Source organism: Paenibacillus sp. PL2-23 (genome assembly GCF_040834005.1).
In the GTDB taxonomy this organism is placed as follows: Bacteria; Bacillota; Bacilli; order Paenibacillales; family Paenibacillaceae; genus Pristimantibacillus.
In genome coordinates, this window is sequence record NZ_CP162129.1 from 137,501 (window position 1) to 252,843 (window position 115,343).

Here is a 115,343-nt window from a genome sequence, read left to right on the forward strand (position 1 = left end):
TTAGACGCACAACGGTGCCATTGTGGAACTGAGTGACCTTCTCTACGAAGGTCTGCACATAAGCCGGGTCCAGCTTGCCGAACGAATCGCTCTGAAGCTGCTCCAGGACGAGGTAAGGAGAAGCCGCTTTGCGATAGGACTTGTTCAGCGTCATGGAGTGGAAGATATCCGCTATGCTGACGATCTTGGCATAGGGATGGATTTTGGTCGCGTCGATACCAAGCGGGTATCCCGTCCCGTCCACTCGCTCATGATGCTGTAATGTCGCAAGCTTGACGCCCTCGTTCAACGCAGCTACATTCTTCAGCAGCTGATAGCCGTGTACGGTGTGGCGCTTCATCTCATCGTTCTCTTCGGCCGTAAGAGGAGTCGGCTTCGTTAGAATGCCTCTATCGATCCGAATATTCCCGATATCCTTCAGAAGGCCGGCGAGTGCCACCTGCATCCAATCCTTCTGAGGCTGGGCCACCCACTGTGCGATCAGATAGGAGGTCATTGCCGACATCACGCTTTTGTGGAGCAGATAGTCGCTTTCCTGGAATACCCTCGGTGAAAAGGTGAGAATCTTGTATTCCGAAATATGCTGAAGCAAACGCTCCAGCTGTGTTCGGACATCCATAATCGGTAGTCCAGTGCCTGTAACGAAGGAGTTAAAAATGGTCCGCAGGAGCACGATCATTCTATCGTATTCCGTCTGCAACGGGTTTGCAGGAGGAATGGGTCTTCCCCCTGCCGCCGGTTCTTCCTTCTTCTCTTCGCCTTCTCTGGCATCGGCAGCCGGAGCTTCGATTGTCACCTTAGCAATCAGAAACGCCTGCAAGATGTCCAATTCCTTCGGCGTAATGATCTTGCCCTTCTGCAGCAGGACACTCCCAAGCGAAGTGAGGACATCTTCTCCGATTTTGTCGCCTGGCTTTACTTGTGATACTCCAACTGTAACCACGGGAGTCCTCTCCTTGCGCTAGTTAGTCAGTGCTGGATTCTGTTGACGGAGGCGCCTCGCCAGGACCCTCTTCCTCCGCATCCACTTCTGCCTCGGCTTCTTCACTGCGCGCGACGCGGGTCACCGTGGCGACGGTATCGTCCTCACGCGTATTAATCAGCTTCACGCCCTGTGTATTGCGTCCCATCGTGGAGATGCCTTCCATGCTGGTTCGGATCAGCGTACCCGATGCCGTCATGATCATCAGATCCTCATCGTTCTCGACGACCTTAAGCGATACAATCGGACCGTTCTTATCGGTCACGTTAAGCGTCTTAATTCCTTTTCCGCCGCGGCTTTGAATACGATATTCGCTGATCGGCGTTCGTTTGCCGTAGCCCTTGGAGGTGACGATCAGCACGTCCTTGTCCATCACGACTACGTCCATATCGATGACAACATCGTCGTCATCCAGACCTATGCCCTTAACTCCTGTAGCGGAACGACCCATGGAACGGACATCCTGCTCTGGGAATCGAATAGACATGCCTTGCGCCGTACCCATAATAATCTCCTGATTCCCGTCCGTCAGCTTCACGCCAATCAGATCATCGTCCTCGCGCAGCGAGATGGCGATTAGCCCTACCTTGCGGATGTTGGCGTAATCGTCCAGCGGCGTCTTCTTCACAACGCCTTGCCGTGTGGCGAAGAATAGATACTGCTCGGCATCGAACGCTTGAACCGGTATAACAGCGTTAACGGTCTCTCCCTGCTCAATCTGGATCAGGTTAATAATTGGAGTGCCTCTCGCCGTGCGGCTGAGATCCGGAATCTCATAAGCCTTCAGCCTGTAGACCTTGCCCTTGTTCGTGAAGAAGAGCAGGAAGTGGTGCGTATTGGATACAAAAAGATGCTCTACGAAATCGTCGTTTTTGGTATCCATACCCACAACGCCCTTGCCGCCGCGCTTCTGGCTGCGGTAAGTGGATACAGGCAATCGCTTGATGTAGCCGGAATGCGTGATGGAGATAATGACATCCTCGCGAGGAATCAGATCCTCGTCCAGAATCTCTTCGTCGCTGGCCGTAATTTCCGTACGGCGCTCGTCTCCGAAGCGCTCCTTGATCTCCTCCAGCTCCGTGCTGATAATATCGAGAACAAGCTGCTCGTCCGCAAGAATAGCCTTGTACTCCGCAATCTTGCGCAGCAGCTCCGCGTATTCCGCTTCGATCTTGTCCCGCTCCAGGCCTGTCAGGCGCTGCAGGCGCATATCCAGGATGGCCTGTGCCTGCTCATAGCTGAGCGAGAAGCGACTGATCAGCCCTTCACGCGCTTCATCCGTCGTCTGGGAAGCGCGAATCAGCGCAATAACCTCATCCAGATGATCCAGCGCGATGCGCAGACCTTCGAGAATATGGGCGCGAGCCTCCGCTTTCCTCAGCTCGAATTCCGTACGGCGACGGATAACCTCGATCTGATGCTGCAAGTAGTGATGCAGCATATCGCGAAGGTTCAGCGTCTTGGGCTCGCCGTTGACGAGCGCCAGCATATTAATGCCGAAGTTGGATTGCAGCTGTGTCTGCTTGTACAGATTGTTGAGCACCACATTGGGATTCACGTCGCGGCGAAGCTCAATCACCACGCGCATGCCGTTGCGGTCGGATTCGTCGCGAAGATCCGTAATGCCCTCGACCTTCTTCTCGCGAACAAGCTCGGCAATCTTCTCCACCAGCCTTGCCTTGATGACCTGATAAGGCAGCTCGTGCACAATGATGCGCGCCTTGCCGTTGTTCTCCTCAATCGTCGCCCGAGCCCGCATCGTAACAGAGCCGCGCCCCGTTAGATAAGCCTGGCGAATGCCGCTGCGTCCCATTACGAACGCGGCTGTCGGGAAGTCCGGGCCTTTGATATATTCCATGAGCTCCAGCGGCGTCAAATCCGGATTGCGGATCAGCGCTTGAGCGCCGTCAATCACTTCGACCAGGTTATGAGGCGGAATATTCGTCGCCATCCCGACGGCAATGCCTGTAACCCCATTCACCAGCAAATTCGGGAAGCGCGAAGGAAGCACAACCGGCTCCTGCTCCTCGCCGTCATAGTTCGGCGCGAAATCGATCGTTTCTTTGTTGATGTCGCGCAGAAGCTCCATCGCCATCTTGGACAAGCGGGCTTCCGTATAACGCATGGCTGCCGCCATATCACCGTCAATGGATCCGAAGTTGCCATGGCCGTCGACAAGCATATAGCGCATGGAGAAGTCCTGCGCCATCCTAACCATCGATTCATATACCGCCGAATCGCCGTGAGGGTGGTACTTGCCGATTACTTCGCCTACGATCCTGGCCGATTTCTTATATGGCTTGTCCGGTGACATGCCCAGATCGGACATCGCATACAGGATGCGTCGATGCACCGGCTTAAGCCCGTCTCTTACATCAGGCAATGCGCGGCTGACGATGATACTCATCGCATAATCCATAAAGGAATCTCGCATCTCCGTGCCGATGTCGCGATCTGTCACTGACATTCGTTGTTCTTCCGCCATGCTTTACCTCCCTGACGTCATCTATCTGTGACCCAATGACTCATTCCTTATATTTGTTTCACAATTGAAGCGTATGTAAACCTTGCCATCTGCGCTTCCTCTGCTGCTCGGGACCTATCTAGGCCATCACAGCAAAAATAGGCCATCCACCATTCTCCATACCAAAAAAACAGTCATAAAGTAAAGAGACCCAACTTTTATTATAGCATTCAATCCACAGTCTGTCTTGTATCCTGTCTCTCGCTATGGAGAAAAAATACACCGGATGAGGAAGCGAGGTGAATGGACATTGGCCATCAGGCGAGTAAAAAGCAAATGGGCCAAAACGAAGGTGCTTCTTCGTTCTCGGGATGTGCGCCCCTATATTCCGTTAACGAAGCGATACAGCCGCGAAGCGCTGCGCGCCCTGCTGGAGCAATTCGGCATGGTGTATGTGAAGCCCGTGAACGGCATGTATGGAGACGGTGTGATTCGTGTCGAGAAGCGGAGGGAAACCTCGAGCTATCACTATCAAATACAGAAGACGGGACATGATGTCCCTTCCTTCGACGAGCTCTGCCAAGAGCTGCAGCGACATATTCAGGGTAAGAGCTACCTGGTACAACGAGGCATACACCTGCTGAAGCATCAAAAAAGAAGATTCGATCTGCGCGTCATGATTCAGCTGAATCCCCGCAATCGCTGGGAGACGACCGGCATCATCGGCCGGCTTGCCCATCCCCGCAATGTCGTCACGAACTATCACAGCGGAGGAAAGATGGTGGCTTTCGAGAAGCTGATGTCCGGGCATCTGTCAGCAGCGGAATTATCCGCATATCGCCAGAAGCTGGAGAAGCTCGGCGAGGCCATTGGCAATCAATTGAGTGCGGCTTATCCCGGGATCAAGGAGCTCGGCGCGGACATTGCGATCGATACCCAATTGCATCCATGGGTGCTTGAGGTGAATACGAAGCCGCATCCTTATATTTTCAACAAACTGTCCGACAAAACGATGCACCGCAAAATTATGCGATACTTCAAGGCCTACGGAGGCGGCAGGAAGAAGCGTGCCTAACTCCCGCAGAACAACAAAGAGCAGCCGACTGCACCGGCTGCTCTCCAAGGGTTAAATATCAAGATTCGTTACATATTTGGCGTATTTCTGGATGAATTCACGGCGCGGCTCAACATTGTCGCCCATCAGCGTATCGAAGATCGTATCCGCTTCAATCGCGTCCTGAATGGAAACCTGCAGCATGGAGCGGCTCTCCGGATCCATGGTCGTCTCCCACAGCTGGGTGGCGTCCATCTCTCCGAGGCCTTTGTAACGCTGAATGTTGATTTTGGCGCCTTCGCCGAATTCGGCGATAACCGCGTCTCGCTCCTTCTCCGTGAGCGCATAGCGCACAACCTTGTTCCGTTCAATCTTGAAGAGCGGCGGCTGAGCGATATATACGAAGCCCGCTTCGATAATCTCTCGCATATAGCGATAGAAGAACGTCAGCAGCAGCGTGCGAATATGCGCGCCGTCAACGTCGGCATCCGTCATAATAATAATCTTGTGGTAGCGCGCCTTCGCAATGTCGAAGTCGTCGCTGATGCCCGTACCGAGCGCCGTAATAATAGCGCGAATCTCGGCGTTGCCCAGAATGCGATCCAGACGGGCTTTCTCCACGTTCAATATTTTGCCGCGGAGCGGCAGGATCGCTTGGAAATGGCGATCACGGCCCTGCTTGGCTGAGCCGCCGGCGGAGTCGCCTTCGACGATGTACAGCTCGCTGATGGAGGCGTCCTTGGAGGAGCAGTCCGCCAGCTTGCCCGGCAAGGAGCCGACCTCAAGCGCACTCTTGCGGCGTGTCAGCTCGCGTGCCTTGCGCGCGGCCTCGCGCGCCCGCGCGGCTTGCAAGCCTTTGTCCACGATTTTGCGCGATACGCTTGGATTCTCCTCCAGAAACTCCTGGAACTTCTCCGCGAAAAACGATTCCACGATGCCGCGTACCTCGCTGTTGCCGAGCTTGGTCTTCGTCTGGCCTTCGAACTGCGGCTCCGGAATTTTGACCGAGATGATGGCTGTCAAGCCTTCGCGAACATCATCGCCGGAGAAGTTGGAATCGTTGTCCTTGATCAGATTCATCTTGCGCGCGTAGTCGTTAATAATACGTGTCAGCGCACTCTTGAAGCCCGATTCATGCGTGCCGCCCTCGTGCGTGTTAATGTTGTTGGCGAAGGAATAGATATTCTCCGTGTAGCTGTCATTGTACTGCAGCGACACCTCCACCTGAATGTGGTCCTTCGAGCCCTCGACGTAAATCGGCGTTTCATGGAGCACCTCGCGGTTCCGGTTCAGGAACGTCACGAACTCGTTGATGCCGCCCTCGTACTTGAACGAATTGGACACGCCTGTCCGTTCGTCCGAAAGGGTGATCTCGATGCCTTTATTCAAAAACGCCAGCTCGCGAATACGCGATTGCAGCGTCTCGTAATCATAGACGGTCGTGTCGGTGAAAATCTCCGGGTCCGGCAGGAAGGTGACCTTCGTTCCCGTCTGCGCCGATTCTCCCACGATTCGAATATCGTATTGCGGAGCGCCTCTGCGATACTCCTGCTGATAGATATGTCCCTCGCGCTGCACCTGAACGATTACATATTCAGACAGGGCGTTCACGACGGATACGCCAACGCCGTGGAGGCCGCCGGACACCTTGTAGCCCTCGCCGCCGAACTTGCCGCCCGCATGCAGGACGGTCATGACGACCTCGAGCGTCGACTTCTGCAGCTTCGCGTTCATGCCGACCGGAATGCCGCGCCCGTTGTCGATGACGGTAATGCTATTGTTCTCGTGAACGATGACGTCAATCTTGTTGCAATAACCGGCGAGAGCTTCGTCAATACTATTATCGACAACTTCCCATACCAGATGGTGCAGACCTTTGCCGCTGGTAGAGCCAATATACATACCAGGGCGTTTGCGTACGGCCTCCAGCCCCTCCAGGACCTGTATCTGACTCTCGTCATACGTATGCTGTTCCAAAGACATGCAAGTTCACTGCTCCTCTCGACTGCTCTTCCTGGTTCATTATCCATTCGCCACGAAATGATGGGCTCGTTTCTTAAGCGTAGAGGAAGATATAGGCGAATAATAAATTTTCTTCTGCGTGACGACTATGGATTTTGGTTCTTCCTCGCCGATTGTCTCAACGTCCTTGCGTCCCCGCGCGCCCGCGACGAACTGCTTGGACAGCTTGGAGGATTGCTCGATGGAAATATCGAAGATGGCCACCAGCTCTGCTGCCCGGATAATCTTCTCTCCGCCCAAGTGAATATACATCCCTCTCACTGCTCCTTAATCGCCCGATTAGACCGTCACTTTGCCTTCCCGCACATAATAGATACCGGCGTCTTGGAGCTTGCTCATGTTGACGCTCTCCAGGCCGGTGGTTGTAATAAACGTTTGCACTTTGCTCTGAAAGGTTTCTATCAGCTGCGTCTGCCGGTTCTGATCCAACTCGGACAGAACATCGTCAAGCAGCAGCAGCGGATATTCGCCGATCTCTTCTCGGATCAGCTCAATCTCCGCCAGCTTCAGCGACAGCGCCGTTGTGCGCTGCTGCCCTTGCGATCCGAACACTTGCGCTTCCTTGCCGTTAATGAAGAACGCCAGATCATCGCGATGAGGCCCCACAAGCGTGACTCCTCTCCGAATCTCCTGATCTTTCACCTTTGTTAACTTTATCATAAATTGATCAAATAAAACAGATTCATCTTGCAGCGCGTCCGTGTCGAAGGAGGGACGGTATTCGATCGTCAGCTGCTCCGAGCCGTTAGTGATGCCGGAATGGATGTTCTCCGCGAACACTTGCAATTTATGTATAAAGTGTTTCCTTTTTTTCATGATTTTAACACCAAACTCTGCCAGCTGCATATTCCATACGTCCAGCATCGCATGATTCATGCCCCCGGGCGAGGCGGACTTCAAGTAATTATTCCGCTGCTGCAGCACTTTGCCGTACTGCGTGAGCGTATGCAAATAGCCGGGCTGCACCTGTCCGATTTCCATATCGAGAAATCTTCTTCGTACGCCCGGCGAGCCTTTGACGATCTCCAAGTCTTCGGGCGCGAACATGACGACGTTCACCGAGCCTATGAAATCGCTCAGCTTGCGCTGCTCCAGCCCATTGATCTTCGCTTTTTTGCCTTGGGAGGAGAACAGCAGATCCAGCGTGGCGTTGCCGTAACGCTTGCTCACCTCACCCGAGATGCGGGCGGAATCGCCCTGCCAGCCGATCAGCTCCTTATCCTTGGAGGTGCGATGCGACTTGGATAGCGCAAGGACGAATATCGCTTCCAGCAAATTCGTCTTCCCCTGGGCGTTCGGCCCCAGGAAGACGTTCACCTTGTTCGGCGTTGCGAGCGAGAGCTCTCCGTAATTGCGGTAGTTATGCAATTCAATGCGATGTAAGAACAATCTGTAAGCCCTCCCGCTCTATAAGAGCTTCACTTCTCGGCTGTGACAACAAACGCCCCAAAGCCCTCTACTTCGACGCGATCTCCCACGTACAGCTTCCGGCCTCGGCGATTGTCCACATCGCCGTTGATGTGGATAATCGTTTCCTGGACAAAAAATTTGGCTTGTCCACCTGTGGATATGCAGTCCGCCAGCTTCAGAAACTTGCCGAGCTCAATATATTCCGTTCGAATGGCGATTTCCTTCATCCCTTATGACTTCCTCTCTTCGAGCGTAACTAGCCCGTTGTACGATATGGCAGAATGACATACAAGCTGTAATCGTGATCCTCAGGTGAAATAATAATGGGTCTCATGGCTCCTGTGAAACCGAAGAACAGCCGTTCGCTGTCGATAACCTTCAAGACGTCAAGCATGTATTTCGAGTTGAACGAGATGCGCAGCGGTTCGCCCTTCATGCTGATGGCCTCCAGCTGCTCTGTCACTCGGCCCAGCTCCGTGGAGCTGGAGGATATTTCGATTGTGCCATCCTCGAAGGCGACCAACCGGACGATATTGGTCTTCTCCTCACGCGACATAAGGTAAGCGCGGTCGATCGCGTCCATGACCAGCTTGGTATCGAGAACGAGCTCCGTCTCGAATTGCTGTGGAATGATTTTGGACGTATCCGGGTAAGTGCCATCCAGAATCCGCGTGTAGAACAAGATATGATCCACCTTGAAGAGGACCTGGTTCTCGGCCACGACGATATCCACCAGCGTATTCTGATCCGGAATGAGGCGGGACAGCTCGCTTAAGGTCTTGGCGGATATGACGACATTGCTGAAGTGATAAGAGCTGTCCGCATTGACATTGGTTCTGCGGCTGGCGAGGCGATGGCGGTCCGTCGCCACGAATTTCAGCTCTCCCTCATGAAGATTCCAGAGAACGCCGGTCAGTATAGGCGTCTGCTCGCTTGTGGATGCGGCCATAATCGTCTGTTTGATCATGGATTTGATCAGATCGCCGGGAACCTGCAGCACATCCTTCTGTTCAACGTCGGGCAGAATCGGGAATTCCTCGGGATCCAGTCCCACCATCTGAATTTCCGTGGAGCCTGAGCGGATCGTCGTCTGGAAGCTGGCGCTCACCTCGATAACAACCTGGTCGGAAGGCAGCTTCTTGACGATCTCTGCAAAAAATTTGGATGGCAGCACCACGCTTCCAGGCTTATCTACCGTGGCGATAATGAGATCTCCTTGTTCTACGGTGATAAAGCTTTGAATAGATATATCTGTATCACTTGCGGTCAAGGTTACATATTGGTGGTTAACATCAATCTTGATGCCTCCGAGAATCGGAATGGCGGGTCTGGAGGAGGCCGCTTTCGCGACGTGTTGAATCGCTTCGTTCAGCTCGTTTTTGGAAATCGTCAGTTTCATCTCGTCACCCGTTTCGGCGTATTTTTGAAGATATTTTTTAATAAATTATTAGTAGTCGTAGTAGTAGGGGCCCTGAATATGTGGATAACCCCGTCAAACAGGGATAAAGCAAGCCTATCCACATGTGCATAGCGTGTGCATAGGCTTGCTTGGTTGTTCACATTTGGTTTTTAATTTTTTCTGTCAGGTTTTGCACAATTTTGTAGAGCTCCTGATCGGACTTTAGCTGCTGCGATATCTTCTCATGGGCGTGGATGACCGTGGTATGGTCTCTTCCCCCGAACGCTTCGCCAATCTTCGGCAAGGAGAACTCTGTCAGCTCGCGGGACAGGTACATAGCGATTTGCCTAGGGAAGGCGACGGCCTTGGTCCGTTTGCGCGCTTTGAATTCCTCCATCCGCAGCCCATAGAACTCGCCGACCTTCGCTTGAATGTCACCCATCGTAATCATTCTAGGGCGTCCCGACGGAATGATGTCCTTCAGCGCTTCCGCGGCCAGATGCGAGGTGATATCGGCATTGATAAGGGAGGAATAGGCGACGACGCGGATCAGCGCGCCCTCAAGCTCCCGAATATTCGTGTTGATCTGATTGGCGATATAGTTCATCGCTTCGTTCGGAATATCGAGATTCTCCGCTTTGGCTTTCTTGCGAAGGATCGCGATTCGGGTCTCCAGGTCAGGCGGCTGAATATCCGTAATCAGACCCCACTCGAAGCGGGATCGCAGCCGATCCTCCAGTGTCGGAATTTCCTTAGGGGGACGGTCGCTGGAGATCACGATATGCTTGCGTTCCTCGTGCAGCGCGTTGAAGGTATGGAAGAACTCCTCCTGCGTCTGCTCCTTGCCCGCCAGGAATTGAATATCGTCAATGAGCAGAACGTCGATATTGCGGTACTTGGTGCGGAAGCTCTCGCCCTGGTTGTCCCGGATCGCGTTGATGAACTCGTTGGTGAATTTCTCCGATGAGATATAAAGAACCCGAGTATTCGGGTTATGATCCATAATATAATGCCCGATGGCATGCATGAGGTGCGTCTTGCCGAGACCCACTCCGCCATACAGGAAGAGCGGATTGTATACCTTGGCCGGCGCTTCCGCGACGGCAAGCGAGGCGGCGTGTGCAAACCGGTTATTCGCGCCTACGACGAACGTATCGAACGTATACTTCGGGTTCAGCATATTGATATGCGGCTCCTCGACATTAACGGGCGCTTTGGGCGGCCTCGGCGGCTGCGCGACGCTCTGCTCCGAGTTTTTGGGCTCCCCGATCGAAAATTTAACGTCGACCTGTCTTCCTAAAAAATCGAATAAGGTTGAGCGGATGAGCTTTGTATAGCGGCCCTCCAGCCATTCAGCCGCAAATGTAGTTGGCGCGGTAATCTCAAGCACGGAATCATCAACAAAAGAAGCCTTCGTTTCTTTGAACCAGGTATCGTAACTTGGTTTACTGAGCTTGGTTTGGATGATTGACAATACTTGTTGCCATAAATCGTAAGTATGGCTGTCCACAGACTGTCACTCCTTATCATCAATCGCGCGGAACGCGGATGTACGCAGAAATATGTCGAATTGAAAGGCGATGCGGATCCAATCATCCACATTATTAAGAATGGCTTCCCGATCAGTTATAAATAGTGGATAAACTTGTTCACAATGTTATCCACAGCCTGTTAATAATATTGCACCGAACGGACCGCAGTCCACAACGAAAACATATCCATCATAGCAAATGGAGCCTTATATTTCAACGAGTTTGCGTATATTATCCACATCCTCAATAACTTGTGTACAAAAGTTATCTACAACACTAGATATTGTTTATATCTTGTTGAGATTTCGACAAAGTTCGAAAAATGCCGATCTTTTTTATCCACATGTTATTAATTTGCCGCGGGAGGTATGCCCTTATACATTTATCCACAACCTATAGAGGGGCGATGCGGGGCAGCATTTGCCAGCAAGGTGGACCGGGGCTGTACGTTGACTTTTGCCCGCTGGCGTGGTTTAATAGTAAAAGTGATTTTTACGGTGGTGCGGCCTTCAGGCCGAGTACACTTCTACATGGAATATAGGAGGTGCAGCATACATGAGACCTACATTTAAACCGAATGTTAGCAAACGCGCCAAGGTTCACGGCTTCCGTAAACGGATGAGCTCGAAGAACGGCCGTAAAGTACTGGCGGCTCGTCGTCAGAAGGGCAGAAAAGTACTGAGCGCGTAAGCAGAAGACCACGTCTGGTGGTCTTTTTTTTTGCTTTCCTGGCGATACTGAATAGATTGAGGAAGGGAACGGTGGCGGACAACTATGCGCAGAGCACTGCGTCTTCGAAATCGCGATGATTTCAATCGGATCTATAGAGGCGGCAAGTCGTTCGCAAACGGTCAATTTGTAGTATATTGGTCGAAGCAGAAGGCTGCTGAGCCGTTCCGTCTGGGCGTATCCGCCAGCAAGAAGATCGGGAATGCCGTTATGCGCAACCGAATGAGGCGGATGGTGAAGGAGATTGTTCGACATATGGAGGATCGGGTGCTGCCTCGCACAGACTTCATTCTAATAGTAAGAAAGCCGGCAACGGCAATGTCCTACAAGGAGCTGGAGAAGAGCATTCATCACGTGCTCAAGAAAGCCGGTCTGCTGAAGGAAAGATAAGGCGGAGGGACGAGCCGGGGCTTGTTTATTTGTAGTCTAAATTATGGTATAGTCAAACTTGGAATAGAACTAGGCTAACGGCTCTTTAGAGAGGAGATTAGATGTTGCTTCGGAATACAAATCGCAAATGGCTGCTCGTAGTCGGCTTGGTGATGGCGTTAGGCTTGCTTGCCGGCTGTGTGCCTGCAGACCATACCATGGACACCCCTGACTTATTGGAGGGCAACTTCTGGGAGAAAAACGTTGTTTATTATTTTGCCATTACGCTTGATACGTTCGCCAGCTGGATGGGCGGCTCTTACGTGCTTGCGATCCTGCTGCTTACGATTGTGGTGAGGACCTTGATTCTTCCGCTCACAATCAAGCAATTCCGCAGCTCCAAAGCGATGCAAGCGCTGCAGCCGCAGATGGCGGAGATCAAGAAGAAATATAAGGATAACCCGCAGAAGCAGCAGGAAGAGACGATGAAGCTCTTCCAGACGCACCAGGTGAATCCGCTGGCCGGCTGTCTGCCGCTGATCGTTCAGATGCCGGTGTTCATCGCACTGTATAACGCGATTTATTGGAACAAGGATATTCGGACGGAAGAAATTTTCGGCGTTGTTCTAGGTGAGCCGAGCCCATGGTACTTCCTGCCGGTGCTTGCCGCTCTGACAACGTTTATTCAATCCAAGATGATGCAGAAGCAGCAGACGCAGCAGATACCGGGCATGGCGATGATTATGACGATCTTCCCGGTGCTGATCTTCGTGATGTCGCTGTCCTTCCCGGCAGCCCTGCCGCTGTACTGGGTATTCAGTAACACGTATACCATCGTCCAAAACTATTTCCTATACGTACGTTCCTCAGACAAGGGTAAGAAGGAGGTCCTTGCGAAATGAAGAAAATCGTTGCATCGGGCAAGACGATAGACGATGCGGTGCGGAATGGATTGGCCCAATGGCAAGTAACGGAAGATCGCGTGGAAGTTGTTGTATTGGAGCAGCCCTCCAAAGGACTGTTCGGATTGTTCGGCGCCAAGGAGGCGAAGGTAGAGCTGTCGCTTATACCGGATCCTATCGAGGAGGCCGAGCAATTCCTACATGAGGTAGCAGGAACAATGGGAATGTCCGTGCGTATCGATCGCAATCATACAAGAGAGGGAACGCTGCTGTCCGTATCGGGCGGCGGGGACCTCGGCATGCTGATCGGACGGCGGGGCGGAACGTTAGACGCTTTGCAGTACTTGACTAATATTGTGGCCAATCGTTATGCAACCAGCCATCTTCGTATCGTTCTCGATGCAGAGGATTTTCGCGAGCGTCGGCGCAAGACGTTGGAGGAGTTATCCGACCGTCTGGCGGGACGCGTCATTCGCACGAGAAAGGAAGTTGTTCTCGAGCCGATGTCATCGCATGAGCGCAAGGTTATCCATTCGCAGCTTCAGAATCACCCCAAGGTGAAAACCTTCAGTAAAGGCGACGAGCCGAATCGGCGTGTCGTCATTGCACTGAGGTAAGCGAATCGAAATCCATCTATACCTTATAATCGCAGCAATGGCTTCTAATCGGGTCATTGCTGTTTTTCCATTTTATGATTGGACCGGAAGAGGTGTGAGCAAGCATGGTGCATGATACGATAACGGCCATCTCCACAGCGGTGGGTGAAGGCGGCATTGCGATTATTCGCATTAGCGGACCGCAGGCGATCAGCGGGACGGATGCGATATTCAAGTCGAAAATAAGTCTAAAGGATGCGGATACGCATACCGTACATTACGGACATATTATAGATCCAGCCTCCGGCGAGAAGGTGGAGGAGGTGCTCGTTACGCTGATGCGAGGGCCGCGCTCCTTCACGGCGGAGGACGTTGTGGAGATTAACGCGCATGGCGGCGTTATTGCGGTGAAGAAGGTGCTTGACGCGGTGCTGCAGCAGGATGGCATACGTACGGCGGAGCCTGGCGAGTTCACCAAACGAGCGTTCTTGAACGGACGAATTGATCTGATGCAGGCGGAGGCAGTTATCGATCTGATCCGCTCCAAGTCGGATCGGGCGTTCTCGGTAGCGAGGAAGCAGGCAGAGGGGGCTTTGTCGAAGCGGATTAAGGCGCTGCGGCAGACCGTTATCGAGCTGCTGGCCCATATCGAGGTCAATATTGATTATCCGGAGCATGATGTTGAGGAGATGACGAGCGCGTATATTCGCGAGCAATGCCAATCGGCCATCGGCGAAATCGACAAGCTGCTCAAAACCGCAAGCGAGGGCAAAATATTGCGGGAAGGCATTATGACGGCCATCGTAGGCCGGCCGAATGTGGGCAAGTCATCGCTTATGAACATGCTGACGCAGGAGAACAAAGCTATCGTGACGGATATCCCCGGCACTACACGGGATGTCATTGAGCAATTTGTTACGTTGAACGCTATTCCGCTTCGCTTGCTGGATACGGCCGGCATTAGGGAGACCAGCGACGTGGTGGAGCGAATTGGCGTGGAGCGTTCGCGGGACGCGCTGCAGGAAGCGGATCTGATCCTGTTCGTGCTGAATTATAACGAGCCGCTGGGCGAGGATGACCGTCAGCTGCTGGAGCAGCTGAGGGAGCGATCGGTTATCGTTATTATTAATAAGATGGATCTGCCCGGGCAGCTGGAGCTGTCAGAGGTGGAGAGGTATGTGTCCGCCGACTCCATCGTCAGGATGTCGGTGCTGCAGGAGCGCGGCCTGGACGCGCTGGAAGCGACGATCAGCGAGATGTTCTTCGAGGGCCAACTTGAGGCGAATGACTTGACCTATGTGAGCAACGTCAGGCATATTGCGCTCCTTAAGCGGGCGAGACAATCGCTGTCTGATGCCATAGAAGCGACGCACGCGGGTATACCGATTGATGTGATTCAGATCGATGCGAGACAGGCTTGGGAGTCGCTAGGAGAAATTCTGGGCGATGAAGCGGGCGACTCGCTGATAGACCAAATATTTTCACAGTTCTGTCTTGGAAAGTAGGGATAAATGATGGGATATATAGCAGGACAATTTGATGTTATTGTCATCGGAGCGGGCCATGCCGGCTGCGAAGCGGCACTTGCTTCGGCGAGAATGGGCTGCGAGACGCTGCTTCTGACAATTAATTTGGATATGGTGGCGTTTATGCCGTGCAACCCGTCGATCGGCGGGCCGGCGAAGGGGCATGTCGTGCGCGAGGTCGATGCGCTTGGCGGCGAGATGGGCCGCAATATCGACAAGACGTTTATTCAGATGCGCATGTTGAATACGGGCAAGGGCCCCGCGGTTCATGCTCTGCGCGCGCAGGCCGACAAATTCTCCTACCAGCATCTCATGAAGAAGACGATTGAGGAGACGCCTCATCTGACGCTTCGTCAAGGTATGGCGGAGGAGCTCATTGTCGAGGACGGCAAGTGTGTCGGCATCCTCACGAAGACAGGCGCGGAATATCGCGCCAAGGCGGTAGTTGTGACGACAGGCACCTATCTGCGCGGCAAGATCATTATGGGCGAGCTGATGTATGAGAGCGGTCCGAACAACCAGCAGCCTTCCGTGCGCTTGTCCGCAAGCCTCAAGGAGCACGGTCTGGAGCTGATCCGCTTCAAGACGGGTACGCCTCCGCGTGTTCATAAGGACACCATCGATTTCTCCAAAACGGAAATTCAGCCAGGCGACGAAAAGCCGAAGTTTTTCTCCCATGAGACGGAGGCATCCAGTAATGAGCAGCTGCCTTGCTGGCTGACTTACACATCGGAGAAGACGCATCAGATCATTAACGACAATCTCCATCGCGCTCCCATGTTCTCCGGCGCTATTGAGGGTACTGGACCTCGTTATTGTCCGTCCATCGAGGATAAGATTGTGCGGTTCGCCGATAAGCCAAAGCATCAAATCTTCCTGGAGCCGGAGGGGCGTCATACATCCGAATATTACGTGCAAGGCTTGTCCACAAGCATGCCGGAGGATGTGCAGCTCGATATTTTACGTTCAATCCCAGGATTGGAAAAAGTTGAGATGATGCGCAACGGTTATGCGATTGAATACGATGCAGTTATCCCCACTCAGCTATGGCCTTCGCTCGAAACAAAGAAGATTGACAGCTTATTCACAGCTGGACAAATCAACGGCACCTCGGGTTATGAAGAGGCGGCTGGACAAGGCATTATGGCGGGGATCAACGCGGCGCGCAAGGTGCAGGGCAAGGAGCCCGTTATTATTGGCCGCTCCGAGGGCTATATTGGTGTTATGATCGATGACCTGGTCACAAAGGGCACGAATGATCCTTATCGCTTGTTAACCTCGCGCGCTGAATATCGTCTGCTGCTTCGCCATGACAATGCGGATCTTCGTCTGACGCCAATCGGCTACGATATTGGGCTCATTCCTGAGGAGCGCTATAACAGCTTCCTGCGGAAGAAGGAGCTGGTGGAGCGTGAGGTGGAGCGTCTTGCTTCGACGAAGATCAAGCCTGATGATGTAGCGGATATGCTCCAAGCAGCCGGCTCCGCACCGCTGACGCAAGGCGGCGATATTCTGTCTCTGCTCCGCAGACCTGAAGTAACGTATGCACACTTGGAGTCGGTATCGCCAAGCCCCTTCGAGCTGACGGACGAGATGAAGGAGCAGGTCGAAATTCAGATCAAATATGCGGGGTATATCGAAAAGCAGCTGCTGCAGGTGGAGCGCCTCAACAAGATGGAGAAGAAGCTGATCCCGGACGATATTCGATATGAGGAAATTAACGGCTTAGCCTCCGAAGCGAAGCAGAAGCTTAGCGTGATCCGCCCATTGTCGATTGGGCAGGCTTCCCGGGTTGCCGGTGTTACGCCAGCTGACATCTCCATACTGCTTGTCTACCTGGAGCATTACAATCGTGTGAAGGCGGCTAGAGGCTGAGGCATGGATACGACGACGACATGGTTTGTTGAAGCGCTGGCGGAGAAAGGCATCAACCTTTCTCCGCGTCAGCTGGAGCAATTCGAGCTGTATTTCCGGATGCTGGTGGATTGGAACGAGCGGATGAATCTAACGGGCATCACAGAGCGTGACGCCGTGTATGAGAAGCATTTCTATGATTCGGTGTCGCTAGCCTTCTTCGTTGACATAGGCCGTGTGAAATCGCTGGCCGATATTGGCTCGGGGGCAGGCTTTCCTAGTATCCCTCTCAAAATTTGTTTTCCTCATCTGCAAGTCATGATAGTAGATTCGCTTAACAAACGAATTGGCTTCCTGAATGCTCTGGTAGAGCAGCTTGGCCTTGACGATGTAGCCTGTATTCACGGTCGGGCTGAGGATGTCGCAAGGCTGACTGCATATAGAGACGGCTTTGATCTTGTGACGGCACGCGCGGTTGCTCGTTTGAATGTGCTGAATGAATTTTGTTTGCCGTTTGTGAAGAAGGGCGGGTTATTCGCCGCCATGAAGGGCTCACAATCGGAGGAAGAAGTGAAGGAGGCAGCTACCAGCTTCCGGGAGCTGAAGGGTGTCTTGAAGGCTCAGCACGCATTCCGTTTGCCTCATGAGCAGTCGGACAGGGGGATTGTTCTGGTATCCAAGCGAGAGGCTACGCCTCGGCAATATCCGCGCAAAGCCGGAACGCCATTAAAGCAGCCTATCCTGTAGGGGAAGAGGAGCAGCACGCTATCCGCAATTGTTCCACGTGAAACATATAGAATTCCGTACACATAATGATCACGATTTGTACATGGGATAATATAAGTGTCAAGCAGGATTTCGGAGAAATGAAGTCGAATGGTTAGACATAACGAAATGTCCTCTCAAGGATGAGCGGGTCTTTCCTTTCGAAAGAAACCTAAGCGGCAAGATTACGCTTAGGATTTATCACATGATCGGGTGGTAGTCATCGATATGAAAGAATCATTTTCTCGTTTGTTCGGTTTGACTGAGCAGCGATCGGGACAAGAAGAAGTGCGGCAGATTCCTATAGGCGATATCGACACGAGTCCGTTTCAGCCTCGTACGATATTCGACGACGACCGTATTGAGGAATTGTGTCAGACCATTAAGACTCATGGTGTGATTCAACCGATCGTTGTTCGCATGCGCAATAATCGATATGAGATCATTGCAGGAGAAAGACGTTGGCGGGCCGTGACCAAATTAGGATATGAGACGATACCGGCCATCGTTCGCGAGTTCAATGATTCACAGACCGCCTCCATTGCGCTTATCGAAAACTTGCAGCGTGAGAATCTAACCGCCGTCGAAGAGGCGATTGCATACCAGAAGCTGATTGAGCTCCATCAATTAACGCAAGAGAGCTTGGCTCAACGTCTGGGCAAAAGTCAGTCGACCATTGCCAATAAGCTTAGATTGTTGGCTCTTCCGGAATCTATTAAGCTCGCATTAATGGAACGGAAGATTACGGAGAGACACGCTCGCGCATTATTGTCGCTGGATACCGAGGAGCTGCAGCTGAGGGTGCTGGAGGAGATTATTACCAAAGACCTGAATGTGAAGCAGACTGAGGTGCGTATTGCGTTTCTTAAGGAAACAACAAAACCGAAAAAGGCGAAACGAATCTCATTCACCAAGGATGTGCGGTTGGCCTTGAACACCATTCGTCAATCCATTGATATGGTGTCTGGCTCTGGCCTTCAGATTAAGACGAATGAAAAGGATCACGAGGATCATTATGAGATTGTGATTCAAATTCCAAAGCGTTAGCACTTATGCGTTATTCATGTTATTTCAACTAAATGCTATGAACTAGTGTGCCGCCTTCACTGAAGGCGGCGATGCCATTTGTACAAAAGCTTCACTCATGAGGTGAGAAAGAATAGTGTCGAAAATTATTGCAATTGCCAACCAGAAGGGCGGTGTCGGAAAAACGACAACGTCTGTTAATCTCGCTGCTTGTCTTGCTTCTCTGGGGAAAAAGGTTTTGTTAGTCGATATTGACCCACAGGGCAATACAACGAGCGGTTTGGGCATCAACAAAGCGGATGTGCCGAACTGTATATACGATGTGTTAATCAATGATGTGCATCCCAATGATGCTATGGTAGAGAGCAGTGTGCCAGGTCTGAAGGTTATCCCGGCAACGATCCAATTGGCGGGAGCCGAGATTGAGCTGGTGCCGACAATCTCAAGAGAGCTGAGATTGAAGAAGTCGCTGCATATGGTTAAAAATCAATTTGATTATATTCTCATTGACTGTCCGCCATCGCTAGGCATCCTAACGATTAACTCATTAACAGCAGCCGATTCTGTTTTGATTCCGATTCAATGTGAATATTATGCCCTGGAGGGCTTAAGCCAGCTTCTGAATACGGTGCGTCTCGTGCAGAAGCATCTGAATACAACACTGCAGATTGAAGGCGTCCTCCTGACGATGCTGGATGCCAGAACCAATCTGGGCATTCAGGTTATTGAGGAAGTGAAGAAATATTTTCAGCAGAAGGTGTATCAGACCATTATCCCGCGCAATGTGCGATTGAGCGAAGCGCCTTCTCATGGTCAAGCCATTATCACATATGATCCGAAGTCGAAGGGTGCAGAAGTTTATCTTGAACTTGCGAAGGAAGTGATTATGTATGAGCAAGCGGCTAGGTAGAGGACTGGACGCGTTAATCCCATCCTTATCGGTGAATGATGATGACAAGGTTATCGAGGTGCCATTAAGTCAGCTTCGGCCCAATCCGTACCAGCCTCGGAAAACCTTCGATGAAGACTCCATTAAGGAGCTGGCGGAATCCATCAAGCAGCATGGCGTCATTCAGCCGATCATTGTCCGAACGGTACTGAAGGGCTATGAGATTATTGCAGGCGAACGCCGTTTCCGTGCTTCGCAATATTGCGGCAACACAACGATTCCGGCTGTCGTTCGTACATTCACGGATCAACAGGTGATGGAGATTGCGCTCATCGAAAACTTGCAGCGTGAGGATCTGAATGCGCTGGAGGTTGCGGTAGCTTATCAAGCGCTGATGGACAAGTTCAGCTTAACGCAAGAAGAGCTGAGCTTGAAGGTAGGCAAATCACGCTCTCATATCGCCAACTTTGTTCGACTGCTCACGCTGCCTGCTGAAATCAAGGATTATGTTTCACGTGGAACAATCTCGATGGGGCATGCCAGAGCGCTTGCAGGGGTGAAGGAGCAAAACATCCAGAAGCAGTTGGCTGAACAAACAGTGAACGCCGAATGGAGCGTTCGTGAGCTGGAGGATGCCATTCAGAAGCTGGATTCCCGCCAAACACCTGAACAGAAGTCGCAGAAGCAGAAGAAGCGTGATCCGTATATTGAATCGTTAGAGGAGACGCTTCGTGAACGCTTCAAAACGACGGTGAAAATTAAGCAGCAGAAGGATAAAGGGAAGATTGAACTGCAATATTATAATAAGCAGGATCTGGAGAGACTGCTTGATCTACTTCAATTATTGGCATAATGGAATGATATCATTAGATGCATGACAGCTTGTGGATGATGGCATATCAAAGTTGTAATCCCTCGGTTGAAGGATTAAACTAAGATATGCCATTGTTGATTTACAGGGTAGGAGAGGTGGACAATATGCACAAAGAGGAAGCACCATTCATCTATTTGGACCATGCGGCAACATCCTGGCCGAAGCCAATAGCGGTCACAGAGGCTGTCACGCATGCCATGCTGAATGACGCCGCGAACCCTGGCAGAGGAAGCCATGCTATGGCTGTCAGAGCTAGCAGGGTGTTGTTCGATGCGAGAAAGCACTTGGCCAAGCTGTTCAATATTCGCAACCCTAATGATATAGCCTTCACATCCAACACCACCATGTCGTTGAATTTGGCTATCAAGGGATGGGTGAAGCCAGGGAATCATGTTATCGCTACGTCGGTGGAGCACAATTCCGTTCGGCGACCATTGTATCATTTGGAGCGGCATAACCAGCTAGAAGTTACCTACATCGAGTCGGACGCCACGGGTAAAATAAAGGTGGAGGATGTTGAAAAAGCCATTCAACCCCATACAACGATGATTATCGTCAATCACAGCTCGAACCTGCTGGGCACGATTTTGCCTGTAGCGGAGATTGGTGAAGTGGCGAGAAAGCATGGTGTGAAATTACTGGTGGACGCGGCTCAAAGCGCCGGTATTATGCCTATTGATGTGCAAGCGATGGGCATAGACCTGCTGGCCTTCCCCGGGCATAAGGGGCTGCTTGGTCCACAAGGGACAGGAGGTCTGTATATCGCTCCTGACATGGAGCTGGAGCCGCTCCTGCATGGCGGGACCGGCAGCCAGTCAGAGACGCCAGAGCAGCCGCTTGTGCGCCCAGACCGGTATGAGGCAGGCACCCAGAACACACCGGGCTTAGCGGGTCTCCGAGAGGGCGTTAAGCACGTGCTGAAGCTGGGAGTAGAGGCCATCTACGAGCATGAATGGAAGCTGGCGCAGCATATGATGGAGGGGCTTAGCGGTGTTAAAGGGGTACGGCTGCTGGGTCCTCCGCTGGGAGAGGCGAGAACGGGTATTGTCGCGCTGCATATGGATGGTGTTGATCCATCAGAGCTTTCATTTATATTGGACCAGCATTATGGAATCGCCGTTAGAGCGGGATTTCATTGTACGCCGTTAGCGCACGCTGCAGCGGGAACCTCGTCAACAGGAGCGGTAAGGGCGAGTGTAGGGGCATCTACTTCTGTTGACGAAGCCGATGCATTTGTCCGGGCCATCAAGGAGATCAGAGAGCAATATCGTATATAGGGGATGGGAATAGAAATGGACGAATGGTACTTGGAACCAAGCTTTATCGCAATCGTCGCAGTCGCTTTTGTAACAGCTTTGCTCGTCATCTGGATAGCGGTGCTGGGCGTGCGACTGAAGAGACTGAGAAAGCAGTACGTTGCCGTGATGGGGAATACGGGCTTAACGAATATGGAAGATGTCATCGTAGAAATGAAGGGACAGCTGGAGGCGCAGCGTCAATACATAGATACCCTGCAGCATGAGCTGAAGGACGTACAGGCTGCTCTGCCTCAGATGAAAGCAAAGCTCGGCATCATACGATACAACGCATTCTCGGATGGCGGCAGCGATCTCAGCTTTTCATTAGCCATTCTGAACGCAGAGAAGGATGGCGCCGTGTTCTCAGGCCTGCACAGCAGGGATAATACGTATGTGTACGCGAAGCCCGTTGAGAAAGGGCAATCGTCGTATACACTGACCCCGGAAGAGCGCAAGGCCATCGATGCGGCCAAATAGCCGCACCGCATAAGGTTTAATCCGAAGCAGCCGCTTGATCACGGGCGGCAGAGGTGATGTGGACATGATTGGCGATTGCAGTGAAGAGACTGGTCGCGATGACATCCGACATGCGAATGACAAGGTGCAGCCTGGTGTTCTGCAGGACAAAATATTCCATGAACCCGCCTACATTCACAATGCCGGTTACATGAATATCGCCAACGGGAGGGAGCTCCTTATTCACGCCTGCTCCAGGACGAACCGGTCCTTCTCCAATCTGAATGCAGCCTACACTGGAAACCTGGCCAAGGCAGGCGTCGATTCCGATGATGTAAGGGTTGGCATGCGAAGCTTGAATTGCCGCCAATGTATCCTCCAAATTCATGGCGTGCACAGGCTCCTCCAGCGTGCCATAGAGATGGAAGTGAGGGCTGCGGTACTTGAGCAGGGCCGTGCCAATCAGAGGGCCTAATGCATCGCCTGTAGAACGATCTGTGCCGATGCACACAACGACAATGGGACGAGTACTTGGAACCTCCATTAGAAAGCCGGAGAGACGATTGACAAGCATACCTACGATGCCTGATGTGGTATAGGGGACTTTGAATGTAGCTTCTTTCATAAATGGCAGTTTCATAGAATCCCTCCCATTAACGCTTATATGATACTAGTATATGGATGGGACAACCAATTTATACTTGGCGGAGAAGGGAAAGTTGGCGGAAAGGACGAAAGGGACATGCTGCTTATTGCATTCGATTCGACGCAACAGGCGCTGAGAGCGGAGATGCTGCTCGAATACGCAGAAATTGAAATCGATATTTGTCCGACGCCGAAGGAAATTACGGCGGGCTGCGCGTTGTCGATCCATTTTCCAGAGGAAGACCTTGCGACAGTGAAAGACGTAATTGTACAAGAGTCGGTAGAAATCAGAGGCATATTCAAACCCGCAGCGGAAGGGTATGAAGAGATAGAACGATAAGGGACAGGCCAGGAATGGAGGGATGCGATCATGATGGAGTGGTACAACAGCATGGTGGACATGCTGCCGGATGAGGTTATGTGGGAGAAGCTAGCAGTCGGGGCGTTAAGAATCATCATTATTCTAGTATTGAGCCGAGTGGCTCTATGGATTCTACATAGGATGATTGACAGAGTCATGCTGGAGCGTACGAGCAAGTACGTTCAGAAAAACGTGCGAAGAATGACGACTGTCGGCAAGCTGCTGCGCAACGTGACGGCGTATATCGTATATTTTATTACGGCGATGCTGGTGTTGTCGGAGGTTGGTATTAATCTTGGGCCGCTGCTAGCGGGGGCTGGCGTAGTGGGGCTGGCCATTGGCTTCGGCGCGCAGAGCTTGGTCAAGGATATTATTACAGGCTTCTTCATTATCCTGGAGGATCAATTCGCGGTTGGCGATGTTATACAGACAGGTCAATTCAAGGGTACAGTGGAGGTCATCGGGCTGCGTACGACGAAGATATTAAGCTGGACCGGAGAAGTCCATATCGTGCCTAACGGCATGATTAATGAGGTGACGAATTTCTCTATCAACAACTCCTTGGCGGTTGTGGACGTATCTGTTGCGTTCGAGGCGGATGTGGATCAAGCTATGATGATCATCAAGGAGACTGCAAAGGAAATTCAGTATGATGACCTGGTGAAGGAGCCCGAGGTGCTGGGCGTTCAGATGATGTCGGCATCCGGCATAACGATCCGCGTCGTGGCGGAATGCAGACCGAACACGCAGCATGCGCTCGCCCGGAAGATGAACAAGGAGATGAAGGCGGCATTCGACCGTTATGGCATCGAAATTCCATATCCGCGCATGGTAACATACCAGAGGGGTATGAAGGAGGGGTAGAGGATGGAGCGTAAGCAGTTCGAGCTTGGGGATATCGTCATGATGAAGAAGCAGCATCCCTGCGGCACTAACGAGATGGAGATTATCCGGATGGGGATGGACATTCGAATCAAGTGTGTAGGCTGCAAGCATAGCGTCTTGATCCCTAGAGCCAAATTCGAGAAAAACATGAAAAAGGTGCTCCGTTCCAAAGCAAGCGAGGAAGGCTCTGATGGGTCAGAATAGACGGCATTTGGAGCGCTAAAAATTATGCGGGACACGCTTGCACAGAGGTTCGATATGTGATATATTATTACTTACTGGAGAGGTACCCAAGAGGCCCAAGGGGGCTGACTCGAAATCAGCTAGGCGTGTCAAAGCGTGCGTGGGTTCGAATCCCACCCTCTCCGCCACTCTATAAACAATGAACAGCGATCTCATCGGAGGTCGCTTTTTTTATGGGCATTTTAATGAAATTAGCGGGGGATGACATAGAAGAAGAGGACTCCTGAGAGTCCTCTTCCTGACGGTGTTTGATCTGGTATTCGGTATTCTCGCACAACAGCTTCTTGAAACATCTGAGTGTAACCGGAGTTAACCCTCTCGCGCTTCATGACGCGGAGTTACCTAAAGTGTTCTTTAGCACAACGCCTCGCTTTAACGTGAAGTGGATGAAATACGCTTAGATCCTTGCACCAATGGGTCCAATGGAACCACACCTCTCTTCCACCGTCATTTATAGAATGACCCCTTTGCGGTTTTCTTATTCGTACATCTTCATGAAATTTTAAAAAATAGCTCAGGGCAACAGGAAAAGAGGGCTCCTGAGAGTCCTCTTTCCTGACGGTGTTTGATCTGGCATTCGTGTATCCTCGCACAACAACGATCTGAAACATCTGAGCTTAAACGAAGTTAAGCTCTCGCGAATCAATGGAACGTGGAGTTACCTAAAGTGCTCTTTAGCACAACGCCTCGCTTTAACGTGAAGTGGATGAAATACTCAAGAGATCCTTGCACCCAGTAGGTCCAACGGAACCACACCTCTCTTCCACCGTCGAGATATAGAATAGCCCGAACGGAGATATGTTATTCACATTATCTCAATAAATAATTTAACGTTTCGGCATGCGGATCCACTTGCGCTCATGATTCGTATTCTCGGGGAAGCGTTCGCCCTTATGCAGCTTCACCTTCTTGGGATCCTCGATCCCCATGTGGAAATCATTGACGCCGGTCTCGATGTACGTGCCGTCGTTCGGAGCTTTGTCGCCTTGGTTAAACATTGTAAATTCACCCACTGCTAAGCACCTCCAGTCGAATTGGACAGCCGCGGTCAAGCGGTCACGTCCAATGGTTAGTATAGGCACGCCATGGGTGGCGCATGAGTGACAGATAACGGATGCTGGCCGATGTGGAACGGGCACTTGTCATGCTGTACATAATTTGATATAATATAGAGATGCGAGCCTAAGGCTCGTTCCTTGCTCCGCTTGCGGGGCCGTTAGTCCAAAAGGAGGTGAAACACAATGCGCAAATATGAAGTGATGTACATCATTCGTCCAGAAGTAGAGCAAGAGAACGTTCAAGCTCTGGTTGAAAAGTTCAATGGCATCATCTCCAACGGTGGCGAGGTTACGAAAACAGACGTAATCGGCAAACGCCGTCTTGCGTATGAGATCAACAAGCTTCGTGACGGATACTTCGTTCTGGTACACTTCAACGCTACAACTGAAGTTGTTAATGAACTTGACCGTATCATGAAGATTTCCGACGAAGTCATTCGTTCGTTGATCGTCAGAGACGTAGCTTAAGTCTAACGCAAGATTTGTTCAATGGGGAGGTCATGACATTGTTGAACCGTGTAATATTGATTGGCAGATTGACGAGAGATCCGGAGCTTCGTTATACGCCGGCAGGGGTTGCGGTTACGCAATTCACGTTAGCCGTGGACCGTCCGTTCAGCGGCGGCGAAGGGCGTGAGCGTGAAGCGGACTTCATTCCGGTCGTTACATGGCGTCAGCTGGCCGAGACGTGTGCCAATTACTTGCGCAAAGGCCGCTTAACGGCGGTTGAAGGTCGCATTCAAGTGCGGAACTACGAGAACAACGAGGGCAAGCGTGTGTATGTAACGGAAGTTATTGCAGACAATGTTCGGTTCCTGGAGTCGAGCCGCGAAGGCGGAGGACAGCAGCGTGAGGATAATGGCGGCGGATATGGCAGCGGCGGTAATAGCGGCAATGGCGGTGGCGGCTACAGCGGAGGAGGAGGCAACTCTTCTTACGGTGGGAGCAATAACGGCGGCGGCGGTTACAGCGGCAATCGTTCGAATCAATCACGGAACGACAACAATGATCCGTTCAAGGATGATGGACGCCCGATTGACATCTCAGAAGATGATTTACCATTCTAAATTTCAACGATAAGGAGGATGTACCATGAGCTTCAGACAAAGAGAAGGCGGCGATGAGCGTCCAGAACGCAAATTCGGCGGTCGCAAAGGCGGTCGTAACAAGCGCCGTAAAGTTTGTTTCTTCACTGTGAACAAAATTACTCACATTGACTATAAAGACACAGATCTGCTCAAGAAGTTTATCAGCGAGCGTGGCAAAATCTTGCCTCGTCGTGTAACAGGCACAAGCGCGAAATACCAACGCTTGCTGACTATCGCGATTAAACGTTCCCGTCAGATCGCACTGCTGCCTTACACGACTGAATAGTCGGATAAGCACAGCGAGAAGAAAGGCCTCCTTAGGAGGCTTTTTTTTATGTGAACAAACGACCATACTGTGGATAACTTTATGGACAAGAGTGGGGCAGGATGTGTGGAGCCAAGCGGGATAATGGGGTTTACACACAGTTAACAAGAGAATATCCACATGTTTTCCACAGGTCACCTTAGGACAAGGCACCGCCTTATCCACATGTAGATAAATGCACCCCTTTGCGGGGTTATCCACCTATTTATTAGATTTATTAAGAATAGGTGCGAGAAAAGAAGAAAACAGGCGAAAAGGCAATAAGTATGCGCTTACTTCAAATTTGGTTCATGAGAAACCGTTCGTCAGACTGTGTATAATGTTGACCATTGGATATCGGCCCCGACCTTTCTGAGAGTGGAAGGTCAACTACACATTATCATACGAAAGAGAGGCTATTTTATTTTGCTTACCCAACTAAAAAACACATGGTTTTTTAACGTGCGCGGCGATTTGCTGGCTGGCATCACGGTTGCGCTGGCCTTAATCCCGGAAGCGATCGCCTTCTCCATTATTGCGGGAGTGGACCCGATGGTCGGTCTGCATGCGTCGTTCTGTATTGCGGTCATTATCTCGCTGGTGGGGGGACGTCCCGGTATGATCTCCGCTGCAACGGGAGCGATGGCTGTATTGATGGTCACGCTTGTTGCGCAGCATGGACTGGAATACCTGTACGCTGCGACGATCCTGACAGGTATTATTCAGATCATTATCGGATTGCTGAAGCTAGGCCGGTTCATAACGTTTGTGCCGCATTCCGTCGTCATCGGCTTCGTGAATGCCCTTGCTATCCTGATCTTTATGACACAGCTGGTGCAGTTCAAGGGCGTAACCTGGGTCACCTATGCCCTGGTAGCAGCCACACTAGTCATCATCTACGGGCTGCCGCGCCTGACGAAGGCTGTTCCTTCCGCCCTGATCGCGATTGTCGTCATTACGACGATAACGGTGCTATTCGGCATTAACGTCAATACAGTAGGCGATATGGGCAACATCGAACGCGCATTGCCGCTGTTCCATGTGCCGGATGTCCTGTTTAACTGGGACACGCTGATGATTATCCTCCCTGTATCGCTGACGCTGGCGATTGTGGGTCTGCTGGAATCGTTGATGACGGCTACCATTCTCGATGAAGAGACGAATACAAAAAGCGATAAGAACAAGGAAGTGCGCGGTCAAGGCATCGCCAACACGGTAACGGGCTTCTTCGGCGGCATGGCGGGCTGCGCTATGATCGGCCAATCGGTCATTAATGTGAAGTCGGGCGGCAGAGGACGATTGTCTACGATGACCGCGGGCGTGGTGCTTCTGTTCCTCATTATGGTGCTCAGCGATGTCGTGAGGATCATTCCGATGCCGGCTCTTGTCGGGGTTATGATCATGGTGTCTATCGGTACGTTTAACTGGAGATCCATTCTGGACATTAAGAAAATACCGGTATCAGACACGATCGTTATGGCCACTACCGTAGCTGTTGTTGTATATACGCACGATCTCGCCAGAGGCGTCATTGTCGGCGTCATTATGAGCGCGCTCATCTTCGGCTGGAGAATGGCTAAGCTGAAGGTGGAGATGAAGGTGACGGAGAACGGCACGAAGCATTATCTCATTCGGGGTCAAATGTTTTTCGGCACAATGAGCCACTTCACGGAGCTATTCCAGCCGGAGCAGGACCCCGAGCATGTCGTGATCGACTTCTCCGCCTCTCACATCTGGGATCATTCAGCCGTTACCGCTATTGCGAAGGTGAACGCCAAATACGAGGCGCTGGGCAAGAAGGTAACGTTAGTGGGACTGAACGACGAAAGCCGCAAGCTGGTCGACCGAGTCGGGTTAGCCGCAGCGGGCGGGCATTAAGATCCGCAGCATTTGTATCATAGCAAAGGGCTCATACAGCAGACCAACGGGGTCGCTGCATGAGCCCTTTTTGTTTCTTCTCTTAACCGATGAGGATATGATCCTCGGGATAGCCAATCTTGGATTTGGCTTTCTTCTGTGCCAGCGCGTAGGCCAGGGTTAGCGGACCCAGTCTGCCCAGATACATCGTAATCGTCACGATGACCTTGCCGGCGTTCGACAGCTCTGACGTCAGACCCATCGACAGGCCCGTCGTGCTGAACGCGGACGTAGCCTCGAAGAGCACCTCCAGGAAATGATCCTCCAGCATGTTCTCCGTAATCGTCAGCAGAATAGTGATGAGAAGGACGAAGCACAGGGAGCTGATGACGACGGCCAGAGCGCGCATAACGGTATCCTCCGAGATGCGCCGGTTGAAGGCATGGATTTGGCCGCCGCCACGGAACGTGTTAATGGTGGCCAGAATGAGCACAACGACCGTATTCGTCTTGATGCCGCCACCTGTGCCGCCGGAGGCCGCGCCGATGAACATCAGAATGATGAGCAGGAACTGCGACACCGCCAGCATGCTTCCAATATCAATCGTATTGAAGCCGGAGCTTCGCGGCGTCATGCTCTGGAAGATAGCGGCCTGAATCCTCTCCCACAGCGTAAGCTGTCCGAAGGTTGCGCTGTTCCAGCTCTCCAGCAGGAACAGGAGCAGGAAGCCGATCACGAACAGGACGGAGGTAGCCAGCAGGACGATCTTGGAATGCAGTGACAGCTTGCGCCAGGACCGCTTGCGGAAGATGTCCACAACAACGATGTAGCCAAGGCCCCCCACAATGAACAGGATCAGAATGGTGAAGTTGACGATAGGATCGCCTACATAACGGCTCAGCCCGTCCGACCATAATGCAAAGCCCGCGTTATTGAAGGCAGAGATGGAATGGAACAGGGCGTAGTAGGCGGCTTTGCCAAGGCCCATCTCCGATTCCCAGCGAAGGGTCAGCACGAGAGTGGCGATCGATTCGAATAGGAATACGATAAGAACCATGTACAGCGACAGCCGGACCAAGCCTTGGGCGGAGGTGGACTGCGTCGTCTGCTGAATAATGAGACGCTGCTTCAGCCCGATTTTTTTGCCAAGCAGAATCGCAATCACGACACCCAGGGTCATGAATCCGATCCCGCCGATCTGGATAAGAATCATAATAATGACTTGTCCGTACACGGAGAAAGCGGAGCCTGTGTCCAGCACCACCAATCCATTCACGCAGACGGCGGATACGGAGGTGAACAGGGCGTCCAGCAGGCCAATGGATTGCCCCGTGCTGGAGGCGAACGGCATGCTGAGCAGAATGGCCCCGACCGTGATCAATACCAGGAAGACGGCTGTAATAAGCTGAGGTGGGCTAATATTGTTCTTCAGGCGATAGATAAGCCTCTCGATGTATGAGGAATCGCCCCGGCGAGAACGAAAAGCCTTATTCATAATCATTCTCGAGCTCTCGAATTTCTTCGTTGCTTCCGATAATAAGCAGAATATCGCCGGTGTGAATAGCGTCATCGGCTTTCGGCGATACGTTGATATGCTGGCCTTTCTTGATCGCCATAATGGTGCAGCCGTATTGGGCGCGGATGTCGAGCTCCTTCAACGACTTGCCGTTCATCGCTGCGGGAGCAAGAATTTCGGCGAGGTTGTAATCTGGCGACAGCTCGATATAGTCGATCAGCGTGTCGGAGCTTAGCTGGTTCCCCAGCCGCACGCCCATGTCACGCTCCGGATAGACCACATGATCCGCGCCGATCTTGCTCAGCACCTTGCCGTGCATCTCATTGCGCGCCTTGGCAGTCACCTTGGGCACCTTCAGCTCCTTCAGCAGCAGCGTCGTCAGAATGCTGGCCTGCAGATCGTCGCCTATAGCGACGATGCCATGCGTGAAGTTGCTGACGCCCAGCTCGCGGAGCACCTGCTCGTCCGTGCAGTCCGCCTGCAGCGCGTGTGTAGCAATGTTGGCCATCTCCTGAACGAGCTGCTCGCTCTTGTCGACGGCAAGCACCTCGTGGCCGTTCTGAATGAGTGTCCTTGTAATGCTGGAGCCGAATCGGCCCAGACCAATCACTAAAAATTGTTTTTTCATAGAATCACATCCTGTTAGTAATAGAAATGAATGGGACGTGCATAATGTTGGAAGAAATGTGCGTGCTGTGTAACATGATAGGAGACTGCCTGCTATTTGTCAAAGGTTATTGAGTCGCTTCGCCTTGGGCGGGACGGATGATTCGAACGTATTCTCGCGGACGGTACGGAATGAACGTAAATCCGTTCTGGCTGCTGTCGAAATCATTGTAAATCCGATAGGCTCCGTCGGGAAGCGGCGGACGCATATCATAAGGGAATCGCTCTTGCTTCATTTGATGGTGCAGAAGCGCGCCTGCCACAAGCAGAGAGAGGCAGAGCAGGGCGCAGATCGCAGCTTTAAGCTTCAACATGGGTATCACTCCTTTGTTAAGAGTAATCCCCTTGGCGTCTCTCTTTCATTCCCGCTCTGCCATAATTCTTTTGACACCGCATAAATCCCAGTCTATAATAATAATGATTTAGAGAGAAGTGAATAGGCATCAATCGGAGGAGCCTGCCAACAGCGGGCTTTTTTTGCGTTTTTTCGGAAAATAAGGAACCAGTAGCCGCTTGATTCCTGGGTAAAGTGGAAATACTGGTTAGAATTGCAAATGGATTGTGCTAAGGAGGCCTTTCAGTTGGTTTTTCTTCATTTCGCCATTATGATTCCTTTTTTGTTCGCGGTGCTCAGCCCCATCATGAAGAAGGCTGCGCCCAAAGTGCATACAGGCTGGTTCATGCTCCCGGCTCCCGCGGTGCTGTTCGCCTATATGCTGAGCTTGGTGCCCGGGCTGAACGGCGGCGGGGGCATTGTACAGGGCTCACTGGCCTGGATGCCGTCGCTTGGCGTGAGCTTCGACGTGTACGCCGATGGTCTGGGCATCCTGTTCTCGCTGCTCATTACGGGCATCGGCACGCTGGTTATTCTGTATTCCATCTATTATCTGGATCGCACGAAGGAGAAGCTTGAGCACTTCTACGTCTATCTCATGCTGTTCATGGGCGCTATGCTGGGGCTTGTGCTGTCCGACAATCTGATGGTGCTGTACGGCTTCTGGGAGCTGACGAGCATCTCGTCCTTCCTGCTCATTGCATTCTGGCAGGAACGGGAGCGGTCCCGTTACGGCGCCATGAAATCCATGGTTATCACGGTGGCTGGAGGCCTGGCGATGTTCGCTGGCTTCCTGATGCTCTATGTGATGGCCGGCACATTCAGCATCCGCGAGCTGATCGAGGTCGCTCCGACGCTGCTGAACGAAGGGCTGTTCCTGCCGGCGATGCTGCTGGTGCTGCTCGGTGCGTTCACCAAGTCGGCGCAATTCCCGTTCCATATCTGGCTGCCAGACGCGATGGAGGCGCCGACGCCGGTCAGCGCGTACCTGCACTCCGCCACGATGGTCAAAGCGGGCATCTACCTGGTAGCGCGCCTCAGCCCCGTCTTCGCGATGGAGGAGCTGTGGCTGTGGCTCGTAACGGGCTTCGGCCTGCTTACGCTTATCTACGCGTCCTACCGCGCGCTGAAGCAGACGGATCTGAAGGCGATGCTGGCCTTCTCGACAGTCAGCCAGTTGGGTCTCATTATGAGCTTATTCGGTCTCGGCTCGGCGTCCGTCTTCTATGCCGGAACGGATCAAGCGTCCTTCTACAGCAAAGCGACATTGGCGGCGATCTTCCATCTGATCAATCATGCGACGTTCAAAGGCGCGCTGTTCATGACGGCCGGTATCGTCGACCATGAGACAGGCACGCGGGATATCCGCAAGCTGGGCGGACTCATGTCGCTGATGCCCATTACGTTCACGATTGCCGTCATTGGCTCGTTCTCCATGGCCGGCATTCCGCCCTTCAACGGCTTCCTGAGCAAAGAGATGTTCTTCACGTCAGTGCTGAATATCAAGGACTCCGATCTTCTCGGCATGGACTTATGGGGTCTATTGATCCCTGCCATTGCGTGGACAGCCAGCGTATTCACGTTCGTCTACAGCATGCTGTTCGTATTCCGGACGTTCGGGGGCCAGCGCAAGACGGAGGAGCTTGCGAAGCAGCCGCATGAGGCGCCGCTTGGCATGCTGCTGCCGCCTGTTGTCCTGGCCTCGCTGGTTATCCTATTCGGCCTGTACCCGAATCTGCTGTCCTACACGATTATCGAGCCCGCTATGGCGGCGGTGCATCCCGGCCTGCTGGGCGCGGGCGAGAGGTTTATGGTGTCCATCCATCTCTGGCATGGCTTCAATGCGGAGCTGTTTATGACCATCGGCGTAGCGGCGCTGGGCATTGTGCTCTTCCGAATGCACGAGAAGTCGGCGGTGCTTAACGCGCCATTGTTCAGCCGCGTGTCGCTGAACCGCGCCTACGACGGAGGTCTCAAGGGGCTGGACCGCGTATCCCGGCGGATTACGAAATTATATATGACGGGCTCCATCCGGCAATATTTGATTTATATTTTCCTATTCCTCGTGGCATCCATCGGCTGGACGCTGTATGGGGAAGGGGCATTCCTGATCGACACGACGGGCTTCGCGGAGATGTCCTTCTATGAAGGCATCATTATTGTCGCGCTAATTCTGTCAGCCATTGCGGTGCCGTTCGCGACCTCACGCTTGATGGCCATTATCTTGACCGGCGTGGCGGGCTACATGGTCACCTTGTTCTTCGTTATATTCCGGGCGCCGGATCTGGCGCTGACGCAGATGATTGTGGAGACCGTATCGGTCGCCCTGTTCCTGCTCTGCTTCTACCACCTGCCCAAGCTGAAGAAGGAGGTTGTGAAGCTGCGGCTGAAGCTGTGGAACATGCTGATTGCGGTCAGCGTCGGCGCAGTGATGACTCTTGTGGCGCTCAGCGCCAGCGGCAGTCCGTCGTTCGAGTCGATCTCTCATTATTTCCTGGAAAATAGTTATAAGCTCGCAGGCGGCAAAAACGTCGTCAACGTCATTCTCGTCGACTTCCGCGGCTTCGACACCTTGCTGGAAATCGTCGTGCTCGGCATCGCCTCGCTTGGCATCTATGCGCTCATCCGCATTCGGCTGAAGGGGGACGAGGAGGAGCTGGCGGCGCCTCCGGGGGCGATGAAGCTGCTCCATACGGTGTATGGGCCGCGCAGCAACGACGTCATTCTGCGGACGGTATCCAAGCTGGCGATCGTCATTATTATGTGCTTCTCGCTCTACCTGTTCTATATGGGGCATCATCACCCGGGAGGCGGATTCATCGGGGCGCTCATGGCGTCGTCTGCTCTGCTGCTTATGGCGATGGCGTTCGGTATGGACAAAGTGCGCCGCGTCGTGCCTATCGACTTCCGCAGGCTGACGGCGGTTGGCATTCTCGTCGCGCTGCTGACGGGCATGGGCTCCTTCCTGTTCGACGCGCCGTTCCTCAGCCATACGTTCGACTACTTTGATATTCCGCTGCTCGGTGAGCTGGAGCTGGCGACGGCCACCTTGTTCGACCTTGGCGTCTATCTGACGGTCATCGGCGTGACGATGACGATTATATTCTCGATAGGGAGGGATCGATAGATGGAGCTCTATATGTCCTTGGCGATCGGCGTGCTGTTCACGGTGGGCGTCTACCTCATCCTGTCGAAGAGCTTGCTGCGCATCATTCTCGGCACCTCCTTCCTGACGCATGGGGTGCATCTGCTGCTGCTGACGATGTCCCGTCTGAAGACCGGCGCGGCTCCGCTGCTTGGGGAGAAGGCGGACGCTTATGTCGATCCGCTGCCGCAGGCGCTCATTCTGACGTCGATTGTCATCAGCTTCGGCGTCACGTCATTCTTCTTCGTGCTGGCCTACAAGGCTTACCGGAAGCTTGGCACGGACGATATGGAGCAGCTGAAGGGGGACAATCATCATGAATAACTGGCTGGTGCTTCCGCTGCTGGTTCCGTTATGCACGGCGGTATTGCTTGTCTTGGTCAAAAATCAAATCCAGCTGCAGCGCGTTATCAGCGTCATCAGCGCTCTGCTCAATATTGGCGTAGCAGCCTATATGCTGTACCAGGTGAAGACGGAGGGCATTCAGACGCTGTATATGAGCGGCTGGGTTCCGCCGTACGGGATTGTGTTCGTGGCCGATATGCTCGCCGCGCTGCTCGTCCTGACGACCACGATTATCGGCTTGTTCTGCCTGCTCTTCTCGTTCCGCAGCATTGGGGAGGAGCGCGAGCGCTATTATTATTATCCGCTGCTTCAATTCCTGATCGTGGGTGTATGCGGCTCGTTCCTGACCGGTGACATCTTCAATCTGTTCGTCTGCTTCGAGGTCATGCTGATCTCCTCATACGCGCTTATTGTGCTGGGCGGCACGAAGCTGCAGCTTCGGGAATCCATCAAATATATGCTCATCAACATTTTGTCCTCGGCGCTGTTCGTTGCGGCAGTGGCTTATCTGTATGGCGTTACAGGAGCCCTCAACATGGCGGACCTGTCGGTTCGCGTAGCGGAAGCGGGGCAGGGGGGCGTGCTGAACGCGATCGCCATTCTATTCCTGGTCGTGTTCGCGCTGAAGGCGGGCTTGTTCCTGTTCTTCTGGCTGCCGGGCTCCTACGGGGCGCCGCCGACGCCAATCGCGGCGATCTTCGCGGCGCTCCTGACCAAGGTAGGGCTGTATGCGCTGCTTCGCACGTTCACGCTTATCTTCTATCATGACCAGGCCGTGACGCATAGCTGGATTGGCTGGATGGCGGGGGCGACGATGGCGCTTGGCGCGTTCGGCGCGCTGGCATACCGGGACGTTCCTCGCATTCTGAATTACAATGTCATTATAAGCGTTGGGTTTATCGCGTTTGGCCTGGCTGCTGCGACGAACGATTCTCTGGATGGAGCGGTATTCTACCTTCTTCACGATATGCTCGCGAAGGCGCTGCTCTTCCTGCTGGGAGGCATGATGATAACCGCGGCCGGCACGAAGGAGCTGTCCGGCATGGGCGGCTTGATCCGCAAGCATCCTTATATGGGCTGGATGTTCTTCGTGACAGGCCTTGCCATTGCCGGTATACCGCCGCTCAGCGGCTTCGCAGGCAAGCTGATGATCGTGCGCGGCGGTCTTGAGGACGGCCAGTACGCGCTGGCGGCGCTGTCCCTCGCCTCCAGCTTCATCGTGCTGTATTCGCTCGTCCGTCTGTTCATGGCGGCGTTCTGGGGCGAGGCGCGGAGCTCCTCTCTAGAGGGAGCCGCTCGCTCAAGACTGCCGCTTGATGCGGCTGAACGCCGTCAGGCCGGCATGAGCCTCCGACTGCAGCTGCTGCCGGCAGCGGGCTTGCTCGTCCTGGTCATCGCGATGGGACTTGGGGCGGAGTGGATCTACGGATTCGTCAGGGAGGCGGGAGATACGCTGACCCAGCCGTCTCTGTACATCGACGCGGTGCTAAAGGAGTAGATGATGATGATCGGCTATATAAGACGAGGCTGGGCTGTTGTGAAGCTGTTCGTGCTGTTCAACCGGGAGCTGCTGCTCTCAAGCTATGATGTGCTGGTCCATATTCTCCGGCCGCGGCTTACCATCCGCCCCGGCATTGTGGAGCTGAAGACCAAGCTCCGGTCGAACACGGAGATTACGCTGCTCTCCTGTCTCATCTGCTTGACGCCCGGCACACTGACGCTGGATGTGGGCAATGACGGAGAGACTCTGTATATTCACGCGATGGATATAGAAGACGCGGAGGAGCTGGCGGAGCAAATCAGGAGCACGTTCGAGCGTGCCATTATGGAGGTGACGAGGGCATGATGAACGGACTGCTGCTGGCATCGCTTATTCTCTTGTCCCTCGCCATCCTAGGCAGCCTGTTCAGGCTGCTGGCGGGACCGTCCATTCCGGACCGTATCGCGGCGCTGGACACAATCGGCATTCTGCTGCTCGCGATGATCGCGGTGATCGGCATGCTGCTGAGGACGACGGCTTATTTCGACATCGTGTTGCTTATCGGCATTCTTGCCTTCATCGGAACGACAGCGTTTGCCCGATATATCGAAAGGGGGGTCGTGCTTGAATCCGGAGACGATCGAGAACATCATTGAGCTCATTATGGGCTTGCTGGTCCTGCTTGGGGCAATAGTGGCTGTTATCAGCGTCATCGGCCTCATAAGGCTGCCCGACGTCTATCTGCGCTCTCATGCCGCGACCAAAAGCGCCACGCTTGGCGTGCTGCTAATCCTGAATGGCGCATTCCTGTACTTCTGGATCATGGAGGGCCACTTCAGCATCAAGCTGCTGCTGGGCATTGTGTTTGTATTCCTGACGGGCCCCGTCGGCGGCCATCTGAACGGACGCGCCGCTTACCGCTCGGGCGTGTCGCTCTGGAAGGGCAGCGTTCGCGATGACCTGAAGGAGGATTTGAAGCGGGAGCGGCTGGAGAGCCGTGAGGGCTGAGCTTGCGAGTCTGGTTACAGAAAGAGGGCGTTGCAGAATGGCAACGCCCTCAGCCTGTTGATAAACCTCAACAGGCTTTTCTATTGCATTATTTCTTTATCGATTTACCGCGTTAATATAGTGTAATATTATTAACTTACTTAAGGAGTTGTTAGGATGTTACGTTCTAATTCAAACATTCAAAATAGCTACGAATTTGTGTGCCTCGAGGATCTCGTTCCGCAGAATCACCAACTCCGAAAAATACATAAGCACGTCGACTTCTCCTTCATTCTCGAAAAGGTCAAACCCTATTATTCAGTAGATAATGGACGCCCATCTGTCAATTCCATTATGCTCTTTAAAATGATGTTCATTGGTTATTTGTACGGGATCCGCTCTGAGCGCCAACTCGAACAAGAAGTGCAGCTCAACAATGCCTACCGGTGGTTTGTTGGTCTGGGACTTACGGATCGAGTACCCGACCATAGCACACTAAGCCTGAATCGGAAACGACTCGCGGACAGTAATCTTGTCCAAGAGATATTTGACCATATTGTCTTCAAAGCAATTGAACTTCGTATGGTGGCAGGCCGCGTCCTAGTTACGGATTCTACGCATCTTAAAGCGAATGCCAATAAGCGAAAATTCGTCAAACAAGAAGTTGAGAAGAGTGTAAAAAACTATCTCGACGAGCTGGACGCAGCCGTTGAAGCAGACAGAGCATCGAACGGAAAAAAGCTCTAAAACCTCGAAAGGTGGTGACGGAAAAGAAGGAAACAAAGATAAGCACAACGGACCCTGAGAGCGGCTATATGGTGCGCGACGGTAAGCCAGAGGGCTTCTTCTATCTTGATCACCGCACGGTTGACCATAAATACAACATCGTTACGGATGTGCACATCACGCCAGGAAATGTCCATGATTCGACGCCTTATTTAGATCGCCTTGAACTCCAGGTAAAGAAATTCGGGTTTGAACAGTCGCTTGAAGCCGTTGCTTTGGATGCAGGTTACTTTACAGCTTCGATTTGCAGGAAACTTCACAAAAAGAACATTTACGCTGTCATTGGTGGCAGAAGCTTTACCCCTGTAAAAGGATTAATTGCGAAATGGCGCTTTAAATATGATCCGGAACACAACGTCTACATCTGTCCGCAGAAGCACGAACTGCCTTATTCCACAACCGACCGGGATGGATACCGCCACTACAAGTCTGACCCAAAGATATGCGCAGCGTGCCCCATGCTGCATGAATGCACGCGTTCGAAAAAGAAACAGCGAGTGCTCACGCGGCACGTGTGGCAAGACAGCAAGGAATGGGTCAAGCAGAACGGTCGCAGCCGTTCTGGCAAATATCTTTACCGATTACGATACCAAACTGTTGAGCGAAGTTTCGCGGATGCCAAAGAGCTCCACGGACTTCGCTATTGCCGGTTTCGGGGACAGAAAAAAGTCCTGGAACAGGCATTGATGACCGCCCTCGTTCAGAACGTAAAGAAGATCGCCAACCACCTAGCCAAGCAGGTAGGGTAAGGCGATCTTCTTTGATTTCATATACGAATATTTAAATAAATAACCTTCTCTGTAGAACAAGGCCCCAGAAATCTGGGGCTTTGTCAACAGCCTGAGGGCGTTGCAGAATGGCAACGCCCTCCTTGTGTCCAGCGTACTGTGTCTCCGTTAATAAGCAGCTGGAGGTGTTGGTGTGAGCATCTTCGCGCGGTTCGGACGCCACAACGCTAACGGACAAAAAATGCGCCTAGAGCTCGAATTTGGCGCTTTCCAGCCTGTAACGGTCACATTTGACGCTTAGCCCTTCTAAACGCACCGACTTTCCCTCAAGTGTCGTTCTAACGTTCGAAAATGTCTGTTACAATTTCGAGCGACCCATTAGAAGGGTGTAAAGTTTTTTTTTGTCCGTTAGAAGCCTCAATGGTACGGTTGGCATCGTCGAGACGATGGCAAGGGGGAAAATGTTGGTCAAGGACGCCGTCAGGCGTTTTTCTTAGAAGCTGCTGCCCTGCTTCTCGATCCAGTCGCCGATGAGGGGGAGCTTGTACATGCGGCCCTGCAGCGCCAATAACATGAGGGCAATCCAGAGCAGGAATGAGAGCGGGCTGAGAATAAGAGCGAACAGCCAGCCGATGAGCGGCAGGCTTCCCAGGATAAGGCTGGCGACGATCAGCACGACGGAGATGACGATGGACTGCAGGGCGTGGAACTTCACGAAGCGGCTCTTCTTCTCCAGCATGAGAAACACAATTCCTGTAATAAAGCCGAACAAGTAGCAGAGCAAGCCTGCCACCTTGGGGTCCAATCCCGTGGAGGAGGGATCGGGGTTGACTTGTATCGGTTGCATAAGGGCTGCACATCCTCTCTTGGACATCTTCTTGCCAAGATTGTATTCGGCAGCCCAGCGGGATAGACCAATGGCAGGAATGTAAATGGCGCTGGCAAGCTTTACCAGAGGATCCGTTGTAACGGCTTTGTAACCTGTACGCGGTTCGCTTCGTCTAGAATGGGTAGTGGTACGATAGAAGACGAATGAAGGCGGATTGGAGAGAACAAAGTCGATGAAAAAAATCAAAAAATCGTATATATTCGGAATGATAGCGCTGGTGCTGCTGACGGCAGCCTATATGAACCGCCAAACGCTGGCGATGGCGGGGTTCGATTGGTTCCTGCAAGGCGAGGTGGAGGACAGGCTGGCGGATACGTATAAGCCCGTTGATCGGGATGTGAAGACAGTGCCAGTACCGGTGAGCGCTGCTCTGGAGGAGGACCCCTTCTCTGTGCTGCTGATCGGTGTCGATCAGCGCGACAATGAAATCGGGCGATCCGACACGCTGATCTACACGGTAGTAAGGCCAAGCGATGGCAGCATGCTGCTCGTGTCGCTTCCAAGGGATCTGTATGTGGAGCTGGCAGGCAAGGGTCGCGCGGACAAAATCAATCATGCCTTCGCCTTCGGAGGAGCGGGCCTCACGATGGATACGGTGGAGCAGCTGCTGGACGCCCCCGTCGACCACTATGCCTCCATCAACTTCGAGGGCTTCCGTGAAGCCATTAACGCGATCGGCGGGATTGCGCTGCCCATCGAGGAGGATATCGTCAATGATGATCCCGGACATGAATATTTTGTCATCGAGGGCGGGCAGGACCTGTATAACGGCACGGATGCGCTCAATTTCGTCCGCTACCGAGAGGATGCGGGCGGCGATGTAAGCCGAACAGAGCGACATCAGCAGTTCCTTCATGCTATGATAGAGAAGGCGAAGGGCATGAAGCAGTGGAGCCAAATTCCGGAGCTGATCGACATTATGGGCGACAACTTCAGCACGGACATGACTCCAGGGAAGCTGATTGACCTGGCCCAGAGGCTGATTCAAGCCGATAACCGTATGATGTACAGTCATACGCTGCTTGGATACGGGCATCGCCTGGTTCAAGGCGGGGCGTGGTATTATTTTGCCGATGAAGAGGATCTGGCGAGTGTGCAGACCATGATTCGGAGCTGGCTGGATGCCGATACGACACAAGCGAGCTTGCGGCTTCCCCCTAAGTATGAAGAGCTAGAGCTTCAACAGAAAGAGGTACAATCGCTCGCTATGGATGAAACGGCGAACGAAACGGAGTGAACGATACCAATGAATATTGCTTTTTTCTTGCTGCCCAAGCAGGAGGTCGTGTGCCTCCCGCATGATGCGACGCTTAGGCAGGCGCTGGAGCGGATGGAGTATCACCGCTATGCCGCTGTTCCGATTCTGAACGACGAGGGCGGCTACGTCGGGACAGTGACGGAGGGTGATCTGCTATGGTTCATGAAGAACCGGGCGGACCTGACGTTCGAGAGCGCGAATAAGGTGCGGCTTGCCGATGTGCCGCTGCGCATGAGCAACAAAACCGTCAATATTGACTCCAATATGGACGACCTGATCTCCCTGGCCAAAGTGCAGAACTTTGTTCCAGTGGTGGACGACCGCAATCATTTTATCGGCATTGTACGCCGCAGTGAAATTATTGATTATTGCCAGAAGGGATTGTCTCAACGAATCTAGCTAGATTCGGCGGGACGTCCCTTCCCTGCGTTTCATGAGGGTAATGGGACAGGCTTGCCTTCATTTGGAGAGCGACATTGCGTGCGGCAGGCTGCTTTTATGCTATAATGGCTAATGAATGCCTATTAATTGACTGATTTCGTAAGAGGTGAACCGATTGAAGACTGGGCCTAGACCCTTGTTATGGAGCGGGGCGGCGCTGCTGTTGCTGCTCATGCTTGCCGTCCCTGTATTGAATTTGCCTGCGCTGCTGCTTCTGATGGTGCCGTATGCGGTGCTGTACGCGACGTTGTCGCGAGGCGCCTTCCTGCTGCATCTGCTCCCTGTTTGGTTAATGGCTGGCTTGATCGCCGGTCCGGGTGTGCTTATATTTGGCTTGTTCTTCCTGCTGCCCGGCATTGCGATGGGACATCTGTACCGCAAAGCAGCACCCGCGTCCAAGGTCATTCGTGTTGTCACGCTGATCATGCTTGCCCAGCTTATGCTGGAGCTGCTGTTGTTCGAGATGATTCTGGACCTATCGCTGCTGGATGAGATGAGCAGCACGATCCGGGCGACGCTGGAATCGGTAGGCGCGGAATATATGGCGGCAGCCGGCTGGAGCGATGAGCAGACGGAATTGCTTATTCAGATGATCATTCATATGATCCCGCTGACCTTCATTGTGATTTCGTTTATGGTGACGGTGCTCTCGCATTACATTGCCCGCAGGGCTGTGCTGCGCAGCGGCCTCGATGTGCCGGCCTTTCCACAGGCGAAGGACTGGCGCTTGCCGCGCGTCCTCGTTGTGTATTATTTGATCGCTTACGTCATTGATCTGGTAATGGCGGCAGGGGACGACTCCTTCCTCGCCGTAGCGGTTATGAATTTGGTGCCGCTCCTCAGCTATGTGTTCGCGATTCAAGCGGTTGGATTCTTTTTCTTCATCGCGCATGAGCGAGGATGGAACAAGGCGGTTCCGATTCTAATCGCCATCCCTGTGCTGCTGATTCAGCCGCTGAGCTTGATTGGCGTTCTGGATACTGCTTTTCCTATACGGAAATCATTTACCAAATCCAAATAGCACAGGAGCGAATGGGAAATGCCTAAGTTTCTAATTACGAGATGGCACGGAATGCATCACATTGTCGCTCTTGCGGTTATGCTGCTGCTGTCTGCCGGGCTCGCCTGGTACGAATGGGTAGCCGGCGCAGTGGCTTTGGCGATGACGATTGGCGTGGCCGTCTATACCTTCTTCGCGGAGAAGGCCTTCCGCAAGGATCTGAAGGCTTATCTCGGGACGTTGTCCTACCGCGTGAAGAAAGGCGGCAATGATGTTATCAGCGAGCTGCCGTTCGGTATTATTATTTATAATGAAGAACGTATTGTGGAGTGGCACAATCCTTATATTGCCCAGCTGATGGAGCGGGAGAATGTGATCGGCACGCCGCTGACGGAGCTGTTCCCTACGCTGCAGCACGCCAAGGACCGGGAGGGCACCGTGGAAGCCGCTGTCGGCAATCACATGTATCAGCTGATCTTCCGGCCGAAGGAGCGCATCCTGTATGTGAAGAACATTACCGATTTGTGGCAGCTGGGCCGCAAATATGAGGATGAGAAGCTGTCGCTGGGCGTGGTTATGATCGACAACCTGGAGGAAGTGACGCAGGGACTCGACGATCATCAGCGCGGGACGATGCTGTCCAAGGTGACGACGGAAATTACGGAGTGGGCGCAAAAGTACAAAATTTATTTGAAGCGCCTGACCTCTGACCGCTTCCTGCTCATTACCGATCACAAGACGCTGCGCCAGCTGGAGCAGTCGCGCTTCGTCATTCTGGATGAGGTGCGGGAGATGACGGGCGAGCAGAAAATTCCCGTTACGCTCAGCATCGGCTTCGCGGCCGGCGCCGAGCATGTGGTCGAGATTGGACAGTGGGCGCATACGAGCCTCGACATCGCGCTTGGCCGCGGCGGCGACCAGGCCGCCGTCAAGGTAGGCGGCAGACAGTCGTTCTATGGCGGCAAGTCCAACGCGGTAGAGAAGCGGACTCGCGTCAGAGCGCGCGTTGTCGCGCATGCGCTGCGCGATCTGATCCGCGAGAGCCACAACGTGATGATTATGGGGCATAAGCTGCCGGACATGGACTCTGTTGGCGCAGCGGTTGGCGTCCTGAAGGCGGCTCAGCTATTCGGCAAGGAAGCCTATATCGTGCTGGAGGGCCTCAATCCTTCTATCGAGAAGATGATGGAGCTGATCCGCGAGGATGAGAAGCTGTCCAAGCGGTTCGTGCATCCTGACCAGGCGCTGGCGCTGATGACGCCGCAGACGCTGACGATCGTGGTTGATACGCATAAGGCGTCCATGCTGAAGGAGCCGAAGCTGCTCAGCCACTCCGAGCGAGTAGTGGTCATCGACCATCATCGCAGGGGCGAGGAGTTCATACCGAACGCGATTCTCGTGTACCTGGAGCCGTACGCTTCTTCGGCCTGCGAGCTGGTCACGGAGCTGCTGCAATATATTCACGAACGGGTCGGCCTGGATGTGCGCGAGGCAACGGCGCTGCTCGCCGGCATTACGGTTGATACGAAGAGCTTCTCGCTCCGCACGGGGGCGAGAACGTTCGAAGCGGCGTCGTTCCTGCGACGGAACGGCGCGGACACCATGATCATCCAGCGTATGCTTCAGGAGGACCTGGATGAATACGTGAGCAAGGCGGAGATCATTAAGCACGCGCATGTATACTTCGATCATGTGGCAATTGCCGACGCAGAGAGCGGCAAGAGGTATCCTCAGCTGTTGATTGCGCAATCGGCTGATACGCTGCTGAATATGACGGATATTCTGGCCTCCTTCGTCATCGCGGAGAGACCGGATGGCCTTGTCGGCATCAGCGCGAGATCGCTCGGCGGAATGAATGTCCAGATCGTGATGGAACGGCTGGGCGGCGGCGGGCATCTGACGAACGCGGCGGCGCAATTCGAGGGTACCGTTGAGGAAGCCAAGATCAAACTGATGGAAGTGCTGGAACAAATAGAATCGGAAGAGGGGTTGTTCGAATGAAAGTTATCTTCTTGCAAGACGTGAAGGGCCAGGGAAAGAAGGGCCAAGTAAAGGATCTGTCGGAGGGTTATGTACGCAATTTCCTGCTGCCTAAGGGACTCGCCAAGCTGGCGTCTGACGGCAACCTGAAGACGCTGGAGGTGCAGAACGCCTCCGAGCTGAAGCGCAAGCAGAAGGAGAAGGAAGACGCTCAGGCGCTGGGCAAGCGTCTTGAGGAGATGACCGTCGTCATCAAAGCAAAATCCGGCGAAGGCGGCCGTCTGTTCGGCGCCATTACGAGCAAGCAAATCGCCGAGGCGCTCGAAGCGCAGGGCATTAAGATCGACAAACGCAAAATCGAGCTGGAGGATCCCATCCGCACACTCGGCGTCACGCAGGTGAGCGTCAAGCTTCACCCTGAAGTAAAAGCCAAGATGAGCGTCCAGACGGCAGAAGAGTAAGCGACGAGACGAGCGAGGCAGCGAAGAGAAGAGGGTTGTTCCGTAGAAACGAAGTGTTCGCCTTTGCAGCCTCCATTCCAACCGCTTTGCGGGTAAAGTTGAAAGGAATGGAGCTGGAACAGCGATCGTAGGAATAACCCTCGCTCGCAGCGAGCTTCCGCGAAGACATGCAAGCGATACTTAAAAGGAGGCGCACGATGAGTACCCATACGGAACTGATGTTCGACCGCGTTCCGCCGCAGAACATGGAGGCGGAGCAAGCGGTCATTGGCGCGATCCTGCTTCAGCCGGAAGCGTTAATTACGGCGATGGAGCGGGTTCGCAGCGAGGATTTCTACAGCAGCGGACATCAACGTATCTACGAGGCGATGATCGAGCTGGCTGAGGCCAATCAGCCCGTCGACCTTGTAACCCTGACGGCGCATCTGCAAGACCAGGGCCTGCTGGAGGAAACCGGCGGCGTCAGCTACTTGGCCAAGCTGGCGAATGCCGTTCCGACGGCGGCCAATGTGGATTATTACGCGCAGATTGTGGAAGAGAAGTCCATGCTGCGCCGCCTCATTCGCACGGCTACTAATATCGTAACGGATGGGTATGCTAACTCCGAGGATGTAGGGGTGCTGCTGAGCGACGCGGAGAAAAAGATTCTCGAAATCTCGAATCGCCGCTCCAGCAGCGGCTTCGTCTCGATCCGCGACGTGCTGATGGAGGTATTCGAGAAGGTCGAATTCCTCTACTCCAACAAGGGAGGCTCCACTGGCATTCCCTCGGGCTTCGTGGATCTAGACCGCATGACGGCTGGCTTCCAGCGAAGCGACCTCATCATCGTCGCTGCCCGTCCCTCCGTCGGCAAGACCGCCTTCGCGCTGAACGTCGCCCAGAACGTAGGCGTTAGGGCGAAGGAAACGGTAGCGATCTTCTCGCTGGAGATGTCCGCGGCCCAGCTTGTGCAGCGTATCATATGCGCCGAGGCGAATGTCGACGCGACGCGCATGAGAACCGGTACGCTGGAGGGCGACGACTGGGAGAAGCTTACGATGGCCATCGGCGCCTTGTCGGAGGCTGAGATCTATATCGACGACACGCCGGGCATTACCGTCGCGGATATTCGCGCCAAGTGTCGCCGCCTGAAGAAGGAGCGGGGTCTCGGCATGATTCTGATCGACTACCTGCAGCTGATTCAGGGCCGGGGCAAGGCCGGAGAGAACCGCCAGCAGGAGGTATCCGAGATTTCCCGTACGCTCAAGATGATTGCGAGGGAGCTTGAGGTGCCCGTCATAGCACTGTCCCAGCTCAGCCGCGGCGTCGAGCAGCGGCAGGACAAGCGTCCCATGATGTCTGACCTTCGGGAATCGGGTTCGATCGAGCAGGATGCCGATATTGTCGCGTTCCTGTACCGGGACGATTATTACGACAAGGAATCCGAGAAAAAAAATATTATCGAAATTATTATCGCCAAGCAGCGGAACGGGCCCGTCGGAACGGTCGAGCTCGTCTTCCTGAAGCAATATAATAAATTCGTCAGCCTGGACCGCACGCATATCGATCCATCACAGGCTTCTTAGAATTCCGAACAATTGCTGGGGGCACCTTGCAATTGTTCGTTTTTTCGTTTGACTTCCGCTGGGGAGACTGCTACACTAGTAGTGCTGTCTTCTGGCCATGCGACGCGTTAAAGAACGTGACTGTCGCCGCAAGACGGTAATTTTCGATGCACATGAACGCGCATCGGGCACGGGGGTATGTTTATGTCTACGGTTGTTGTAGTCGGCACGCAGTGGGGAGACGAAGGAAAAGGCAAAATTACCGACTTTCTCGCAGAGGGAGCTGACGTTGTTGCCCGTTACCAAGGAGGCAACAATGCGGGACACACCATTCTCATCGATAATAAGAAATATAAGCTGACGATGATTCCATCGGGCATTTTTAACCATAACAAAACTTGCGTCATCGGCAACGGGATGGTCATTAACCCGCAAGCGCTGATCGACGAAATTAATTATATTCACGATAACGGCTTCTCCACGGACAACCTGAAAATCAGCGATCGCGCGCATGTTATTATGCCGTATCATCTGGTTCTGGACGCGCTTGAGGAGGACCGCAAGGGCGACAACAAGATCGGCACCACGCGCAAGGGCATCGGTCCATGCTACATGGACAAGGCAGCCCGCAACGGCATCCGTATCAGCGACCTGATGGACGCTGAGGAATTCCAGGCACGCGTTCGCGCCATCATGGTGGAGAAAAACAATCTGATCCAGCAAGTATACGGCGGCGAGCCGCTGGATACGGAGCAGGTCATTCGCGATTACCTGGGTTACGCAGAAGTGCTTCGTTCTTACGTAACAGACACATCCGTCGTGCTGAACGACGCGATTGACGAAGGCAGAAAGGTATTGTTTGAGGGCGCGCAAGGCGTCATGCTGGATATCGACCAAGGCACGTATCCGTTCGTAACGTCCTCCAATCCTTCCGCAGGCGGCGTATGTATCGGCTCCGGCGTAGGTCCATCCAAGATTCAGCAGGTTATCGGCGTAGCCAAAGCCTACACGACACGTGTCGGCGACGGTCCGTTCCCTACGGAGCAGGACAATGAGGTGGGCCAGCTGATCCGCGACAAGGGCCATGAGTACGGCACCGTTACAGGTCGTCCGCGCCGCGTGGGCTGGTTCGACACGGTTGTTGTGCGTCACGCGCGCCGTGTGAGCGGGATCACAGGCTTGTCCCTGAACTCGCTGGACGTATTGACGGGTCTGGACACGGTGAAGATCTGCACGGGCTACAAGTACCGCGGCGAGATTATTCATCACTACCCAGCCAGCCTGAAGATGCTGTCGGAGTGTGAGGCGGTATACGAGGAGATGCCAGGCTGGTCGGAGGATATCTCCGGAGCGAAGAAGCTGGAGGATCTGCCGCAGACTACGCTGGACTATGTCAATCGTGTATCGGAGCTGACGGGCATTCCAATCGCCATCTTCTCCGTTGGCCGCAATCGCGAGCAGACGAACCCGGTTCGTCCCATCTACGAATAATATTCATAAGCTGCAAAGAAGCCGTTCCTCCAGGTCGAGGGACGGCTTCTGTCGTTATATTTCCTGCTAGACTGGGAGTGCCCGCGCTGATGCCTGTAATTATTTTCATCCCCATCCTCATGAATGGAATGCTTGCCACTATCGTTGACCATAATGGTAGAGAGAAGAGTGGACTGGCGTATAGAGAGGATCGTTATTTCGGGATAGGAGATGGTTCATCATGTGGAGAGGTCTAGCGTGGATCAGCAGGCTGGTGGCTGCAGGGCTTATTATCAGCTTTCTGTCGATTTGGACGACGGGATATATTGTAACCAGCTATGTAGAGACTCTATTGAAGCAATTCCAGCTTCCAATAGAAGTGCCGCCTATGGCTATGTCGGGCGTATGGGGGCATCTGTGGGGCAGTGATCCGTTGCTCGTGTCCGATGTAGACGGGCGGGAAGCATTGACAGACAGTCGTATAGAGGAGGGAGCCGACTCGGCAGAGCAGCCGGAGGCGGAGGAAGCGTTCAACTCGATAGAGGACGGAGGAGCGCCGTTAACGGACATCGGGGGCGGAGCAGGCAGTCACGCGACAGGAGCAGGCGAAATCGGTGGAGGCAGCTCCGTAGAGGAAGGCACGGCTGGCGGGAGCACGGCGCATGGCGATGATCACGGCTCGATAGAGGGTCTGGACGGCACGGAAACGGCGGTGACAACCGACGAGATCGAAGCGGCCAAGGAGGAGATGAGCGAGGCGGACAAGGCCCAATTGTTCGAGCTGCTCATGGCAAAGCTGCCGCAGGAAGCGTGGCAGCAGATATCCTCCTATGTCGAAGGCGGCTTGACGGAGCAGGAGTTGTCCAGCGTCCAGCAGATCATGGCGCAGCATCTCGACGACACGGAGTATCAGCAAATGATGGAGATTCTGAAAAAATATTAATATTACGTTATGAAGGCAAAGGTTGCCCCAATAATTAACGCTGTGTTAAAGTATTAGGCGAGTGATCCGACGGGAGAATTCGTCTTTTTTCATGTTCGGAGCATGCAAATCTCTCGGTAAGAGTGCGAAAAGGAGACTATCATGACCGTTTTCAGGGACATGAGTCGTATGAAGAAGGTATGGGAGCAGGCGACCCGGTACTTCAAGCGTACGCGCTCGCAAGATTTGAAAGAGCAGCAAGAGGCGGCAGAGGTGATTGTGTCTCAACCGCTGTGGCGCAGGAGGTCGACTCAGCTTATAGGCGGAGCGGCGGTCCTCGTAACGGTTGCCGGCATCATTGGCTACCAGCAATATACAGATTATGTAGAACGCAATACATTCGAATTCTATCATGTATATATAAACGGTGAAGCAGTAGGAACAGTAGGTGCGCCGGAAGAGGTCGACCGCTTGATCGCGGCGGAGACGGCGGAGATGGGGCAAGCCAATCCTGAGATCCATATGGTGCTGGATACGGGCGAGATTACATACGAGCTCGACAGCGGCTTCAAGGTGGTTCCCGAGACAGAGACGACATTATCGAAGCTTGAGGGCTTGTTCACGACTCACGCGCTTGGCGTGGAAGTGAAGATTGACGGCAAGCTGATGGGCGTCGTGAAGGATCAAGCTACGGCGGACAGCATCCTGCAGCGCGTGCAAGCGAAGTTTGCACCGGAGCTCGCAGCTGCAAGCAAGAGTGTAAAGTCCGTTACGACATTATCTTACACACAAGACGGCAAGGTTGAACCATCCGGCGAGGAACAATCGACGGAGCTGACGGAGCCGGGACGCGTCGTGACAGAGGTGGACTTCGTCGAGGAGGTCCAAGTAACGAGCGTCGATGTGGAGCCTTCGGCAATTGCTGAAGGCGAGGATATTTACAAGAGAATTATCGAAGGCAGCACGAAGCCAACCAAATATATCGTACAAGCCGGTGACTGTGTCGGCTGCATCGCGCAGAAATTCGATATCTCCCCACAAGTCATCTATGAGAACAATCCGTGGATTGTGGATGACAAGATTACAGTCGGGGACGAGCTGGACTTGACGGTGCTCATGCCAGAGCTTACCGTACGCACGGTCGAGACGCTGGTTGAGCTGGAGAGCATCGCGCCGCCCGTGGAGGTCCGCAAGAATGACAAGGTCCGCGTGGGCGAGCAGAAGATTATCCAGGAAGGCGTCGATGGCACACAGCGTCTGACGTATCGCATTGAGAAGCAGAACGGCTACGTGATGGCCGAGGAGCTTGTGAACAAGGAAGTTGTCTTAGAGCCGATTACCGAAATCGTCGAGAAGGGCACGATGGTCGTGCTGGGTGAAGGCACGGGCAAATTCATGATTCCGGTGAAGAACTACCGCATCACCAGCACATACGGCCAGCGTTGGGGCCGCCTCCATAGCGGCATTGATTTCGTCGGCAGCTCATCCATTCTGGCTTCCGATTCCGGCAAGGTCGAATACGTCGGCTATCGTACAGGAACGGGCAAGACGATTGTCATTAACCATCAGAATGGCTACAAGACGTTGTACGGCCACTTGAAATCGTATAGCGTAAGCGAAGGCGACAAGGTTCAGAAGGGCGACAAAATTGGCGTCATGGGCAACACGGGCAACTCGACCGGTACGCATCTGCATTTCGAAATTCACAAAAACGGCGTTGCGCAAAACCCGATGAAATATCTGTAAGCAGCTATTATGTATAACGATCATTTATAATAAGACGCAAGAAGCACAGCCTGGCATTTTGGGGTTGTGCTTTTTTTGCCTATATAAGGAACCTATCGCTGACATGCGGTGTCTAATTGGTGAGAGGTGATGGGATGGAGCAGGATTACTGGAGATACGTTGCACGGTTTACCCCGGAGACGCTTGGGGAGCTGATGAAGCAATATGGCCAAGAAGTATGGAACTATGCCTACTGCTTGACGGGTCGAACGGATCAGGCGGACGACATCTCGCAAGAGGTGTTCCTTAAGGTGCTTCGAAGTACAAACGGATTCCGCGGGGAATCGTCGATACGGACATGGCTGTTTGCTATTGCTCGTAACTGCGCCATTAATCTGCGAAGGTCCGCTTTTCTAAGACGTGTCACGCTTATGGACCTAGTCGAGCGGCGAGAGCTGTCACCTTCAGCCGAAGCTGAGGCAATGGCAAATGTATTCGCCGATGATTTGTGGGAAACGGTAATGGCTCTGCCTGCCAAATATCGCGAGCTTCTCGTACTCGACGCCAAATATGAGATGACGCTCAAGGAGATGGCTCAGCTGACGGGGTTGTCGCTTGGGACGGTCAAGTCACGACTGTCGCGCGCAAGGCGCAAAGCCGCTGAGGCTTGGGAAGGAGGAGACGCGTATGAGCGAGCCTAGACCGGAGTGGTATAAACGTTTGAAGCAAGGACCCTTCCGCGAGCCTTCATTCACGGAGGAGCATATGCAGAAGATTATGATGCGCGGACGAAGCGGCGGGAGCGGAAGGGGACATTTCGGGGTTTATAGGTGGCTAGGATCAGCTGTGGCTGTGGTTGTTGTGCTTGCCATTCTTATAAATACTCAGCTTATATGGCGGTTGGAGAAGGAGCCAGTGCATGCTGTGGTAACGGAGAAGCCGGAGCCTACCCCTGCTCCGACGCCGACGGAGGGCCCACAGCTCACCAGCGAACGGCATTATGTGAAAGGAGCGGCAGAAGCATATGAGGAGCCAGATTATTTTCCCATGAATGAGCCCGTGTTTACGGTACAGCCAGGCATGAAGCTTGAGGTCATGGAGATCAAGGCCGGCTTCGCACGCGTAGAGCGGGACGGGGAGTCAGGATGGATCAACGAGTGGTATCTCACAGCGGATTCAGAAGATCGGTCGGTTACAACGATAGAGCCTTATGTGATGCTGATTGGTCAGCCTATATCGATCCGATCTCACCCTGGGGGTAATGAATGGCCTCCATACAGGCTAGAGCCTGGCAAGGTTGTTCGTGTAATGAAGGAGTATGAGAATTGGGTCAGTATAGACATCGTAACCTATGATCAACCATTTGGAGGCGAGATGTGGGTAGAGAAGGCAGAGCTGGACCCTTGGCATCCCGATCTGGCGAAGGAAGGTATCCTCCGCCAGGGAGCGATGGTGTTCAATGAGGATGGCAGCACGGAGGAGCTTTCCCTCTTCAATGTGGTAATGGTGGAGGAGAAGCTGAGCAACGGACAATATCGGATATCTGCGCCAGGGGGCTTGAACGGGTATATGGATGCGCGGGACTTTGTGCCGAATCCGTTCCTGGCGGAGAGCGAGATGCTGCGACTATTATCCTCGGCCATGCAGGAGCGCTGGCAGATGACATCCGCAGAGATGGCGAATTATGAGGCGTTCGCGGCAGACCGTGATCCGAAGAGACTGCGGGGACTGTCGCCCATTGAGATCTTTCGGTATTATGTACAGGCAGAGGAGAAAGGCGATTTTGAGACGTTATATGCGTTGTACATGGACGATCCCGGGCATGGTGTTCCCGACTATGCGACGTATAAGGAAGACATTCCGCGTTATGAAGCGGAGTTGGAGCGGATCTGGCAGAAGTGGGCGAAGCTGAGAATGGGGTATCGTCTGACAGAGGAGTTAGAGCTAAGCGACAAGGACCACGCCCTGATTCGAATAACGCCTGTGAAGGTTGGCGATCGAAGCGGGCAGGCTGTCTCCGAAGAGGAGTACGGCTTCCAATTGCTCCGGAGCGGGGACGGCATTTGGAAGGTTGCTTGGATGCCGATGCAGTAGGTTCATTGGCGGGACCCATGATCATCATCATGGGTCCTCTTCTTATTGTGGCCAGCCAGAATGAGGGAAGTTTCACTGTGTAGCCAACATCGCAGTATGTTAAAATAGGGACATGACTTAGCATAATCGACGGGCGGTGGAACGATGCACGGGAAAATACTGGTGGTCGACGACGAACAACCGATCGCGGATATATTGAAGTTCAATCTGGAGAAGGAAGGTCATCAGGTGATCTGCGCCTTCGATGGCGGAGAGGCGGTCCGTCTGGCCTTCGAGGAGCAGCCGGACCTCATTCTTCTGGATCTTATGCTGCCGGTGAAGGACGGCATGGACGTCTGCCGCGAGGTGCGGACGAAGCTGCATATGCCGATCATTATGCTGACGGCCAAGGATACGGAAATTGACAAGGTGCTTGGCCTGGAGCTGGGCGCTGACGATTACGTCACGAAGCCGTTCAGCACCCGCGAGCTGCTCGCCCGGGTGAAGGCGCATCTCCGCCGCCAGAATAAGAGCGGACAAGCTGATGGCGCGGATGGCGGGGCGCCTCAGGAGCAGGAGCAGCAGGGGCTGCGCCTGTTCAATCTGTTCATCGACACGAACATGTATGTCGTGTACAAGAATGGCGAGCCGCTGGACCTGACGCATCGGGAGTTCGAGCTGGTCCATTATATGGCGCGCAACAGCGGCAAGGTGATGACGCGGGAGCATCTGCTGCAGGCGGTGTGGGGCTTTGAATATTTTGGCGATGTGCGTACGGTGGACGTGACGATCCGCCGCCTGCGGGAGAAGATCGAGGATGATCCCAGTCGGCCGGAATACATAATGACGCGGCGCGGACTTGGCTACATGATGCGCAATGCGAAGTCGGGAGGCTTCGGTTACGGATGAAGGGAAGGAACTTCTTCCGCACCATTCAGGTGAAGCTTGTCATTATATATTTGCTGCTCATTCTCGTGGCGATGCAGCTGATCGGCGTGTACTTCATCAGCACGGTGAAGAACTCGCTCATTACAAGCTTCACCAACAATCTGAAGGAGCAGGCCGGCATGCTGGCCCAGTTCTCCGCGCCCAGTCTGCTGCCGAAGCTGGAAGCGGGCGACGATTCTGCCGTCAACACGACGGAGGATCTGAATCTCGTGGTGCGTAATCTATTCAGCATCAGCGGCGCAGAGGTGCAGGTGCTCGACGCCAACGGCACGGTTGTCGCGACATCGCTGCAGGTGCATCAGAGCTACATTGGGCAGAAGAACAAGTCGCTGGCGGTCAGCCGGGCGCTGCAGAACATTCCCGATAACGAAGAGGAAATTATTGACGAGGACAATACGCGCAAGAAGATGATCGCTTTGCCCGTTACCTATAACGAGAAGGTTGTCGGCGCTGTCTATGTGGTCGCCTCCATGACGGACCTGTATGAGACGGTGAACCGGGTCAACCAGATTTTTTTCTCGGGGACGCTGATCGCGCTTGGTCTGACCGGCGTGCTGGGCATTCTGCTGGCGCATACGATTACGAATCCCATTCAAGGGCTGACCCGGCAGGCGGAGGCGGTTGCGGATGGGCGGTTCGATCTGAAGGCGCCCGTGCTGGGGGATGACGAGATTGGACGGCTCAGTATGGCGTTCAACGAGATGACGATCCGGCTGAAGGAAGCGTTGTCCGCGAATGAGGAGGAGAACGAGAAGCTGGTGTCGGTGCTCTCCAATATGAGCGACGGAGTGGTAGCGGCGGATGAGCGAGGCGTCATCATCGTCTGGAACCGGCGCGCGCTGGAGCTGCTGGACGCGGAGACCTTCCAGGATGTGAAGCTGTCGGAGCTGCTGGAGCTCTCGCCGGAGAAGATGGCGGAGCTGCAGACGGGTCGCGGGCGCACCCTCCTGATCAAGCGGGAGCCGACTGATCCCGCGCTGCGAGGCGCGGAGCATGAGGGCAGCCTGCTGCGCGTCACCTTCACGCCGATTCACCGCAGAGGTAAGGGCATGACGGGCACGATAGCGGTGCTGCAGGACTTCACCGAGCAGGAGAAGCTGGAGCAGTCGCGCCGGCAATTCGTCGCGAACGTCTCCCATGAGCTGCGCACGCCGCTCACCACGATCAAGAGCTACGCAGAGGCGCTTGGTGATGGAGCGCTGGAGGAGCGTGAGCTGGCGGAGCGGTTCGTGGGGGTTATCAGCAACGAGACGGAGCGGATGATTCGGCTGGTCACGGACCTGCTTCATCTGTCGCGCTTGGACTCCAACCAGGCGCCGCTGCGCCGCCGCCAGACGCAAATCCACGAGATGCTGGACGAGGTGGCGGACCGGTTCTCATTCCAGCTGCGGCAGAAGTCGATTGGCGCGACCGTACAGGTGGAGCGCGGGCTGAAGAAAGCTTGGCTGGACCGCGACCAGATTGATCAGGTACTGGATAATCTGATCTCCAACGCGATCAAATATACGCTGGACGGCGGCACGATACAAATCGCCGCTCGCAAGGCGGGAGACGGAAGCCTGCTGGAGATTAGCGTCAAGGATACCGGCATCGGCATTCCGAAGAAGGACCTGACGCGCATCTTCGACCGATTCTACCGGGTGGACAAGGCACGCTCGCGCAATATGGGCGGGACGGGTCTGGGCCTGTCGATTGCCCGGGAAATCGTGAAGGCGCACGGCGGCACAATCGCGCTGCATTCCGAGCTGAATGAAGGCACCACCGTGTCGTTCACGCTGCCGCTGCTGCAGGAAGGGGGCGAGGCGTAATGATGGAGAAGGCGAAGACGGGCATTCTCATTGTGATGGTTGCCCTCAGCCTGCTGCAGAGCTACTTGCTGGCGTACAGCATGCCCGGTCTCGGCGCGGCGGTGCGAAGCGAGCAGAACTACGTGAACGCAGAGCCGCTGGGGACGGCGTCGAGCGTGGAGGGCGTTATTTTTCCCGATGAGCTTATTCTTCACAAAGGCGGGGACAAGCACACGGTTATCTATCCCGGCACGCAGTTCTACGAAATGATCCTGAATCAGCGTATCGTCGGCCGGGAGTTCAAGGGCTTCCAGCGCAGCACGGCGGCGATTCTGAATTGGGACGAGGTACGTAAGAACGACATGGGGATTGAGCTTCGTTTTGCCGAGGGGATCTCCATTGAGCTGCTGCAGAAGCTGCTGAAGCTGGAGGGCGATCTCCTGTTCCTGAATGAGAAGATCGACAACATCTGGATTCTGAAGACGGAGGGAACGGAGGAGATCCGGACGTTCTTCTTCAGCAGCGAGGAGGACGTGGTGTACGAGTCGGTGCGGGCCGATCTGACGGTGCGCGATGTTCAGGACTATGTCGGCTTCGGCGAGCATCTGCCGGAATACCGGATGACCGCAGACGGGTTGTATATCCCGGCCGAGCCGTTCATGGCGACGGAGATGATCTTCCCGTTCGAGACGTATACGCCGGAGCAGATGCAGCGAAGCCTGTTCTTCGACTCCAGTACAACGCGGGCGTTCGTGGACCGGAGCGGCTCGCAGATCTACACGGACGGCAAGCGGGGACTGAAGGTGGAGCAGGGCGGTATGTGGATTAACTACACGAACCCGGCCGCAACGACCAGCGGCAATACGCCGCTAAGCGAGAATGTGTACGCATCGGTCGATTTCATCAATCAGCACGGGGGCTGGGACGGCACGTACCGGCTCATGAGCGCGACGCCTGAGGATGAGCAGAAGCATGTCACCTTCCGAAAATATATCGAGCAATACCCCGTGGTCGATTCCACGGTGTTCCAATACGGGTATATGAGGCTGACGCTGCAGAAGGGCGTCGTGACGGAATATGCGCGCTCGCTCATTACGCTCGGCTCCCGCACGGAGTCCAGGACGCCGCGCTGGCTGCAGGGCGGCAGGACGCTGGAGGAGATGCTGGAGCGGTATCCGCGCCGCGGCGAGGTGACCGCGCTGTTCCCGGCGCTGAAGTCCGTCCTGCTGGAGAATGCTCGGATGATGTTCGTGCCGGTCTGGGTCGTTCGGCTTGCCGGCGGCACAGAGGAGGTGCTGCTGGAGGCGTACCCGGCAGGCTATGAGCCTCCGCCGGAGCTGCCGGCGGCGACAGAGCGGACCCAGCAGACGGAGGAAGCGGGAGATACGGGGAGGGGCGGCCAAGCTGGCATTGCGGCTGCTGCTGCCGGGCTCGGCGGGCGGCAAGCAGCGGCCATAGCGGAGCAGGATAGGGAGACAGCGGCTTCCTGGGCTGGAAGCGGTGGCGATCCGCAAGGCGATGTGCCGCAGCCTCCCGCAGTCTCGGGAACGGGGAGCGGGAATGATGTCAGGGAGGATGCCGACCCCTATAGGCAGCAGGAGTCGATCGTGGCGTGGACGGACGACGCGAAGCAGGAGCAAGCAGTGGATGAGGAAGCGTCAGCGCTTGACGAAGGACCGGCGGACAATCGGACGCAGAACGGGTCAGCGCTGGAGTAAAGGGCTGATGAACAGCGATGAGGGAGGTGTGTTGGGGTGGATTGGGGCAGAGCCAAAAGCGTATTGATCATCTCGTTCCTCATGCTGAACGTGCTGCTTGGCTATCAGCTGTGGGTCGACATTCGGGAGCAGCTGAATGCCAATGTTAATTCTGCGGAGCTGCCGCCGGACAAGGTGCAGCTGATGAACCAGAAGAGAATATCGATCTCGGCGAATACGAATCTGCCCGTCAGCACGCCCAAGCTCAGCGATCTGTCGTATCTGCTCAAGGCGGACAGCCGCAAGCTGGAGAAGCCTGCGCTGCTGGAGAAGCCGGTGGACAGCGCGCTGATCTTCTCCAAGACGGAGCTGATTCGGGGGCTGGAGGAGCAAATTCCGGATATCGCGTCGTATACGTTCGATCTTCACAGCAGCTCGGAGAGTGTCGCTGTCTTCCACCGGATGGTGGAGGGACGGCCGATGTTCAACGTGAAGCTGGAGCTGTACATCAGCAATTTGAAAATTACAGGCTTCAGGCAGGATCGTGTCGACGACATTAAGCTCGGCGAGGAGCAGCAGGTCATTCCGGCGGCGAAGGTCGTCGCCTCCTTGATTGAGACGTATCTGGAGCCAGGCTCCGTGATTACGGATATTCAGCTGGGCTATCACGGACAAATCTTCGACTCCGAGGAGCAGGTGTCCGCGCCCTCCTGGCGCGTTATGCTGGAGGATGGCGAGGTGTTCTACGTTCATGCCATCAGCGGCGAGGTGGCGACGGACGGCAGCAGCGACCAGCTGACTGTTGGTCCGTCCGGGGTGCCGGTCGGCGAGTAGAGTGCTAGAGTGATGGAATGGAAGCATAGAAGAGGAAGAGGCTGGCCTGGTCAGGACAGCATTGGTCCAATGCTGGACCAGCAGGCAGAAAACAACAGAGGCAATTTGCGCTCTGCAGAGGTACAATGGGGATAGCAAGTACAGCGTGGCAAGCGGGAGAGGACTGGACGTTTTGGGACTTCGATTTACGGTATTGGCCAGCGGGTCGACAGGCAACGCGACGATCGTGCAGGGCACCGAGAAGACGGTAATGGTGGATGCGGGCTTAAGCGCCAAAAAACTGGAGGAGCTGATGCGCGAGCGAGGCGTCGCCGGTCATGAGCTGGACGGACTGTTCGTCACGCATGAGCATTCCGATCATATTAAGGGACTTGGCGCTTTCGCGAGAAAGTACGAGCTTCCGATCTACGCGAATGAAGCGACATGGGCGGCGATGGAACGGCATGTCGGTAACATAGAGGCAGAGAAGCGGGTTGTGATGGAGACGGGAGAGAGTATGGACTTCGGTCCGCTGCGCGTGCAGTCGTACCCCATCTCGCATGATGCCGCCGAGCCGGTAGGCTACACGTTCGAGGAGCATGGCGAGAAGCTGAGTCTGGCAACGGACCTTGGTTATGTAAGCGAGAGGGTCAAGCGGCAGATTATCGACTCCGACGTGCTGGTGCTTGAATCCAATCACGATACGGAGATGCTTCGCATGGGGCGTTATCCCTGGAACATCAAGCGCCGCATCCTGAGCGATGTAGGCCATCTGTCCAACGTGGCGGCGGGCGAGGCGCTGATCGAGCTGATGACGGACCGCACGAAGCGGGTGTATCTGGCTCATCTCAGCCTGGACCATAATCAGATGGACCTGGCTATGCTAACCGTCAATTCTATATTGGAGAATCACGGAATATTTTATAAGCAGGATGAGTTTCCGCTTCGCAAGACGTTCTATGATCGGCCTACGCCATGGGATGAAGTGAGGCGGAAATAAGAGATTCCAGCTGCTCGTCAAGCGCTTCGGCCTTGGCCGCAAGCTCCTCGCGAGTGATGATGCCCTTGTCTACGAACAGCTCCAGCATGGCGCTCAGCGTTAGCACGGTGCGATAGTGGTCATCCTTCAGATCGGCGAGCTTGGCGGCTAGCTGAACGTGCTCCCAGACGGGAGAGGGCTTGGCATTGGATTTCATCAGAAATATCGCTCCTTTGGCTTTGAATCTATTATTATTGTAGTCAATTCTTCCGAAAACATTCCTAGATGATGAATGTAGCCTAAGTTCCGCAGCAAGGAGAGGAGCGTTTCCGATGAGCATTTTCGATGACGATTTTTATTCGACGAAGGTATCGAGACGAACGGTACGCAAGAGCCGGCGTGAAGACGGCAGCCGGATGTCCTCCTTCAGCGGAGACCGCAGGTGGTCCAGCCTGAGGATCGCCCTCGTGTCTTCCTTCACGAGCGCGATAGCGGCCACCGTGTTGTTCGGACTGTTCATGGGCGGCTTTGGCCTGGACTTGGGCGGCGGCGGCGGCAAAGCGCCGGGGAATGCGGCAGTGTCGGCCGATCCATCGGAGCGGACGATCAATGCGACGGCGAAGGTGAGGCCGGCCGTGGTCAGCGTTATCAACGAGCAGACCTTCGAGCTGGGCCTGGGCGGAGAGCTGCTGGAGGAAGGGGCGAAGGGCTCGGGCGTGCTGCGTGAAGCGGGCGTTGGCTCGGGCTTTATTATACAGAAGAAAGCCGGCAGGGCGTTTGTGGTGACGAACTACCATGTCGTGGCGAATGCCGAGAAGGTGAAAACCGTGCTAACCACCGGCGAGGTGCGGGACGCGCGCGTCGTTGGTCTGGATCAGATTACGGATCTGGCGGTGCTGGAGATTGACGCCAAAGGGATCGACACGGTTGCGGAGATCGGCGATTCCTCCGCGCTGCAGGCGGCTGAGTTCGTCATGGCGATCGGCAATCCGCTCGGCATGGGCGAATCCATTACGATGGGCGTGGTCAGCGTCATCAAGGAGACGGTGCCGGTATCGCTGAATCAGAACGGCGTGATCGACTGGGAGCAGGAGGTCATACGCGTCGATGCCGCAATTAACCAAGGCAACAGCGGAGGGCCGCTGATCGACCTCGACGGCCGTGTGGTCGGCATTAACAGCATGAAGATTGCCGACTTCGGCGTGGAGAGCATCGGCTACGCCATTCCGATCAACAACGCTATGCCCATCGTGGAGAGCTTGATGGAGAAGGGCTTCGTGCCTCGTCCGTATCTCGGCGTCTATACGCTGGATCTGGCGCAGTATTGGGAGCAGCAGGACCTGGAGGAGCTGTACGGTGAAGAGGGCAAGAAGGACCGCTCCGAGGATAAGGATGGTCTGGAGGGCTCCGCTGGCGACATTAAGCTGCCCGACGAGGTGCTGTCGGGGGTGATCGTGCTGGAGGCTGTTGGACCGGCGCTGGATGCGGGCCTGCAATTCAACGACGTCATCGTGAAGCTGGATGACAAGCGGATTGGCAGCACGATGGAGCTGCGGAAGTATCTGTACGAAGCCAAGTCTGCAGGCGACGAGCTTATCGTGACGTATTACCGTGACGGCAAGCAGCAGACAACGAAGCTGAAGCTTGGGGAGACCGGAGCGGAGGAGTAGGGCTTGTGGAAAACAAAAAGCCGGGAAGGCGCTTGTGGGCGCTGTTCCTGGCTTTTTTTTGTGATGAGATGGGGGTGGGGGCTTGGGGGGCTGCTGTCGCGGATGGCGGAGAAAAGCTTGGTTCAGGTGCTATGACGGAAATTGTGGATCGGACCATTATAATCGGGGTCCTTTTTATACACATTATGAGAACAAGGAAGCGCTGCTGGGCGAGGTGTGGAGCGAGCTGATTGAGGGGAAACCAGAATCTAGGAGGAAAAAGGTTCACAGCCATCGACATTTTCTGCTATTCTGGACATAGACGTTAAGACTTATAACTAACTGTAGAATAGGAAGCGAAACCATATGTATTGTGTATGCAAACCGTGTATTGAACATGCTTTGGAACGATTCGTGGACGAATATGAGGACGCCCCGGATGTGGTCGACCTGAAGGAGACGCAGTTCGCGGACTGGGACCCTCCGAGAAAATGTGATTTCTGCGACGCGGCGGCGGAGTTTTTGGTCGTTTAGAGGATGGGGCGAGGTCGGGGCTTGGGAGAAGGAGTTGCGATAGAAAGAATAGTGAATGAAATGAACGTGAAAGAAAAACATGAATGAAGCAAGAGTGAATGAAGCAGCTGTGAATGATACGAGCGTAAAAGATGCAAGAGTGTAAGAAATCGTGAAAGAAGCAAGCGTGAATAAAACGAACGTGAAAGAAACAGATATGAATGAAACAAGCGTGAATGAAGCAGGCGTGAATGAGACAGACGTTAATGAAACTACCTTGAATGAAACAAACGTGAATGATAAAAATAAATACGCGAATGAAAATCAAAGCAAAGAATGAAAAGATTTCATGCCATGTCGTCGGAGAGAGTCGACGATTAGGCTGAAGGATAGAGGATGGGTCGGCTATGCATATTCAGATTGCGACCGTAGGGAAGCTGAAGGAGAAGTACCTGGTACTTGGCATCGCGGAATATGCCAAGCGTCTCGGGCCTTACGTGAAGCTTACGCTCACGGAAGTGCCCGATGAGAAGGCGCCGGAGACGATGAGTCCGGCGGAGGAGATGATTGTTCGCGAGCGAGAGGGGGAGCGGCTTCTGGCGCAGCTGAAGCCGGACGCCCACGTCATCGCGCTCGCGATCGAGGGCGAGCTCTGGTCCAGCGAGGATCTCGCGGACCAGCTCGATAAGTTAGCCACATATGGGCGGAGCCACGTGGCTTTCGTCATTGGCGGGAGCAACGGGCTCGCTCCCGTTGTCTTGAAGCGCGCCCAGCAGAAGCTGAGCTTTGGGCGCATGACCTTGCCGCACCAGTTGATGCGGCTGGTGCTGGTGGAGCAGATTTATCGGGCGGTGAAGATCAATCGGGGGGAACCGTATCACAAATAGTGGTAAAGCGGAAAGTTGAGTTAACCATTGCGATAACTACACTAGAAGTTCAAAGGGGGGGAATAACCCAGTGATTTGAGAGGATGTACTTTTATAAAATGGGTTGACTTTCACATAGGCACATGCAATAATAAGAACAAACGTTCCTATTTATTTTCAAGTGTATCATCTTTTGTTCTTTTGCATAAGATATATCTAAGGACGCGGCAGGTCACATTGAGCGCAAGCTCCTTAATATGTGGCAGTTCCCAGTTGGGAACGGGCTCCTCCCGCGTCTGATCGAGGCTTGACATTCTAAGCAGTAAACTTTATTATTTAATCTAGGCGGCAGGTCACATTGAGCGATGAGCTCCTTTCTTGTGGCAGCACTCAGTAGAGTGTGGGCTCCTCCCGCCCTCGAACAAAAAGTTAAAGTAGCCTATAGGCTACTTTTTTTTATTGTGGTATGAATATGTGCTTATAGTTATCCTTGTTTGTGTATGGATGATAAAGTAGCCCTTTCCAATCCCATTTCGGAAATTGATAGTAGCAAGAGTCCACAACATTTTTGAAGCTTCTATAGTATGAGAAATTTGATGTGGTACAAGAATAAATACCATAGTCTTTATTACATACTTTACAAGCAGTGCTTACATTATCTTGATAATCTGTCAATGAGCGAAGCGTAACACCAGACATAAAATCGGATAAGCCGAGGATTGAATGTGTTTCAGGATTAATCCACTTAGGTTTTGAATGTCTTGGGTGTTGCCCAGTTTGATATCTGGAGACGCTAGCAATATATTGTCGCAACGATTCTTGAGCTAGGGTGTCGGTATTACGGTCAATAAATAATTGAGCTCTGGAATTGGTTGACTTAAGAAATACGGATAATCGTTTAAACATTAATCCGTACAAATAATTCATGAATTTTGTTCTGTCTATCATCCCAGCACCATTAGTTTCATGTTTGTTACATATCACTTGGGATACGATGTAGTTAGGACCGTGATTGTCGATACTACGAAGGAATTTACTAATAATTTTATCGTCTTTCTTTTGTGCTGATGAAAGTTTTTTCCACTCAAGTGGAGCTTTCATTCTCAACACTTTATATTTATAAGTATCAATAGTGTTTACAAGCGAATTTACATCTTGTTCCAAAACGAGCACAGAAGTTACTATATAGAAATGGGAAGATCCAGGTATCCACGGTATGCCTTTATCTCCTGATTCTTCACAGAAAATATGCCAATTTGCCATTAATATTCTCCTTAACATTTGCCTTTCTTTCAATTATAGTGTGTTACCAAAATCTAGGCAACAAATAAAGTAAGAGTATAGAACCAAGAATGCAAAACGCTTTACCACGGACTTGAACTGAACCGTATCATAAATGAACCGAATTTTATAATAATTAACGCACCACTTTGAGTGTCTACCCATATTATGCGACCCCCAACTTCAACAACTTCGCTGACAGTAGATGTCAGTGAAGTTGTTTTATAATGATGACAATCATGAATTACCGATGGATAGTTGGGATCACTTGATGAATCGTACAATAGGGAGAGATTGCAAATGAAGAATACGGTATATCTTTATGTGTTTGACACAATGGCAGACTGGGAAATAGGTTACTTAACGGCCGAACTGAACTCGGGAAGGTATTATAAGAAGGGGCTGGCGCCCTCCAAAGTAGTTACTGTGGCAGTGGAGAAGACACCTGTAACGACAATGGGCGGATTGAAAATACAACCTGACATGAAGCTGGATGAGTGCAGCATGGAAAGCATAGATGCATTGATTTTACCCGGTGGAAATACATGGACAGAACCCATTCATCAGCCCATCTTAAAAACCGCTCAGAGGTGTTTAGAGGAGGGTATACTGGTTGCAGCGATTTGTGGCGCAACAATGGCACTTGCCCAGGCAGGATTGCTGAATGCACGCCCGCATACAAGCAATGATCTGGAATACCTTAAAATGATCTGTCCCACTTACACGGGTGAAGAGTATTACAGAATGGAGTCTGTTGTTACGGATGGAAATCTGATTACTGCATCTGGAATAGCTCCATTGGAGTTTTCTGTACATGTCCTGAAAGCTCTAGGCGTGTTTTCTTCACAAGCATTAGATGCTTGGTATAGTCTTAATAAGACTCAGGAATCCAAACATTTCTATGAGCTGATGAATGCCATTCAGTAATCTTGAGAAAAGGAGGGGGCTTCCGATAGCGAAATGGGATAACATGCTTTCAATGCTTTGGATACTTAGAAGCGGAAGGAAGCTCACCGCCACACAGATCGCGGATAGCTTGGAGATCAGCGTTCGCACCGTGTACCGATATATCGACGCATTATGCGCCAGCGGTGTGCCGGTCGTTGCGGAATCGGGCCATGACGGAGGCATTCGTATTCTGGAAAGCTTCAAGGAGACGCCATTGTTCTTCAACTCTGTAGAGGTGAAGGCGCTTGTGGATGCGTTTAAATTTGCGCAAGGCGCTGGGTATCCATATACAGAGGAGCTGGAAAGCGCGTTGAAGAAGGTAGAGAATGGGCTGCGCGAAGAGCAGCGCCACGAGCTGTTTCTTGGGTCAAATGGCTTGGATGTGATTGCTCCGTCACGTCTACCTTCCGTCGTGCCGGTGTTACGAGACCTAGAGCAGGCGGTGAAGGACGGATTGACGGTTCGCATCACCTATCGCAACGCGAATACGGAGCAGGACGACGGACGAGAAGTTGATCCGTACGGGCTGGCTTACGACCGCAACGAATGGTACGTTGTCGGGTTCTGCCATCGTTCACAGGCGGCGCGGACGTTCCGCGTGGACCGCATCGCGTGGCTGGAGCTGACTGAAGCACGGTTCGAAAAGCCGGAGCGTTTCTCCGCGTCCGTCTATTTCCGTGACCAGTCCGAACGAGAACGGGAGGCAGATGGACCACTTACGCTCATCCGCATCGAGGGAGATCCCGACACGCTTAACGCGGTTTGCCGCCACTGGCATATGCGCCACTATTTGACGGAACGGACCGATCGGGAGGCGCGGTTTCTGCTCGACGTCTCGACGATGAACAAGTACCTTCCGATGTATCTCATGACGTTCGGCACAGCCATTCGCATTCGGGAGCCGCTGGAGCTGAAGCGTCAAATTCAGGAATTGGCCTATGGTATCGCCCAACATTACGACGAAGATTCCGATTGAGCTTCACTGACAGCGCCAAGGTATCACTTTCAACTTTGTTGTATATACTTGTGTATACATGTCATTGGGGGTGTGATAAAATGAGCGAAAGGAACCGAAAAGAGGGAGGACTCTTCATGTCGACTACTGTACAGAAGTGGGGCAACAGTCTAGGCATTCGTATTCCCAGCCAGATAGCCGAAAGGATTGCGGTCACCCAAGGGTCGGAAGTTGACTTGGTTGTGGGTGATGATCATTCGCTCATCGTCATACCCAAGAAGAAAAAGCCGACATTAGAAGAATTGTTGGCCCAATGCAAGCCGGAAAATCGCCACGACGAAATGGATTTCGGTGTAGAAGGGAAGGAATTGCTTTAGAATGAGTGCAGACCGAGGAGATCTAGTATGGATAAACTTTAATCCCCAAGCAGGTCAAGAACAAGCCGGGAGAAGGTCTGCGATCGTACTGTCGCCAAAAGCATTTAATGAAACGACGGGTTTTGTTTCGGTTTGCCCAATCACTCATACAGTCCGAGGCTGGGGGTATGAAGTGCTGCTCCCGAGTGGTTTGGTGTTTAACGGGGTCATTTTAACCGATCAGATAAAAAATCTGGATTGGCGGGCTGGGCGAATGGATATCGTCGGATAAGCCCCGAATGAAGTCGTCAATGAGTGTTTAGACAAAATACACACATTTTTGTAGCGAGTCTCTTTTTAGGAGCTGGCTTTTTTACCACAATAGAATTTATAAGTTTTCGAGCATTCGAAACGGAAATTCTATTTGGCGATAAATCCTACATCTAAACGCGGTCGCTCATCTCTGAAAGGCCTCGATAGAGGATTTCTCATTCCAAGCCTACATGTTGTGTAAGATGTTCGACTTGGCTTCCGTAATCAACTACTGCCTCTGGCTTAGCGATCACAAGTAACCGCAAATTTTTTAGGTGAGGGCCTTGGTTTGCAGAAAGCAAAGACCCCCTCCGGTGGCTGGGGGAAGGGGCGGTCAAGCGGATGGATCTTCATATGATGATGAAGGTCCTGTTTTTGTTTTTTCTGCCAGTCTAGTAATTGACTCCACGTCTTGGTCGGCTAGTTGTTCTAGAAAATGCTTCCGTATTGCCTTTGCAACAATGGGATGAGCTTCATCCAAAGCTGTGTTTCCGGCAGATGTAATGATGACTTCAACTCCACGATCTGTGTCTAGTGGTTTCCTCAAAACAAGTCCCCGTTTTTCCATGCGTGTTAGATGATGTGACAATCGGCTCTTATCCCAGTCCATCGAGTCTGCTAATTCCTGTTGGCGAAGCTTGCCGTTACCAAACTGGACTAACCGGTCTAAAATTCCAAAGTCACCCTCAGATAGTCCGGTGTGTTCGGACATGTCCTTTACAACACGACCAAAGATTCTTTTGAAGGAACCTTTCCACATATCCCATAGTTGCATTTCCTGTTCGTTCAGTTCGTTCTTGTCCATACGCCCATTTTAACATTGTTGACACGTCAACCACAAGGTGTTAGAGTGGGTTTAGGTTGATGCGTCAACCAAGATAATCAGTAGGCCCTGCACTGATGCTGCAAGGAAATGTCTTACTAATTTAATGAAGGAGTGTGTCATGGAATGGAATATGTGAAACTTGGGCGTTCCGGTTTGGATGTCTCGGAAATATGCCTTGGCTGCATGAGTTTTGGAGTACCTGAACGAGGCAACGCCCCATGGTCTCTGAATGAGGAGCAAAGCAGACCGATTATTAAAAGGGCACTTGAATTGGGAATTAATTTTTTTAGTACCGCCAACATGTATTCCGACGGAACAAGCGAAGAAATTGTCGGGCAAGCATTAAAGGACTTTGCTCGTCGTGACGAAGTCGTCATTGCCACCAAGGTATTCGTTCCGATGCGCCAAGGCCCAAATGCAATGGGGCTTTCTCGTAAAGCGATCATGACCGAAATTGATAAAAGTCTAAGTCGGCTCGGAACGGACTACATTGATTTGTACCAGATTCATCGTTGGGATCCTCATACGCCGGTCGAAGAGACAATGGAGGCCCTTCACGATTTAGTGAAAGCGGGGAAGATCAGATACATCGGAGCATCTTCCATGTTAGCATGGCAGTTCGCAAAAGCTCAGCATGTTGCGGTGAGCAATGGTTGGACACGGTTCGTTTCCATGGAAAATAGACTTAACTTACTCTATCGGGAAGAAGAAAGAGAAATGCTCCCCCTTTGCAAAGATGAGGGAGTTGGTGTCACGCCATACCTGCCTTTGGCTGCAGGACGGCTAACCCGAGAGTGGAATGAGCAGACCTTACGTTCCGAGAAGGACCATATAGCTAAGGCATTATTTGAAAAAACGGAAGAGGTTGATCGTAAAATTGCGGGAAGAGTTGCGGAGGTTGCCGCTAATCGAGGAGTTTCACGCGCAGAAATTGCACTGGCATGGTTGTTACAAAAAGAGGAGGTCACAGCACCGATTATCGGTTCGACCAGAATCAGCCATCTAGAGGATGCCGTGTCGGCGTTATCGGTCAAATTGACAGCGGAGGAAATCGTGAGCTTAGAAGAGCTTTATGTACCGCACCCGCTCGTTTGAAATCGGTGTGATCCCAACCTGCGCGGAGAACCGTATCATAAATGACGAAATTGTCGAGTAGGATGCTTTTAGAAAAGCTTTTTGAAGGGTATAACGACTAACATTCAAGTTAAAGCTATTAACACTTTGAAAAATAGAGGTGTTCATGCATGAATGTTGTTTGCCCTTCATGTAAGAGAGAAGTGAAAATTAAAAAGAATGGTAATGGACGATGTGTTTGCGGGGCTAATATAAAAGTGTTGAGCTAGCCTAGAGAGAACAAAATAGATTCTATGTTTAAAAATGCATGATTTTTTTAACATAGATATGGACATCATCAGTTTAATGTGCAAAAATCTTGTTAAATGTTAAATTGGTGGTGATCACATGAGACACCTGTATAAAATATTCCATGAAAGTAGTGCTAGCGAATTTAATAGGGTGTATGAAGAGAGATTTAACTTTTATTCAACCATGAGGCTTGGCTTACATATTAAACCTATGGACCAGACCAATTTTTATGAATTATATTATGTTCCCACAAACAGAATGCTAAAAATGATCACCGAGCTTTATAGCATTTCAATGGATTTTGAAACGACCTTTAAGACACTTCCAAATGTAGCACAAAAACAATTTATTATTGAATGTATTTCGGAGGAGTTGTATAACACAAACGAATTAGAAGGAATAAGAAGTAATAGAGAGGAGATCGTTAGAAGCACCAAGGATGTTCTATTTAACAGGAAATCAAAAAAAAGATTCGAGAGTATGATTAAATCATATTTCCGACTACTTGATCATTTTGAGTATCCGAAAACATCAAAGGATATTAGATCAATATATGATGATATTACACAAGGGGAAATTGACTCGCAAGAGCTTCCCGACGGAGAAATTTTCAGAAAGGATATCACATATATTTTAAAGAAATCAGGAAGCGGAAAAGTCATACATCAGGGAATTACACCAGAATCAGAGATCATTGCACTAACAGAAAAATTGTTGGATTTTATGAATAATGACAATGTTGAAATACCCCATATCATCAAAGTGGCAGTAGGACATTATTACTTCGGATTTATTCATCCATTCTATGATGGGAATGGGAGAACATCTAGATTTATTAGCAGTATGTATTTGGCAAGAATTTTGGGCAATATATCCACCTTGTCTTTATCAAGAGGTTGTAACAAATATAAAACGAAATACCTTGAGGCTTTTGAAATTTCCAATAGTATTAGAAGTAGAGGGGAAATGAACTGCTTTATTGATATCTTTTTAGAAATAGTAATAGAGGCTCTTAAGCAGATGAACGCTGAATTGAAAGAAAAGAACCATTTGTTAAATATGGCGCTTAGAAAAATAGACGGCGATCCTCAGTTAGGTGAAATGCCAAAGGGCCACAGAGAAATGATGTTCGTCTTGGCACAAAATCATTTCTTTGATTCTAGTAGTGGATTAACAATAGGGGATCTGTCGGAAATCTTGGAAAAATCAGCAGCAACAATCAGAAAAATTGTTAAGGATCTGCTCGAGATGTCGCTGGTAGAACAAAAAGGAGAAAGACCAGCATATCTCTGCGTTAGGAGAAAATACTTTGAAGAAGCAAGGCATGTTGAATGAGGGATGTCGCTTCTTATTATAATCCGTACCCGTCATAACGGTGCATGAGATGTCGGATGCACAGCGCGAAATCTTGATATTCTGTACCTGAAGGGAGGTCGTTAAAGTGAGTGGGCTGGCGAATCTGAATCGAGCATTGGAGTATATTGAAGAGAATCTTGCCGGGGATATGGATGTGAGGGAGGCAGCCAGGTTTGCTTGCTGTTCGGAGTACCATTTCTCAAGAATGTTCTCGTTTCTTGCAGGCATCACGTTGTCGGAATACATCCGTCGAAGACGACTAACGTTAGCGGCGTTCGAGCTTCAAGCGGGAAATGGGCGAATTCTGGATATCGCGGTGAAATACGGCTATAGCTCGGCTGACGCGTTCTCGAGAGCCTTTCAAGGTTTGCACGGATTCGCGCCCTCTTCGGTAAAATCCCAGACCGGGTCTATTAAAGCCTACCCTCGAATGACCTTTCAATTAACCGTTCAGGGAGGAAGCGCGATGAACTATCGTATTGTAGAGAAGGGACCCTTTCGGATCGTGGGGATCACAAGAAGGGTACCCATCCAGTTTCAAGGGGTGAATGCGGAAATTGAATCCATGGCTAAGAGCTTAACACCGGAGGACATTGCGAAGCTGAAAGCACTTTCGGATACGGAACCACGGGGTATGATTCAGGCTTCGGTGAATTTCTCGGAGGAACGCATGGAGGAAAAGGGCTCCGTAGATCACTATATCGGGGTAGCGACGACAAGCGGGGAATGCCCCGAGCGGTTTGCGAAGTTGGAGGTTTCGGAAGCGACCTGGGCGGTCTTCGAAGCGGTCGGTCCCTTTCCGGAGACGCTGCAGAACGTCTGGGGACGCATCTACTCGGAATGGTTCCCCTCCGCGAGTTACGAGCTGGCCAGTGGGCCGGAAATGCTGTGGCATGAGAGCAAGGAGTTCTCTTCGTCTTCTTTCCGAAGCGAAATTTGGATACCTGTAGCTGTGGCTAAGTAATCAAAAAAAGGCTGACTAGTATTCAATAATCCGCCTGTATTCTGGTTGCATAGCGATCCGGAATACTCAACCGCTCAAACAAGAACCGTTTTGTGGGCGAATTCATACATTGGTTTTGTATAAACCTATATGGAGGGATTTCATTGAATAATAGGGTTCCAGCATCTGCAACGCCTCAGATGACAATGGGAATGCATCAGCACATGCAACCCATGCAGACCATGCACCAGCCGATGCAGGTCGTTGTCGTTGAGCCTTACGTGTACGCAGCCTTACGCAGTCTGATCGGAAAAAGAGCGGTTCTCGATACGGTTCGGGGCTCAGTGAGCGGGACGGTAGCTGACGCAAAACCGGATCATGTTGTCATTCAAGAAAGGGATTCGACCTTCTTCGTTCGCTGCAGCGAGATTGTCTGGATCATGCCGGAAACAGGCAACTAAGATCAGGAGCACCTATAGCGCCTGTCAGAAATAGAACGTAAGGGGCTTGCAGGGCTGGAACTCTAATAGCTTCCAGAAAATTAGAGAATGTTAAATGTAATGGAGGGCTATCCCGTAAAAGGATAGCCCTCTCATCTTACCATCACAGACAGCTCGGTGCACGCACTCCATGTACGGCAATAATTCGCACACATCCCGCCCAGCCCTATATTTTCTCAACTCCCCGCCCAGTCCCGCCGAAGCGAGAACATCTCGCGCAGCGCATCCGTGGACAGCTCGGTGATCCAGCTCTCGGAGCTGGTGATGACGTTGTTGCTGAGCTGCTGCTTGTTGTCCAGCATCTCGTCGATGCGTTCCTCGAGGGTGCCGAGCGAGATGAATTTGTGCACCTGTACGTCGCGCGTCTGGCCCATGCGGTAGGCGCGGTCGGTGGCCTGGTTCTCGACGGCGGGGTTCCACCAGCGGTCGAAGTGGAAGACGTGGTTCGCCGCGGTCAAGTTCAGGCCGACGCCGCCGGCCTTGAGCGAGAGGATGAACACGTTCGGCTGCTCCGATGGCGGCAGGTCGCGGGATTGGAACCGCTCCACCATCCGGTCGCGCTGCGTCTTCGGCGTACTGCCGTTCAGGTACAGCACGGGCTCGCCCAGCTCGCGCTGCAGCACATCCTGAATCATCTGGCCCATGCCGATGTATTGCGTGAAGATGAGACAGCGCTCGTCTGACTCGCGAAGCTCCTTCACCATTGCCAGCAGCCTCTCCAGCTTGGAGGAGCGGGCGACGATCGCCTCCGTCGGCAGGGGGCCATCCTCCGCGTCCAATTCCATCTCCTCATCCAGCAGAGCGGGATGGTCGCATGCCTGCTTGAGCCGCGTCAGCGCGCCAAGTATTGCGCCTTTGCGCTGAATACCGTCAAGCTTCTTCAGCTTCTCCATCAGCTCCTTAACGCAATTATCGTACAGGGCAGCCTGCTCGGAGGTTAGCGGAACATAGGTTTTCATCTCGTTTTTGTCCGGCAGATCGAGCTGGATGGCGGGGTCCTTCTTCTTGCGGCGCAGCATAAAAGGCTTCACCAGCCGCTTTAATTCCGCCGTGCGGCGCCCGTCCTGCTCGCGCTCGATGGGGCCCGCGAAGCGCTCCTGGAACGCCTTGGCGGACCCCAGATACGTGGGCACGGTGAAATCATAGATCGACCATAGCTCCGCCAGGCGATTCTCAATCGGCGTCCCGGTAAGCGCGATGCGATGGAGCGCCGGGAAGCTCTTGACCGCCGCGGCCTGCTTGGTCCCGGCGTTTTTAATATTCTGCGCTTCGTCCAGACAGACGGCGCCCCATTGGAACGCGGCCAGCGTCTCCTGGTCGAGCGAGGCGGTAGCGAAGGAGGTCAGCACGACGTCCACGCTGCGTGCCTGCTTCCGGAACGCGTCTCCGCTCTTGCGCCCGGAGCCGTAATGCATAGCTACCCGCAGCGATGGGGCGAAGCGGGAAATTTCCTTCTGCCAGTTGCCCAGTACCGACGTAGGGCAGACGATAAGCGAAGGGAGCCGCATGTCCTCGTCCGCCTGCTCCTTGGCGTGCAGCAGGTAGGCGATTAACTGGACCGTCTTGCCGAGGCCCATGTCATCGGCGAGACAGGCTCCCAGCCCGAAGCGGCGGAGAAAAGCCAGCCAGGAGAACCCGTCCTGCTGGTAGCTGCGCAGCTGGGCGCGCAGACCGGCGGGGGGATCGATCCGAGGCCATTCGCTCTGCTGATTGATCTTGGCGAACAGCCCCGTCAAATGCGCATCTAGCTCAACCTCAAGCTCTACGCGGGGAGAAGAGGCCTCAGCTGTCATCGCGCTGACGTCAGTTCCCGCGCCGTCAGCTCCGCCCTCCGCGTTGCCCTGCGAGAGCAAATGCAGCTGCAGCACATCCTGAAAGCTCAGCCCTTGGCTCTTGTCCATGCCTTCCATCATACGGCGGATCTGGGCGATTAAAGCCGGATCCAGCACGATCCAGCGGTCCCGGAACTTGACGAGCCGCTCCCCTCGCGCAAGCAGCTCGTCGAACTCCGCCTCGTTCAGATCGGCGTCTCCGATGGAGATGCGCCAGTTGAAGCTCAGTATCGCCTCCAGCCCGAATAACGACTTGCCGCGGCCTAGTTGCTTGGTCTTGGCCTCCTCCTCCGACTGCACCGCCGCGCGCAGCTTCGGCTTCTTGCGGCTGGCAGCCTCCCACCATGCCGGCAGCAGCACCTGCCAGCCGGCTTCGAGCAGCCGGCGGCTGTCCTCGTTCAGGAAGCGCCAGGCCGCCTCGTCGTCAAGCGGCTTGCCGAGCACGTCCTCGCCGCGCGACAGCCGAGCATGCGGAAGGCTGGCCCGCAGCCGCTCCAGCCAGCCGGCCGAGCGGCTGCGGACGGCTTCCGTCCAAGCGTCGGGCCACTTGCCTGACGCCGAGCCATCGTCGCCGAGCCGCACTCTGCGGAGCTTGGCGGGATCGCTTCTGTCCTGCAGCACAAGCCGCAGCCGCCAGCGGGAGTACTCGTCGCCCTCCCACGGCTCCATAAGCTGCAGCAGGGGACGGAACGGCGCCACATCCGCCTTCCAGCCAATCTGCACGAGCCAAGTCTCGTCGTCGAGTCCCACCGTTGCGGCCGCCGCGTTCTCGCGGGCGAACAAAGCCGGGAATTCCCGGCGCAGCTCCGCCTCGTCCGGCTCCGTGCCATAGAAGCGGCTCGTTACAGCCGCCGAGAAGGCCGCCATTAACCCGTCGCGCGCCTCATCGCTCCAGCTGCCCAGCAGCTGCTCCAATTCGTCGCGGCGCGACTGCCCGAGGGTGGCTTCAATTGCCGCCGCGTCCCAGCTCCAGCGCAGAGAGCCTCCCCGGTAAGCGGCAAGGTCGGGCGCGTACAGCCCTTTCTCCATGCACTCGCCGAGGAGCGGCGCCAAAGCGGCCAAGCGCGCGGCATCGTCCTCCCATTGCCACTGCATATGCGCCAGCTGCTGTCCCGAAGCGAAGAAGGTTATGACCTCTTCGGCAGGCAGCACAACGGCTTCGACCTCCCCGACCTGGACGAGCTCCAGCTCTGTGCCGTAGAAGGACGGCTCATGCCAAGCGAACAGGCGGTGCTTCAGCTGCAGTCCGGTCCACTCCCGCAGTGAGTCCGGGTCCGCGAAGAACAACGCGTCGCCAGCCGACGTCAGCACCATACGAACCGCGATGGTATCCAGGTGATAGCGTGTAGTCGTTGTCATGACAGCAATCCTCCCCTCCGAAGCTCCTCCTGCAGAGCCCGCAGCCGACTGTTGCGGCTGGCGAATGTCTCGATATAAGCCTCCCACCGCTGCTCAAGCTTCAGCTTCTTGTACAGCTTGGCCAGCCGTTTGAGCAGCTTGACCGCCCGCTTGTAGCCGTCGCGGTTCCTTAAGAGCACATATTTCTCCACGCCTTGGTGGTAAAAGGGCAGCAGCGCTGCCGGCGCTTCCTTCTCAATGGGCTGCAAATCCTTGGCCCGAAAGTCGAGCGGATCGCTGCCTTGGCTGAGCTGATAGTCGATCCACTCCCGGTAGCGGCCATAGCGCATCAGGCTCTCCTCGTACAGACTGCTGCAGTAGGGAGGCAGGCTCGCGATTGCGCTCCACATTTGCTCCTCCGCCTCCGGCAGCTGCTGGACAACAGCCTCCCAGAAGCGGCCATATTCCGTCAGGCTGCCGGAGCTGCGCCCCGCTAGCAGGCTCCCGCAATGGCTTAGCCAAGCGGCCAGCCGGGTCCAGTCGCCGTTCTCCTCCAGCAGCTGCAGGAGACGACATACATGGCCGGGCTTCAGTCCATGCCGCTCTGCGGCATGCAGCAGCCGCCAAGCCTCTTGATCCTCCCCCAGCCAGAAGCGCATCCAGGCGAGGGCGACAAGCGGGAAGAGCGTGTTTGCCTTGGCGGCTCCCTCAGCTAAATGCGCGAGCTCCTCCTTTAAGAGCTTCAAGAGACGAGGCCTGTCCGCAGCGGAGGATAACAGAATCAGCCACAGCTCAACGTAAATGTCCAGATAGGCGGGCGGAACCCCTGGATTCGCAAGCGCAAATTCACGTAGGTATGAAGCCGTCTCCAGCAGCCGATCCTGTTGCTGAACCGCGAGCTCCGGAGGCAAGCCATTCTGGAGCTGCCCCTGGATGGTCTCCAGCGTCTCGGCTGCCGCCATCTGAGCGAAGTAGCCTAAGTGGCGTTCGGTCGTTTGCTTGCGGAGCAGGAACAGCCCCACGTTCAGCTCGAACAGCCAGGCCTCCTCCGGTGTCAGCTCCGACATGCTGGGGCGCACCAGGCTGCGCACCTCGTCGCTGTAATGGCTTTCGTACGGGGTGCTTGCCGCATGCCGCGCGCAGCCGGCGATCAGATCCTGCCACTGGACGACGCTTAGTCCGATCGGTGAAGTTCCATTTATTTGAGCCATAATGGCAGAAATTCCTTTCCTTAACAGGGTGGGATTGATGTTGGTGGTAAAGCGTGTTACTCTAACAGCGTTAAGCGCAAGCTCTGCGTACATCTAATAATAGCCATTATCTCAGGGATAAAGAAAGGTCAATCTTATGATAAAAGTCGATAGCTTATCCTTCTCGTTTCCGCAAAAGGAGCTCTATCACAACGTTTCATTTACGCTAGAAGACGCGCAGCATTGCGCGTTTATCGGAACAAGCGGCAGCGGAAAAAGCACGTTAATCGATATATTGAGGGACCCGGAACGTTATCTCTATGATGGGACAATAGAGCTGGACCCCGATTGCTCAATGGGATACGTGAGTCAGTTCCCGGAGCTGGACTACGCCAACGAAACCACCGTTTTCGAATATATAGGCGAGCCCTTTATCAAGCTTCAGCAGGACATGCAAGCCATCTGCGTAGAAATGGAAACCTCAGCGGATATCGAGCCGCTGCTGGAGAAGTACCAGCTCGCTCTGGACGCTTGGGATGCCATGGGCGGGGATGACTACGAGAACAAGATTCATAAGGGCCTAAATGCGGCAAACCTGATGAAGCGAAGAGACTGTAAGGCAGCTGATCTGAGCGGCGGGGAATTCAAGCTGGTTCAAGTGATGAAGGAAATGCTCCATCGTCCCGACATGATTATTATGGACGAGCCGGATGTATTTCTAGACTTCGACAACCTCAATGCGCTCAAAGACTTGATTAATTCGTACAAGGGCACCCTGCTTGTCGTGACGCACAACCGCTATCTGCTGAATCATTGCTTCAACAAAATCTTACACCTTGAAAACACGGAGATTCAAGAGTTCGATGGGCGATATATCGAATATAGCTTCTCCTTGCTTCAGGCCAAGGTCGAGCTGCAGGAGATCGCAGTTGCCGAGCAAGAGGAGCTGGATCGTAACGATACGATTATCAACCATCTCAGAGTGGTCGCCACTTATAATTCCAACGCCTCCAGAGGACGAGCGTTAAAGGCTAGAGTTCGATTCCAAGAGCGTCTGGAAGCGCGCCGGATTAAAGCGCCTTTTGTTGAGATTAAGCAGCCCCGTATCAGCTTTGAGCTGGATCATAAGGTGAGGGACGCTCCTGCTGTAAGGGTTCGTGAGTATAGCGTTGGCTTTGATGAGCTGCTTCTGGACAAGGTTAGCTTCGACATCCAATCGACGGATAAAGTCGCGATTATCGGAGCCAATGGCACGGGGAAAACAACCTTGCTGCGTGATGTCTTCCATCACAATCATCCCTCCATTACGATCAGCAGCGATGCGAAGGTGGCTTATCTCTCTCAGTCTCAAGGGGAAATGCTGCAGGACGCCTATACGATATTTGAGGAATTTATCGATGCAGGCTTTCCAACCTACGAGGAGATTGAAGCGTATCTGTCCAGCTACGGCTTTGAAGGAGAGGTCCTTCAACAACGAATCGGCTCACTATCCGGCGGCGAAAAAAATCTGCTGCAGCTGGCTAAGATTTCGGCCAGTCAAGCTAACGTCCTGCTGCTGGATGAGCCGACCAGCCATCTAGACACCTACGCGCAATTAGCGCTGGAGAAAGCCATTGAACAATATCAAGGCGCCATTCTTATGATTTCCCATGATTTCTATTCCGTTGTCAACGGCATGGATTATGTGCTCATGATTGAAGACAAGACCATACGGAAAATGACTTTGCCGGCGTTTAGAGAGATGATCTATGCGAGCCACTTTGATCAAGGCTACTTGGAGATGGAGCAACAGAAAAAAACGCTCGAAATGGCCATAGAGCGAGCGTTAGAGGCTACGAATTTCGAGCTTGCCAAAGGACTGGTGGATGAGCTGGAAGCGCTGATTCAACGGCTTTAGGCAGTAGGGAGGGACGCGCATGGACCATCATTCGAATCGGAGCAAGGGGCAAGAGCCTGAGCATGGGAATGACGACCCGTATGGTGACGAGGAGTGGGACTTTGAGCCGGACGAGGAGGAGGACGGGGACGACGACGGAGGTTCATCAGACAAAGGGCGGAGGTGGATCAGCAGGTCGATTATCGTCCTGCTTGTGGCCGCTCTAGTGGGCAATATATTGGCCTTCTGGCCGCAAATCTACAACATGAAGACGATCCCTCTCTTGTTCGGGTCGAAGCAATTATCCAGCCAAGCCGATATCCAGGGCTACAAAGAAGCGGTTGTGACCGTCAGCACGGGGAGCAGCAAGGGCACCGGCTTCCACATCGGCGGCGGCTATATGGTGACCAACTATCATGTTATTGATGACAGCGGCTATATCATCGTGCAATTCCCGGAGCAAAGTCAGACCTATACAGCGGAGCTGGCGAGCAGCGATCTCGATCTGGATATCGCGATATTGAAGGCGGACATCGGGGAGCAGCGGCTGCCGTTTATTGAAGTCGAGCGGGGAGACCAGCCGCGGAAGTGGGAGCCGGAGGAACCAATCTATGTGATTGGCAATCCGCTTTATTTGACACAAATCGCCATCGAAGGCTCTATTATTGGCTTGGTCCCCATCCAAGGCCGGGAGACGCCAGTCATGGCTCTTGATGCGCCGGTCTATAAGGGCAACAGCGGCTCTCCCGTCATCAACAGGAATGGCAAAGCCATCGCCGTTGTATTCGCCACTGCCGATGTCATGCATCAGGGCCAAATGATCGAGGCGGGTCTGGCTGTACCGATTGCGGATATGGAGGGGCTGCTGGAAAAGTGAAAGAAGAAGCGTCGAAGACCTTGAACCATGTCCTCCGACGCTTCCCTTATAAATCTTGGATCCTTAGTCCCATCCGCTACTTAAATATAGGATATGTCTGCTTTAAAATCTCATCGGTATGCACTCTAACGTTTTTCACGATGGTATTGTTCAATTGATTATAGAATGCGTGGTTTTTGTGGTTGGGCATAAAGGTTCGTTCCGTCTTGACCATTCGATCGGCAGCCTCATAGAAGTCCCTGTAGACCGACAAATACGTACATACACATATAGCTGCTCCAAGACACGCGCTGCTGCTGCTTTGGCGCCTATGCACAGGCAATCCGAAGAGATCCGCAATGATTTGCATCAGTACATCGCTTTTAGAGCCCCCGCCAATGACAACCAAATCGTTCAGCTTCACACCTAATTCCTCTAGCATATCATCCATATTATTTTTAATATTGAAGGAGATCGCTTCCAGGATGGAACGGTAGATGTGGTATTTGGTATGCCGCTGGTCGAAGCCGATCATGATGCCTTTTCTATAGGGGACAGATGACGAAGGCAGCCAGTCAAGAATGGTAATCAGACCGTCACTGCCTACAGGAACATCTTGTGCCTTCCTATTCAGATATTCCTCTTCCGAAATATGCAGCGCTTCCGCATGAGTCACAAGCTCTTCGCCAATAAGCTTCTTGAACCAGCTTACGGTCCACATCCCACGCCGGATTCCATTGGATTCATACACATATTTAAATGGAATACAGGCGAGCGTAGGGAAGAAATGGCGAGCGTGGTCATAATAGTCATGTCTAAACAGCATCGAGGAAATAAAGGTTCCAAGCGAGATCATAATGGAGCCTTCGTCCTTCACTCCGGAGCCCAGTACCTCCACAGCTTTATCATTGGCTGTCGCTACCACGGGTATGTCATGACGTAATCCCCAAGCAGAAGCCCATTCCGGGCGCAGCGTTCCAAGCTTCTCTCCCGGCTTGACGAGCTCGAATAACATGTCTCTTCTCAAGCCATTGGCTCTTATCACTTCATCGTCCTGGGACCAATCTAATGTGGTGCGGTCTAATGGCCAGTGAACCTCATAATTGGCAGCCGTATCCTTCCTTTCACCTGTCAGTCTGAAGCCTAGATAACCAGAGGTTGTCGTGACAAACTTCACTTGCTCATCCGTATGCTCATAGGGCCTATTCAGCCTGACGTCCATCCAGCTTATCACGGGATAAGCTAGATGGCCTTCTTCATTCAACAAGACACGGCAGCATCTAATGGTACACAAGCCAATTCCAGCAATGTGCTTAGGATCGCCTGTGAAATTAGCAAGACAGTTTTGAATGCCACCATATACACTGTCCCATAAATCATCATCAGGATGGATCACGACACCGGGTTCGGGAGATAAGGTTTCCTGTAGCTGATGGGAGCCGAAAGCCACTTCATTGCCTTCTAGATCATAGATCGCTACTTTTGTACTTTGTGAGCCATTATCAATCCCCATTACATACTTGCTCACAAAATCACCTCAGTTTTGCCCCGTTATATATTTCATTCCTTCTTCTTGGGGGAAAATAGTGCCAAAGTTCATGATGCCGTTCGGATCAAACGCTTCCTTTAGCTTTTGCAGCATATAGTAAGCCGAACCATGCTCTTCTAGTGTCCATTGAGTGCGATATTTGCCAATCCCATGGTGATGGCACATGGAGCCGCCAAGCTTCAAGGTTTCTTCGATAATGATCGCATGGATGGGATGGTGATAAATGCGCATCTCATCCTCCGGAGCGCAATTAATATTGTAGTTGTATACAAAGTACATATTGGTTCCATTGATATAGCTATGCGAGGAGTGTCCGCCCAGCATGGTGATATCTTCGAACCGGTCAAACTCGTTTTTTACCCTGTTCATCACATTGTGATAAATCTTAATAATGTTCTCCCAGTCAGCGGATACCTCGGTTGTAAAACCATCGTGCTTGCTGTGATCAACCATTCTCTGGAATTCATTGTCGATGGATTGCTGCGTCCAATTCAAGTGGCTGAACCATTGCTCAATGAAGTGGTCCTCGACCTTTTCGATGACGCCATCCTGGAATTTAGCAACGGCTGCTTCAATGGCTTCTACAGTTGCTTTCACAATGCCTTGCGGTCCTTCTGACATGAAGATTAATACACATTTGTTGTTATAGAAGTGTGAAAAATGCTGCTGTGCATCTTCTTCGGAATAGACACGCGCAACCGAAGGCCTAAAGCCGTTTACAATGACTTCCCTCAAAATGTTGATGCCTGTGTCAACATCTTTCAATAGATAGCCATGGAACACATTATTTTCAGGGTAGTATTTAAATATTTTCACCGTCACTTCTGTGATATAGCACAGCGTTCCTTCATTACCGATTGCAATATGGCGAATATCCGGCCCGCCAGCTCTTCGCGGAACATTTTTGATTCTGGAGATGTGTCCGTTAGGAAATACACATTCCAGTCCCACCACCATGTCTTCAATGGCGCCGTACAGAGTGGAGAACTGGCCAATACTTCTTGTTGCCAGGAGTCCGCCATATTGCGCAACTGGCTTTGACTGTGGGGAATGCCCAGTCGTATACCCGATTTTACGCAATTCATCCTCTAACGTTTGCAGAACCACACCGGCTTGTACGGTCGCTTGCATATTATAGGGGTCAATCTTGATAATGCTGTTCATCTTGGAGCCATCAATAACCAAGGTGGTTTCCTTCCAGTTTTCAAGCCCGCCTTCTGTGGCCGTCTTGCCGCTTCTAGGAATCACATTGATGTTATGCTCATTGCAGAACATCAACAGGGACTGTACTTCTAATGTGGTGTACGGATATACAATGGCGATCGGGACTGGGACATCAAGCGCTTTTTTGGCTTTTGCATATTTTTTATAACGATCTGCCGCTGCGTCGTAAAGCGCTTTCGTATCTGTGTTGATTTGCTCTGCTGGAAGCATGGACTGCAATTCTGTTAGCAATTGTTCGTTGTTCATGAGATTCATTTCCCCTTTATTCTGAAGTTATCTTACCAAGTAGCCGCCATCCACGTTGATCAAGGTGCCATTGATATAATTGGAAGCATCAGAAGCAAGAAATACGACGGCGCCCATCAAATCTGAAACATTTCCCCATCGATTGGCCGGAATGTGGTCCAGGATTCGTTGATTGGCTGCCTGGTCAGCTCTTGTCGCTGTTGTCAGCTCGGTCGCAAAGTACCCAGGCGCAATCCCGTTCACTTGTATATTAAATTGTGCTAATTCATCACAATAAGCTTTGGTGAAGCCTGCCAAGCCATGCTTGCTGGCAGCGTATGCTGGCGACCATTGCCCTCCAAGGTAGGAGAACATGGAGCACGTATTAATGATCTTTCCGCTATTTTGCGGAATCATGTACTTAGCTGCTTCATGTGATAATTCAAAGCAAGCTGTTAAATTAAGCGAGATCATTTTGTCCCATTGCACTCGTGTAAACTTGGTGACATCCGGTTCATTGATACACATACCGGCGTTATTCATGAGAATATCTATTTTTCCATATATTCTGATGCATTCTTCAATAACCTCTTTGCAGACATCATCCTTTGTAATGTCAGCAAGCATAAGGTGGTACTTCACATTTTCTGCTTCGATCAAGTGCTTCGTGACATCATGGTCATCCGCTATGCTGACGGCAAAGATGTCCGCCCCCGCTTTCGCAAGTGCAAGCGCAAAGCCTTGCCCCAGCCCTGAATTTCCTCCAGTAATGATGGCAACTTTACCTTTGAGGCTGAAGAAATCCATTGAGAAGTTTTTGATATCGTTGTTCATTCTTGCACCTGCTTTCTCAATACTTGGTTCACACACTCATCTTATCACAAAAAAATTTGAAATCAACGAAAATTTTCTTTTTAATGCGTATATTTTGATTCAAAACGGAAAATTTCTAGATTTTGATGGGTCCCGAACGACTGGAATGATCTTGACAATCATGCCCGCTAGCCTAAAATGAAGGATAGAAACGCTGCAGCAACCCATTCCGAGAGCTCAGAAAAGAGGGAATATGTTAAATATAAGTGTAAGTAAGCTAAGCAAGCCTGAGCTTTCGATTCACAACAAAATGGCTGAGGCTATTGAACAAAATCACAACATAAAAATATTGGAAGCAGCCCAGTTTTGCGATGTCTCTCCATCTAAAATATCCAAGCTTGTAAGAAAGCTAGGGTTTGAAAATTTCAAGCAATATAAGCAATATTTTGGAGGCCAGGCCATCGCCTCCGGGAATAAGAAGAGATCCAGCGAGCTGGAGAGACTTCAACATTTTATAGAAAGCTTTAATCCCGCTCTGATTGATCAGTTCATGGAAGTGTACCAAAGATACAATAAAATCGTCTTATTCGGCCTCGGTCCATCCTTTTTTTGCGTGGAATATTTTTCATATAAGCTTGCCCCATTATCGGATAAAAGTATTTTTGTGACCCAAAGTCAATCGTATGCACAAAATCTGGTGGATAAAGAAACGCTTTTGATCGTTTTTTCGGTAACGGGCAAATTTGATTCCTTTGAAAGCCTGTTTCATCGAGCGAAATCACGCGGAACAGCTATTATGCTCATTTTGGAAGAGTACGATGGCTCCTTAACCTTCGAAGCTGACCATCTATTTTACCTGACAAAGTCAACTCAAAATGAGGAGCTGCTGCCCTTTGAAAAAACGCGTACCGTATTTTTTATCTTTATCGAAGAAGTGATTGCCAGATTCATGTCAGAGAGAGCGGACACATGAGAGTAGGAATCATGTCTTAAATGCGCTAATGGCATCCTTGAGCTCCACAGACATACGGCTCAGACTACCGGACGAGACGGTGATTTCCTCCATGGCGCCAATCTGATGCTCGGTCGTATCCGCGACATGAAGGGAGCGAAGAAGCGATTGCTGGGCGATGCTTGTCAGCTCGGCCAGCGAGGCGGCGAGCTGCTCGGAGCCTGCCGACATCTGCTGCGCAGAGGATGCAATCTCTTGAATATCGGAGGCTACGCTCGAATTGGCAGCCTTAATACGATCAAACGATTCACCAGCGCGTTCGACGAGCTGCATACCTCGTTCAATCGCATGTACGCCTTGCTCCAATACTTCCAGCACCGAACGAGAATCGGTATGGATGAGCTTCACCAGCTCGGCAATCGATTCCGACGAGTCCGCGGATTTGTCGGACAGCTTCTTCATCTCATCGGCCACGACGGAGAAGCCGCGCCCCGTGTCCCCCGCGCGAGCCGCCTCGACGGAAGCGTTCAACGCCAGCAGCTTCGTCTGCGTCGAAATTTCGTTCAGCATGGCCAGTATCGTATTGATCTTGCTGAGCTTTCCGCCTAGTTGATTCATGGCGCTGCAGGTTAGGTTGATGGAGTCTTGGATGGAGCCCATTTGCCCAATGGCAGAATGCATGTCCTCGCAGCCTTGCTCAGCCTCTGCCTTAGCATCAATGGCAGCTTGTGAAGCGTCCTGTGTCGCTTCCGCAATTCGACCAATGACAATGCTTATCTCGGACATGGCGACAGCATTGTCGTTCATGCTTTCCGTCTGCCTTCGGGTGCCTGCGGCGATCTCTTGACTGGAGGCAGCGATTTCTCCCGTCGCCGTGTTCATTAAGCGGGCGCTTGCGGACAGCTCATAGGAAGATGATGAGATGTGTCCGGCATTCTCATGTACTTTGCCCACGATTCGCCGCAGGTTTTCAACCATGCCATTCATCGCGGCTGCCAAGCCGGCTATCTCGTCCTTGGTTTCAGCAATGATCGGCTCCCCTCTCAAATCGCCATTGGCGATGGAATGAATTCGGTTAATGATGCGAATAATAGGTCGAACAATCGACTTCGCCAGATAGAGGGCGGTGACCGTTCCGGTCAATATACTGATGACGGTCAGAATCAAAACGGTGAATTGGTTGCTTTCCAAGCTATGGATAAGCGATCGTTTATTTGTATTGATTTGCTCATATGCGGAGGAGGCTAATTGATCGAAGCCGGTCATCAGCGCCATGGCTGCGGGCTCGGACCTTGTGTTCAAGTATTCCATTGCTTTATCGATATTCCCGGAAGCATACGCGGGGAATACATCCCCTTCCACCATCACGCGCCACTCATCGTTGAGAGCGACAAGCTTTTTCGCATCCTCGGATGGATGCAGCACTAGCAGCTTCCTTTGCAAGGCTTTGCTTGTTTCGGTATACCTTCTGAAATCTTGCAGAAGCGCGCTGTCGCCGAGCAGGGCGTAGCCGCGGACAATCGCCACGCGCTGCGATACGTTTTTGGACAATTGCTCGCTGACGGTGATGAGCTCCAGGTCCCGTGTCACCATTTCATCAACTTGCTTCTTTCCGATATCCATGCTGATTGCGGCTGAAGCTCCGGATATGGCTAGCAGGATAAGGACAACAGCGAAACCAAGCAGAATTTTGCTCCTCAAATGTTTCATCGGGGGGACCTCCCAGTTGTTGGTTTCAAGCCTCCAAAGAGTATAGATGTGTTATTCTCATGATAGGAAAACGGAAAGCGCTTGCATAGATTTGGGAGTGCCCAAAAATGCAACACTCATGTTGAAAAATGATACAATTAAAAGAGCAAAAACGATGTAAGAAGCGATTGTAGACATGGGATGGGCGGTGTACAATGCTGATATGAAAATGACGCGAAAATTTCTCCTTGTTGTCATGCTGATTCTCATTCTGCCGATTGTGGCGATCCACCAAGGCATCGTCCGTTATTCGGAGACCGTCATGAAGGCCAATATTGTCGAAAATAATGAGATTATGGCCGAGCTGATCGTCAATCGGATGAACAGCGAGATGAATGATGTCGTGTCCCAGCTGTTGCTTGTGGCAGGCCTTCCAGACCAGCAGAGGCTCAATCTGTCGACGATGTATGCCCGGGCTAAGCAGGCCATCTCCAAAAGCACCGTCATCCAGTCGATTTATTTCCTCGATACGGGCAAGCGCATGCTGTTCGAAGCGCCGTTCCAGCCAGAGCTTGCGGATAGGAGCTTCGAATATCCAAAGTTCGAGCATGTCAGATGGAGCTACACCTACGTTGTATCCGGTCTCATCTCTAATATTCGAATGGAAGAGGCTGTTACCGTAGCGATTCCCATCTTCTATGACGACCGCCAGTTTCAAGGTGTGCTCGTGGCGGAATTAAGCCGCAATTTCTTGTCCAACATCTTAAGAAGCACTAGCGAGACGCGTGAAGGGTTCAGCTTTATCATCGACGACGAAGGCAAGGTGATCGCTTCTACAAGCGATGAGGATTGGAATCGGGATTTCTCCAGCGAGCCAATCGTTCAGCTGCTGCTGAAGGGCGATTCGGGCTCCGTTGAGGAAGCGTACCGGGGCACGCGCAGCGTCATGACGTACCAGACGATGCGCGAGAATTGGGGACTGGCTCTCGGAGTTCCGGAGCAGGTTGCCTTCTCTACCGTGCAGACTCTATCGAAAGCGCTTACGTATAGCTTTCTCGGCATCTTTGCCCTGATCGGCTGCTTGATATTCGTAGGGGGCAGGCAGATCGTCGCTCCGATTCTCAAGGTGACGAAGTTCGCCCAGCGCATTCAGAGCCAGAAGGCGCCGATGCCACTGCCAGAGCCGATGATGAAGAGGAAGGACGAGCTCGGCGAGCTTCTGCGGACGTTCCATGATATGAACAACCGGGTGGAGCGAAGCCATCGCTTCCTGCAAGATATTATCGAGGGCATTCCCTATGCGCTCATTACGTTAGATGCGGCGGGACAAATTACCCGGGTGAACGGGAAGTGGGTCGAGCTCTTTGGCCTATCGGAAGCGGTATGGGAAGGGAAGCGGCTGGCGGAGCTGTCCGGCTTCGAGTTTCTGACGGCAGAGCCCTCCGTCGGAGAGAGGGAGGTCACGTGGTCAGACGGAAATGGTGCGGCCCGCGTCCTGAATGTCGTCATCGCTTCCTTCTACGACGGGCTGCTCGCAGTCGTTCACGACATGTCCCAGATCCGGATGCTGGAAGCCCATGTGAAGCAGAGCGAGCAGCTTGCGCTAATCGGACAGATTACGGCCGGCATTGCGCATGAGCTGAAGAATCCGTTGGCCGTGCTGTCCAGCTCCTCGGAGCTGCTGCGGGAGGAGATTGAGCTTCATCCCGATTCCGAATGGGTGCCGACGCTCGTGCAAGACATTGACAGCGAGATCGCTAGGATGACATCCATCGTCAACGAATTTCTGACGCTGGCGAAGACGAAGAAAGAGGCTGACTCGCTCGTTCGGCTCGACGACCTGCTGAAGCGGGTGCTGCATTTGCTCCGCATCAAGTTTAACGAGCTGGGCATCCAAGTGCGGTGCCGCTTCCCGGAGGAAGTGCCTGATATTATCGGGAAGCCTAACAAACTGATTCAGGTTATTCTGAACCTTCTCGTCAACAGCATGGAAGCCATGCCCCGAGGAGGGACGATTGAGATCCGAATCCGGAGGTCGGACGGAGAAGTAAGCGTAGAGATCGAGGATGAAGGGGAAGGCATTTCGGAGGAGCATCTGCAATGGCTGTTCAATCCTTTTTTCTCGACCAAAGAAACGGGGAACGGGCTTGGCTTGTCCATTGCCCGCGACATTATGAAAGAACACGGCGGCAGCCTGGAGATGCGCAGTGAGAAGCATAAGGGAACGACGGTGATCTGCCGGTTCCCGATTGGCTCGAAGGGGGATAATGTATGACGGTGCCTGGTATCCTGATTGTAGATGACGAGATCAAGCTGTGCAGGAATATCGCTCTGAAGCTAAGACGGGAAGGTTATACCGTTTACGAGGCGTACGATGGCAAAGCAGCTATTCGAAAGCTTCAGCAGCACTCCATACGCGTCATGATTTTGGATTTTATGCTGACCGATATGACGGGTCTGGAGGTATTGAAGACGGCCAAGGAGCTGTCTCCCGATACCAAGGTTTATATGCTGACAGCTTACGGCAACGTAGAGAACGCCGTGCTGGCCATGAAATGGGGCGCTTCGGATTATTGGAATAAGCCGTTTGATTTGAAGAAGCTGGCAGAGCATGTGATGGATGCTTACCGTTCTCAGGACGACGCGTCCGGCGAGGTCGTGTTTAGAAGCCCTAAGATGGAGGCGATCAAAGGTATTCTGGACCGGATCGTGACAACCAACGCGCCGGTGCTTCTGTTAGGGGAAAGCGGAGCCGGTAAGACGATGCTGGCGAAATGGATTCACGATCATAGCGGAAGGCGGGATCAGCCGTTTCTGCATGTCAATTGCGACTCCATGCCCGAGGGCATGCTGGAGCGCGAGCTGTTCGGGTGGTCGGGCAAGGCTTTCGCGGCGGAAGGAGGCACGCTGTTCCTGGACGAAATCGGGAGCCTCACTCCGCTTAATCAAGCCCATCTCTATCGTATGCTGAAGGATAAGAGCTTGTTGTCTGCCGATACACAGGAGCGAAGAGAAGTCAATGTGCGGCTTATCACCTCGACTCGCGAGAGGCTCCCGCAGCTTGTGAAGGAAGGGCGCTTCCGTGACGATCTTTATTATATGCTCAACCTGGTGGAGCTGGAGCTTCCTCCGCTGAGAGAGCGCAAGGAGGATATCCCGCTGCTCGTCGAGCAGAAGCTTGCGCAGCTGAACGCGAAGTATGGCAAGCCTCTGAAGATTTCGGAGGAGCTGATGCTCATGCTGGTCGAGATGCCTTGGCTAGGCAACATTAACGAGCTGATGAACGTGATCGAACGCATGCATTTGCTGAAGGTGAACGGCGCCCTTCATGCAGAGGATCTGCCGGCCTCCTTGCTGGGTCACTCCGCCAGAACGGTCGATGGTCTTCAGCTGGAAGGAAGATTGTACGATGTGCTGGAGGAAGTGGAGGGACGTATGATTGTCGACGCGCTAGAGAAGACAGGCGGCAATCAGAGCCGGGCGGCAGAGCTGCTTGGCATATCGCGCAATGCGCTGATTTACAAGATGAAGAGGATTGAGCGATGAAGAAGCTTGCGGCTGTGTTGGCTGCGTTGACGCTGCTTGTGCTGCTTGCCTTCATATACCAACACGAGCGGGGAACGCCGGACAAGCAGGGAAAGCCGCAGCTCTCTGAACCAAAAGGCGAGATTACGCTCGGCTCGAAGTCGCTGACAGAGCAATATTTGCTCATGAAGATGAGCGCCCTTCTGCTCAGGGACAAGGGCTATAAGGTGAACGAAATGGTGTTTCTGGACAGCCAGGCGGTTCGTTCGGCCATGGAAGCGGGCGTGGCGGAGCTGTATTGGGAATATACAACAACGGCCAGAATTTTCTATCATAAAAACGAGCCGCTGTACGAATCCGAAGAGGCATTCCGAGAGGTTGCCCAGACGGATGCGGCCAAGGGCATCGTATGGCTAAGCAGAAGCTCGTTTAACAGCAGCTGGGCGCTATTCATGCGCAAGGATATTTCCGAGCGGCTTCGTATTTACAGCATCAATGATTTGGCGGAATATATCCGCACTCAGCATACGGGGATGAAATTCGCTACGAATGCCGAATATTTGACGCGGGAGGACGGGCTTGAGCGGCTGATGGACGTTTACGACTTTCAGCTTCCCGTAAGCCAGGTCGTCGCGATCGAATCTGATCTGCTGCCGCAGGCCGTCAAGGACGGGCGTGTGGACGTGGCCGTCGGCATGGCCTCCGATCCTCGTATTCAGAGGAATAACCTTGTCCTGCTTCTGGACGACAACAGCGTGTTCCCGCCTTACGAGGCCGCGCCGGTCATTCTGGAGAAGACGCTGACGCAATATCCGGATATTGGGGAGACGATTGAGCGTTTGACGCCGCTCATTACGCAGGAGAACATGCTTGATCTTATGTATAAGGTCGATATTTTGCAGAAGGACATTACGAAGACGTCTCGGGATTTTCTCGTGAAGCAAGGACTGTTGAAGCCCTAGAACAAGACAAGCATGAAGCCGGATCTCAAAGATCCGGTTTTTTCTTGTCTTTAAGCATATGTAAGCGCATTCGTAAACCCGTTTCATTGCCCATTTTTTTTACACCGTTTTGCGAAATGATTGCGCAGCAGACCGTCTGTGCAAGGCGCCGCACAATGTTCATAATGAAACTCATAAAGCTGACAGCGAGGTGAAGAGATGAATAAATTCGCGATTCAACGGCGTTCCCGCATTATCGAGAGCATCGACCTTCTTCCGCAAGAGCCTGGAAATGGCGCCGGACTGGATATGGGGGCCGTCGGACGGTACGAGGGTGAATCGACATGAACTATTTGATCGATAATCCCGACAAAGTGATGCCTTTCTTCTGGGAGCATCTCTCCCTGACATTCAGCTCCCTGCTCATCGCGCTCTGCATTGCCTTGCCGCTCGGCTTCCTCATCACCAAGTATAAGAAGCTGCAAGCTCCCGTAACGAGCGTGCTCGGCATTATCTACACGATTCCAAGCATGGCGCTGTATGCGGCGCTGATTCCCTATACGGGGCTTGGCGTCACGACGGCAACGGTTGGACTGGTCGCTTACGCGCAAATGATCCTCGTGCGCAACGTCATCGCCGCGATGAACGGGATTGATCCCATGATGATTGAAGCGGCGAAAGGCATGGGGATGAGCAAGGCTCAGATCCTGTTCAAGATCGAAGTTCCGCTCGCCTTACCCGTCGTCATTGCGGGCATCCGGGTAGCGACTGTATCCATTATCTCGATTGGAACGGTGGCGGCATGGATCGGGGCAGGGGGGCTCGGCAGACTGATCTATCAAGGCTTGAATCACGATCACACAGGAAAGATCGTGGCTGGGACGGTGACCATCGCCATTCTGGCGATCGGGGCTGATCTCTTGTTCCGAGTCATTGAAAAAATACTCAGCCCGAGAACGACTTAAAGGAGGTGTGAGCCGTGAAGGTTCTGGATCAGATTCGCGAGTACTTCGAAGGGAATGCGCCTGTATTCTTCGCCAATATGAAGATGCATATCTGGCTTAGCTCCTTCTCCATGATTGCAGCGATGCTGATCTGCATTCCGCTCGGAATCTGGATTTCGAGAAAATTATTGATAGCGAACTACGTGATCAATGCGGTCAATATTGTACGGGTTATTCCCAGCCTGGCTGTACTGGCGCTTGCGATGCCGCTGCTCGGCGTCGGGTTCGCTCCGGCCGCGGTGGCGCTTACCATTCTGGCATGCCCGCCCATCCTGATCAATACGTACGTCGCTTTCCGGGAAATTAATCCCGCCATTAAGGAAGCGGCGCGGGGCATGGGCATGACGCCTCTCCAGACCATTATAAAGGTCGAGCTCCCGCTGGCGCTGCCGGTCATGCTGGCCGGTATCCGGATCGCATCGGTGGAGATCATCGCCAGCGCAACGCTTGCTGTTCTTATCGGCGGCGGAGGACTTGGCAGCTATATTATTAACGGAGTCAGCATGATGTCGAAGAGCTTCCTGCTGATCGGGGCGGTACCTGTGGCACTGCTCGCCATCCTGAGCGAAATTGTATTCAGCTACATGCAGCGCAAAACAAACTATTCGCACTAAAAAGGAGAGATTTTCAATGAAAAAACGTTTCTGGCTATCTCTGATTGCGGCTATGGTACTGGCAACAACGCTTACAGCTTGCAGCGAAAGTAAAGAGAGCAAATCCGACTTGACGATGACCGTTGGCTCTAAGGACAATACGGAGAATCATCTCATTGGCGAAATGTATGCGCTTATATTAGAAGATATGGGCATTTCCGTTAAGCGGCAGCTTAGCCTTGGCGGTACGGCGCCGACATTCGAAGCGCTTAAGAAGGGAGACCTCGACCTCTACCCGGAATATACGGGGACGGGACTTGGCGTCATGCTGGAGCAGAAGGAGCCGGAGAAGGACTCCGCGGTCGCTCTGCAGAAGGTGCGCGAAGGCTTCAAGCAATGGGATCTGGAATGGCTCGAACCGGCTTCCGAGAATGCCACCTATGGCTTCGCGATGAAGAAAGAAACGGCTGAGAAATACGGCATCAAGACCTATAGCGATCTGGCGAAGCACACGAAGGACCTGGTGCTGTCTTATCCGCAGGAATTCGACGTTCGCGAGGACGGTCTGCCGGGCCTGCAGAAGGTATTCGCCGACCAAGGCGGCTTCGCGTTCAAGAAGCAATTCCAGATCGACTACAGCCTTCGTTACAAGCCGCTGGAGAGCAACGAATCCGACGTGACGGTATCGGTCGGCACTGACGGCCAAATCGCTGGCATGGGTCTGCAGCTGCTCCAAGACGACGTAGGATTTTTCCCGGTATATAACGTCGCTCCGCTTATCCGCAAGGAGAAGCTGGACGCTGAGCCTATTATCAAAGAAAAGCTGAACGCGCTGGCCCCGCTGTTGACGGACGCTGCCGTGCAGACGATGAACTGGAAAGTGGACGGTCCGGAGAAAGCGGAAATTGAAGATGTGGCCAAACAATTCCTGATTGACAATAAACTCATTACGGAATAGAACCATTCATTCAAGGCGCATGGACCGAGGCTCACTGGAGTCTTCGGTCCGCTCTTGTCAATGATTTAGACTTGAATTTCTCATAAGGGGGAGACGGAATGAGCATCGTGTTCAAAAACGTAGTGAAGCAGTATCCGAACACTGCTTCCCGGGCGGTGGACGATGTCTCGCTCGACATCCGGGAAGGCGAGTTTATCGTTTTCCTTGGTCCGTCGGGCTGTGGCAAAACGACTTTGTTGAAAATGGTGAACAAGCTTTACGATACGACGGCGGGCTCGATTGAGATCGACGGGGCTGACATTCGCGACATGCAGACGGAGCAGCTTCGCCGGGGAATTGGCTACGTCATTCAGCAGAACGGCCTCTTCCCGCATATGACAATTGAAGCCAACATTGCGGTCGTGCCGAGGCTTCTGAAGTGGGACGAAGCGACAATCGACAAGCGGATTGACGAGCTGCTGGAGATGGTGCATCTGGATCCCAAGACGTACCGGAAGCGCAGGCCGAGCCAATTGTCGGGCGGCCAGCAGCAGCGAGTCGGTATCGCTCGTGCCATGGCGGCCGGGCCCAAAATCTTGCTCATGGACGAACCGTTCGGAGCGATCGATGCCATTACGAGAACGAGTCTGCAGGATGAGCTTCACCGCATTCAGCGGCTGCTGAAGAAGACGATTCTATTCGTTACTCATGACGTCGATGAAGCGCTTCGGCTGGCGGATCGCATTATCGTCATGCAGGCGGGCAAGGTCGTGCAATTCGCCTCGCCTTACGACATATTGACGAATCCGGCCAACGATTTCATCCGGCAGCTCATTGGCGAGAGGGACGTATACCGCAAGATGGGCTTCTTGAAGGTGTCGGACGTCTATACCTCAGGCGGATGGGAGTCGGCTTCCTCATCAGAAAGTGTTGCATTGAAGGATGGTCTGAAGGACGTATTCAATCGCATGGTCGAGGATAAGGTGCGCGAATACCCCGTTGTCAATGACAGCAATGTCAGGGTCGGCATGGTTACGATGGAACGCATTCTGACTAAACTGGCGAACTGAAGGAGAGATCATCGTGCGGTACGTAGAAGACGCATTCGGGCGGGTTGAGCTGCCGGATGACGCCTTGTATGGCGCTCAGACGTTCCGAAGCGCGACGAATATGAGCTTCTCAGGCAGAACGCTTGCGGCTTATCCCGGCTTCATCGTGGCGATGTCCGAGGTGAAGCTAGCGGCGGCCAGAACGAACGAACGCGCCGGATTGCTTCCACGAGCGATAGCGCGAGTCATCGAGCAGGCTTGCAAGGAAGTTCGGTCTGGCTGCTATAACGAGCAATTTATCGTCGATCCCTATCATGGCGGCGGGGGCATCGGCAGCAACATGAACATGAACGAAGTAATTGCTGGCCTTGCGAATGAGATTGTCGGCAGCTTCAACGGGAGCTCCCCGGTACATCCCACCGATCATGTGAACGCTTCGCAATCCACGTCGGATGTTTGCCATACCGCTCTGCGTATCGCGGTCATTCGAAGCGGAGAGAAGCTGGACTTGGCGCTGGTGCGGCTTATTGAAGCGCTGGAACAAAAAGCTGAAGAATTGGCGAAGGTGCCGACCATTACGAGGACCTGCCTGCAGGATGGGATGCCGGGTACGCTCGGCACGATGTTCGGCGGCTACGCATCCGGGCTAAGGCGCAGGACCAAGCATCTTGCTGATGCCATTGCGGAGCTGCATGCCGTGAACCTTGGAGGCACAGTAATTGGCTCGGGCCTGGGAGCTCCAGTCGTCTATCGAGAGAACATTCTGGACGCCCTGATGGCGGTGACGGAGTTGCCGCTGCGTCATCGGGAGAATCTCTACGACGCGGCACAGAACATGGACGATCTGGCGGCCGTCTCCTCGGAGCTGCAATTGTTATCCGGTGTGCTGATTAAGCTGGCCAAGGATCTCCGGCTGCTGTCCTCCGGTCCGGAAGCGGGCTTCGGCGAGCTTCGGCTGCCGGCGGTTCAGGCGGGATCGTCGTTTTTCCCCGGCAAGATTAACCCGGTTGTGCCGGAGACGCTTATCCAGTGCTGCTTCCAGGTCAGCGGCCTCGACCGGGCCGTTCAGGCATCGCTGGAGCATGGCGAATTGAACTTGAACGTATGGGAAGGCTTCGCCGGGTTCAATGTGCTTGATATGATCGGCATGCTGGAGAAGGCGGCGACTTTATTTATAGATAAATGCATGGTGGGCATAGAAGCCGACGAGAACAGATGCCGGGAGCTGTCGGACACGTTCATTCCGGCTGTCGTCACACTCAAGGAGAAGTACGGGTATACACAAGTCAGTCAATGGCTGAAGGAAAAGTCTAGGGAAGAAATTCGCGCTATCTACGAAAAAGGGGTTGAACGAGAATGAAAGCACCACGATTGGAGTGGGCCCGCGAGTGGCTGAAGGATACGAAGAAGCTATATATTAACGGCGAATGGATTGCCGGCTCGTCCGGCACGACGATAGATACGGTTAATCCCGCGAATGGAACCATCATTGGCTCATTCGTTGGCGCGTCCGGCGACGACGTGGACGCAGCGGTTAAGGCTGCGAGAGCGGCGTTCGAGTCAGGGGAATGGAAGGACATGTCCCGCAAGGAGCGCGGCAGAAGGATGCACGCCATCGCTGCGCTCATCCGCGAGCATCAAGACGAGCTGGCGACGCTGGAGAGTCTGGACAACGGCAAGCTGTACAAGGAAGCGTACTATGACGACGTGGCGGAAGCCGCCGATTTCTTCGACTATTACGCGGGCTGGACAGACAAATATTACGGCGAGGTCAATCCCGTCGAAGGCAACTTCACGAGCTTCACAACTCGCGATCCCGTCGGTGTCTGCGGCTTGATCGTGCCATGGAATTTCCCAATCGACATGGCTGCGATGAAGCTGACGCCCGCGCTTGCAATGGGCAATACGGTCGTGCTCAAGCCATCAAGTGTAACCTCGTTGTCGGCGATCCGGCTATTCGAGATCATTCATGAAGCGGGCTTGCTGCCCCCGGGCGTCATCAACCTCATTCTGGGCGAAGGTCGCACCGGCTCGTTCATATCCTCGCATCCCGATGTGGATAAGGTATCCTTCACGGGCAGCACGCAGGTCGGGAAGAAGCTTGTGCACGATTCCGCGGATTCCAATCTGAAGGCGGTCACGCTGGAGCTTGGCGGCAAGTCGCCGAACATCATCTTTGCGGACGCGCCGAATTTGGATGCGGCGATTGAGCGCTCCTTCTACGGCCTGTTCACGCATAAGGCGGAGAAGTGCAGCTCCCCTACCCGATTGCTTGTGGAGCGTCCCATCTACGACCGTGTCGTCGATGCGCTGGCGAAGTACGCCGAGGGCTACAAGCTCGGCGATCCGTTCGATCCCGCGAGCGACCAAGGTCCGCAGGCGTCGAAGGCGCATATGGAGAGCATCCTCCGCTACATCGAGAGCGGCAAGGAGCAAGGCGCCCGGCTGGCAGCAGGCGGCTATCGGGATATGGAGGGAACGAACGGAGAAGGGTATTACGTTCGCCCCACTATCTTCGCGGACGTTACGAATGACATGAAGATCGCGCAGGAGGAAATTTTCGGTCCGGTGCTGTGCGTCATTCCTTTCGATACGGAAGAGGAGGCGGTACGAATCGCCAATGACACGATTTACGGTCTGGCGGCTGGATTATGGACCAACGACGTGGCGCGGGCGCATCGCGTGGCGAAGCGGCTGGACGCCGGTCAGGTATTCGTCAATCGCTACGGCTGCTACGACATCGCCAGCCCGTTCGGCGGCTTCAAGCAATCCGGCTGGGGCAAGGAGTATGCCATTCACAGCTTGGCGTCATACACGAGAATGAAGGCAATCTGGATTGCCCATTAAGAAGCGGGAGGAACGGAACAATGAACATGCTTGCAGCGGTAATGAGAGGAACGCATCAACCTCTGTCCATTGAAACGGTGGAGCTGGCCCCCCCGAAAGCGGGAGAGGTGCTCGTGAAGATACTGGCCACTGGCGTCTGCCATAGCGACCTCAATGCGATAGAGGACGAGACGACGCCGATTCCCACCATTCTCGGCCACGAAGGAGCCGGCATCGTTATGGAGGTCGGTCCGAACGTCAAGACGGTGAAGCCGGGTGACAAGGTCGCTCTTAGCTGGGTGCCATTCTGCGGCACCTGTGAGTTCTGCCAGACCGGCCAAGTCCATCTGTGCGAATCGGCCTTCGGCCCCATGTTTGCAGGCACACTGCTGGACGGGACATCGAGGCTGAGCCAGAACGGGCTAGGCATCTACCATAATTCATTGCTCAGCACGTTCGCGGAATATACCGTTGTGCCGGAGATGAGCTGTGTGAAAATGCCGGAGGATATGCCGATGGCCCAAGCCTCCTTGATCGGCTGCGGCGTCGCGACTGGCTTCGGCGCGGCTGTTCGAGCGGCGCAGGTGAAGCCGGGCTCGACAGTAGCCGTGTTCGGCATCGGCGGCGTCGGCGTCAACGCGATCCAAGGCGCGCGGATTGCGGGAGCGAGCCGCATCATCGCTTGCGACCTGAAGGCCAAAAACCTGGAGATTGCTCGCACATTCGGGGCGACCGACGTTGTGAACGTCGGTGAAGTAGACGCAGCGGAAGCGCTCAGGGAGCTGACGGGCGGCTTTGGCGTCCATTATGCGATCGATTGCTCTGGGAATACGATGGCGGCCCAGTCTGCATGGAAGGGCACGCGCAAGGGCGGCACGACGGTCGTCGTCGGCGCATTCAATCCCAAGAAGGAGCTGGCATTGCCTGCCGGCGGCTTCCACCGTGTCGGCAAGGTGCTGAAGGGCAGCTTTTATGGCGACGTTCATCCGTTCCGCGATTTCCCGATCATTGCCCAGCTTTATCTGGACGGCAAGTTCCAGCTAGATGAGCTGGTTCTGGACCGCATTCCGCTGCAGGACATCAATAAGGCAATCAATGGCTTTCACGATCCATGCTGTGTGAATGTCGGGCGCACGGTTGTGGAATTCAGAGCTGAAGCGTAACGTTCCTACCGGGAAACGAGGGGATGCGGGATGACAGTCATCTTATCGATCATGGCTTTGCAAATTACGTATGTCAGCATGCTCTCTGTACGATTCATTCTGATGGTGAAGGGCTTCCGGTATATCGCTTCGATGATGAGCGCAGTCGAGATCGGCATCTATGTCATCGGTTTTAAGCTTGTGCTGGACAATCTAGACAACCCTGTGAACCTGCTGATCTATTGCTTAAGCTACGGCGCCGGCGTATTGCTGGGGGTAAAAATCGAGGAGAGGCTCGCGCTCGGCTACATTACCGTGCAGATCACGACAAAGGAAGAATTCGGGGAGCTTGCGGATCAGCTCAGAGCTAAGGGCTACGGCGTAACTCGCTGGGCGGGCGACGGCTTGGAGGGGCGCCGCTGGGTGCATAACGTTGTGCTTCCGAGGAAGCGGCACCAGCAATTGCACAGGGACGCGCTGGCCATCGATCCGAACTGCTTCATTGTCAGCTACGAGCCCAAGGCGTTTCATGGTGGATTTATGGTTAGGCGCATGTAGCGCGCCTTAGAAACGGAGGACTACACTCATGGGGAATCACATTCAAGATCGCGGCGGCAACAGCGTCATCATCCGTCTCGACATTAGCGGAGAACGAATGAGCTTCGGGCTCGTCGCCAACATCGTATCCAGCTTGGGCGGGGATATTATCGCCATTGACACCATCCATATTGGCCCCGACAGCAGTATCAGGGACATGACGGTGAACGTCGCGGACGCATCCGGCGTGTCGCTCATTACGGAAGCTATCGGCAAAATACCGGGCATTCGCATCGTCAACACGTCCGATCGCACGTTTCTGCTGCACCTTGGGGGCAAGATCGAGGTGACGCCGAAGGTGACCATTCAGAACCGGGATGATTTGTCCCGCGTCTACACGCCGGATGTCGCCCGGGTGTGCGCCGCTATTCAGGACAATCCGGACAAGGCGTTCTCCTTGACCGTCAAGCGCAACACTGTAGCGGTCGTCTCCGATGGTACCGCCGTGCTGGGCCTCGGCAACATCGGACCGAGGGCGGCCATGCCGGTTATGGAAGGGAAAGCCATGCTGTTCAAGCAGTTTGCCGGTGTAGATGCGTTCCCGATCTGTCTCGATACGACGGATACAGAGGAGATCGTCCGTACGGTGAAGGCAATCTCACCGGCGTTCGGGGGGATTAACCTGGAGGATATTTCGTCGCCGCGCTGCTTCGAGATTGAACAGAGGCTGCGGGAGGAGCTCGACATTCCGGTATTCCACGACGATCAGCACGGCACGGCTGTTGTCGCATATGCCGGTCTCATTAACGCGCTGAAGGTCGCGGGCAAGACGCTCTCCGAAGCTACTGTGGTCATCTGCGGGATCGGGGCAGCTGGCGTTGCGATTAGCAATATTCTAATGTCCGCCGGGGTGAAGGAATTAATCGGCGTCGATAAGGGCGGCATTCTTGTCGGGGGAGTGGATTACGGCAATCACGTCCATAATGCGTTCGCGAACGCGGCCAATCCGAATCGCCGCACAGGGACGCTGAAGGACGCGTTGAAGGGGGCGGACGTCTTTATCGGCGTCTCGGCGGGAGGCCTTCTGACCCGAGAGGACGTATTGGAGATGGCACCGAACCCTATCGTGTTCGCGCTTGCCAATCCCAAGCCGGAGATCGTGCCGGGCGAGATCGACGATATCGTCGCCGTGGCGGCAACGGGGCGTTCGGATTACCCGAATCAGATTAACAACGTGCTCTGCTTCCCCGGCATCTTCCGGGCGGCGCTCGATTGCCGAGCGTCCACTATTAATGAAGAGATGAAGCTGGCGGCAGCGGAGGCGATCGCGTCTGTCATTCCTGACGACAAGCTGAGCAGCTACTCCATTATTCCCAGCGTGTTCGACCAGACCGTGGTGGAACGGATTCGTGACCGTGTCGTTCGCGCCGCTATGGATACCGGCGTGGCGCGGCGCATACCGAAGGAGTTCCGGAACTGACGACAGATCAAGAATAGTCTGGCTTATCGCATGAATAGCTATCAAGTTTGGATAGCCTGATCGCCCACGATCTAGGAATCGAAATAGCAGCACACACGCAAACCCATCCATGCTTAACGTAATGGACACAACGAGCGTAGCTTGGCTATGGCTAAGCGCTAAAGCAGAGAACCGTATCCCAAGATACGGTTCTCTCTTATTAGTAAGCTCCTGAAGAATAGGTCACTTCATAGCTATGGCTATATACTTCGAATATGATGCCGAATGGATCTTCTACATAGCACATTCGATAAGGCTTTTCATTGGGATAATATTCTCTAATAGGCATCCTCTGCTTTCCGCCGTTTTCTACTATTTTCTTTACCAACCCTTCGATATCTGGATCCTGAACACAGAAGTGGAACACTCCTGACTTCCAGTATTCAAAATTATCTTTTGGCCTTTCGCTATTAGGAAATTCAAATAGCTCTATTCCGATTCCATCGGATGTTACCATATGTGCGATACGGAAGGTTTGCCATCCCTGGCCGAATACGTCGATACACATTTGCCCTATCGCTGTATCGTGTTCCTCTTTTACCTCTGACGGTTCCATCACCACATACCAGCCCATAACGTTTTGATAAAATTTCACCGCTTGATCAACATTAGTAACGGATAAACCTATGTGTGAAAATGCTCTTGGATAAGTTATTTTAATCACTCCCATATTATGCGAATAACGCTCACATATTTAGTATTTGCTTCGTAAAGACTATTATACGTATAGGTTTTGGGATCACAATACGGCACATTTTTGTGCTATAGTTACGAAAATGTAACTACTTATGATAGGAGAATTTAGATTGGGGAAAATTAAAAAAAGTTGTCTGCTCTTTAGGCCTGACTATAGACTTATTAGGCGGGAAATGGAAGTTAATGATTCTCTGGTATCTCATTGAAGGAAGAAAAAGATTTACGGAGTTGAAAAAATCCATACCGAATATCACTCAGAAAATTCTTACTGAACAGCTTAGAGAGCTTGAGAGCAGCAATATTATTTCGAGAAAAGTTTATTCCACTGTTCCAGCTACAGTAGAGTATGCGATGACTAAATATGGAGAGAGTTTAATTCCTGTAATCAACGTATTATGTGATTGGACCAAACAGTATGCTAGTGAAAATCATATAGAACTACATGAACAAGGATAGCTCCCCTCCGTCCCCCAAACTTTATAAAAATTTTCGAATTGCTTTCGAGGCGCTTTAGACTCCTCCTTTAGACTAAGGTTGTAGGCAAGAGAGAGGCCATACAACCTTAAAGGAGCGAGTGAGCGATGAAAAAGAAAAACAAATTGATTATGATCGGCGCGGCAGTGGGTGCCATGACTCTATTTACGGCGACGGCGTTTGCATTTACGCCGAACACGGCAGGCTACGATGCGTTCAAGGAAGTGCTGAAAGCGAACCATACCTCGGGGGCCGTAATAGATAGCGCGCAAGTGAACGGGAATTTCACGATTACGGTGGACGGCGAGACGGTGCTGGAGGCGGACGGCTTGATGAAGATGAAGGAAGCAGGCGGCGAGCCTAACGTCAGCGCTGACCTCGACTTCACGCTCATGGGCGTCCAGCGGCAAGCCAGCCTCTACAGCAGCGGCGAGGACGAGGTCTATCTCGTCGACCGGACGCATGACTTGCATTACCAGGTGATCAACTTGGAGGATGAACACGCTCGCGAGCACCGCAATGGGTCGGAGGATCAGGAGGCCCAGGGCCGCCCAATGAACAAAGCGGAGGAAGCGCTGCTGGATTTCATGGTTGGCGACCTGAAGGATAACTTCAGTGTGGCGAAGCAGGCGGATGGTCTTAGGACGATAACGGTCAACATCAGCAAGGAGGATATTCCGCTTCTGGCGCGTCTCATCATGGACGCGGCATCAGCCGAGGAACAGATAGGGCGTGCGCATACGCCGCAGGCTCATGCGGAATGGGAGCAGCTCCGACAGCTTCCGTTCTTCCAAGGGTTTGAGGGAATCGACCTGGAGGCGCGATTGCCAGAGCTGACGGAGGACGTTACCATTGAGCGTGTCCTGCTGCAAATGACGGTCGACGCGAACAACGAGGTGCAAGGGATGCAGGGCGAGCTTGAAGTGAGCGGCAAGGATAAGGCGGGCGTCACTCACCGCGTGGAGCTGGAGGGTGCTGGCAACGTTAGCGGCGTCAATGCCACGACGCCAGAGGCGTACGACCCTGCCGGCAAGTCGGTGGAATGGATCGACGCGGACACATTCGACGACCGCAGCCGCAGCTAATGGGGTTGACCTCGGGAGGACCACACCTATGTTTACAGTAAACGATCTGACGAGGGCCTACCCCGGCGGTCGCGGCATCCAAGGGCTGAACCTCACCGTGCAAGCCGGTGAGGTGGTCGCCTTATTGGGGCCGAACGGCGCAGGGAAGACGACGGCGCTGCAGGCCATGGCCGGCTGGATACGGACTGACCGCGGGGAAGCGTGCTGGAATGGCGCTTCCGTCGCGGAGCAGCCGGAGCGGACGAGGCCGTACATGGGCCTCATGATTGGAGAGCCGTCCCCGTACCTCTATCTCACGGGGTATGATTATTTGCGATGCTACCACAAGCTATATCCGGGTGTTGACGAAGCGCGCATCCGGGAGACGCTGGAGCTGGTGGGCATGACGAGGCACTGGAACCTGAAGATCAAAAAATATTCCACCGGTATGAAGCAGCGGCTTGAGCTGGCCAGCGTCCTGATCCATAGGCCTAAGCTTCTGCTGCTCGATGAGCCCTTCTCAGGCATGGACATCGAGGGCAGGCGAGAGATGGCTTCTCTATTGCGCGGCCTTGTAAGCGACACGGGCTTGAGCGTCATCGTGTCGTCCCATCAGGTGCATGATATCGAGGACTGGATGACGCATGCTTGCATCGTGAACGAGGGACGTCATATCTCTACAGCGGGCGTTGTACAGATTCGAGAGTCGTTTGGGGGCGTGGAGGACTATTATTTGCATCATCTCGCACGGGAGAGGGGCGAGGCTATATGATCGCGCAGATGAGGTACCTCACGTCACAGGAGCTGCGCAAGCTGTTCCTTGGAGGCAAGCTGAAGGCGCTGCTGCTGCTCTCCTTCCTCATTGGTGTTCTCTTTGTCTTCATTGGGGACCGCCTGGGGCTCGAAGATAACCTGCCTCTGACGGCAATGGAGCTGCTGCTTGCGGTCGTGGTCCCATTCCTCATGGGAACGCTCGGCAGCGATCTGATAATAGGCGAATGCAAGGATAAAAACAAGCATGCGCTAAAGCTGCCGATCAGCCGAGAGTTTCTTTTTATGGGCAAATGGTTCGCAGGCTGGACGGCTGGCGCATTCCTTGTTCTAGGTATGTTCCTGCCGACGTTCATTGGAGGCTTTATTCTGCACGGTGTGCCTGCGGCATCCTCGCTTGGCGCGGGTATAGCGGAGCTGGGCGGCGCCATTCTGTTCAGCGGCTTGCTGGTTGTATGGGCGAACACGGTGTCCCTATGGGTGGGGAGCAGCGGTGTTGGGCTGATGGTGAGCGTCGTGCTGTGGATGGCGATGAGCGCCGTCGGTTTTCTTGAGCCGCAGCTGAATCAATTCCTCGTGACGAGCTATGCGGATTGGCTGCAGCCACTCCTGTACGGAGGGGATGCCAGAATGACGGCTTCAACGTTGCTATTTATAATCGCCTATTATATGATTGGCACTATATTGGGCTTGCTGGCCTTCCTAAGAAAAGAGTACTGACGTATGTCCATTCGATTGAAGCTCATGTTAACCTATTTATTCGGCATTATCCTGACGGCGATGATCGTGGCCATTACCGGGATCGGCATTGTGACGGCGGTTCTCTCGTATCTCGCAAGCGGAATCGTGAAGGAGCAGACCGCGCATGAAGCGTTCTCCCGTGGCATCGATCTGTTCGTGGACCTGCGCTATGCGGAGCGGTATGCGCCAGAGGAGCTGACGTCTCCCGAATTCTCAGCCTCCATCGGGGATCGGCTGCAGCCATTCGGGGGCTTCCTTGTCGTTCGGCAAGGCGAGCAATGGGACAGCTACGGCGCGCTTAGCGAAGGGGAGGCGTTCTTGAGTCAGCTGCGGCAGGATGTGTCCACGGCTCAGTCGAAGCAAGAAGACTTATTCGTCGTTAGCGCGTGGGAGGAACGCGAGCTGCTTGCCGTGACTTACGACTTCCCTGGCATCGACGATCCCTTAACCTATTACTTGATCGCCGACGTGACGACGGCAGAGTCCAAGACGAACTCCTTCGAGATATTTGTGCTGCTCGGCATCGCGATTCTAGTCGGCATTATTCTCGTTCCACTGCTCTGGATTACGACGAGGGATATTATTAGACCGCTGCGACAGCTGGAACAGGGCTCCCGGCGTATTGCGGAAGGGGACCTGAACTTCCGTCTGGAATCCAAGGCGCGCAACGAGGTGGGGAGCGTCATTCGCTCGTATGAGAAGATGCGCAGCGAGCTGCAGCGATCGATTGAAGCACAGCTGGCGTTGGAGGAGAACCGCAAGGAGCTGATCTCGAATATTTCCCATGATTTGAAGACGCCGCTGACCTCGATCAAGGGTTACGTGGAGGGAATTCGGGTAGGCATCGCGGACGATCCGGAGAAGCTGAAAAAATATATTGACGTCATCTACGCGAAGGCGCTCGATATGGACCGAATGATCGATGATCTGTTCCTGTTGTCGAAGCTGGATCTTGAGCAGGAGCGGTTCCATATGGAGACGGTACCGCTGGAGTCGTTCTATCGGCAGATGATGACCGAGCTGCAGCTGGAGGTCGAGAGCGCGGGCGTGCGTCTGACAGGCGAATATGAGGCGGGCCAAGACGATACGGTGACGATGGATGTCCAGAAGATGAGACGCGTCCTGTTAAACCTTGTTGGCAATTCGGTGAAATTCATGGATAAGCAGGAGCCCCACATCCACGTATATATCGGGCGGCAGTCGGGCAATTGGATATTAGCGGTGACAGATAACGGACCGGGGATGAGACCGGATGAGCAGGAGCGGATCTTCGATCGGTTCTACCGCGCGGATGCGTTCCGCAATCAGAACGTGGCCGGCTCAGGGTTAGGGCTTGCTATTGTGAAGCAGATTGTTGCGTATCATGGCGGCACTATCCATGCGCGGAGCGAGCAGGGCCAGTCCATGACGGTCATGATTAGCATCCCCTTGATACGGGATAACAACGAAGCGGGGAGAGCGGGAGATGTCGAAGCGGAAGGTATTAGTCGTTGAGGACGATCAAGCGATCGCCGAGCTGGAGCGTGATTTCCTGGAGGTGCATGGCTATGAGGTGACTCTTCGGGCAGACGGCCGTCAAGCGCTGGAGGAGGCGCTGGAGCAGCCATATGATCTCATCATTCTGGATGTGATGCTGCCGGGCATGGATGGCTTCGAGCTCTTGCGGCGCATTCGGGAGACCCGGTTTATTCCCGTGCTGATGGTGTCCGCTCGCAAGGAGGATATCGACAAGATCCGAGGCCTTGGCTTGGGGGCGGACGATTATGTGACGAAGCCGTTCAGCCCTTCAGAGCTCGTGGCGCGGGTGAAGGCGCATCTCGAACGATATGACCGATTGACCGGTGTCGCTGGGGGCGCCGGTCATTCGCATGTACGGAAGTCGCGTGAGCTGAACATTCGCGAGCTCGCGATCCAGGTCGATGCCAGACGGGTAACGCTGGGCGGGGCGGAGGTTGCGCTGACAGCGAAGGAGTTCGACCTGCTGCTGTTCCTCGCGGAGAACCCGGATCGGGTCTACTCCAAGGATGCGCTGCTGGACCGGGTCTGGGGGATTGACCATTATGGCGATGCCGCCACGGTCACGGTGCATGTGGGGAAGATCCGCGACAAGATTCAGAAGGACCCGGCGGGGCACCAGTATATTGAGACCGTCTGGGGAGCAGGCTACCGGTTCAAGGTGTAACTAGCCAAACATGAATGGATAACATACAAATCACTGTAATGAATGGGAATGGATAATATGACGAGTGCCAACAAACAGCGTTACCGTTTCAGCGAAGCACCCATATGGGATTTACAGAAAAGCTATTATGAAGGGGAGGGGCTGCGGGCGTGGAACAGCGACCAGGTCCCTCAATACATAACCTGCAATCCGCTTATCGCGGGTGCCTATGCCGAAATGATATTCGGTTTTCTTCAGGATCGGGCTCAGAAGGGAAACGGCTCGGAGCCTGTGTATGTGGTGGAGCTTGGAGCTGGCGTGGGGCGGTTTGCCTTCCAGGTGCTGCATGAGCTGTCCCGGCTGATCGATTATGCGGGAATTACGCTGCCACCGTACAAATACATCATGACGGACCTCGCTATGAACAATGTGCTGGGATGGCAGAAGCATCCGGCCCTGCAAGCTTTTATAGCCCAGGGAGTACTCGACTTTGCAAGATTCGATGCCGTTCAGGACTCGGAGCTAAGCCTGGTCGTATCGGGCGTCACCATCGGTGAAGGAGTCATACAGGAGCCGTTAATCGTTGTGGCGAACTACCTATTCGACAGCCTTCCTCATGAGCTGCTGTATATCGGAGAGGGGCAAGTGTATGAAACGGATGTTTGGATCGAGTTCCCCGACCAGTGGGAAACGCTGAAGCCATCGGAGGCACTTCACCAATTATCCATGCATTACGAGCATCGCCGGGCCCCGGAGTACGAGCAGGAGAGCTATCCCTATCGGGATGTGATTGCGGAGTACCAGCAGGAGCTGGAGGATTCCCATATTCTATTCCCAACCGCCGGCTTAGCATGCTTGGACAGGCTGAATCAATTGTCTCAGGCGGGCTTCCTGTTGCTGACGGCCGACAAGGGCGATCATTTGCTTGAGAGCTTCAAATATGCGGAGCCTCCTGAGCTGATTCTTCATGGCAGCTTTTCGCTAACGGCGAACTATCATGCCTTTCAGTATGTTCTGGATCAGCGCGGTGCGCTCTCCTTGTTCCCGCCGCATCATTACCATTATATTAATGTGGCCTGCATCATTAACGTGGACAAGCCGATGGATTGTCTGCAAACCCGGTTAGCATACCGCCGGTTTATCGAGCGCTTCGGTCCGGATGAGTTTATTACCTTGAAGGAATGGATAGATCCTGGGATCGACCGTATGGACTTGCAGCAGCTCTTGAGCTTCTGGCGTCTGGGCGGCTATGACTCCGAATTTTTCCTTCAAAGCACGAAGCGGATTTCCAGCTTGCTGGTGGATGCGAATGAAGAAGAGAAGCAGGATCTTCTACAGGGCATTGAGCGAATGTGGTCCTCGTATTATACCTTGTCGCACCGTTATGATCTCGCGCTGGATGCCGGTCTCATCTTGTTCGAGATGGAGATGTATCGGGAGTCCAGACGGTTCTTGGAGATATCGGTGCAGGAGGACCAGGAGGAGATCGTCTCCACCGTCTATTATTGTCTGGCCATCTGTTGCTTCGAGCTGGACGAGGAAGACGACGCCATACGTTACACACAAGAATTGCTGAAGCTGGAGCCGGACCATGAAGCCGCGTTGGCGTTGCTCCGCAGCACCGGTATATCGGTGTAGGATTTGGGATCGTTGTTGGCGCTCAGGAGCGGGAAATTGGTTGAGCAACGACACGAGGTGTGGCTATAGCGTCGAATGTGGTGCAGCAGCGGTTAATAACGACACGAGGGATCGTTGTTGGCGCTCGGGAGCGAGAAATTGGTTGAGCAACGACACGAGGTGTGGCTATAGCGTCGAATGTGGTGTAGCAGCGGTCAATAACGACACGAGGGATCGTTGTTGGTGCTCGAGAGCGGGAAATTGGTTGAGCAACGACACGAGGTGTGGCTATAGCGTCGAATGTGGTGCAGCAGCGGTTAATAACGACACGAGGGATGCCATTGGCCTCGCGCTATAGTAGATGGAGATGAACGTGTCCGGAGAGGAGCTGACAGGTATGAGCCATTTGCCGCAAAAGATAGAGGTCCTGGACCGCATGAATGAGCTGGGCGGTTCCGATCCGCTGTACGCCTTTGCGCTGGACGAGCTGCTTTGTCGGCGAGCAGGCCAAGGCGGCCCGGCGCTCTGTCATATATGGCGGCATCCGCAGGCATTTGTGCTGGGCTCGCAGGATGTTCGGCTGCCTTACGCGCGAGAGGCAATGGAGTGGCTGGCGTCTCACGGCTGGCCGGTCGTCGTGCGAAATTCCGGAGGAGCCGCGGTGCCTCTGGATGGCGGCGTGGTCAATCTGTCGCTTATCTGTCCCAACGCCGGCGAGGGTCATGCCGGTTATCGGTATGACTTCGAGTCCATGTTCATGCTGATTAGCGGAGCGCTGAGCGGTACAGGCCAGGTTGTCCAGAAGGGTCTCATTGAGGGGGCCTATTGCCCGGGAGATTACGATCTCAGCATCCATGGACGCAAGTTTTGCGGAATCGCGCAGAGACGCCAAGTGCATGCAACGATTATACAAGCATTTGTTGTGGCGGAAGGCTCGGGCAGCTCTCGGGCTTCATTCGTCCGGCAGTTCTACGATATCGCATCCGGCGGAGACCATTCGCTGGGGCATCCCCTGGTTGATACCCAAAGTACAGCCAGCCTGGAGGAGCTTGACGCTCTAGGACCCATGGGAGCCTTTTCGTTTGCCAGCGCGGTGAAGAACGTCCTGGCAAGCACGGGAGCAGCGGCTTACGATGCTTCGTTGCTTCCGAATCGGCAGGAAATAGAAGACAAGATCGTCTCCTTACGGGCTCGTTATGGTGAAGCTGGGCGCAGCTAGCCATGTGTAGCCGTTATGTAAACCGAAAGCGGAGAGTGGCAGTGACGATCAGTTTAATGATATAGTGTAGTCAGACAAATGTGATGCAAAATCATTTCAGGATTGGATGATTTATTCAACATAGGGCCAGAGATGGAATCTGCCAAATTAACTAGTTAGGGTGATATTTTGAGGAAAAAACAACCGATGTCATTTGAGGATCTGCTAAAGGATCTGCAAGGGCACAAAACAATTGAAGACGACTCCACTCAGCCTTCATTGGAGAAGCTTTTTCATGACTCCTTTATGAAAAAGCATTCCAGATTCAACAGCTTCCAGGAGTTTATGGACAAAGGCAACTTTCAGGCGGAGTCGCTGCAAGACATTGAAAAAATAACCGGTGAGCTTTTCGATCGGCATATTGACCGGGAAACGGATTTTCCGGATTGGAAGACCATGTTGGAAACCGCAAATATGGAGTTTGAGAGAAAACAATAGACGGCCATGGGTCGGAACGAGAAGATGCTGGGAATATTCATATCCCCAGCATCTTTTCCATTGCCGTTGCCGATTACAGCTTCTGCTCGAGAACGCCGCGCGTGATCTTGGTGACAAACCTTCGTGGGAACAGACGCGGCGCTTGTGTGAGCAGCCAGTTCTGGAAGCCGGGAACGACGTACGTTTTGCCGCTCATCAGCGCCTTGTACCCGATCTTTGCAACGGTCTCCGGGTTCATGAGCGCTTTGGGGTCGGCAACCTTCTGTCCATCCATCTTCGCGCTTCGGAAAAACTCGGTTCCCGTGGCTCCAGGGCACAACGCGGTGACAGTGACGCCTGTCCCTTGCAGCTCGTTCGCGACGGATTCCGTGAGCGAGAGTACGAATGCCTTGGAGGCAGAATAATTGGCGCTGAGCGGGCAAGCATAAAACGATGTCGTCGAGCCCATGTTGAGGATGCGCCCACTTCCGCGTTTCACCATGTCTGGGAGGAACAGCATCATAAGGTGGGAGAGCGATTGGACGTTGAGCTGCAGCATCTCAAGCTCGGAGCGTACGTCCTGTTCATGCAGCAGTCCGAAGGAGCCGATTCCAGCATTATTGATGAGTACGTCGATCTTGATGTCTTGATCGTTCAGTCGTTCGTGGAGCAGGACGGCGCCATTGCTCTGAGCCAGGTCAACGGGTATCGCAATCGTGGACACGTTGTAATGGTTCTGCAGCTGCCGAGCAAGCTCCTTAAGCTTCTCCTCGTTGCGGGATGCCAGAATGACGCGATAGCCAAGCTTGGCGAACAATTCCGCGAATGCCTTGCCAATTCCGCTGGATGCGCCAGTAATCAGGACGGTTTTTGTTTTCATGTGAATGGAGTCTCCTATTCGATATTTATTTAAAATCCAAATAACTAAGTATCTAATTATTTGGATATTTAGCGTAATAAGAAAGAGCCTTGTTTATTCGGCCCCTTCGCTCTTCATTTCGATAATGCGATCCGTCGTTGCAAGGAAATCCTTCAATTGCAGCACCGGACCCTCGATATCCAGGCTGTAGAAAATCTCGGTGGCCACTTTGGTGGCATGGAGTAGCTTGGCTTGCTTTAATATTTTGAGATGGTGGGATATGGCCGATCGGGACATCGGTGATCGTTCGACGATCTGGGCGACGTTAAGCGAATCGTGCTTCGTCAGCATCATGATAATATCTTGTCGGACCGGGTCAGCCAAAGCGAGGAAGATCGGACTGCATTCCCGCAGCTGCCGATGGACGATTGTCTCCAGTTGAGTCGTGTCAGGGGTTTCCATTGTATGCTGTCTCCATATTCTCATCGACTAAATAACTAATCATTTGGTTATTTGATTATAAATATAATGGGAACTGCCGGCGATGTCAAGAGCTGTGACTTACTGTTATGCCCGAGAGGGTGTCTGTCGATTTTTCCCTGGATAACTTGATTATTAATTTCATAGGACCTGCTATAATAAGGGAAGATATGCAAGAATAACACAAAGGAGGCTTGAGGTGGAGCGCAACCACGAACGATTAAGGCGGAACGACGTCAACATAACAGGCTCCGGGAGCAAGTCCATACTATTCGCGCCTGGCTTTGGCTGTGACCAGAGGGTGTGGAGGTATGTGACGCCCGCCTTTGAGCAGGAATATCGGATTATTACTTTCGATTACGTAGGGGCAGGCAAGAGCGACCTGCGATACTATGACCCTATCAGGTACAGTGGGCTGGCCGGGTATGCCCAGGATGTCCTGGATGTCATTGACGCTCTTGAATTGCAAAAAGTCACATTCGTAGGTCACTCGGTCAGCGGTATGATTGGGTTATTGGCTTCCATTCAGGACCCCAGGCCCTTCGATTCCCTTATTATGCTGGGACCTTCTCCCTGCTACCTGAATGATCCGCCTCACTACGCTGGCGGCTTTGATAGAAGCGCGCTCGAAGGTCTGATTGAATTGATGGAGAAAAATTACATACAGTGGGCGAGCATGCTTGCTCCTATCATTATGCAAAATCCGGATCGTCCGCATCTAGCGGAAGAGTTGGAAGAAAGCTTCTGCTCTACCGATCCTGTTATTGCCGGCAACTTTGCCAGGGCCACCTTCTTCTCCGACAATCGGCAGGATCTTCCCAAGGCGACCGTTCCATCGCTTATATTGCAATGTGCGGAGGATGCCATCGCTCCAAGGCAAGTAGGCGAATATATGCATCGCCACATGCCCGGCAGCGACATTCAATTCATGCAGGCTACAGGGCACTGCCCGCATTTGAGTCATCCTGAGGAAACGGCAGCATTGATCAAAGACTATCTTCGTAAGCTTCATCGTTAGCCTATGCATCTGGATACGGGTCAGTTGCCCTGCGGTTATATATCCCTGTCTCTGGATGGAGTCATCCTGTCGATTAATGATCAGCTGCTGAGGTGGATGGCTGCAGATCGCGTCCATACGGAGGGCTGTCACGTAAACACGATCTTAACGGATTCTAGCAAGCTATTCTATCATATGTATCTCTTCCCCATGCTGAAGCTGCGCGGCAAGGTGGAGGAAATGTATTTGACCTTGAAGGCCGGGGACGGAGCGGAGGTGCCCGTCCTGCTGAACGGAGTATGCCGCGAACGGGAAGGCGTCATGGTCAACGAATGTATTCTGATGCGAACGGTGAACAGGCACAAGCTGGAGCATGAATATCTTCTTGCCAAGAAAGCGGCGGAGCAGGCGAAGCAGTCGATTGTCGAAACGGCTAGCGACGCGATTATATTGACTGATCGCCATATGAAGATTGTGTCGTGGAACAGGGCGGCAGAAGCGCTCTTCAGCTACAGCGAGCAGGAAGCCACGGGACAAGATTTGGAGCTATTCATCCCAGAGCAGCTCAAGGAGAGTTACCATGAGGCCGTAGAGCGTCTTCGAGAGCAGGGACAATCCATGACAATGGGCCAAATGGCGGAATGGAGCGGGCTGCGCAAGGACGGAACGCAGTTCCCTGCGGAAATGTCTCTTAACTGCTGGCAAGTGAATGGCGAGTACTATTGGAGCGCTATTATACGCGATCTGACAGAGCGGAAGCGAACCCAGCAGCTGCTCCTGAATTCCGAGAAGCTAAGCATCGCGGGCCAGCTTGCGGCAGGCATCGCCCATGAAATTCGCAATCCGTTAACGGCGATTAAGGGCTTCCATCAGTTAATGGAAGCAGAGGGCAACGGAAAGCCGTATTATTTTCAAATATTGAGAGACGAAATGAATCGCATTGAATTGATATTGAATGAGCTGCTGCTGCTAGCCAAGCCGCAGGCTATGCAATTGAAGCAAGTGGACATCAGAGCGTTGCTGGAGCAGGTGTCCACCCTTATGGATTCACAGATTAATCTGCATAACATTCATGTCGAAATCAAGTGCGAGCAGGATGTGCCGGCCTTCATTCCATGCGATGAGAATCAAATGAAGCAGATCTTTATTAACTTCCTCAAAAATGCGATAGAAGCGATGCCGGGAGGAGGCCAGGTTATCATCACGCTCGCCAAGCAAGATGAGGGCAGCCTTCTCATCCGCATTATGGACACAGGGGAGGGCATTCCCGAGGATAAGCTGAAGAGAATTGGGGAGCCGTTCTTTACAACCAAAGAGAAGGGTACGGGATTAGGCTTCATGGTCTGTCGTAAAATCGTAGAGGATCATCAAGGCTCGCTGCAACTATTCAGCACACGGAACGAAGGAACGACGGTTGAGGTCGTTCTGCCATTTGACTATGAGGAGAATCGGCATATCGTCCGCTAACTTACTCAAATTCACCTTACCAGGTTCTAGTTCACCTATTTTTTCCTTGTCCACATTCATCCCTTACCAAACAGGATGCCGCTGCATTCTATGAACTATATCGATGTAAGGGAGGTTTTGAGGATGGGAAATAGAAGAGCTAGCGGTTATGATCCGGTTCAAATTTCGAACTCCACTCCGTATAGCGCGTTTGGACGAGTGGAATACGCATCCATCTTTTGCAGCAACGATGGCTATAATGTTCAAAGCAACCAGACGTGGACCGGTCCTGGCCGCGGAATCTGTCTACTGACGAGAATTACCGCGACGGTGCGCACGCCGCTTGGCAATATTGAGGCGCAGCCTTACACATCTTCCGGTACGTCCTTTAGCCAATTCGCCATCATTCAAGTGGGAGAGAACCGTTACCAAGTGACGCGCGTGGTAAGTGCCAGAAGACGTCGCAAGTAGCCTCCAGCAGCAGCTATGCAAAGCTAAGTACTCATGCCCCAGAAGACGACCGCCCATACCAACAGGGTGGTCGTCTTTTCATGTTAATGCTTCTTGTACCTCATAATGGTGTGATACATGGAGGTGTCTTTCAGGAGCCGGAAGGGGCGCAAGTCCGGTCGATAGTTGCCCTCAATGATCCAGATTCGCCGCCTCTTGTCGATGCCAATATCGAAGCCGACCTGCCGAAGCTTGGGGTAGCGCTCGCCAAGGCGCTTGGCAGCCATCAGCGCGATACGCTCCGCTTCCGCCAGCAAGTCCCGGTTTCCGATGTGAGCGGCTTGAAGCGCCTCCAATACGGGTATGGTACGGCGGGCCACATTGGTAACCAGGTAGCCTTGGGCTGCAACTTTGGCGTAGGAGCCCGTCACGCGCCACGGGGACGAGGAGCCTTTTTTTCGCTGAGCCATGATTCGAATGTCGAACGGTCTGTGCCCGATTTGAGCCAGCTGCAGACGCCTCTGGACGATATAGCGGCGACCTTTGTTTTTTTTGCGGAGGAGCCACTTTAGTAATGGATGGAGGCTGTTCAGGGTGACCACATTTCTTTCGTTTTGCATGCGATAGGTGTTCCCTCCGGTCCGGGTGACGAACACGATATTCCTTCCGTATCGCCCGTCGCGAGGCTTTAGTACAACGCTTTGGTAGTGTCGCAGCATCGACGTTAAAGCTTTATCATGGAGCAACTGTGTTGCGGGCAGCCGTCCGGCGAGAGCGGACTTGCCTCGAAGGATGCGATATTGCATCCATTTATCCCTCTTGATTGACATGGAGCTCACAGCCTTTACACCTTTTAACGTCATTCTAAGTCATAATTGTCGGCAGCATAAGGGATGATTCGTCCATATTTAATAAATGATTAATGGATGAAGAGTGACCGAAGTAAGAAAATTATCAGTCGCCTTTAGTATGCTAATGATGACAAGAATCGATCTAAATAGACAAATCGATGAAAGAGTAAGTGATGGGGAGTTAGACACGGAATCATTTTATATGAAAGGAAGAATGTGTATGGTATTTAAAAAAAGTGTACGGGTTTTATTAATTTTAGTGCTTGCTTTCAGCGGTTTTACGGTTGCTCCAGAAGATAAGGTAAATGCGAATGCAACGAATCTTGCTCTCGGCAAGGCAGCCACATCTGATAGCGTATATATGTCCCATTATTCAGCACCAAACATTAATGACGGGAATATTTCGAGTCATTGGTTTAGTGGTAATGGGGTTGCTTTTCCGAGATGGATTAGCGTCGATTTAGGGGAGGTAACCACCTTTCAAAGGTGGGTAATTAAGACTAACATTGCAGGTAGAAATGTTAATTATGAGCTGCAAACCAGCTCTAATGGCACTGACTATTCCACCATCGCGGATCCTGCAGCGATTGTAACAGGAAACACTGCTGCTAATACTGACCAGGCTTTAGCAGCTCCTGTTTCCTCTCGATATGTCAGGGTCTTGTTTACAAGTAATAATGGAAGTACGTTATCAAATACCATTTCAGAGTTTGAATTGTATACGGCCGTGGCTCCCGGCGCCCCTACGGGCGTGAGCGCGACGGCGGGAGACGGTCAAGCCGTCGTTAGCTTCATGCCGCCAGCCAGCAATGGAGGAGGAGCAATTACAGGCTATACCGTCACTTCTTCGGCGGGGGGCCTGACGGCAACGGGCGCCTCGAGTCCAATTACGATAACCGGTCTAACAAACGGCACCGCCTATACATTCACCGTAACGGCAACAAACAGCGCAGGTGTCTCCGCGGCATCAACGGCGTCGAATGCTGTGGCGCCGAGGACGGCTCCCGGCGCCCCTGCGGGCGTGAGCGCGACGGCGGGAGACGGTCAAGCCGTCGTTAGCTTCACGCCGCCAGCCAGCAATGGAGGCGGAGCAATTACCGGCTATACCGTCACTTCCTCGCCGGGGGGCCTGACGGCAACAGGCGCCTCGAGCCCGCTAACGGTAACCGGTCTAACGAACGGCACCGCCTATACATTCACGGTAACGGCAACAAACAGCGCAGGGGTCTCCGCCGCATCAACGGCGTCGGAGGCTGTGACGCCAATGACGGTTCCCGGCGCTCCTACGGGCGTGAGCGCGACAGCAGGAGACGGTCAAGCCGTCGTTAGCTTTACGCCGCCAGCCAGCAATGGAGGCGGCGCAATTACAGGCTATACCGTCACTTCCTCGCCAGGGGGCCTAACGGCAACGGGCGCCTCGAGTCCAATGACGGTAACCGGTCTAACAAATGGCACCGCCTATACATTCACGGTAACGGCAACAAACAGCGCAGGGGTCTCCGCCGCATCAACGGCGTCGGATGTTGTGACGCCAATGACGGTTCCCGGCGCCCCTACGGGCGTGAGCGCGACGGCGGGAGACGGTCAAGCCGTCGTTAGCTTCACGCCGCCAGCCAGCAATGGAGGCGGCGCAATTACCGGCTATACCGTCACTTCCTCGCCGGGGGGATTGACGGCAACAGGCGCCTCGAGTCCGATGACGATAACCGGTCTAACGAACGGCACCGCCTATACATTCACGGTAACGGCAACGAACAGCGCAGGGGTCTCCGCCGCATCAACGGCGTCGGATGTTGTAACGCCAATGACGGTTCCGGGCGCCCCCACAGGCGTAAGCGCGACGGCGGGAGATGGCCAAGCCGTCGTTAGCTTCACGCCGCCAGCCAGCAATGGAGGCGCCACAATTACCGGCTATACCGTCACTTCCTCGCCGGGGGGGCTGACGGCGACGGGCGCCTCGAGTCCGATAACGGTAACCGGTCTAACGAACGGCACCGCCTATACATTCTCGGTAACGGCAACGAACAGCGAAGGGGTCTCGTCCGCATCAACAGCGTCGGATGCTGTAACGCCAATGACGGTTCCCGGCGCCCCTACGGGCGTGAGTGCGACGGCGGGAGACGGTCAAGCCGTCGTTAGCTTCACGCCGCCAGCAAGCGATGGAGGGGGCGCAATTACCGGCTATACCGTCACCTCCTCGCCGGGGGGCTTGACGGCGACGGGCGCCTCGAGTCCGATAACGATAACCGGTCTAACGAACGGCACCGCCTATACATTCTCGGTAACGGCAACGAACAGCGCAGGGGTCTCCGCGGCATCAACGGCGTCGGATGCTGTAACGCCAATGACGGTTCCCGGCGCTCCTACGGGCGTGAGTGCAACGGCGGGAGACGGTCAAGCCGTCGTTAGCTTTACGCCGCCAGCAAGCGATGGAGGGGGCGCAATTACCGGCTATACCGTCACTTCCTCGCCGGAGGGCTTGACGGCGACGGGCGCCTCGAGTCCGATAACGATAACCGGTCTAACGAACGGCACCGCCTATACATTCTCGGTAACGGCAACAAACAGCGAAGGGGTCTCGTCCGCATCAACGGCGTCGGATGCTGTGACGCCGTTATCAAACAATGCTTACTTGAGCAGTCTGACGTTATCGAGTGGTCATCTAAACCCTGCATTTACGATGGAAACCACGGATTATAGGGTAAACGTGGGAAATAACGTGAGCAGTCTTACGGTGACAGCCGCAGTGGATGACGACAGTGCGACGCTCACGGTAAATGATGTTGTCGTAACTAGCGGCGAAGCGTCCGGGCAGGTCCCTCTAACGGTAGGCAGCAACGAGCTTGAGGTCAAAGTAACAGCCCAAGACGGCACCATTATGATCTACACAGTGACCGTTACAAGGGATTACCCGTCATACTCTATTGAACCTGCTGCACCTGCATTCGAGCTTCTGCTCAATGGTAAGGTGGAGAAGGCCGGCACGGTGACAACGACCCAAATTCAAAATCA

At 53.2% G+C, this 115,343-nt stretch carries 110 protein-coding genes, 1 tRNA gene and 2 pseudogenes (2 of these 113 running past the window's edge); 86 read left to right on the forward strand and 27 right to left on the reverse strand.

Annotation, left to right across the window (positions count from 1 at the left end; all coding sequences use genetic code 11):
* Together AB1S56_RS00605 and gyrA are read right to left on the reverse strand one after the other, a co-directional pair.
* A protein-coding gene (locus tag AB1S56_RS00605) for an HD-GYP domain-containing protein (protein WP_340873101.1) crosses the window boundary here: on the reverse strand, window positions 1-943 show its 5' portion. 131 nt of this gene lie to the left of the window's left edge; the window shows 943 of its 1,074 coding nt (coding positions 1-943); the start codon lies at window positions 941-943; its stop codon lies beyond the left edge, outside the window.
* Between the two features lie 22 nt (window positions 944-965).
* On the reverse strand, window positions 966-3,467 hold the full coding sequence (gene gyrA / locus AB1S56_RS00610; protein ID WP_340873102.1) for a DNA gyrase subunit A: 2,502 nt from the start codon (window positions 3,465-3,467) through the stop codon (window positions 966-968).
* A 265-nt stretch (window positions 3,468-3,732) separates the two neighbouring features.
* Here gyrA and AB1S56_RS00615 point away from each other — a divergent pair, with 265 nt between their 5' ends.
* Window positions 3,733-4,521, forward strand: coding sequence for a YheC/YheD family protein (locus tag AB1S56_RS00615; protein ID WP_340873104.1), 789 nt, complete (start codon window positions 3,733-3,735; stop codon window positions 4,519-4,521).
* Between the two features lie 51 nt (window positions 4,522-4,572).
* Here AB1S56_RS00615 and gyrB read toward each other — a convergent pair whose 3' ends face one another.
* The 6 genes from gyrB to dnaA form a co-directional block, all read right to left on the reverse strand.
* On the reverse strand, window positions 4,573-6,483 hold the full coding sequence (gene gyrB, locus AB1S56_RS00620; RefSeq protein ID WP_340873106.1) for a DNA topoisomerase (ATP-hydrolyzing) subunit B: 1,911 nt from the start codon (window positions 6,481-6,483) through the stop codon (window positions 4,573-4,575).
* A 39-nt stretch (window positions 6,484-6,522) separates the two neighbouring features.
* Window positions 6,523-6,774, reverse strand: coding sequence for an extracellular matrix regulator RemB (remB, locus tag AB1S56_RS00625; protein ID WP_340873107.1), 252 nt, complete (start codon window positions 6,772-6,774; stop codon window positions 6,523-6,525).
* Between the two features lie 27 nt (window positions 6,775-6,801).
* On the reverse strand, window positions 6,802-7,911 hold the full coding sequence (gene recF / locus AB1S56_RS00630) for a DNA replication/repair protein RecF (protein WP_340873108.1): 1,110 nt from the start codon (window positions 7,909-7,911) through the stop codon (window positions 6,802-6,804).
* A 29-nt stretch (window positions 7,912-7,940) separates the two neighbouring features.
* Entirely contained in the window at window positions 7,941-8,159 is a 219-nt protein-coding gene (gene yaaA, locus AB1S56_RS00635) for a S4 domain-containing protein YaaA (protein ID WP_340873109.1), read from the reverse strand.
* Between the two features lie 29 nt (window positions 8,160-8,188).
* Window positions 8,189-9,331, reverse strand: coding sequence for a DNA polymerase III subunit beta (gene dnaN, locus AB1S56_RS00640; RefSeq protein ID WP_340873110.1), 1,143 nt, complete (start codon window positions 9,329-9,331; stop codon window positions 8,189-8,191).
* A gap of 157 nt (window positions 9,332-9,488) precedes the next feature.
* Complete coding sequence (gene dnaA, locus AB1S56_RS00645) at window positions 9,489-10,841, reverse strand: chromosomal replication initiator protein DnaA (protein WP_340873112.1); 1,353 nt, start codon at window positions 10,839-10,841, stop codon at window positions 9,489-9,491.
* 577 nt (window positions 10,842-11,418) lie between these two features.
* On the opposite strand from dnaA, the gene rpmH reads away from it, so the two are divergent.
* The 12 genes from rpmH to AB1S56_RS00705 all read left to right on the forward strand — a co-directional run bounded on the left by rpmH (window position 11,419) and on the right by AB1S56_RS00705 (window position 22,168).
* On the forward strand, window positions 11,419-11,553 hold the full coding sequence (gene rpmH, locus AB1S56_RS00650; protein ID WP_068681599.1) for a 50S ribosomal protein L34: 135 nt from the start codon (window positions 11,419-11,421) through the stop codon (window positions 11,551-11,553).
* Window positions 11,554-11,637: 84 nt separating this feature from the next.
* Window positions 11,638-11,982 (forward strand): ribonuclease P protein component, encoded by a 345-nt coding sequence (gene rnpA / locus AB1S56_RS00655; RefSeq protein WP_340873115.1) that lies wholly within the window; start codon window positions 11,638-11,640, stop codon window positions 11,980-11,982.
* Window positions 11,983-12,083: 101 nt separating this feature from the next.
* Window positions 12,084-12,863: a YidC/Oxa1 family membrane protein insertase gene (locus AB1S56_RS00660; protein ID WP_340873117.1), complete on the forward strand. Its 780-nt coding sequence runs from the start codon at window positions 12,084-12,086 to the stop codon at window positions 12,861-12,863.
* Window positions 12,860-13,480: an RNA-binding cell elongation regulator Jag/EloR gene (jag, locus tag AB1S56_RS00665; protein ID WP_340873118.1), complete on the forward strand. Its 621-nt coding sequence runs from the start codon at window positions 12,860-12,862 to the stop codon at window positions 13,478-13,480. The genes AB1S56_RS00660 and jag overlap by 4 nt, the downstream gene beginning before the upstream one ends.
* Before the next feature lie 104 nt (window positions 13,481-13,584).
* Window positions 13,585-14,964 carry a tRNA uridine-5-carboxymethylaminomethyl(34) synthesis GTPase MnmE gene (gene mnmE / locus AB1S56_RS00670; protein ID WP_340873119.1) on the forward strand — a complete coding sequence of 460 codons (1,380 nt, stop codon included), beginning with the start codon at window positions 13,585-13,587 and terminating at the stop codon, window positions 14,962-14,964.
* 9 nt (window positions 14,965-14,973) lie between these two features.
* Window positions 14,974-16,860, forward strand: a complete 1,887-nt coding sequence (gene mnmG, locus AB1S56_RS00675) for a tRNA uridine-5-carboxymethylaminomethyl(34) synthesis enzyme MnmG (RefSeq protein ID WP_340873169.1) — start codon at window positions 14,974-14,976, stop codon at window positions 16,858-16,860.
* 3 nt (window positions 16,861-16,863) lie between these two features.
* The gene (rsmG, locus tag AB1S56_RS00680; protein WP_340873121.1) at window positions 16,864-17,586 is read left to right on the forward strand and encodes a 16S rRNA (guanine(527)-N(7))-methyltransferase RsmG; all 723 of its coding nucleotides are present in this window, start codon (window positions 16,864-16,866) and stop codon (window positions 17,584-17,586) included.
* A 246-nt stretch (window positions 17,587-17,832) separates the two neighbouring features.
* A complete protein-coding gene (gene noc / locus AB1S56_RS00685; protein ID WP_340873123.1) occupies window positions 17,833-18,651 on the forward strand; it encodes a nucleoid occlusion protein in 819 nt (272 codons plus the stop codon).
* 115 nt (window positions 18,652-18,766) lie between these two features.
* Entirely contained in the window at window positions 18,767-19,540 is a 774-nt protein-coding gene (locus AB1S56_RS00690; protein WP_340873124.1) for an AAA family ATPase, read from the forward strand.
* Window positions 19,521-20,372, forward strand: coding sequence for a ParB/RepB/Spo0J family partition protein (locus AB1S56_RS00695; RefSeq protein WP_340873125.1), 852 nt, complete (start codon window positions 19,521-19,523; stop codon window positions 20,370-20,372). The genes AB1S56_RS00690 and AB1S56_RS00695 overlap by 20 nt, the downstream gene beginning before the upstream one ends.
* A 125-nt stretch (window positions 20,373-20,497) precedes the next feature.
* The gene (locus AB1S56_RS00700; RefSeq protein WP_340873127.1) at window positions 20,498-21,670 is read left to right on the forward strand and encodes an aminotransferase class V-fold PLP-dependent enzyme; all 1,173 of its coding nucleotides are present in this window, start codon (window positions 20,498-20,500) and stop codon (window positions 21,668-21,670) included.
* Between the two features lie 15 nt (window positions 21,671-21,685).
* Window positions 21,686-22,168 (forward strand): DUF4446 family protein, encoded by a 483-nt coding sequence (locus AB1S56_RS00705; protein ID WP_340873128.1) that lies wholly within the window; start codon window positions 21,686-21,688, stop codon window positions 22,166-22,168.
* A 16-nt stretch (window positions 22,169-22,184) separates the two neighbouring features.
* Here AB1S56_RS00705 and yyaC read toward each other — a convergent pair whose 3' ends face one another.
* Complete coding sequence (gene yyaC, locus AB1S56_RS00710) at window positions 22,185-22,787, reverse strand: spore protease YyaC (RefSeq protein WP_340873129.1); 603 nt, start codon at window positions 22,785-22,787, stop codon at window positions 22,185-22,187.
* 102 nt (window positions 22,788-22,889) lie between these two features.
* Between yyaC and AB1S56_RS00715 the strand changes: the two genes are divergently transcribed.
* The 4 genes from AB1S56_RS00715 to AB1S56_RS00730 all read left to right on the forward strand — a co-directional run bounded on the left by AB1S56_RS00715 (window position 22,890) and on the right by AB1S56_RS00730 (window position 24,409).
* A complete protein-coding gene (locus tag AB1S56_RS00715; protein ID WP_340873130.1) occupies window positions 22,890-23,132 on the forward strand; it encodes a DUF3343 domain-containing protein in 243 nt (80 codons plus the stop codon).
* A 30-nt stretch (window positions 23,133-23,162) separates the two neighbouring features.
* Window positions 23,163-24,017, forward strand: a complete 855-nt coding sequence (locus tag AB1S56_RS00720) for a mechanosensitive ion channel family protein (RefSeq protein ID WP_340873131.1) — start codon at window positions 23,163-23,165, stop codon at window positions 24,015-24,017.
* Between the two features lie 3 nt (window positions 24,018-24,020).
* Window positions 24,021-24,242, forward strand: a complete 222-nt coding sequence (locus AB1S56_RS00725) for a DUF951 domain-containing protein (protein ID WP_340873133.1) — start codon at window positions 24,021-24,023, stop codon at window positions 24,240-24,242.
* Window positions 24,243-24,318: 76 nt separating this feature from the next.
* A tRNA-Ser gene (locus AB1S56_RS00730) sits at window positions 24,319-24,409 on the forward strand.
* A 699-nt stretch (window positions 24,410-25,108) separates the two neighbouring features.
* Here AB1S56_RS00730 and AB1S56_RS00735 read toward each other — a convergent pair.
* Window positions 25,109-25,294, reverse strand: coding sequence for a YjzC family protein (locus AB1S56_RS00735; protein ID WP_340873135.1), 186 nt, complete (start codon window positions 25,292-25,294; stop codon window positions 25,109-25,111).
* 228 nt (window positions 25,295-25,522) lie between these two features.
* On the opposite strand from AB1S56_RS00735, the gene rpsF reads away from it, so the two are divergent.
* From rpsF to AB1S56_RS00755, 4 genes are all read left to right on the forward strand, one after another.
* A complete protein-coding gene (gene rpsF, locus AB1S56_RS00740; RefSeq protein WP_340873138.1) occupies window positions 25,523-25,807 on the forward strand; it encodes a 30S ribosomal protein S6 in 285 nt (94 codons plus the stop codon).
* A gap of 38 nt (window positions 25,808-25,845) precedes the next feature.
* Window positions 25,846-26,406 carry a single-stranded DNA-binding protein gene (ssb, locus tag AB1S56_RS00745; RefSeq protein ID WP_340873141.1) on the forward strand — a complete coding sequence of 187 codons (561 nt, stop codon included), beginning with the start codon at window positions 25,846-25,848 and terminating at the stop codon, window positions 26,404-26,406.
* Window positions 26,407-26,431: 25 nt separating this feature from the next.
* Entirely contained in the window at window positions 26,432-26,713 is a 282-nt protein-coding gene (gene rpsR / locus AB1S56_RS00750) for a 30S ribosomal protein S18 (protein WP_340873143.1), read from the forward strand.
* 444 nt (window positions 26,714-27,157) lie between these two features.
* Window positions 27,158-28,609 (forward strand): SulP family inorganic anion transporter, encoded by a 1,452-nt coding sequence (locus AB1S56_RS00755; protein WP_340873145.1) that lies wholly within the window; start codon window positions 27,158-27,160, stop codon window positions 28,607-28,609.
* 82 nt (window positions 28,610-28,691) lie between these two features.
* Here the strand turns inward: AB1S56_RS00755 and AB1S56_RS00760 are convergent, their stop codons facing one another.
* The 3 genes from AB1S56_RS00760 to AB1S56_RS00770 form a co-directional block, all read right to left on the reverse strand.
* The gene (locus tag AB1S56_RS00760; RefSeq protein WP_340873148.1) at window positions 28,692-30,089 is read right to left on the reverse strand and encodes a TrkH family potassium uptake protein; all 1,398 of its coding nucleotides are present in this window, start codon (window positions 30,087-30,089) and stop codon (window positions 28,692-28,694) included.
* Complete coding sequence (locus AB1S56_RS00765; protein WP_340873151.1) at window positions 30,076-30,732, reverse strand: TrkA family potassium uptake protein; 657 nt, start codon at window positions 30,730-30,732, stop codon at window positions 30,076-30,078. Before AB1S56_RS00765 ends, AB1S56_RS00760 begins: the two co-directional genes overlap by 14 nt.
* A 106-nt stretch (window positions 30,733-30,838) precedes the next feature.
* On the reverse strand, window positions 30,839-31,084 hold the full coding sequence (locus tag AB1S56_RS00770) for a hypothetical protein (protein WP_340873153.1): 246 nt from the start codon (window positions 31,082-31,084) through the stop codon (window positions 30,839-30,841).
* Between the two features lie 267 nt (window positions 31,085-31,351).
* On the opposite strand from AB1S56_RS00770, the gene AB1S56_RS00775 reads away from it, so the two are divergent.
* From AB1S56_RS00775 to AB1S56_RS00805, 7 genes and pseudogenes are all read left to right on the forward strand, one after another.
* Window positions 31,352-34,231 (forward strand): Na+/H+ antiporter subunit A, encoded by a 2,880-nt coding sequence (locus tag AB1S56_RS00775; protein WP_340873159.1) that lies wholly within the window; start codon window positions 31,352-31,354, stop codon window positions 34,229-34,231.
* Complete coding sequence (locus AB1S56_RS00780; RefSeq protein WP_340873161.1) at window positions 34,232-34,573, forward strand: Na(+)/H(+) antiporter subunit C; 342 nt, start codon at window positions 34,232-34,234, stop codon at window positions 34,571-34,573.
* Window positions 34,566-36,092: a Na+/H+ antiporter subunit D gene (locus AB1S56_RS00785; protein ID WP_340873164.1), complete on the forward strand. Its 1,527-nt coding sequence runs from the start codon at window positions 34,566-34,568 to the stop codon at window positions 36,090-36,092. The genes AB1S56_RS00780 and AB1S56_RS00785 overlap by 8 nt, the downstream gene beginning before the upstream one ends.
* A gap of 15 nt (window positions 36,093-36,107) precedes the next feature.
* Window positions 36,108-36,440, forward strand: a pseudogene (locus tag AB1S56_RS00790) (Na+/H+ antiporter subunit E); the annotation flags it as partial.
* Complete coding sequence (locus AB1S56_RS00795; protein WP_340873167.1) at window positions 36,437-36,730, forward strand: Na(+)/H(+) antiporter subunit F1; 294 nt, start codon at window positions 36,437-36,439, stop codon at window positions 36,728-36,730. The pseudogene AB1S56_RS00790 and the gene AB1S56_RS00795, both read left to right, overlap by 4 nt.
* Before the next feature lie 7 nt (window positions 36,731-36,737).
* Window positions 36,738-37,082, forward strand: coding sequence for a monovalent cation/H(+) antiporter subunit G (mnhG, locus tag AB1S56_RS00800; RefSeq protein ID WP_340873172.1), 345 nt, complete (start codon window positions 36,738-36,740; stop codon window positions 37,080-37,082).
* Between the two features lie 156 nt (window positions 37,083-37,238).
* Window positions 37,239-38,596 (forward strand): IS1182 family transposase gene (locus tag AB1S56_RS00805; protein WP_340873814.1). Its coding sequence is split into 2 segments (ribosomal slippage): window positions 37,239-37,803 and window positions 37,803-38,596, totalling 1,359 coding nucleotides; the frame shifts between segments, so codons are not numbered across the junction.
* 472 nt (window positions 38,597-39,068) lie between these two features.
* On the opposite strand, the gene AB1S56_RS00810 is transcribed toward AB1S56_RS00805, so the two are convergent.
* Complete coding sequence (locus tag AB1S56_RS00810) at window positions 39,069-39,422, reverse strand: DUF4870 domain-containing protein (protein WP_340871559.1); 354 nt, start codon at window positions 39,420-39,422, stop codon at window positions 39,069-39,071.
* A 214-nt stretch (window positions 39,423-39,636) separates the two neighbouring features.
* On the opposite strand from AB1S56_RS00810, the gene AB1S56_RS00815 reads away from it, so the two are divergent.
* The 16 genes from AB1S56_RS00815 to AB1S56_RS00890 all read left to right on the forward strand — a co-directional run bounded on the left by AB1S56_RS00815 (window position 39,637) and on the right by AB1S56_RS00890 (window position 58,583).
* Window positions 39,637-40,701 (forward strand): LCP family protein, encoded by a 1,065-nt coding sequence (locus AB1S56_RS00815; RefSeq protein ID WP_340871561.1) that lies wholly within the window; start codon window positions 39,637-39,639, stop codon window positions 40,699-40,701.
* Window positions 40,702-40,710: 9 nt separating this feature from the next.
* A complete protein-coding gene (locus AB1S56_RS00820; protein ID WP_340871562.1) occupies window positions 40,711-41,121 on the forward strand; it encodes a CBS domain-containing protein in 411 nt (136 codons plus the stop codon).
* Window positions 41,122-41,269: 148 nt separating this feature from the next.
* On the forward strand, window positions 41,270-42,184 hold the full coding sequence (locus tag AB1S56_RS00825; protein WP_340871564.1) for a DUF2232 domain-containing protein: 915 nt from the start codon (window positions 41,270-41,272) through the stop codon (window positions 42,182-42,184).
* 18 nt (window positions 42,185-42,202) lie between these two features.
* On the forward strand, window positions 42,203-44,164 hold the full coding sequence (locus AB1S56_RS00830) for a DHH family phosphoesterase (protein ID WP_340871566.1): 1,962 nt from the start codon (window positions 42,203-42,205) through the stop codon (window positions 44,162-44,164).
* Entirely contained in the window at window positions 44,161-44,604 is a 444-nt protein-coding gene (gene rplI / locus AB1S56_RS00835) for a 50S ribosomal protein L9 (RefSeq protein WP_340871567.1), read from the forward strand. The genes AB1S56_RS00830 and rplI overlap by 4 nt, the downstream gene beginning before the upstream one ends.
* Window positions 44,605-44,801: 197 nt before the next feature.
* Entirely contained in the window at window positions 44,802-46,169 is a 1,368-nt protein-coding gene (gene dnaB / locus AB1S56_RS00840; protein WP_340871568.1) for a replicative DNA helicase, read from the forward strand.
* A 183-nt stretch (window positions 46,170-46,352) separates the two neighbouring features.
* Window positions 46,353-47,639 (forward strand): adenylosuccinate synthase, encoded by a 1,287-nt coding sequence (locus AB1S56_RS00845; RefSeq protein WP_340871569.1) that lies wholly within the window; start codon window positions 46,353-46,355, stop codon window positions 47,637-47,639.
* Window positions 47,640-47,859: 220 nt separating this feature from the next.
* Window positions 47,860-48,561, forward strand: coding sequence for a hypothetical protein (locus AB1S56_RS00850; protein WP_340871571.1), 702 nt, complete (start codon window positions 47,860-47,862; stop codon window positions 48,559-48,561).
* Between the two features lie 141 nt (window positions 48,562-48,702).
* Window positions 48,703-50,286 carry a M23 family metallopeptidase gene (locus tag AB1S56_RS00855; RefSeq protein WP_340871572.1) on the forward strand — a complete coding sequence of 528 codons (1,584 nt, stop codon included), beginning with the start codon at window positions 48,703-48,705 and terminating at the stop codon, window positions 50,284-50,286.
* A gap of 134 nt (window positions 50,287-50,420) precedes the next feature.
* On the forward strand, window positions 50,421-50,966 hold the full coding sequence (locus tag AB1S56_RS00860; protein ID WP_340871573.1) for a sigma-70 family RNA polymerase sigma factor: 546 nt from the start codon (window positions 50,421-50,423) through the stop codon (window positions 50,964-50,966).
* Entirely contained in the window at window positions 50,953-52,359 is a 1,407-nt protein-coding gene (locus tag AB1S56_RS00865; protein WP_340871575.1) for a hypothetical protein, read from the forward strand. Before AB1S56_RS00860 ends, AB1S56_RS00865 begins: the two co-directional genes overlap by 14 nt.
* Window positions 52,360-52,503: 144 nt before the next feature.
* Window positions 52,504-53,247: a response regulator YycF gene (gene yycF / locus AB1S56_RS00870; protein WP_340871576.1), complete on the forward strand. Its 744-nt coding sequence runs from the start codon at window positions 52,504-52,506 to the stop codon at window positions 53,245-53,247.
* The gene (walK, locus tag AB1S56_RS00875) at window positions 53,244-55,094 is read left to right on the forward strand and encodes a cell wall metabolism sensor histidine kinase WalK (protein WP_340871578.1); all 1,851 of its coding nucleotides are present in this window, start codon (window positions 53,244-53,246) and stop codon (window positions 55,092-55,094) included. Before yycF ends, walK begins: the two co-directional genes overlap by 4 nt.
* The gene (locus tag AB1S56_RS00880; protein WP_340871580.1) at window positions 55,094-56,791 is read left to right on the forward strand and encodes a two-component system activity regulator YycH; all 1,698 of its coding nucleotides are present in this window, start codon (window positions 55,094-55,096) and stop codon (window positions 56,789-56,791) included. The genes walK and AB1S56_RS00880 overlap by 1 nt, the downstream gene beginning before the upstream one ends.
* Window positions 56,792-56,827: 36 nt before the next feature.
* Window positions 56,828-57,604 carry a two-component system regulatory protein YycI gene (gene yycI, locus AB1S56_RS00885; RefSeq protein WP_340871582.1) on the forward strand — a complete coding sequence of 259 codons (777 nt, stop codon included), beginning with the start codon at window positions 56,828-56,830 and terminating at the stop codon, window positions 57,602-57,604.
* Window positions 57,605-57,776: 172 nt separating this feature from the next.
* A complete protein-coding gene (locus AB1S56_RS00890; RefSeq protein ID WP_340871583.1) occupies window positions 57,777-58,583 on the forward strand; it encodes an MBL fold metallo-hydrolase in 807 nt (268 codons plus the stop codon).
* Here the strand turns inward: AB1S56_RS00890 and AB1S56_RS00895 are convergent.
* Window positions 58,552-58,779 carry a hypothetical protein gene (locus AB1S56_RS00895; protein WP_340871584.1) on the reverse strand — a complete coding sequence of 76 codons (228 nt, stop codon included), beginning with the start codon at window positions 58,777-58,779 and terminating at the stop codon, window positions 58,552-58,554. The genes AB1S56_RS00890 and AB1S56_RS00895 overlap by 32 nt on opposite strands.
* Before the next feature lie 115 nt (window positions 58,780-58,894).
* Here AB1S56_RS00895 and AB1S56_RS00900 point away from each other — a divergent pair, with 115 nt between their 5' ends.
* The 4 genes from AB1S56_RS00900 to rlmH all read left to right on the forward strand — a co-directional run bounded on the left by AB1S56_RS00900 (window position 58,895) and on the right by rlmH (window position 61,611).
* The gene (locus AB1S56_RS00900; protein WP_340871585.1) at window positions 58,895-60,232 is read left to right on the forward strand and encodes a S1C family serine protease; all 1,338 of its coding nucleotides are present in this window, start codon (window positions 58,895-58,897) and stop codon (window positions 60,230-60,232) included.
* Window positions 60,233-60,577: 345 nt separating this feature from the next.
* Entirely contained in the window at window positions 60,578-60,745 is a 168-nt protein-coding gene (locus AB1S56_RS00905) for a CxxH/CxxC protein (RefSeq protein WP_340871586.1), read from the forward strand.
* Between the two features lie 151 nt (window positions 60,746-60,896).
* Complete coding sequence (locus AB1S56_RS00910; protein WP_340871587.1) at window positions 60,897-61,064, forward strand: hypothetical protein; 168 nt, start codon at window positions 60,897-60,899, stop codon at window positions 61,062-61,064.
* 67 nt (window positions 61,065-61,131) lie between these two features.
* Window positions 61,132-61,611 (forward strand): 23S rRNA (pseudouridine(1915)-N(3))-methyltransferase RlmH, encoded by a 480-nt coding sequence (gene rlmH, locus AB1S56_RS00915; RefSeq protein ID WP_340871588.1) that lies wholly within the window; start codon window positions 61,132-61,134, stop codon window positions 61,609-61,611.
* 435 nt (window positions 61,612-62,046) lie between these two features.
* Here rlmH and AB1S56_RS00920 read toward each other — a convergent pair whose 3' ends face one another.
* Window positions 62,047-62,853 carry a hypothetical protein gene (locus AB1S56_RS00920; RefSeq protein WP_340871589.1) on the reverse strand — a complete coding sequence of 269 codons (807 nt, stop codon included), beginning with the start codon at window positions 62,851-62,853 and terminating at the stop codon, window positions 62,047-62,049.
* A 318-nt stretch (window positions 62,854-63,171) separates the two neighbouring features.
* Between AB1S56_RS00920 and AB1S56_RS00925 the strand changes: the two genes are divergently transcribed.
* The 4 genes from AB1S56_RS00925 (at window position 63,172) to AB1S56_RS00940 (ending at window position 65,422) form a co-directional block, all read left to right on the forward strand.
* Window positions 63,172-63,798: a type 1 glutamine amidotransferase family protein gene (locus AB1S56_RS00925; protein WP_340871590.1), complete on the forward strand. Its 627-nt coding sequence runs from the start codon at window positions 63,172-63,174 to the stop codon at window positions 63,796-63,798.
* Between the two features lie 52 nt (window positions 63,799-63,850).
* On the forward strand, window positions 63,851-64,795 hold the full coding sequence (locus AB1S56_RS00930; protein ID WP_340871591.1) for a YafY family protein: 945 nt from the start codon (window positions 63,851-63,853) through the stop codon (window positions 64,793-64,795).
* A 116-nt stretch (window positions 64,796-64,911) separates the two neighbouring features.
* The gene (locus AB1S56_RS00935) at window positions 64,912-65,151 is read left to right on the forward strand and encodes an AbrB/MazE/SpoVT family DNA-binding domain-containing protein (RefSeq protein ID WP_340871592.1); all 240 of its coding nucleotides are present in this window, start codon (window positions 64,912-64,914) and stop codon (window positions 65,149-65,151) included.
* Between the two features lies 1 nt (window position 65,152).
* Window positions 65,153-65,422, forward strand: a complete 270-nt coding sequence (locus AB1S56_RS00940; protein WP_340871593.1) for a type II toxin-antitoxin system PemK/MazF family toxin — start codon at window positions 65,153-65,155, stop codon at window positions 65,420-65,422.
* Window positions 65,423-65,776: 354 nt separating this feature from the next.
* Here the strand turns inward: AB1S56_RS00940 and AB1S56_RS00945 are convergent, their stop codons facing one another.
* Window positions 65,777-66,247 (reverse strand): MarR family transcriptional regulator, encoded by a 471-nt coding sequence (locus tag AB1S56_RS00945; protein WP_340871594.1) that lies wholly within the window; start codon window positions 66,245-66,247, stop codon window positions 65,777-65,779.
* Window positions 66,248-66,391: 144 nt separating this feature from the next.
* Here AB1S56_RS00945 and AB1S56_RS00950 point away from each other — a divergent pair, with 144 nt between their 5' ends.
* The 4 genes from AB1S56_RS00950 (at window position 66,392) to AB1S56_RS00965 (ending at window position 70,393) form a co-directional block, all read left to right on the forward strand.
* On the forward strand, window positions 66,392-67,363 hold the full coding sequence (locus tag AB1S56_RS00950; protein WP_340871595.1) for an aldo/keto reductase: 972 nt from the start codon (window positions 66,392-66,394) through the stop codon (window positions 67,361-67,363).
* A gap of 366 nt (window positions 67,364-67,729) precedes the next feature.
* A complete protein-coding gene (locus tag AB1S56_RS00955) occupies window positions 67,730-68,968 on the forward strand; it encodes a Fic family protein (protein WP_340871596.1) in 1,239 nt (412 codons plus the stop codon).
* 106 nt (window positions 68,969-69,074) lie between these two features.
* On the forward strand, window positions 69,075-69,953 hold the full coding sequence (locus tag AB1S56_RS00960) for an AraC family transcriptional regulator (RefSeq protein ID WP_340871597.1): 879 nt from the start codon (window positions 69,075-69,077) through the stop codon (window positions 69,951-69,953).
* A gap of 143 nt (window positions 69,954-70,096) precedes the next feature.
* Complete coding sequence (locus AB1S56_RS00965; RefSeq protein WP_340871598.1) at window positions 70,097-70,393, forward strand: YuzF family protein; 297 nt, start codon at window positions 70,097-70,099, stop codon at window positions 70,391-70,393.
* Between the two features lie 215 nt (window positions 70,394-70,608).
* On the opposite strand, the gene AB1S56_RS00970 is transcribed toward AB1S56_RS00965, so the two are convergent.
* Window positions 70,609-73,623, reverse strand: a complete 3,015-nt coding sequence (locus AB1S56_RS00970; RefSeq protein WP_340871600.1) for a DEAD/DEAH box helicase — start codon at window positions 73,621-73,623, stop codon at window positions 70,609-70,611.
* Window positions 73,620-74,813 carry a hypothetical protein gene (locus AB1S56_RS00975; protein ID WP_340871602.1) on the reverse strand — a complete coding sequence of 398 codons (1,194 nt, stop codon included), beginning with the start codon at window positions 74,811-74,813 and terminating at the stop codon, window positions 73,620-73,622. Before AB1S56_RS00975 ends, AB1S56_RS00970 begins: the two co-directional genes overlap by 4 nt.
* A 136-nt stretch (window positions 74,814-74,949) precedes the next feature.
* On the opposite strand from AB1S56_RS00975, the gene AB1S56_RS00980 reads away from it, so the two are divergent.
* Window positions 74,950-76,689, forward strand: a complete 1,740-nt coding sequence (locus tag AB1S56_RS00980) for an ATP-binding cassette domain-containing protein (protein WP_340871605.1) — start codon at window positions 74,950-74,952, stop codon at window positions 76,687-76,689.
* Between the two features lie 19 nt (window positions 76,690-76,708).
* The gene (locus AB1S56_RS00985; RefSeq protein ID WP_340871606.1) at window positions 76,709-77,545 is read left to right on the forward strand and encodes a serine protease; all 837 of its coding nucleotides are present in this window, start codon (window positions 76,709-76,711) and stop codon (window positions 77,543-77,545) included.
* 76 nt (window positions 77,546-77,621) lie between these two features.
* On the opposite strand, the gene AB1S56_RS00990 is transcribed toward AB1S56_RS00985, so the two are convergent.
* Genes AB1S56_RS00990 through AB1S56_RS01000 form a run of 3 tightly spaced genes read right to left on the reverse strand, consistent with a single transcriptional unit; the run spans window position 77,622 to window position 81,356 of the window.
* Window positions 77,622-79,037, reverse strand: a complete 1,416-nt coding sequence (locus AB1S56_RS00990) for an FGGY family carbohydrate kinase (RefSeq protein WP_340871647.1) — start codon at window positions 79,035-79,037, stop codon at window positions 77,622-77,624.
* 24 nt (window positions 79,038-79,061) lie between these two features.
* Window positions 79,062-80,543, reverse strand: coding sequence for an FAD-binding oxidoreductase (locus AB1S56_RS00995; RefSeq protein ID WP_340871607.1), 1,482 nt, complete (start codon window positions 80,541-80,543; stop codon window positions 79,062-79,064).
* A 27-nt stretch (window positions 80,544-80,570) separates the two neighbouring features.
* Window positions 80,571-81,356 carry an SDR family NAD(P)-dependent oxidoreductase gene (locus tag AB1S56_RS01000; RefSeq protein ID WP_340871609.1) on the reverse strand — a complete coding sequence of 262 codons (786 nt, stop codon included), beginning with the start codon at window positions 81,354-81,356 and terminating at the stop codon, window positions 80,571-80,573.
* Window positions 81,357-81,588: 232 nt separating this feature from the next.
* Between AB1S56_RS01000 and AB1S56_RS01005 the strand changes: the two genes are divergently transcribed.
* Complete coding sequence (locus tag AB1S56_RS01005; RefSeq protein WP_340871610.1) at window positions 81,589-82,308, forward strand: SIS domain-containing protein; 720 nt, start codon at window positions 81,589-81,591, stop codon at window positions 82,306-82,308.
* Between the two features lie 9 nt (window positions 82,309-82,317).
* Here the strand turns inward: AB1S56_RS01005 and AB1S56_RS01010 are convergent, their stop codons facing one another.
* Window positions 82,318-83,997 (reverse strand): methyl-accepting chemotaxis protein, encoded by a 1,680-nt coding sequence (locus AB1S56_RS01010; RefSeq protein WP_340871612.1) that lies wholly within the window; start codon window positions 83,995-83,997, stop codon window positions 82,318-82,320.
* A 202-nt stretch (window positions 83,998-84,199) separates the two neighbouring features.
* On the opposite strand from AB1S56_RS01010, the gene AB1S56_RS01015 reads away from it, so the two are divergent.
* The 13 genes from AB1S56_RS01015 (at window position 84,200) to AB1S56_RS01075 (ending at window position 98,010) form a co-directional block, all read left to right on the forward strand.
* A complete protein-coding gene (locus AB1S56_RS01015; protein WP_340871613.1) occupies window positions 84,200-86,251 on the forward strand; it encodes an ATP-binding protein in 2,052 nt (683 codons plus the stop codon).
* A complete protein-coding gene (locus AB1S56_RS01020) occupies window positions 86,248-87,522 on the forward strand; it encodes a sigma-54 dependent transcriptional regulator (protein WP_340871614.1) in 1,275 nt (424 codons plus the stop codon). The genes AB1S56_RS01015 and AB1S56_RS01020 overlap by 4 nt, the downstream gene beginning before the upstream one ends.
* On the forward strand, window positions 87,519-88,463 hold the full coding sequence (locus AB1S56_RS01025) for a glycine betaine ABC transporter substrate-binding protein (RefSeq protein WP_340871615.1): 945 nt from the start codon (window positions 87,519-87,521) through the stop codon (window positions 88,461-88,463). The genes AB1S56_RS01020 and AB1S56_RS01025 overlap by 4 nt, the downstream gene beginning before the upstream one ends.
* 198 nt (window positions 88,464-88,661) lie before the next feature.
* Window positions 88,662-88,790, forward strand: a complete 129-nt coding sequence (locus AB1S56_RS01030; RefSeq protein WP_340871616.1) for a hypothetical protein — start codon at window positions 88,662-88,664, stop codon at window positions 88,788-88,790.
* Window positions 88,787-89,407 (forward strand): ABC transporter permease, encoded by a 621-nt coding sequence (locus AB1S56_RS01035; RefSeq protein ID WP_340871617.1) that lies wholly within the window; start codon window positions 88,787-88,789, stop codon window positions 89,405-89,407. The genes AB1S56_RS01030 and AB1S56_RS01035 overlap by 4 nt, the downstream gene beginning before the upstream one ends.
* 14 nt (window positions 89,408-89,421) lie before the next feature.
* On the forward strand, window positions 89,422-90,060 hold the full coding sequence (locus AB1S56_RS01040; protein WP_340871618.1) for an ABC transporter permease: 639 nt from the start codon (window positions 89,422-89,424) through the stop codon (window positions 90,058-90,060).
* Between the two features lie 16 nt (window positions 90,061-90,076).
* Window positions 90,077-90,997 carry a glycine betaine ABC transporter substrate-binding protein gene (locus AB1S56_RS01045; protein WP_340871620.1) on the forward strand — a complete coding sequence of 307 codons (921 nt, stop codon included), beginning with the start codon at window positions 90,077-90,079 and terminating at the stop codon, window positions 90,995-90,997.
* A gap of 98 nt (window positions 90,998-91,095) precedes the next feature.
* Entirely contained in the window at window positions 91,096-92,046 is a 951-nt protein-coding gene (locus tag AB1S56_RS01050; RefSeq protein ID WP_340871621.1) for an ABC transporter ATP-binding protein, read from the forward strand.
* A 13-nt stretch (window positions 92,047-92,059) separates the two neighbouring features.
* The gene (locus AB1S56_RS01055) at window positions 92,060-93,385 is read left to right on the forward strand and encodes a lyase family protein (protein ID WP_340871622.1); all 1,326 of its coding nucleotides are present in this window, start codon (window positions 92,060-92,062) and stop codon (window positions 93,383-93,385) included.
* Complete coding sequence (locus AB1S56_RS01060) at window positions 93,382-94,872, forward strand: aldehyde dehydrogenase family protein (RefSeq protein WP_340871623.1); 1,491 nt, start codon at window positions 93,382-93,384, stop codon at window positions 94,870-94,872. The genes AB1S56_RS01055 and AB1S56_RS01060 overlap by 4 nt, the downstream gene beginning before the upstream one ends.
* A gap of 20 nt (window positions 94,873-94,892) precedes the next feature.
* Window positions 94,893-96,014, forward strand: a complete 1,122-nt coding sequence (locus tag AB1S56_RS01065) for a Zn-dependent alcohol dehydrogenase (protein WP_340871625.1) — start codon at window positions 94,893-94,895, stop codon at window positions 96,012-96,014.
* 30 nt (window positions 96,015-96,044) lie between these two features.
* Window positions 96,045-96,551, forward strand: a complete 507-nt coding sequence (locus tag AB1S56_RS01070) for a DUF2179 domain-containing protein (protein ID WP_340871627.1) — start codon at window positions 96,045-96,047, stop codon at window positions 96,549-96,551.
* Window positions 96,552-96,579: 28 nt separating this feature from the next.
* Window positions 96,580-98,010 (forward strand): NAD-dependent malic enzyme, encoded by a 1,431-nt coding sequence (locus tag AB1S56_RS01075; RefSeq protein ID WP_340871629.1) that lies wholly within the window; start codon window positions 96,580-96,582, stop codon window positions 98,008-98,010.
* A gap of 199 nt (window positions 98,011-98,209) precedes the next feature.
* Here AB1S56_RS01075 and AB1S56_RS01080 read toward each other — a convergent pair whose 3' ends face one another.
* Window positions 98,210-98,704: a lactoylglutathione lyase family protein gene (locus AB1S56_RS01080; RefSeq protein WP_340871650.1), complete on the reverse strand. Its 495-nt coding sequence runs from the start codon at window positions 98,702-98,704 to the stop codon at window positions 98,210-98,212.
* Between the two features lie 188 nt (window positions 98,705-98,892).
* On the opposite strand from AB1S56_RS01080, the gene AB1S56_RS01085 reads away from it, so the two are divergent.
* The 9 genes from AB1S56_RS01085 (at window position 98,893) to AB1S56_RS01125 (ending at window position 107,269) form a co-directional block, all read left to right on the forward strand.
* A complete protein-coding gene (locus AB1S56_RS01085; RefSeq protein WP_340871653.1) occupies window positions 98,893-99,201 on the forward strand; it encodes a helix-turn-helix domain-containing protein in 309 nt (102 codons plus the stop codon).
* Window positions 99,202-99,326: 125 nt separating this feature from the next.
* A complete protein-coding gene (locus AB1S56_RS01090; RefSeq protein WP_340871630.1) occupies window positions 99,327-100,304 on the forward strand; it encodes a hypothetical protein in 978 nt (325 codons plus the stop codon).
* A 28-nt stretch (window positions 100,305-100,332) separates the two neighbouring features.
* The gene (locus tag AB1S56_RS01095) at window positions 100,333-101,055 is read left to right on the forward strand and encodes an ABC transporter ATP-binding protein (RefSeq protein WP_340871631.1); all 723 of its coding nucleotides are present in this window, start codon (window positions 100,333-100,335) and stop codon (window positions 101,053-101,055) included.
* Complete coding sequence (locus AB1S56_RS01100) at window positions 101,052-101,774, forward strand: hypothetical protein (protein ID WP_340871632.1); 723 nt, start codon at window positions 101,052-101,054, stop codon at window positions 101,772-101,774. Before AB1S56_RS01095 ends, AB1S56_RS01100 begins: the two co-directional genes overlap by 4 nt.
* Window positions 101,775-101,777: 3 nt before the next feature.
* A complete protein-coding gene (locus tag AB1S56_RS01105) occupies window positions 101,778-103,289 on the forward strand; it encodes a HAMP domain-containing sensor histidine kinase (RefSeq protein WP_340871633.1) in 1,512 nt (503 codons plus the stop codon).
* Window positions 103,261-103,977, forward strand: a complete 717-nt coding sequence (locus tag AB1S56_RS01110; RefSeq protein WP_340871634.1) for a response regulator transcription factor — start codon at window positions 103,261-103,263, stop codon at window positions 103,975-103,977. Before AB1S56_RS01105 ends, AB1S56_RS01110 begins: the two co-directional genes overlap by 29 nt.
* A gap of 57 nt (window positions 103,978-104,034) precedes the next feature.
* Window positions 104,035-105,594 carry a tetratricopeptide repeat protein gene (locus AB1S56_RS01115; RefSeq protein WP_340871635.1) on the forward strand — a complete coding sequence of 520 codons (1,560 nt, stop codon included), beginning with the start codon at window positions 104,035-104,037 and terminating at the stop codon, window positions 105,592-105,594.
* Between the two features lie 376 nt (window positions 105,595-105,970).
* On the forward strand, window positions 105,971-106,792 hold the full coding sequence (locus AB1S56_RS01120) for a lipoate--protein ligase family protein (RefSeq protein WP_340871636.1): 822 nt from the start codon (window positions 105,971-105,973) through the stop codon (window positions 106,790-106,792).
* A gap of 186 nt (window positions 106,793-106,978) precedes the next feature.
* Complete coding sequence (locus AB1S56_RS01125; RefSeq protein WP_340871655.1) at window positions 106,979-107,269, forward strand: hypothetical protein; 291 nt, start codon at window positions 106,979-106,981, stop codon at window positions 107,267-107,269.
* A 73-nt stretch (window positions 107,270-107,342) separates the two neighbouring features.
* On the opposite strand, the gene AB1S56_RS01130 is transcribed toward AB1S56_RS01125, so the two are convergent.
* Window positions 107,343-108,128 (reverse strand): SDR family oxidoreductase, encoded by a 786-nt coding sequence (locus AB1S56_RS01130; protein WP_340871638.1) that lies wholly within the window; start codon window positions 108,126-108,128, stop codon window positions 107,343-107,345.
* A 93-nt stretch (window positions 108,129-108,221) separates the two neighbouring features.
* The gene (locus tag AB1S56_RS01135) at window positions 108,222-108,569 is read right to left on the reverse strand and encodes a metalloregulator ArsR/SmtB family transcription factor (RefSeq protein WP_340871640.1); all 348 of its coding nucleotides are present in this window, start codon (window positions 108,567-108,569) and stop codon (window positions 108,222-108,224) included.
* Window positions 108,570-108,786: 217 nt separating this feature from the next.
* Between AB1S56_RS01135 and AB1S56_RS01140 the strand changes: the two genes are divergently transcribed.
* From AB1S56_RS01140 to AB1S56_RS01150, 3 genes are all read left to right on the forward strand, one after another.
* Window positions 108,787-109,605, forward strand: a complete 819-nt coding sequence (locus tag AB1S56_RS01140; RefSeq protein WP_340871641.1) for an alpha/beta hydrolase — start codon at window positions 108,787-108,789, stop codon at window positions 109,603-109,605.
* Between the two features lie 24 nt (window positions 109,606-109,629).
* Entirely contained in the window at window positions 109,630-111,051 is a 1,422-nt protein-coding gene (locus AB1S56_RS01145) for an ATP-binding protein (protein WP_340871642.1), read from the forward strand.
* A gap of 123 nt (window positions 111,052-111,174) precedes the next feature.
* Window positions 111,175-111,501, forward strand: a complete 327-nt coding sequence (locus AB1S56_RS01150) for a hypothetical protein (protein ID WP_340871644.1) — start codon at window positions 111,175-111,177, stop codon at window positions 111,499-111,501.
* A gap of 83 nt (window positions 111,502-111,584) precedes the next feature.
* Here the strand turns inward: AB1S56_RS01150 and AB1S56_RS01155 are convergent, their stop codons facing one another.
* Window positions 111,585-112,286: a YheC/YheD family protein gene (locus tag AB1S56_RS01155; protein ID WP_340871645.1), complete on the reverse strand. Its 702-nt coding sequence runs from the start codon at window positions 112,284-112,286 to the stop codon at window positions 111,585-111,587.
* Window positions 112,287-112,551: 265 nt separating this feature from the next.
* Here AB1S56_RS01155 and AB1S56_RS01160 point away from each other — a divergent pair.
* Window positions 112,552-113,004: pseudogene (locus AB1S56_RS01160) on the forward strand (discoidin domain-containing protein); the annotation flags it as partial.
* Window positions 113,005-113,046: 42 nt separating this feature from the next.
* Window positions 113,047-115,343, forward strand: partial view of a fibronectin type III domain-containing protein gene (locus AB1S56_RS01165; protein WP_340871646.1) — the 5' portion only. The gene runs 1,177 nt beyond the window's last position; the window shows 2,297 of its 3,474 coding nt (coding positions 1-2,297); it begins with the start codon at window positions 113,047-113,049; the stop codon falls past the right edge of the window.

Bases quoted from the DNA above. Each gene is read 5' to 3' on its own strand.
- AB1S56_RS00975 (WP_340871602.1), bottom strand. From the start codon at position 74,813: ATGGCTCAAATAAATGGAACTTCACCGATCGGACTAAGCGTCGTCCAG.
- yycF (WP_340871576.1), top strand. From the start codon at position 52,504: ATGCACGGGAAAATACTGGTGGTCGACGACGAACAACCGATCGCGGAT.
- AB1S56_RS01065 (WP_340871625.1), top strand. From the start codon at position 94,893: ATGAACATGCTTGCAGCGGTAATGAGAGGAACGCATCAACCTCTGTCC.
- dnaB (WP_340871568.1), top strand. From the start codon at position 44,802: ATGAGTACCCATACGGAACTGATGTTCGACCGCGTTCCGCCGCAGAAC.
- AB1S56_RS01100 (WP_340871632.1), top strand. From the start codon at position 101,052: ATGATCGCGCAGATGAGGTACCTCACGTCACAGGAGCTGCGCAAGCTG.
- yyaC (WP_340873129.1), bottom strand. From the start codon at position 22,787: ATGAAACTGCCATTTATGAAAGAAGCTACATTCAAAGTCCCCTATACC.
- AB1S56_RS00865 (WP_340871575.1), top strand. From the start codon at position 50,953: ATGAGCGAGCCTAGACCGGAGTGGTATAAACGTTTGAAGCAAGGACCC.
- AB1S56_RS01105 (WP_340871633.1), top strand. From the start codon at position 101,778: ATGTCCATTCGATTGAAGCTCATGTTAACCTATTTATTCGGCATTATC.
- rpsF (WP_340873138.1), top strand. From the start codon at position 25,523: ATGCGCAAATATGAAGTGATGTACATCATTCGTCCAGAAGTAGAGCAA.
- AB1S56_RS00795 (WP_340873167.1), top strand. From the start codon at position 36,437: ATGATGAACGGACTGCTGCTGGCATCGCTTATTCTCTTGTCCCTCGCC.
- AB1S56_RS00925 (WP_340871590.1), top strand. From the start codon at position 63,172: ATGAAGAATACGGTATATCTTTATGTGTTTGACACAATGGCAGACTGG.
- AB1S56_RS00905 (WP_340871586.1), top strand. From the start codon at position 60,578: ATGTATTGTGTATGCAAACCGTGTATTGAACATGCTTTGGAACGATTC.
- AB1S56_RS01005 (WP_340871610.1), top strand. From the start codon at position 81,589: ATGTTAAATATAAGTGTAAGTAAGCTAAGCAAGCCTGAGCTTTCGATT.
- AB1S56_RS00660 (WP_340873117.1), top strand. From the start codon at position 12,084: ATGTTGCTTCGGAATACAAATCGCAAATGGCTGCTCGTAGTCGGCTTG.
- AB1S56_RS00615 (WP_340873104.1), top strand. From the start codon at position 3,733: ATGAGGAAGCGAGGTGAATGGACATTGGCCATCAGGCGAGTAAAAAGC.
- rplI (WP_340871567.1), top strand. From the start codon at position 44,161: ATGAAAGTTATCTTCTTGCAAGACGTGAAGGGCCAGGGAAAGAAGGGC.
- mnmG (WP_340873169.1), top strand. From the start codon at position 14,974: ATGGGATATATAGCAGGACAATTTGATGTTATTGTCATCGGAGCGGGC.
- AB1S56_RS01050 (WP_340871621.1), top strand. From the start codon at position 91,096: ATGAGCATCGTGTTCAAAAACGTAGTGAAGCAGTATCCGAACACTGCT.
- AB1S56_RS00760 (WP_340873148.1), bottom strand. From the start codon at position 30,089: ATGATTATGAATAAGGCTTTTCGTTCTCGCCGGGGCGATTCCTCATAC.
- AB1S56_RS00810 (WP_340871559.1), bottom strand. From the start codon at position 39,422: ATGCAACCGATACAAGTCAACCCCGATCCCTCCTCCACGGGATTGGAC.
- remB (WP_340873107.1), bottom strand. From the start codon at position 6,774: ATGTATATTCACTTGGGCGGAGAGAAGATTATCCGGGCAGCAGAGCTG.
- AB1S56_RS00895 (WP_340871584.1), bottom strand. From the start codon at position 58,779: ATGAAATCCAATGCCAAGCCCTCTCCCGTCTGGGAGCACGTTCAGCTA.
- AB1S56_RS00845 (WP_340871569.1), top strand. From the start codon at position 46,353: ATGTCTACGGTTGTTGTAGTCGGCACGCAGTGGGGAGACGAAGGAAAA.
- AB1S56_RS01010 (WP_340871612.1), bottom strand. From the start codon at position 83,997: ATGAAACATTTGAGGAGCAAAATTCTGCTTGGTTTCGCTGTTGTCCTT.
- jag (WP_340873118.1), top strand. From the start codon at position 12,860: ATGAAGAAAATCGTTGCATCGGGCAAGACGATAGACGATGCGGTGCGG.
- AB1S56_RS00765 (WP_340873151.1), bottom strand. From the start codon at position 30,732: ATGAAAAAACAATTTTTAGTGATTGGTCTGGGCCGATTCGGCTCCAGC.
- AB1S56_RS00980 (WP_340871605.1), top strand. From the start codon at position 74,950: ATGATAAAAGTCGATAGCTTATCCTTCTCGTTTCCGCAAAAGGAGCTC.
- AB1S56_RS00770 (WP_340873153.1), bottom strand. From the start codon at position 31,084: ATGTTGAAGCTTAAAGCTGCGATCTGCGCCCTGCTCTGCCTCTCTCTG.
- AB1S56_RS00700 (WP_340873127.1), top strand. From the start codon at position 20,498: ATGCACAAAGAGGAAGCACCATTCATCTATTTGGACCATGCGGCAACA.
- yaaA (WP_340873109.1), bottom strand. From the start codon at position 8,159: ATGAAGGAAATCGCCATTCGAACGGAATATATTGAGCTCGGCAAGTTT.
- walK (WP_340871578.1), top strand. From the start codon at position 53,244: ATGAAGGGAAGGAACTTCTTCCGCACCATTCAGGTGAAGCTTGTCATT.
- AB1S56_RS00935 (WP_340871592.1), top strand. From the start codon at position 64,912: ATGTCGACTACTGTACAGAAGTGGGGCAACAGTCTAGGCATTCGTATT.
- AB1S56_RS00855 (WP_340871572.1), top strand. From the start codon at position 48,703: ATGACCGTTTTCAGGGACATGAGTCGTATGAAGAAGGTATGGGAGCAG.
- gyrA (WP_340873102.1), bottom strand. From the start codon at position 3,467: ATGGCGGAAGAACAACGAATGTCAGTGACAGATCGCGACATCGGCACG.
- AB1S56_RS01110 (WP_340871634.1), top strand. From the start codon at position 103,261: ATGTCGAAGCGGAAGGTATTAGTCGTTGAGGACGATCAAGCGATCGCC.
- AB1S56_RS00945 (WP_340871594.1), bottom strand. From the start codon at position 66,247: ATGGACAAGAACGAACTGAACGAACAGGAAATGCAACTATGGGATATG.
- AB1S56_RS00860 (WP_340871573.1), top strand. From the start codon at position 50,421: ATGGAGCAGGATTACTGGAGATACGTTGCACGGTTTACCCCGGAGACG.
- mnhG (WP_340873172.1), top strand. From the start codon at position 36,738: ATGGGCTTGCTGGTCCTGCTTGGGGCAATAGTGGCTGTTATCAGCGTC.
- AB1S56_RS01015 (WP_340871613.1), top strand. From the start codon at position 84,200: ATGAAAATGACGCGAAAATTTCTCCTTGTTGTCATGCTGATTCTCATT.
- gyrB (WP_340873106.1), bottom strand. From the start codon at position 6,483: ATGTCTTTGGAACAGCATACGTATGACGAGAGTCAGATACAGGTCCTG.
- AB1S56_RS00815 (WP_340871561.1), top strand. From the start codon at position 39,637: ATGAAAAAAATCAAAAAATCGTATATATTCGGAATGATAGCGCTGGTG.
- AB1S56_RS00785 (WP_340873164.1), top strand. From the start codon at position 34,566: ATGAATAACTGGCTGGTGCTTCCGCTGCTGGTTCCGTTATGCACGGCG.
- AB1S56_RS01155 (WP_340871645.1), bottom strand. From the start codon at position 112,286: ATGCAATATCGCATCCTTCGAGGCAAGTCCGCTCTCGCCGGACGGCTG.
- AB1S56_RS01020 (WP_340871614.1), top strand. From the start codon at position 86,248: ATGACGGTGCCTGGTATCCTGATTGTAGATGACGAGATCAAGCTGTGC.
- AB1S56_RS00725 (WP_340873133.1), top strand. From the start codon at position 24,021: ATGGAGCGTAAGCAGTTCGAGCTTGGGGATATCGTCATGATGAAGAAG.
- AB1S56_RS01120 (WP_340871636.1), top strand. From the start codon at position 105,971: ATGAGCCATTTGCCGCAAAAGATAGAGGTCCTGGACCGCATGAATGAG.
- AB1S56_RS00990 (WP_340871647.1), bottom strand. From the start codon at position 79,037: ATGGGGATTGATAATGGCTCACAAAGTACAAAAGTAGCGATCTATGAT.
- AB1S56_RS00850 (WP_340871571.1), top strand. From the start codon at position 47,860: ATGTGGAGAGGTCTAGCGTGGATCAGCAGGCTGGTGGCTGCAGGGCTT.
- rlmH (WP_340871588.1), top strand. From the start codon at position 61,132: ATGCATATTCAGATTGCGACCGTAGGGAAGCTGAAGGAGAAGTACCTG.
- rsmG (WP_340873121.1), top strand. From the start codon at position 16,864: ATGGATACGACGACGACATGGTTTGTTGAAGCGCTGGCGGAGAAAGGC.
- AB1S56_RS01125 (WP_340871655.1), top strand. From the start codon at position 106,979: ATGTCATTTGAGGATCTGCTAAAGGATCTGCAAGGGCACAAAACAATT.
- AB1S56_RS00780 (WP_340873161.1), top strand. From the start codon at position 34,232: ATGGAGCTCTATATGTCCTTGGCGATCGGCGTGCTGTTCACGGTGGGC.
- AB1S56_RS01095 (WP_340871631.1), top strand. From the start codon at position 100,333: ATGTTTACAGTAAACGATCTGACGAGGGCCTACCCCGGCGGTCGCGGC.
- AB1S56_RS00820 (WP_340871562.1), top strand. From the start codon at position 40,711: ATGAATATTGCTTTTTTCTTGCTGCCCAAGCAGGAGGTCGTGTGCCTC.
- AB1S56_RS00930 (WP_340871591.1), top strand. From the start codon at position 63,851: ATGCTTTGGATACTTAGAAGCGGAAGGAAGCTCACCGCCACACAGATC.
- AB1S56_RS00950 (WP_340871595.1), top strand. From the start codon at position 66,392: ATGGAATATGTGAAACTTGGGCGTTCCGGTTTGGATGTCTCGGAAATA.
- rpmH (WP_068681599.1), top strand. From the start codon at position 11,419: ATGAGACCTACATTTAAACCGAATGTTAGCAAACGCGCCAAGGTTCAC.
- dnaN (WP_340873110.1), bottom strand. From the start codon at position 9,331: ATGAAACTGACGATTTCCAAAAACGAGCTGAACGAAGCGATTCAACAC.
- AB1S56_RS01075 (WP_340871629.1), top strand. From the start codon at position 96,580: ATGGGGAATCACATTCAAGATCGCGGCGGCAACAGCGTCATCATCCGT.
- AB1S56_RS00920 (WP_340871589.1), bottom strand. From the start codon at position 62,853: ATGGCAAATTGGCATATTTTCTGTGAAGAATCAGGAGATAAAGGCATA.
- AB1S56_RS01035 (WP_340871617.1), top strand. From the start codon at position 88,787: ATGAACTATTTGATCGATAATCCCGACAAAGTGATGCCTTTCTTCTGG.
- AB1S56_RS01150 (WP_340871644.1), top strand. From the start codon at position 111,175: ATGGGAAATAGAAGAGCTAGCGGTTATGATCCGGTTCAAATTTCGAAC.
- AB1S56_RS01135 (WP_340871640.1), bottom strand. From the start codon at position 108,569: ATGGAAACCCCTGACACGACTCAACTGGAGACAATCGTCCATCGGCAG.
- AB1S56_RS00695 (WP_340873125.1), top strand. From the start codon at position 19,521: ATGAGCAAGCGGCTAGGTAGAGGACTGGACGCGTTAATCCCATCCTTA.
- AB1S56_RS00880 (WP_340871580.1), top strand. From the start codon at position 55,094: ATGATGGAGAAGGCGAAGACGGGCATTCTCATTGTGATGGTTGCCCTC.
- AB1S56_RS01130 (WP_340871638.1), bottom strand. From the start codon at position 108,128: ATGAAAACAAAAACCGTCCTGATTACTGGCGCATCCAGCGGAATTGGC.
- AB1S56_RS01070 (WP_340871627.1), top strand. From the start codon at position 96,045: ATGACAGTCATCTTATCGATCATGGCTTTGCAAATTACGTATGTCAGC.
- noc (WP_340873123.1), top strand. From the start codon at position 17,833: ATGAAAGAATCATTTTCTCGTTTGTTCGGTTTGACTGAGCAGCGATCG.
- AB1S56_RS00830 (WP_340871566.1), top strand. From the start codon at position 42,203: ATGCCTAAGTTTCTAATTACGAGATGGCACGGAATGCATCACATTGTC.
- AB1S56_RS00940 (WP_340871593.1), top strand. From the start codon at position 65,153: ATGAGTGCAGACCGAGGAGATCTAGTATGGATAAACTTTAATCCCCAA.
- AB1S56_RS01115 (WP_340871635.1), top strand. From the start codon at position 104,035: ATGACGAGTGCCAACAAACAGCGTTACCGTTTCAGCGAAGCACCCATA.
- mnmE (WP_340873119.1), top strand. From the start codon at position 13,585: ATGGTGCATGATACGATAACGGCCATCTCCACAGCGGTGGGTGAAGGC.
- AB1S56_RS00900 (WP_340871585.1), top strand. From the start codon at position 58,895: ATGAGCATTTTCGATGACGATTTTTATTCGACGAAGGTATCGAGACGA.
- AB1S56_RS00720 (WP_340873131.1), top strand. From the start codon at position 23,163: ATGATGGAGTGGTACAACAGCATGGTGGACATGCTGCCGGATGAGGTT.
- AB1S56_RS01000 (WP_340871609.1), bottom strand. From the start codon at position 81,356: ATGAACAACGATATCAAAAACTTCTCAATGGATTTCTTCAGCCTCAAA.
- rpsR (WP_340873143.1), top strand. From the start codon at position 26,432: ATGAGCTTCAGACAAAGAGAAGGCGGCGATGAGCGTCCAGAACGCAAA.
- AB1S56_RS00955 (WP_340871596.1), top strand. From the start codon at position 67,730: ATGAGACACCTGTATAAAATATTCCATGAAAGTAGTGCTAGCGAATTT.
- AB1S56_RS01090 (WP_340871630.1), top strand. From the start codon at position 99,327: ATGAAAAAGAAAAACAAATTGATTATGATCGGCGCGGCAGTGGGTGCC.
- AB1S56_RS01030 (WP_340871616.1), top strand. From the start codon at position 88,662: ATGAATAAATTCGCGATTCAACGGCGTTCCCGCATTATCGAGAGCATC.
- AB1S56_RS00705 (WP_340873128.1), top strand. From the start codon at position 21,686: ATGGACGAATGGTACTTGGAACCAAGCTTTATCGCAATCGTCGCAGTC.
- AB1S56_RS01025 (WP_340871615.1), top strand. From the start codon at position 87,519: ATGAAGAAGCTTGCGGCTGTGTTGGCTGCGTTGACGCTGCTTGTGCTG.
- AB1S56_RS01045 (WP_340871620.1), top strand. From the start codon at position 90,077: ATGAAAAAACGTTTCTGGCTATCTCTGATTGCGGCTATGGTACTGGCA.
- AB1S56_RS01060 (WP_340871623.1), top strand. From the start codon at position 93,382: ATGAAAGCACCACGATTGGAGTGGGCCCGCGAGTGGCTGAAGGATACG.
- AB1S56_RS00715 (WP_340873130.1), top strand. From the start codon at position 22,890: ATGCTGCTTATTGCATTCGATTCGACGCAACAGGCGCTGAGAGCGGAG.
- AB1S56_RS00995 (WP_340871607.1), bottom strand. From the start codon at position 80,543: ATGAACAACGAACAATTGCTAACAGAATTGCAGTCCATGCTTCCAGCA.
- rnpA (WP_340873115.1), top strand. From the start codon at position 11,638: ATGCGCAGAGCACTGCGTCTTCGAAATCGCGATGATTTCAATCGGATC.
- AB1S56_RS00985 (WP_340871606.1), top strand. From the start codon at position 76,709: ATGGACCATCATTCGAATCGGAGCAAGGGGCAAGAGCCTGAGCATGGG.
- AB1S56_RS00970 (WP_340871600.1), bottom strand. From the start codon at position 73,623: ATGACAACGACTACACGCTATCACCTGGATACCATCGCGGTTCGTATG.